96 protein-coding genes, 4 tRNA genes and 1 pseudogene are annotated in these 98,001 nt (G+C 60.0%); 66 read left to right on the top strand and 35 right to left on the bottom strand.

Translation table 11 applies throughout. The features are described from left to right. Positions 1–257 precede the first annotated feature (257 nt). Both HW450_RS12435 and HW450_RS12440 read right to left on the bottom strand, forming a co-directional pair. Positions 258–1,223 carry a serine hydrolase domain-containing protein gene (locus tag HW450_RS12435; protein WP_182385919.1) on the bottom strand — a complete coding sequence of 322 codons (966 nt, stop codon included), beginning with the start codon at positions 1,221–1,223 and terminating at the stop codon, positions 258–260. Further along, positions 1,220–1,651 carry an ArsR/SmtB family transcription factor gene (locus HW450_RS12440; RefSeq protein ID WP_182385920.1) on the bottom strand — a complete coding sequence of 144 codons (432 nt, stop codon included), beginning with the start codon at positions 1,649–1,651 and terminating at the stop codon, positions 1,220–1,222. Before HW450_RS12440 ends, HW450_RS12435 begins: the two co-directional genes overlap by 4 nt. Before the next feature lie 95 nt (positions 1,652–1,746). Here HW450_RS12440 and mnmA point away from each other — a divergent pair, with 95 nt between their 5' ends. Next, positions 1,747–2,820, top strand: coding sequence for a tRNA 2-thiouridine(34) synthase MnmA (gene mnmA / locus HW450_RS12445; RefSeq protein WP_182385921.1), 1,074 nt, complete (start codon positions 1,747–1,749; stop codon positions 2,818–2,820). Continuing rightward, positions 2,805–3,725, top strand: a complete 921-nt coding sequence (locus HW450_RS12450) for a uroporphyrinogen decarboxylase/cobalamine-independent methonine synthase family protein (protein WP_182385922.1) — start codon at positions 2,805–2,807, stop codon at positions 3,723–3,725. The genes mnmA and HW450_RS12450 overlap by 16 nt, the downstream gene beginning before the upstream one ends. Before the next feature lie 8 nt (positions 3,726–3,733). Here the strand turns inward: HW450_RS12450 and HW450_RS12455 are convergent, their stop codons facing one another. From HW450_RS12455 to HW450_RS12475, 5 genes are all read right to left on the bottom strand, one after another. After that, positions 3,734–3,940 carry a hypothetical protein gene (locus tag HW450_RS12455; protein ID WP_182385923.1) on the bottom strand — a complete coding sequence of 69 codons (207 nt, stop codon included), beginning with the start codon at positions 3,938–3,940 and terminating at the stop codon, positions 3,734–3,736. A 21-nt stretch (positions 3,941–3,961) separates the two neighbouring features. Further along, complete coding sequence (locus HW450_RS12460; RefSeq protein ID WP_182385924.1) at positions 3,962–4,189, bottom strand: hypothetical protein; 228 nt, start codon at positions 4,187–4,189, stop codon at positions 3,962–3,964. Between the two features lie 434 nt (positions 4,190–4,623). Continuing rightward, positions 4,624–5,148, bottom strand: a complete 525-nt coding sequence (locus HW450_RS12465) for a carboxymuconolactone decarboxylase family protein (protein WP_182385925.1) — start codon at positions 5,146–5,148, stop codon at positions 4,624–4,626. A gap of 70 nt (positions 5,149–5,218) precedes the next feature. Next, on the bottom strand, positions 5,219–5,815 hold the full coding sequence (locus HW450_RS12470) for a peroxiredoxin (protein ID WP_182385926.1): 597 nt from the start codon (positions 5,813–5,815) through the stop codon (positions 5,219–5,221). A gap of 191 nt (positions 5,816–6,006) precedes the next feature. Then, complete coding sequence (locus HW450_RS12475; RefSeq protein ID WP_182385927.1) at positions 6,007–6,678, bottom strand: 3'-5' exonuclease; 672 nt, start codon at positions 6,676–6,678, stop codon at positions 6,007–6,009. A 64-nt stretch (positions 6,679–6,742) separates the two neighbouring features. On the opposite strand from HW450_RS12475, the gene ligA reads away from it, so the two are divergent. Beyond that, entirely contained in the window at positions 6,743–8,752 is a 2,010-nt protein-coding gene (gene ligA, locus HW450_RS12480) for an NAD-dependent DNA ligase LigA (RefSeq protein ID WP_182385928.1), read from the top strand. Here the strand turns inward: ligA and HW450_RS12485 are convergent. Further along, positions 8,745–9,404 carry an ACT domain-containing protein gene (locus tag HW450_RS12485; protein WP_182385929.1) on the bottom strand — a complete coding sequence of 220 codons (660 nt, stop codon included), beginning with the start codon at positions 9,402–9,404 and terminating at the stop codon, positions 8,745–8,747. The genes ligA and HW450_RS12485 overlap by 8 nt on opposite strands. Positions 9,405–9,608: 204 nt before the next feature. Between HW450_RS12485 and gatC the strand changes: the two genes are divergently transcribed. The 5 genes from gatC (at position 9,609) to HW450_RS12510 (ending at position 14,243) form a co-directional block, all read left to right on the top strand. Next, positions 9,609–9,902 carry an Asp-tRNA(Asn)/Glu-tRNA(Gln) amidotransferase subunit GatC gene (gene gatC, locus HW450_RS12490; RefSeq protein WP_182385930.1) on the top strand — a complete coding sequence of 98 codons (294 nt, stop codon included), beginning with the start codon at positions 9,609–9,611 and terminating at the stop codon, positions 9,900–9,902. 4 nt (positions 9,903–9,906) lie between these two features. Further along, entirely contained in the window at positions 9,907–11,397 is a 1,491-nt protein-coding gene (gatA, locus tag HW450_RS12495) for an Asp-tRNA(Asn)/Glu-tRNA(Gln) amidotransferase subunit GatA (RefSeq protein ID WP_182385931.1), read from the top strand. Between the two features lie 121 nt (positions 11,398–11,518). Beyond that, positions 11,519–12,556, top strand: a complete 1,038-nt coding sequence (locus HW450_RS12500) for a FecCD family ABC transporter permease (RefSeq protein WP_182387550.1) — start codon at positions 11,519–11,521, stop codon at positions 12,554–12,556. Beyond that, a complete protein-coding gene (locus HW450_RS12505; RefSeq protein WP_182385932.1) occupies positions 12,553–13,296 on the top strand; it encodes an ABC transporter ATP-binding protein in 744 nt (247 codons plus the stop codon). Before HW450_RS12500 ends, HW450_RS12505 begins: the two co-directional genes overlap by 4 nt. Next, positions 13,293–14,243 carry an ABC transporter substrate-binding protein gene (locus HW450_RS12510; RefSeq protein ID WP_182385933.1) on the top strand — a complete coding sequence of 317 codons (951 nt, stop codon included), beginning with the start codon at positions 13,293–13,295 and terminating at the stop codon, positions 14,241–14,243. The genes HW450_RS12505 and HW450_RS12510 overlap by 4 nt, the downstream gene beginning before the upstream one ends. Here HW450_RS12510 and HW450_RS12515 read toward each other — a convergent pair. After that, entirely contained in the window at positions 14,223–14,540 is a 318-nt protein-coding gene (locus tag HW450_RS12515; RefSeq protein ID WP_182385934.1) for a hypothetical protein, read from the bottom strand. The two genes, HW450_RS12510 and HW450_RS12515, sit on opposite strands and share 21 nt — an antisense overlap. Before the next feature lie 22 nt (positions 14,541–14,562). Here HW450_RS12515 and HW450_RS12520 point away from each other — a divergent pair, with 22 nt between their 5' ends. From HW450_RS12520 to HW450_RS12555, 8 genes are all read left to right on the top strand, one after another. After that, positions 14,563–15,762, top strand: a complete 1,200-nt coding sequence (locus tag HW450_RS12520; RefSeq protein WP_182385935.1) for an MFS transporter — start codon at positions 14,563–14,565, stop codon at positions 15,760–15,762. After that, positions 15,759–17,126: a DHA2 family efflux MFS transporter permease subunit gene (locus HW450_RS12525; protein ID WP_232843271.1), complete on the top strand. Its 1,368-nt coding sequence runs from the start codon at positions 15,759–15,761 to the stop codon at positions 17,124–17,126. Before HW450_RS12520 ends, HW450_RS12525 begins: the two co-directional genes overlap by 4 nt. A 3-nt stretch (positions 17,127–17,129) precedes the next feature. Next, positions 17,130–18,161 (top strand): 6-phosphofructokinase, encoded by a 1,032-nt coding sequence (locus tag HW450_RS12530; protein ID WP_182385936.1) that lies wholly within the window; start codon positions 17,130–17,132, stop codon positions 18,159–18,161. Positions 18,162–18,289: 128 nt separating this feature from the next. Beyond that, positions 18,290–19,783 (top strand): Asp-tRNA(Asn)/Glu-tRNA(Gln) amidotransferase subunit GatB, encoded by a 1,494-nt coding sequence (gene gatB / locus HW450_RS12535; protein ID WP_182385937.1) that lies wholly within the window; start codon positions 18,290–18,292, stop codon positions 19,781–19,783. Positions 19,784–20,063: 280 nt separating this feature from the next. Continuing rightward, positions 20,064–20,669, top strand: coding sequence for an LPXTG cell wall anchor domain-containing protein (locus tag HW450_RS12540; protein ID WP_182385938.1), 606 nt, complete (start codon positions 20,064–20,066; stop codon positions 20,667–20,669). Positions 20,670–21,140: 471 nt separating this feature from the next. Further along, positions 21,141–21,920 (top strand): LPXTG cell wall anchor domain-containing protein, encoded by a 780-nt coding sequence (locus HW450_RS12545; protein WP_182385939.1) that lies wholly within the window; start codon positions 21,141–21,143, stop codon positions 21,918–21,920. A gap of 123 nt (positions 21,921–22,043) precedes the next feature. Beyond that, positions 22,044–23,018 (top strand): sortase family protein, encoded by a 975-nt coding sequence (locus HW450_RS12550; protein WP_182385940.1) that lies wholly within the window; start codon positions 22,044–22,046, stop codon positions 23,016–23,018. A gap of 256 nt (positions 23,019–23,274) precedes the next feature. Beyond that, a complete protein-coding gene (locus HW450_RS12555) occupies positions 23,275–24,261 on the top strand; it encodes a hypothetical protein (RefSeq protein ID WP_182385941.1) in 987 nt (328 codons plus the stop codon). A gap of 509 nt (positions 24,262–24,770) precedes the next feature. On the opposite strand, the gene HW450_RS12560 is transcribed toward HW450_RS12555, so the two are convergent. Beyond that, the gene (locus tag HW450_RS12560) at positions 24,771–25,442 is read right to left on the bottom strand and encodes a LysE/ArgO family amino acid transporter (RefSeq protein ID WP_182385942.1); all 672 of its coding nucleotides are present in this window, start codon (positions 25,440–25,442) and stop codon (positions 24,771–24,773) included. A 126-nt stretch (positions 25,443–25,568) separates the two neighbouring features. Between HW450_RS12560 and HW450_RS12565 the strand changes: the two genes are divergently transcribed. Continuing rightward, positions 25,569–26,438 (top strand): LysR family transcriptional regulator ArgP, encoded by an 870-nt coding sequence (locus HW450_RS12565; RefSeq protein ID WP_182385943.1) that lies wholly within the window; start codon positions 25,569–25,571, stop codon positions 26,436–26,438. Here HW450_RS12565 and HW450_RS12570 read toward each other — a convergent pair. Then, a complete protein-coding gene (locus HW450_RS12570) occupies positions 26,435–27,451 on the bottom strand; it encodes a glutathione S-transferase family protein (RefSeq protein ID WP_182385944.1) in 1,017 nt (338 codons plus the stop codon). The genes HW450_RS12565 and HW450_RS12570 overlap by 4 nt on opposite strands. Positions 27,452–27,581: 130 nt before the next feature. On the opposite strand from HW450_RS12570, the gene HW450_RS12575 reads away from it, so the two are divergent. Continuing rightward, positions 27,582–28,460, top strand: coding sequence for a DoxX family protein (locus HW450_RS12575; RefSeq protein WP_182385945.1), 879 nt, complete (start codon positions 27,582–27,584; stop codon positions 28,458–28,460). On the opposite strand, the gene HW450_RS12580 is transcribed toward HW450_RS12575, so the two are convergent. From HW450_RS12580 to HW450_RS12590, 3 genes are read right to left on the bottom strand one after another with little or no spacing between them, the layout of a single operon-like run. Beyond that, complete coding sequence (locus HW450_RS12580) at positions 28,444–29,697, bottom strand: glycosyltransferase family 87 protein (RefSeq protein ID WP_182385946.1); 1,254 nt, start codon at positions 29,695–29,697, stop codon at positions 28,444–28,446. The two genes, HW450_RS12575 and HW450_RS12580, sit on opposite strands and share 17 nt — an antisense overlap. Before the next feature lie 11 nt (positions 29,698–29,708). After that, positions 29,709–31,550 (bottom strand): dihydroxy-acid dehydratase, encoded by a 1,842-nt coding sequence (gene ilvD / locus HW450_RS12585; RefSeq protein WP_182385947.1) that lies wholly within the window; start codon positions 31,548–31,550, stop codon positions 29,709–29,711. A 47-nt stretch (positions 31,551–31,597) separates the two neighbouring features. Continuing rightward, positions 31,598–32,083 carry a PH domain-containing protein gene (locus HW450_RS12590; RefSeq protein ID WP_232843272.1) on the bottom strand — a complete coding sequence of 162 codons (486 nt, stop codon included), beginning with the start codon at positions 32,081–32,083 and terminating at the stop codon, positions 31,598–31,600. Between the two features lie 447 nt (positions 32,084–32,530). On the opposite strand from HW450_RS12590, the gene HW450_RS12595 reads away from it, so the two are divergent. The 14 genes from HW450_RS12595 to HW450_RS12660 all read left to right on the top strand — a co-directional run bounded on the left by HW450_RS12595 (position 32,531) and on the right by HW450_RS12660 (position 47,670). Next, complete coding sequence (locus HW450_RS12595; RefSeq protein ID WP_182385949.1) at positions 32,531–34,378, top strand: acetolactate synthase large subunit; 1,848 nt, start codon at positions 32,531–32,533, stop codon at positions 34,376–34,378. Continuing rightward, on the top strand, positions 34,378–34,896 hold the full coding sequence (ilvN, locus tag HW450_RS12600; protein WP_182385950.1) for an acetolactate synthase small subunit: 519 nt from the start codon (positions 34,378–34,380) through the stop codon (positions 34,894–34,896). Before HW450_RS12595 ends, ilvN begins: the two co-directional genes overlap by 1 nt. Before the next feature lie 29 nt (positions 34,897–34,925). Further along, positions 34,926–35,930 carry a ketol-acid reductoisomerase gene (gene ilvC / locus HW450_RS12605; RefSeq protein WP_182385951.1) on the top strand — a complete coding sequence of 335 codons (1,005 nt, stop codon included), beginning with the start codon at positions 34,926–34,928 and terminating at the stop codon, positions 35,928–35,930. A 90-nt stretch (positions 35,931–36,020) separates the two neighbouring features. Beyond that, complete coding sequence (locus HW450_RS12610) at positions 36,021–36,923, top strand: hypothetical protein (RefSeq protein ID WP_182385952.1); 903 nt, start codon at positions 36,021–36,023, stop codon at positions 36,921–36,923. 178 nt (positions 36,924–37,101) lie between these two features. Beyond that, positions 37,102–38,697, top strand: a complete 1,596-nt coding sequence (gene serA / locus HW450_RS12615; protein ID WP_182385953.1) for a phosphoglycerate dehydrogenase — start codon at positions 37,102–37,104, stop codon at positions 38,695–38,697. 404 nt (positions 38,698–39,101) lie between these two features. Further along, the gene (locus HW450_RS12620) at positions 39,102–40,175 is read left to right on the top strand and encodes a GTP-binding protein (RefSeq protein ID WP_182385954.1); all 1,074 of its coding nucleotides are present in this window, start codon (positions 39,102–39,104) and stop codon (positions 40,173–40,175) included. 51 nt (positions 40,176–40,226) lie between these two features. Continuing rightward, entirely contained in the window at positions 40,227–41,234 is a 1,008-nt protein-coding gene (locus HW450_RS12625; RefSeq protein ID WP_182387554.1) for a 3-isopropylmalate dehydrogenase, read from the top strand. Positions 41,235–41,243: 9 nt separating this feature from the next. Further along, positions 41,244–43,094 (top strand): DUF294 nucleotidyltransferase-like domain-containing protein, encoded by a 1,851-nt coding sequence (locus HW450_RS12630; protein ID WP_182385955.1) that lies wholly within the window; start codon positions 41,244–41,246, stop codon positions 43,092–43,094. Continuing rightward, a complete protein-coding gene (locus HW450_RS12635) occupies positions 43,091–43,666 on the top strand; it encodes an exonuclease domain-containing protein (protein WP_182385956.1) in 576 nt (191 codons plus the stop codon). The genes HW450_RS12630 and HW450_RS12635 overlap by 4 nt, the downstream gene beginning before the upstream one ends. 18 nt (positions 43,667–43,684) lie before the next feature. Next, complete coding sequence (locus HW450_RS12640) at positions 43,685–44,476, top strand: fumarylacetoacetate hydrolase family protein (RefSeq protein WP_182385957.1); 792 nt, start codon at positions 43,685–43,687, stop codon at positions 44,474–44,476. Between the two features lie 391 nt (positions 44,477–44,867). Then, positions 44,868–45,311 (top strand): hypothetical protein, encoded by a 444-nt coding sequence (locus HW450_RS12645; RefSeq protein WP_182385958.1) that lies wholly within the window; start codon positions 44,868–44,870, stop codon positions 45,309–45,311. Positions 45,312–45,326: 15 nt separating this feature from the next. Beyond that, the gene (locus HW450_RS12650) at positions 45,327–45,863 is read left to right on the top strand and encodes an RNA polymerase sigma factor (protein WP_232843273.1); all 537 of its coding nucleotides are present in this window, start codon (positions 45,327–45,329) and stop codon (positions 45,861–45,863) included. Between the two features lie 9 nt (positions 45,864–45,872). Next, positions 45,873–47,051, top strand: coding sequence for a hypothetical protein (locus HW450_RS12655; protein ID WP_182385959.1), 1,179 nt, complete (start codon positions 45,873–45,875; stop codon positions 47,049–47,051). Positions 47,052–47,115: 64 nt separating this feature from the next. Then, the gene (locus tag HW450_RS12660) at positions 47,116–47,670 is read left to right on the top strand and encodes a class I SAM-dependent methyltransferase (RefSeq protein ID WP_182385960.1); all 555 of its coding nucleotides are present in this window, start codon (positions 47,116–47,118) and stop codon (positions 47,668–47,670) included. Here HW450_RS12660 and HW450_RS12665 read toward each other — a convergent pair. Continuing rightward, on the bottom strand, positions 47,638–48,753 hold the full coding sequence (locus HW450_RS12665; RefSeq protein ID WP_407926248.1) for an isochorismate synthase: 1,116 nt from the start codon (positions 48,751–48,753) through the stop codon (positions 47,638–47,640). The two genes, HW450_RS12660 and HW450_RS12665, sit on opposite strands and share 33 nt — an antisense overlap. On the opposite strand from HW450_RS12665, the gene gltX reads away from it, so the two are divergent. From gltX to HW450_RS12680, 3 genes are all read left to right on the top strand, one after another. Further along, complete coding sequence (gene gltX, locus HW450_RS12670) at positions 48,752–50,227, top strand: glutamate--tRNA ligase (protein WP_182385961.1); 1,476 nt, start codon at positions 48,752–48,754, stop codon at positions 50,225–50,227. The two genes, HW450_RS12665 and gltX, sit on opposite strands and share 2 nt — an antisense overlap. A 98-nt stretch (positions 50,228–50,325) precedes the next feature. Beyond that, a tRNA-Gln gene (locus HW450_RS12675) sits at positions 50,326–50,397 on the top strand. A gap of 17 nt (positions 50,398–50,414) precedes the next feature. Continuing rightward, positions 50,415–50,487: transfer RNA gene (locus tag HW450_RS12680), tRNA-Glu, on the top strand. Positions 50,488–51,469: 982 nt separating this feature from the next. Here the strand turns inward: HW450_RS12680 and HW450_RS12685 are convergent. Next, positions 51,470–52,015 carry a hypothetical protein gene (locus HW450_RS12685; protein WP_182385962.1) on the bottom strand — a complete coding sequence of 182 codons (546 nt, stop codon included), beginning with the start codon at positions 52,013–52,015 and terminating at the stop codon, positions 51,470–51,472. Between the two features lie 352 nt (positions 52,016–52,367). Here HW450_RS12685 and HW450_RS12690 point away from each other — a divergent pair, with 352 nt between their 5' ends. Beyond that, positions 52,368–53,942, top strand: coding sequence for an SLC13 family permease (locus HW450_RS12690; protein WP_407926249.1), 1,575 nt, complete (start codon positions 52,368–52,370; stop codon positions 53,940–53,942). Between the two features lie 54 nt (positions 53,943–53,996). Continuing rightward, positions 53,997–56,126, top strand: coding sequence for an MMPL family transporter (locus HW450_RS12695; protein WP_182385964.1), 2,130 nt, complete (start codon positions 53,997–53,999; stop codon positions 56,124–56,126). Here the strand turns inward: HW450_RS12695 and HW450_RS12700 are convergent. After that, positions 56,123–56,692 carry a hypothetical protein gene (locus HW450_RS12700; protein WP_220463900.1) on the bottom strand — a complete coding sequence of 190 codons (570 nt, stop codon included), beginning with the start codon at positions 56,690–56,692 and terminating at the stop codon, positions 56,123–56,125. The genes HW450_RS12695 and HW450_RS12700 overlap by 4 nt on opposite strands. A gap of 647 nt (positions 56,693–57,339) precedes the next feature. On the opposite strand from HW450_RS12700, the gene HW450_RS12705 reads away from it, so the two are divergent. Then, positions 57,340–57,412 (top strand) — tRNA-Glu (locus HW450_RS12705). A 200-nt stretch (positions 57,413–57,612) separates the two neighbouring features. Here HW450_RS12705 and HW450_RS12710 read toward each other — a convergent pair. Together HW450_RS12710 and HW450_RS12715 are read right to left on the bottom strand one after the other, a co-directional pair. Beyond that, complete coding sequence (locus HW450_RS12710) at positions 57,613–58,296, bottom strand: NAD-dependent deacylase (protein WP_182385966.1); 684 nt, start codon at positions 58,294–58,296, stop codon at positions 57,613–57,615. A 3-nt stretch (positions 58,297–58,299) separates the two neighbouring features. Continuing rightward, positions 58,300–59,013, bottom strand: a complete 714-nt coding sequence (locus HW450_RS12715; RefSeq protein WP_182385967.1) for an IclR family transcriptional regulator — start codon at positions 59,011–59,013, stop codon at positions 58,300–58,302. A 55-nt stretch (positions 59,014–59,068) separates the two neighbouring features. Between HW450_RS12715 and leuC the strand changes: the two genes are divergently transcribed. Continuing rightward, positions 59,069–60,487, top strand: a complete 1,419-nt coding sequence (gene leuC / locus HW450_RS12720) for a 3-isopropylmalate dehydratase large subunit (RefSeq protein WP_182385968.1) — start codon at positions 59,069–59,071, stop codon at positions 60,485–60,487. Positions 60,488–60,499: 12 nt separating this feature from the next. Then, the gene (gene leuD / locus HW450_RS12725) at positions 60,500–61,087 is read left to right on the top strand and encodes a 3-isopropylmalate dehydratase small subunit (protein ID WP_182385969.1); all 588 of its coding nucleotides are present in this window, start codon (positions 60,500–60,502) and stop codon (positions 61,085–61,087) included. Here the strand turns inward: leuD and HW450_RS12730 are convergent. After that, a complete protein-coding gene (locus HW450_RS12730; RefSeq protein ID WP_182385970.1) occupies positions 61,080–62,090 on the bottom strand; it encodes an NUDIX hydrolase in 1,011 nt (336 codons plus the stop codon). The genes leuD and HW450_RS12730 overlap by 8 nt on opposite strands. Positions 62,091–62,156: 66 nt before the next feature. Here HW450_RS12730 and HW450_RS12735 point away from each other — a divergent pair, with 66 nt between their 5' ends. Both HW450_RS12735 and HW450_RS12740 read left to right on the top strand, forming a co-directional pair. Next, positions 62,157–63,161, top strand: coding sequence for an NAD(P)H-dependent glycerol-3-phosphate dehydrogenase (locus tag HW450_RS12735; RefSeq protein WP_232843274.1), 1,005 nt, complete (start codon positions 62,157–62,159; stop codon positions 63,159–63,161). Between the two features lie 18 nt (positions 63,162–63,179). Continuing rightward, positions 63,180–64,253 (top strand): D-alanine--D-alanine ligase family protein, encoded by a 1,074-nt coding sequence (locus HW450_RS12740; protein WP_182385971.1) that lies wholly within the window; start codon positions 63,180–63,182, stop codon positions 64,251–64,253. On the opposite strand, the gene HW450_RS12745 is transcribed toward HW450_RS12740, so the two are convergent. After that, positions 64,250–65,191, bottom strand: coding sequence for a DUF3515 domain-containing protein (locus HW450_RS12745; protein ID WP_182385972.1), 942 nt, complete (start codon positions 65,189–65,191; stop codon positions 64,250–64,252). The genes HW450_RS12740 and HW450_RS12745 overlap by 4 nt on opposite strands. A gap of 36 nt (positions 65,192–65,227) precedes the next feature. On the opposite strand from HW450_RS12745, the gene HW450_RS12750 reads away from it, so the two are divergent. Genes HW450_RS12750 through HW450_RS12785 form a run of 8 tightly spaced genes read left to right on the top strand, consistent with a single transcriptional unit; the run spans position 65,228 to position 72,500 of the window. After that, positions 65,228–66,187 carry a thiamine-phosphate kinase gene (locus HW450_RS12750; protein ID WP_182385973.1) on the top strand — a complete coding sequence of 320 codons (960 nt, stop codon included), beginning with the start codon at positions 65,228–65,230 and terminating at the stop codon, positions 66,185–66,187. Then, the gene (locus tag HW450_RS12755) at positions 66,187–66,816 is read left to right on the top strand and encodes a uracil-DNA glycosylase (RefSeq protein ID WP_182385974.1); all 630 of its coding nucleotides are present in this window, start codon (positions 66,187–66,189) and stop codon (positions 66,814–66,816) included. The genes HW450_RS12750 and HW450_RS12755 overlap by 1 nt, the downstream gene beginning before the upstream one ends. A gap of 11 nt (positions 66,817–66,827) precedes the next feature. After that, positions 66,828–68,384, top strand: coding sequence for a DAK2 domain-containing protein (locus tag HW450_RS12760; RefSeq protein WP_182385975.1), 1,557 nt, complete (start codon positions 66,828–66,830; stop codon positions 68,382–68,384). Beyond that, positions 68,384–70,495: an ATP-dependent DNA helicase RecG gene (locus HW450_RS12765; protein ID WP_182385976.1), complete on the top strand. Its 2,112-nt coding sequence runs from the start codon at positions 68,384–68,386 to the stop codon at positions 70,493–70,495. The genes HW450_RS12760 and HW450_RS12765 overlap by 1 nt, the downstream gene beginning before the upstream one ends. Before the next feature lie 9 nt (positions 70,496–70,504). Further along, the gene (locus HW450_RS12770; RefSeq protein WP_182385977.1) at positions 70,505–70,717 is read left to right on the top strand and encodes an acetyl-CoA carboxylase biotin carboxyl carrier protein subunit; all 213 of its coding nucleotides are present in this window, start codon (positions 70,505–70,507) and stop codon (positions 70,715–70,717) included. Next, complete coding sequence (locus tag HW450_RS12775; RefSeq protein WP_182385978.1) at positions 70,714–71,292, top strand: RsmD family RNA methyltransferase; 579 nt, start codon at positions 70,714–70,716, stop codon at positions 71,290–71,292. Before HW450_RS12770 ends, HW450_RS12775 begins: the two co-directional genes overlap by 4 nt. Then, entirely contained in the window at positions 71,283–71,756 is a 474-nt protein-coding gene (coaD, locus tag HW450_RS12780; RefSeq protein ID WP_182385979.1) for a pantetheine-phosphate adenylyltransferase, read from the top strand. The genes HW450_RS12775 and coaD overlap by 10 nt, the downstream gene beginning before the upstream one ends. Before the next feature lie 3 nt (positions 71,757–71,759). After that, complete coding sequence (locus HW450_RS12785) at positions 71,760–72,500, top strand: sulfite exporter TauE/SafE family protein (RefSeq protein WP_182385980.1); 741 nt, start codon at positions 71,760–71,762, stop codon at positions 72,498–72,500. A gap of 200 nt (positions 72,501–72,700) precedes the next feature. Here HW450_RS12785 and HW450_RS12790 read toward each other — a convergent pair whose 3' ends face one another. The 3 genes from HW450_RS12790 to HW450_RS12800 are packed head-to-tail and all read right to left on the bottom strand — an operon-like array spanning position 72,701 to position 75,258. Beyond that, a complete protein-coding gene (locus HW450_RS12790; protein ID WP_269149330.1) occupies positions 72,701–73,465 on the bottom strand; it encodes an amino acid ABC transporter ATP-binding protein in 765 nt (254 codons plus the stop codon). Beyond that, positions 73,465–74,370: an amino acid ABC transporter permease gene (locus HW450_RS12795; protein WP_182385981.1), complete on the bottom strand. Its 906-nt coding sequence runs from the start codon at positions 74,368–74,370 to the stop codon at positions 73,465–73,467. The genes HW450_RS12790 and HW450_RS12795 overlap by 1 nt, the downstream gene beginning before the upstream one ends. Positions 74,371–74,379: 9 nt before the next feature. Then, on the bottom strand, positions 74,380–75,258 hold the full coding sequence (locus tag HW450_RS12800; protein WP_182385982.1) for an ABC transporter substrate-binding protein: 879 nt from the start codon (positions 75,256–75,258) through the stop codon (positions 74,380–74,382). A gap of 120 nt (positions 75,259–75,378) precedes the next feature. Between HW450_RS12800 and HW450_RS12805 the strand changes: the two genes are divergently transcribed. The 3 genes from HW450_RS12805 to HW450_RS12815 all read left to right on the top strand — a co-directional run bounded on the left by HW450_RS12805 (position 75,379) and on the right by HW450_RS12815 (position 78,693). Continuing rightward, positions 75,379–76,731: a cutinase family protein gene (locus HW450_RS12805; protein ID WP_182385983.1), complete on the top strand. Its 1,353-nt coding sequence runs from the start codon at positions 75,379–75,381 to the stop codon at positions 76,729–76,731. Positions 76,732–76,803: 72 nt separating this feature from the next. After that, complete coding sequence (locus HW450_RS12810; RefSeq protein ID WP_182385984.1) at positions 76,804–77,721, top strand: vWA domain-containing protein; 918 nt, start codon at positions 76,804–76,806, stop codon at positions 77,719–77,721. Positions 77,722–77,742: 21 nt separating this feature from the next. Beyond that, the gene (locus HW450_RS12815) at positions 77,743–78,693 is read left to right on the top strand and encodes a hypothetical protein (protein ID WP_182385985.1); all 951 of its coding nucleotides are present in this window, start codon (positions 77,743–77,745) and stop codon (positions 78,691–78,693) included. A gap of 53 nt (positions 78,694–78,746) precedes the next feature. Here the strand turns inward: HW450_RS12815 and HW450_RS12820 are convergent, their stop codons facing one another. Beyond that, the gene (locus tag HW450_RS12820) at positions 78,747–79,775 is read right to left on the bottom strand and encodes a DDE-type integrase/transposase/recombinase (RefSeq protein WP_182385986.1); all 1,029 of its coding nucleotides are present in this window, start codon (positions 79,773–79,775) and stop codon (positions 78,747–78,749) included. A 74-nt stretch (positions 79,776–79,849) separates the two neighbouring features. Further along, positions 79,850–80,233, bottom strand: a complete 384-nt coding sequence (locus HW450_RS12825; RefSeq protein ID WP_182385987.1) for a hypothetical protein — start codon at positions 80,231–80,233, stop codon at positions 79,850–79,852. A 178-nt stretch (positions 80,234–80,411) separates the two neighbouring features. Between HW450_RS12825 and HW450_RS12830 the strand changes: the two genes are divergently transcribed. Then, on the top strand, positions 80,412–80,720 hold the full coding sequence (locus tag HW450_RS12830) for a hypothetical protein (protein WP_182385988.1): 309 nt from the start codon (positions 80,412–80,414) through the stop codon (positions 80,718–80,720). Positions 80,721–80,723: 3 nt separating this feature from the next. Further along, positions 80,724–80,945, top strand: a complete 222-nt coding sequence (locus HW450_RS13265) for a CPBP family glutamic-type intramembrane protease (protein ID WP_182387564.1) — start codon at positions 80,724–80,726, stop codon at positions 80,943–80,945. Positions 80,946–80,960: 15 nt separating this feature from the next. On the opposite strand, the pseudogene HW450_RS12840 reads toward HW450_RS13265, so the two are convergent. Further along, positions 80,961–81,884: pseudogene (locus HW450_RS12840) on the bottom strand (IS3 family transposase); the annotation flags it as partial. 14 nt (positions 81,885–81,898) lie between these two features. Beyond that, a complete protein-coding gene (locus HW450_RS12845) occupies positions 81,899–82,186 on the bottom strand; it encodes a transposase (RefSeq protein WP_182384945.1) in 288 nt (95 codons plus the stop codon). A gap of 45 nt (positions 82,187–82,231) precedes the next feature. Here HW450_RS12845 and HW450_RS12850 point away from each other — a divergent pair, with 45 nt between their 5' ends. From HW450_RS12850 to HW450_RS12875, 6 genes are all read left to right on the top strand, one after another. Beyond that, complete coding sequence (locus HW450_RS12850; protein WP_182385989.1) at positions 82,232–82,486, top strand: hypothetical protein; 255 nt, start codon at positions 82,232–82,234, stop codon at positions 82,484–82,486. Positions 82,487–82,503: 17 nt separating this feature from the next. Continuing rightward, positions 82,504–83,730: a VG15 protein gene (locus HW450_RS12855; protein WP_182385990.1), complete on the top strand. Its 1,227-nt coding sequence runs from the start codon at positions 82,504–82,506 to the stop codon at positions 83,728–83,730. Next, positions 83,721–84,068, top strand: a complete 348-nt coding sequence (locus tag HW450_RS12860) for a hypothetical protein (protein ID WP_182385991.1) — start codon at positions 83,721–83,723, stop codon at positions 84,066–84,068. Before HW450_RS12855 ends, HW450_RS12860 begins: the two co-directional genes overlap by 10 nt. Positions 84,069–84,106: 38 nt before the next feature. Continuing rightward, positions 84,107–84,265 (top strand): hypothetical protein, encoded by a 159-nt coding sequence (locus tag HW450_RS12865; protein ID WP_182385992.1) that lies wholly within the window; start codon positions 84,107–84,109, stop codon positions 84,263–84,265. A gap of 141 nt (positions 84,266–84,406) precedes the next feature. Beyond that, the gene (locus HW450_RS12870) at positions 84,407–84,949 is read left to right on the top strand and encodes a capsid assembly scaffolding protein Gp46 family protein (RefSeq protein WP_182385993.1); all 543 of its coding nucleotides are present in this window, start codon (positions 84,407–84,409) and stop codon (positions 84,947–84,949) included. A 31-nt stretch (positions 84,950–84,980) separates the two neighbouring features. Next, entirely contained in the window at positions 84,981–85,262 is a 282-nt protein-coding gene (locus HW450_RS12875; protein WP_182385994.1) for a hypothetical protein, read from the top strand. 387 nt (positions 85,263–85,649) lie between these two features. Here the strand turns inward: HW450_RS12875 and HW450_RS12880 are convergent. Continuing rightward, a tRNA-Leu gene (locus HW450_RS12880) sits at positions 85,650–85,726 on the bottom strand. Between the two features lie 69 nt (positions 85,727–85,795). On the opposite strand from HW450_RS12880, the gene polA reads away from it, so the two are divergent. Beyond that, the gene (polA, locus tag HW450_RS12885; RefSeq protein ID WP_182387566.1) at positions 85,796–88,375 is read left to right on the top strand and encodes a DNA polymerase I; all 2,580 of its coding nucleotides are present in this window, start codon (positions 85,796–85,798) and stop codon (positions 88,373–88,375) included. On the opposite strand, the gene HW450_RS12890 is transcribed toward polA, so the two are convergent. From HW450_RS12890 to HW450_RS12910, 5 genes are all read right to left on the bottom strand, one after another. Beyond that, a complete protein-coding gene (locus HW450_RS12890) occupies positions 88,372–88,986 on the bottom strand; it encodes an ABC transporter ATP-binding protein (RefSeq protein ID WP_232843275.1) in 615 nt (204 codons plus the stop codon). The genes polA and HW450_RS12890 overlap by 4 nt on opposite strands. Then, complete coding sequence (locus HW450_RS12895) at positions 88,979–90,583, bottom strand: ABC transporter permease subunit (RefSeq protein ID WP_182385995.1); 1,605 nt, start codon at positions 90,581–90,583, stop codon at positions 88,979–88,981. The genes HW450_RS12890 and HW450_RS12895 overlap by 8 nt, the downstream gene beginning before the upstream one ends. Then, entirely contained in the window at positions 90,576–91,526 is a 951-nt protein-coding gene (locus HW450_RS12900; protein ID WP_182387569.1) for an ABC transporter permease, read from the bottom strand. Before HW450_RS12900 ends, HW450_RS12895 begins: the two co-directional genes overlap by 8 nt. A 42-nt stretch (positions 91,527–91,568) precedes the next feature. After that, entirely contained in the window at positions 91,569–93,161 is a 1,593-nt protein-coding gene (locus HW450_RS12905) for an ABC transporter substrate-binding protein (RefSeq protein WP_182385996.1), read from the bottom strand. Between the two features lie 83 nt (positions 93,162–93,244). Next, positions 93,245–93,976 (bottom strand): class I SAM-dependent methyltransferase, encoded by a 732-nt coding sequence (locus HW450_RS12910; protein WP_182385997.1) that lies wholly within the window; start codon positions 93,974–93,976, stop codon positions 93,245–93,247. Between the two features lie 174 nt (positions 93,977–94,150). Between HW450_RS12910 and rpsA the strand changes: the two genes are divergently transcribed. Beyond that, positions 94,151–95,605: a 30S ribosomal protein S1 gene (gene rpsA / locus HW450_RS12915; protein WP_182385998.1), complete on the top strand. Its 1,455-nt coding sequence runs from the start codon at positions 94,151–94,153 to the stop codon at positions 95,603–95,605. 63 nt (positions 95,606–95,668) lie between these two features. Continuing rightward, entirely contained in the window at positions 95,669–96,244 is a 576-nt protein-coding gene (coaE, locus tag HW450_RS12920) for a dephospho-CoA kinase (RefSeq protein WP_182385999.1), read from the top strand. Positions 96,245–96,563: 319 nt separating this feature from the next. On the opposite strand, the gene HW450_RS13125 is transcribed toward coaE, so the two are convergent. Further along, positions 96,564–96,749, bottom strand: coding sequence for a hypothetical protein (locus tag HW450_RS13125; protein ID WP_232843276.1), 186 nt, complete (start codon positions 96,747–96,749; stop codon positions 96,564–96,566). 75 nt (positions 96,750–96,824) lie between these two features. Here HW450_RS13125 and HW450_RS12930 point away from each other — a divergent pair, with 75 nt between their 5' ends. Next, on the top strand, positions 96,825–97,376 hold the full coding sequence (locus HW450_RS12930; RefSeq protein ID WP_182387571.1) for a hypothetical protein: 552 nt from the start codon (positions 96,825–96,827) through the stop codon (positions 97,374–97,376). A gap of 98 nt (positions 97,377–97,474) precedes the next feature. Then, positions 97,475–97,846 carry a transposase family protein gene (locus tag HW450_RS12935; protein ID WP_407926250.1) on the top strand — a complete coding sequence of 124 codons (372 nt, stop codon included), beginning with the start codon at positions 97,475–97,477 and terminating at the stop codon, positions 97,844–97,846. Positions 97,847–98,001 lie beyond the last annotated feature (155 nt).

Consider the following 98,001-nt stretch of genomic DNA (forward strand, 5'->3'; position numbering starts at 1 on the left):
CCCCATTCTATCCCAGCAAGGATTAGAACACAAGAGCTAATCGAAACTTTTTGTGCGGGGCCAGAGCGAGAGGGAGACTAGTAGGCCGGCAAGTGTGGCGATGGTCCACCATAGAAAAAATGGGCTCGTAGCAACCCAATCCACGCTGGTCATGCAAACGAACCCAGCGATCAATGCAACGACCGCCGCATTCAACAAAGAGCGTCGCTTCCAGAAGTACAGTTCAAGGACGAGCCAGCTGACTATAAAGACAGGAACTAAGACCACTGCAGCATCCTTTCTCCCAAGATATCGACGCTTGCTGGAGTGTTGGTGTTCACGAAGGTAACTCGCTTTCCGTTGGGGTCGAATATCAACATCGTTCGATAACCTCCAGTACCGCCGTTGTGCCACATTCCGGCTTCATCGTGCACCCAGACGTAAGGGGGCACTCCAACAGAACGCACATGTGCGGCAAACAGTGCCATGTCGTGGGCGGTGGAGCGGATGGCGCCAGCAGGGGCATAGCCGTCCATCTCCCAGTTCGCGGCCACGCGGCCACGGCCATTTAGCCCGTGCGGTGCATCAGCGGCGCTACCAATCAAAGCAACGTAAGACTCAGACATGCCTAGCGGTGTGAAGATATCTTGTTGCACCATCTCTTCCCATGTTCGGCCGTCTTTGGTCGCTATTAACTGTCCAAGAAAAGCCACCCCCAGGTTCGAGTAGTTGCGCTCGCCTTGGCCCTTGAGTTTTGCATCGAGAGCCATCTCTAAAATGTCGTCGCGCGTCACCGTTCCATAGGGGTTACGCTCAACAAACAAGGAAACCAAATCCAATCCTGGATTACGTGGCAAGCCCGCCTCATGGTTGGCGAGCTGCTCTAACGTAACGGAACCGATGGGGGCGCCGTGCGTGTCGATGATGTCGGAGACCTTGGTGTCTAGCTGAACAGTGCCCTTCTCGACGGCCTGCCGCAGCAATTCCGCAGTGAAGGTCTTGGTCACTGATCCAATTTCTACTTCCGTATGTTCGTCGGCTCCGAGTCCGGCAAACACTGGTTGATCGCCGTCAAGAACGAAGCCGGTCAATTCGAGTGCTCCTCGTGGAGCGTGCTCTTTCATGAACCCAGCGAGCCCCGGGTCTCCCGTCGGGTCGCTGGCGAGGGTAACTCGCTGTGGTCCAAAGACTAATAGCAGGGCAGTGGTGGCGAGGCCGCACAGTACGGCCACAATTTTCTTCATCGGTGATCCTCGCTAGCAGCAATGATGGTCAATAGGGGCACGACTCGTGCGGGCGGAATCTCAAAGAGATTGTCTCGCTTGCGCACCCAGCCCGCGGCCTGGAGCGCTGTGAGGTGGTGGTATGCAGCGCCTGACGACGCCAACCCTTCCGCTACCAGCTCCGTAACCGGCGCGGGGGCGTCGAGAAGCCTGCGCAAGAGGGCGTGACGAATCGGGTGGGCGAGCGCGGAGACGCGCTCCATCGCGGAGTGGAAAATCTCATCGGTTAGGAACTGTGTTGGGCGAGCCCACTCATAGGAGTATTGCCGTGAACCCACCGTGACATCGCCCTGAAAGGAGACGATGCCACCCTCGTACGTCGGTGGAGATTGCTGTTCCAGCTTCGCAATTCGTTCTTCTAGTTCCGCGAGCTTTGCCTCAATTTCCATAATTCTAAAAATACCGAAAAATGGAATCAGGTGCAGCGGAGGTTGTTATTAGGAGGCTACCGTCGACTAAGCTAGTCCACCTGAAAGGGGAAAACATGCGAGTTCTGGCAGCAATGAGTGGCGGCGTCGATAGTGCGGTGGCGGCAGCCCGAGCGGTGGAGGCAGGCCATGATGTGGTTGGGGTCCATCTTGCGCTGTCCCGTGACCCACAGGCGGTCCGGGAGTCCTCCCGTGGTTGCTGTTCGCTGGAGGATTCCGCGGACGCGCGCCGGGTGTGTGACAAGCTCGGTATTCCGTTCTATGTGTGGGACTTTTCGGATCGCTTCAAGGAAGACGTCATCGATGATTTTGTCGATTCCTACGAACGTGGTGAAACCCCGAATCCGTGCCTGCGCTGCAATGAGAAAATCAAGTTCCGCGCGCTGCTGGAACGCGCCCGCGCCCTTGGCTTCGATGCCGTCGCTACCGGCCATTACGCCAAAATCATTGATGGGCACCTGCGCCGGGGCGACGACCCGCAAAAGGATCAGTCCTACGTCCTCGGCGTGCTGACCCGCGACGAACTGGATCACTGCATGTTCCCGGTCGGGGACACCCCGAAGCCGTTGATTAGGGAAGAGGCCGCCAAGCACGGCTTCTCAGTGGCGAAGAAGCCCGATTCCTACGACATCTGCTTCATCCCCGACGGCAATACGCAGGCTTTCCTGGGTAAGCACATCGGCTTGCGCCCGGGGTTGGTGAAGGACCAAGAAGGCAATGTGCTCAAGGAGCACCACGGCGTGCACGAGTTCACTATCGGCCAGCGCAAGGGCCTGGACATCAAGCAGCCGGCCAAGGATGGCAAGCCCCGCTATGTCACGGACATCAATGCTGCTACCGGCGAGGTCACCGTCGGTTCCCGCGCTGACCTGGCAGTGACAGGCATTACAGCCGACCGCCTCAAAGTCCTGCACCCGGCCATGACCGGCACCATCGAGTGTCAGGTTCAGGTCCGTGCCCACGGCGAGGTCGTGCCTTGTACGGCCGTCATTGGTCCGGAAAAGATGGTGCTCACGCTGCATGAACCGCTCGAAGGCGTCGCGCGCGGGCAGGCAGCCGTCCTTTACCTGCCAGACGCAGAAGGTGACATCGTTCTCGGCTCCGGGACCATCTCATGCACCACGCGCTAGGCCCGCTCCCAGGCACGTCGCTTATCGACGCCGCCGACGTCATCCTCGGCGAATGCGAAATCCTGGCCATCCCGCAACTGCCCGCCCGGGGCACCGGATCAGACCCCGTGGGGCGAACAAGCGCGTTGTTGCCTTTCAACGTGGACGCCGGGCCCCGTTCCTGGCAACTCACCAACCGGCCACAGCTGCTGACGCGCCGGGTGTGGGATCGGCTGGAGCAAGACCTGGACGAGTGCGAATCGGTGTGGGGAACCTCGGTCGCAACGGTGAAGGTCCAGGTCATGGGGCCGTGGAGCCTGGCAGCGTCCTTAGAGCTGCCAAACGGGCACCGGGCAATCACTGACCGTGGCGCGCTGCGCGACATCCGTGTAGGCCTCGCTCACGGGGTGACAGAACACGTGGCGGACGTGCGCACCCGCTTTAATGCTGACGTGATCACGCAAGTGGATGAACCCCTGCTCGGGCCCATCATCCGGGGCGAACTACCGGGCACCACCCAGTGGGACACCATCCCCGCGATCCCGGAGCTGCAGCTCATGGACTGCGACATCCTCCACCTCGCCGAACCGCTCTGGCAGGTGAGCGCGCCCCAGGTGTTCCTGGAACGCGCCCTCATCTGCGGCACAGCCAACCTCGACGGCTTTGGCGCATTGGTCTCACGCGGTGTCCGCGCCGGTCTGGGCATCCCGCCTGGGCGCGTCGATGAGCTCGGTGAAAAACCGCGCGCGGTCGCCATCGAGCTTGCCCGCCTCTGGGACGAACTCAGCCTCTCCCGCGACCTGCTAGCGGACGTCGATGTGTATCCGGTGGGCGTCGAAAAGCTGCAGCTTGCCGACGCCGGAGCCGCCCTCCACTTCGCCCGCGCGGTTGCGGATATGTTGGCGCGGGACGCAGGGGACCTTTAAAGGGAGTGCTAGCTGATTGAGATGCGACCCCGCCAATAGTCATTTCGGCCAGAATCGTACGTGGCGCCGACCCTGTTTACGGCGCGCTTGTCCGAACAAATGAGGGCTTTGCCGTCGGAACCGACGGAGCAGTCAATGGGATACACCTCGCCCGTGACCGGGCTGGAAACCTGCAGAGTCTCGACAGTTCGAGGAAGCGTCCAGTCATTCTTCATGGAGTCGTTGTACTGGGCATACTAGGCCACGTCAAAAATGGCGGCAGCGAACTCACACGAAGTATCTGGGTAGGCGCGAATTTCATCGCCAAACACGGTGTAGCCGCAGACGCCACCGACTTGACCAGCGTTGATTGTATGCTGGCTGACAGGCCGCTCCAGGCTTGGCGCTGGTGCCGGTGGTGGCGGGGCCTGTTCTGACCTTGCCTCTGATACCTCAGCAACCGTTTCTTCCTCGGTGATTGTCACCTCTACGGTCTTCTGAGGTACAGGCTCTGAATTGGTGCAGGAAGTAAGCACGAAAAGTGGAATCAGGATGAGAAACTTACGACTGTTGAAGCTTAACAAATGAGCATATCTTTTGGGTGGCTAGGTGTGAGGTTGTTGTGGTGGTGTGAGGTTAACGGGCACGCCGAGCGCTATTCACAGCGGTTGGTGGAGAATCGTTGGTAGAGAGTTCGAGTAGAACACGACCTTAGCCCCCTGTGAAAGCCACTTTTTCTCGAATTCTCTACCAACGACCCTCTACCTACTGGGTATTGTTCACTTCCATCCAGAGGTGGAAGACCGGGAACCCTCTCTCGACTGATGGTCAATACATCATTGGACGGATCATCTAACAGTGCCGTTACATGCATAAACCCCACCGTCCTGTAACAGAACGGTGGGGTTAAAGAAGTTGTTTAGCGGGCGTCCTGGATCTGGACAGCCTGTGCCACAGCGTTGACTACGGCGCCGACCTTCACGGCCTCCCAGATCTGCTCCTTGGTCAGGCCCTCAGCCTTCACGGTCTCAGCGTGGGCGCCGAGGCAGTATTCGCAGTTGTTCATTGCGGAAACGGTGATGGACCACAGCTCGAAGTTGACCTTCTCCACGCCTGGGTTGGAGATGACGTTCATGCGCAGGCCCATCTTGACGTTCGCGTAGTCATCGCCAAGCATGTGGCGGGAGCGGTACGCAACGTTGTTCATAGCCATCACGGTGGCTGCGCCGAAGGCTGCTTCGAGGGCTGCTTCGGAGAGGTGGCCCTTGGCCTCGTCGACGATCTCGGAGATCACGGTCTCGTTCTTGGTCGCAGCGGCGGCTGCGACGAGAGCGCCCCAGAGCTGCTCCTCGTTCAGTTCGGTAGAGCGGGTAAGGGAGCCGATGTTCAGCTTCTGGTCCTTGGCGTACTCAGGCAGTGCGTTCTTCAGGTTATCGATAGACATATTTCATCCTTAAACTAGTTTTGGGTAAAAAGGTGCCCCGCAGGAGCAGTCCGGCGGGGCGGGGGAAACCTTACTTCAGGGCTTCCTGAACCTCAGCGAACTTGTCGATGTTCTTGGTTGGGTCGTTCTTCTGCCAGTTGCAAGCGCAAACTTCTTCAGACTGCAGGGCGTCGAGGACGCGGAGGACTTCGTCAACGTTGCGGCCAACTGCGTCTGGGGTGACGGAGACGAACTGGATGATGCCGTCTGGGTCAACAATGTAGGTAGCGCGGTCTGCAACACCAGCTGCGTTCTCAACACCGAGCTCCTGAATCAGCTCGTGCTTGATGTCGGAGAACAGTGGGAATGGAACGGTCTTGAGCTCTGGGTGGGTAGCACGCCAGTTGAAGTGAGCGAACTCGTTGTCGATGGAACCACCGAGGATCTGGGTGTCGCGATCCTGGAATTCTTCATCCAGCTTGCCGAAGGCAGCGATCTCGGTAGGGCACACGAAGGTGAAGTCCTTCGGGTAGAAGAAGATAACCTTCCACTTGCCCTCGTACTTGTCCAGGGAAACCTCTTCGAAGTAATCGTCAGGCTGGGAAGCGTTAACCTCGTGCAGGTCGCCACCCTTGAGTGCGGTGAGGTTGAACTCTGGGAACTTGTCGCCGATGGTCAAAAGAGCCATGTGAATCCTCCTGTAGTTGAAGTGTGTGTTTCTCTGATCCGAATTGTTCGGGTCTGAAAGCAATTATGCCTAGGTTTCGACTATCCGGCAAGAGATTAAATCTTAGGGTGTATTAAACTTAGATAGGTAAATCCTATGCCAGGCAATGACCTGCATGCTTAGGTGAAGGCTATTTATTGCAAAGTGGGTAATTAGCTTTGCATAGGCCAGGACACGTTGACCTGACCTGAGTCCGACCCCTTGCCTTCTAAGTAGCGCTTAAAACTCTGCTGCGACTTGTAGTAGCTCACGGCCTGATACTCCATGAGCTCGTCAAGCGGTTTCTGTACCAGGTCAGGCCACTGCCTGGCCTGCTTCCAGGCGATTCGGGCCGCAGCCAACGCATCCGAGGTGGCTTCGTGAGCATTGTCCAACTTGACGTCGTAAAGCGCGCACAAATCGCTCAAGGTGCGCTTTCCCTTGCGGTAGGGGTCCTTCGCCTTATCAATCACAAAGGGGTCGAAGACCGGGCCGGTCACCGCGAACCCCGGGCGCAACTGGCCGAGCACGGTGAGATCGTAAGGGGCGTTAAAAACAATCAATGTCAGGCCGTCAGCCCAGCCTTTCTCAATCGCAGCGATGGTCTCATCCAGGACCTCGTCATGTGGACGACCGTGCTCGCGAGCGTACTCCGTGGAAATGCCGTGCACCTGCTGTGCGCCCTCGGGGATCTCCACCCCAGGGTCCGCGAGCATCTCCTGTGAGGACACCTCGCGGCCCGAAATGCGTACCAGTGCGGACGTGACAATGCGTGCCTCAAATGGGTTGGGGGACGTGGTTTCCAAATCGAAGGAAAGCATCTGCTGTGGACTAAAAGTGTTCATGCCCAAAACTCTAGACCGACCGTCGGACACGGGTGCCCCCGCTAGGTAAGTAGAATCGGAATCCGTGAACACACAGCTGCGCAAACAATGGGATGAACTGGCGGAAGAAGTACGCCGGCATCGCGACCTCTACTATAACGGTACCCCGGAAATTCCCGACGCGGACTTCGATAAGCTTTTCCAACAACTCCAAGCCCTGGAAAAAGAACACCCGGAACTCGCCGTTCCAGATTCGCCGACGATGGAAGTCGGCGCGCCCGTCAGCTCCAGCTTTGCCAACGTTGAGCACCTCGAACGCATGATGAGCTTGGATAACGTCTTTGATGAAGCCGAGCTGCGGGACTGGCTCGCGCGCACCCCAGCGCAGCGCTACCTCACCGAGTTGAAAATCGATGGCCTGTCCATCGACCTGATTTACCGACGCGGCGTCTTTGAACGCGCCGCCACCCGCGGCGACGGGCGGGTAGGGGAGGACGTGACCGAAAACGCCCGCGTCATCAGCGACATCCCGGAAAAACTTAACCACACCGACGAATACCCCATCCCCGAAGTCCTCGAAGTGCGTGGCGAGGTGTTCATCGCCGTAGAAGACTTCACCGAGGTCAACGCCCTGCGCATGGAGGAAGGTGGCAAGCCGTTCGCCAACCCACGCAACGCCGCCGCCGGATCGTTGCGGCAGAAAAACCCGGCGGATGTGAAAAAGCGCAAGCTCCGCATGATCTGCCACGGCATTGGCGCCCTGGAAGGCTTCACTCCCACCAGCCAGTTTGATGCCTACCAGGCGATGAAGGCCTGGGGGCTGCCCACCTCGGATTACACCGAAGCTGTCAACACTGCGGCGGAAGTGGTGGAAAAGGTGAAGTACTGGGAGGACCACCGGCACGACGCGATCCACGAAATGGACGGGCTAGTGGTCAAGGTCGATGACATCGCCACGCAGCGTGCCCTCGGCGCGACAGCCCGCGCGCCTCGTTGGGCCATCGCCTACAAGTACCCGCCGGAAGAAGTGACCACCACGCTCCTTGATATTCAGGTGGGCGTCGGACGCACCGGGCGCGTGACCCCATTCGCCGTGATGGAGCCAGTTTTTGTGGCTGGTTCCACCGTTTCCATGGCCACGTTGCACAACCCGAGCGAAGTGAAACGAAAAGGCGTGCTCATCGGCGATACCGTGGTGATTCGAAAGGCCGGCGAGATCATCCCCGAGGTGCTCGGGCCGATCGTGGAGAAGCGAGACGGCAGCGAAGTAGAGTGGGTTTTCCCTAAGACCTGCCCCGAATGTGGCGCCACCCTCGCCCCCAGTAAGGAAGGCGACGCGGACTGGCGCTGCCCGAACACGCAATCCTGCCCCGGCCAGCTCGGGGCGCGGCTGACGTACCTCGCGGGGCGTGGCGCGTTCGACATCGAGGCGCTCGGCGAAAAAGGTGCGCACGACCTCATCCGCTCCGGCGTGCTTCACGACGAAGCACAGCTGTTCAATCTCACCGAAGAGGACCTTTCTCGGACCTCGGTGTACGTGACAAAGAAAGGCACCGTTAACGCTTCTGGAAAGAAGCTGCTGAAAAACCTTGCCGAGGTCAAAGCAACTGACCTGTGGCGCGTCCTCGTCGCGCTGTCTATCCGACACGTGGGCCCCACCGCCGCTCGCGCCCTGGCCACCAAGTATCGGTCGATGACGGCGCTGCGGGAAGCGAGTGTGGAGGATCTCGCTACCACCGAAGGCGTTGGTTTGACCATCGCCCAGTCCTTCAATGATTGGTTCGCGGTGGATTGGCACACCAACATCGTGGAGCAGTGGGCCGCAGCCGGCGTCACCATGGAAGAGGACGCTTCTGACCTGCCGGAACAAACCCTCGCCGGCCTCACCATCGTGGTCACTGGAACGCTGGAAGGTTTCACCCGCGACGAAGCCAAGGAAGCAATCGTCTCTCGCGGCGGCAAAGCCGCCGGGTCGGTATCGAAGAAAACGTCCTACGTCGTCGCCGGTGAGAATGCTGGCTCCAAAGAAGCAAAAGCACGGGAACTGGGTGTTCCCGTGCTCAGCGAAGCAGAATTCGTGGCGCTCCTTAACTAAGGATCGATCCGACAATGTCACAGAGGGAACCGATGTGATCGACCTCTGTGGCCAGGAAGTCCGGACCGCCAGGCCTGCCGACCACCAGCATGAGGCCCGTGGCGCCAATTGGAGCGGCGCAGAGGGAGGCGTCGAGAAGCCGCCACGACGCAGGAACCCAATCTTCGTCCTCCCGCAGGATGCGGGCGCTCTCTACGTCGGCGTGCGGCGGGTTCGTGCCGTCGTCCTCCGGGGCGGCGGGGGAGGCGGCGACGCGGGTCATCACGTCGGCGTTGTCCAGCACGATCGCCCAGCCGGAGGTCATCGTCCGGGGCAGTACGGCCACGAAGTCCGTCATTGCCTTGTCTCGCTGGCGGTGGTTCGTGGCTACCGCGGCGAGCATTTCAATCTGACCGCGCCGATCCACACGGCCAGAGAATGGGCGGATGGAGTCCACCTCCACGCCAGGGATGGCCTGAGCTGCCGAAATGATCGTGTCGGGTGGGGTGCCCTGAGGGAGGGTGACCACGATATCGTCGGTGACCTGCCCGTTCGTGCTCTTTTCCACCACATCTACGGATTCGATGTTCCCGTTGACAGAGCCCATCGCGTCGGCAAGCTTGCCGAGGCTGCCGGGGGCGTCGGGAATCATGACACGGATGAGATATGACATCTGTACAATCCGCCTTTCGTGTGGGGGGGAACAGGTCTCTTTTAAAATATAACGCTCGTTACGGAAGAAAAGTTCCATAATCCTTATCAATGTTTGATTATGACCAGTAAACCCCCGCTGCGCCCTCATGGGAAGTGGTTCCGCTAAACTTTCCAGGTAGCGTTTGTAGCAACGTTTTAGCGATACAAGAATGGAGTTGCGCTCGTGCCTGAAATTTCGCGCGAAGAGGTCGCTCACCTGGCTAAACTATCTAGGCTTGCCCTCAGCGATGAAGAACTTGACATCTATGCAGAGCAGATCGACAGCATCATCGCCAACGTGAGTGCTGTGGGTAAAGTAGCCGCGGACGGTGTGAAGCCCATGAGCCACCCACACGATATTGAAACCACTATGCGTCCCGATGTTGTGGAAAAGACCCTGACGGCGCAGCAAGCACTCGACCAGGCACCGGAGGCTGCCGAGCAGCGCTTCGTGGTACCGCAGATCTTGGGGGAGTAAAGAGATGAACAAGTACCTCGTCGGAGCCGAAGGCTCTTCTGAACTCACTGCCATGACCGCGGCTGCGTTGGCCGAGAAGATCCACTCCCGGGAAGTATCTTCCGTGGAAGTCACCCAGGCGCACCTGGATCGTATTGCTGACATCGATGGCGAGCTGCACGCGTTCCTGCACGTGGGCGCGGAGGCCGCGTTGGCAGCCGCGAAGGACGTGGACGAGCAGATCGCTGCGGGCACCGTCGCATCTCCACTAGCCGGTGTTCCGCTGGCACTCAAGGACGTCCTGACCACCACGGATGCGCCTACCACCGCGGCCTCCAAAATTCTCGAAGGGTACATGAGCCCTTACGATGCGACCGTGACCCGCAAGATCCGCGAGGCGGGCATCCCGATCCTGGGTAAGACGAACATGGACGAGTTTGCCATGGGCTCTTCCACGGAAAACTCTGCCTACGGCCCGACAAAGAACCCGTGGGATCTGGAGCGCACCCCGGGAGGTTCCGGTGGCGGTTCCTCCGCTGCACTGGCCTCCGGTGAAGCGCCCCTGGCTATTGGTACCGACACCGGTGGCTCCATCCGTCAGCCGGCAGCGCTGACAAATACCGTGGGTGTGAAGCCAACCTACGGTACGGTGTCCCGTTATGGCCTGATCGCTTGTGCCTCCTCGCTGGACCAGGCTGGCCCTACCGCGCGCACCGTGCTGGACACGGCGTTGCTGCACGAGGTCATCGCCGGTCACGATAAATTCGACGCCACCTCCGTGGATCGCCCGGTGGCCCCCGTCGTTGCCGCTGCCCGCGAGGGTGCCAACGGCGACTTGAAGGGCGTGCGCGTGGGCGTCGTCAAGCAGTTTGACCGCGAAGGTTGGCAGCCTGGCGTTCTGGAGGCGTTCCACGCAGCTGTTGCGCAGCTGAAAGAGCAAGGTGCAGAGGTTGTTGAGGTCGATTGCTCGCACTTTGACGACGCCCTCGCTGCTTACTACCTGATCCTGCCGTGTGAAGTCTCCTCCAACCTCGCTCGCTTCGACGGTATGCGTTACGGTCTGCGCGTTGGAGATGACGGCACCCGTTCCGCTGACGAAGTCATGGCCCTGTCCCGCGCGGAAGGCTTCGGACCTGAGGTCAAGCGCCGCATCATCCTCGGCACCTACGCCCTGTCCGTGGGCTACTACGACGCTTACTACCTGCAGGCACAGCGTGTTCGTACCCTGATCGCGGAAGATTTCCGCAAGGCCTACGAGCAGTGCGATGTGCTGGTGGCTCCGACCACCCCGACCACCGCGTTCAAGCTGGGCGAGAAGGTTTCTGACCCGATGGCGATGTACAACTTTGACCTGTGCACCCTGCCGCTGAACCTTGCTGGCCTGTGTGGCATGTCCCTGCCAGCTGGCTTGGCGTCCGACACTGGGCTGCCGGTAGGTCTGCAGATCATGGCCCCGGCATTTGCTGACGACCGGCTGTACCGCGTCGGCGCAGCTTTTGAGGCTGGCAGGAAGTAACATCCGGTTGTGAATTTAAGGCGTCCTACGGGGCGTCTTTTTTCATTAACACGCTCCCTAATAAACATGGGCTTCACTAAGGCTGATAGATTAAGAACTACGTTTATTGTTCGCTGAGTGGATGTTGCGGGAGAGTTGTGTGCCGGTAAAAGCAATTGTGTCTAGCTTAACTTTGCTGGCCGTGGTGACCTTCGTTTTTTCCCTCACGCTCGGGAGCGTGCACTACGCGCCGGCTGAGGTGATTGAGGTACTGCGCAATCGTCTCACCGGTAGCCCTGTGAACGATCCTTCTGTAGACGCGGTGGTCTGGCAGCTCCGGGCGCCCCGCGGGCTGCTAGCCCTGATCGTCGGCGCTGGCTTAGCGCTGGCGGGCGTGTTGATGCAGACCCTGGTTCGCAACCCGCTGGCGGACCCTTATTTGCTGGGCGTATCAAGCGGTGCGAGCGTTGGTGCCACCGCCGTGATCACTTTCGGTGTGTTTTCGGGAATCTACGCCCTCGCTATTGGCGCGCTGCTCGGCGCGGTGGTGGCCACCGCCTGCGTGTTTTTCGTCGCGATGATTCAGGGTGGGCTGACTCCGCTGCGGCTGATCTTGGCGGGCGTCGTGCTCTCATCGGCGTTTTCCGCGATGGCAAGTTTTCTGGTGTTCAAATCCAGCGACGCCCGTGCCGCGCAGTCGGTGATGTTCTGGATGCTGGGGTCCGTTTCCGGGGCGCAGTGGAACAAGTTGCTCTTGCCTTTGGTGATGATCATCGCCGGGTCGATCTTGGCGGTAGTGATCTCGCGCCCCTTGGACGCGATGGTTGCCGGGCCCGATACGGCCGCGTCCCTGGGTGTGCGGGTGGAGTTGCTACGCAACGTGCTTTTCCTGGCGCAGGCCGCGTTGGTGGGGATTATGGTTGCGGTGGCCGGCGGAATTGGCTTTGTTGGTTTGATTATCCCGCACTTGGCCAGGATGTTGGTCGGCAGTATCCACCGGCGAGTGATTCCCGTTGCGATGACGTTGGGGGCCGTTTTCCTGTTGTGGGTTGATATTATCGCTCGCGTGGTGGTGGCCCCGCAGGAGATCCCGCTGGGTGTGGTCACCGGCCTGATCGGCGCACCGCTCTTCCTGTTCATCATGGGGCGCGGCACCTACCGATTTGGGGGACAAGCATGATTGAGGTCTCAGGCATCTCCTGCGAGGTTCGCGGAACAACGATCCTGCACGATATTTCCTTCACCACTACGCGCACCTGCGCCATCGTTGGGGTGAACGGCATTGGAAAGTCGACGTTGTTGCGGACCCTCGCCGGGATTAGGAAGGCCGCCGCGGGGCAGGTGCTTATCGACGGCCACCCCGTGCACCTGATGAAACCCCGAGAGCGCGCCACCCGGCTTGCTTTCCTAGGGCAGGAAGAGGTCCTCGGTGGTGACCTGAAGGTGCATGAAGTGGTTGCGCTCGGCCGATTGCCACACATGCGCCCGTGGGAGAAGGGCGGGAATGTTGATGAAGCATTAGCTCAGGTAGGGCTGTCCCACCTGAAGGATCGCTATTGCGATGAGCTTTCCGGCGGCCAGCGCCGGTTGGTGCTGGTGGCGCGGATGATCGCGCAGGATACCCCGGTGGTGTTGCTGGACGAGCCGACGAACCATCTAGACGTGCGGCATCAGTTAGAGATCCTGGAGATTCTGCGGGGACTGAACAAGGTTGTGGTCGCCACTATGCATGACTTGGATCTAGCGCTGGCCCATTTTGATGATGTGGTGGTGCTGCACGAGGGAACTGTGCTCGCGACAGGCCCATCGGATGAGGTGTTGGTGCCGGAGAACATTAGGAAGGCGTTCCGGGTGCAAGCGCAGGTGGTGCGCTTAGCCCAGCTCGAACGTCCACATTTGGTTATTGAGGAGAAGGAATGAAAAAAGTATTAGCAACCTGTTTGGTGTTGGCGTTGGCTGGCTGCAGCGCCCCGGAGGAATCCAAGGGCGAAATTGAGCTGGTCAACTGTGGTGAGACAGTGACCTATGAGCGCCCCGAAAAACTCTGGGTCAACGATGGCTCCTTGATCGCGACCGCGTTGGCGGCGGGAGCTGGGGACAAGATCGTCAATGTGAGTAGCTTGGCTCGTGACCGGAAGGTGCTGACAGAAAAGTACGGTGACCGGGTAAACAAGCTCAATGAGGTCAACGAAAAGTACCCAAGCCTGGAGGAACTCGTCGCCGCGGCCCCTGATTTGTACTTCGCCGGTTGGAACTACGGACTGGGCGAGGACAAGAACGTGCTGCCGGAAACCCTGAAAGAGCACGGCATAGATACCTATGTGCTCAGCGAGTCTTGCCGTCAGGCAGATGGCAAGCGCGGAACGATGGATCCGTGGGAGGCCGTGGATACGGATCTGCGGAACATCGCCAAGCTTGCCGGTGACACAGACGAGGCAGAGCGCGTGATTGCGGATATTAAGCAGCGTCGGGAAGCAATGGCGAACAACAAGAGTGGCAAGAAGGTGTTCGTGTTCGACTCCGGTACCGACACCATCTTTACGTCCGGCAAGTTCGGCGGTCCGCAGGCCATCATCGACGCCGCCGGTGGTGTGAACGCAGCCGAGGACATCAACGATACGTGGACTACCGTGAGCTGGGAAAAGCTCATCACTGAGCAGCCGGACGTAATCGCTTTCGTCGATTACCCGGGCCAGGAGTATGAAGAGAAGGTGGCCGTGCTCAAGGCCCACCCCGCTGCGAAGGATCTGAAAGCGGTCAAGGAAGAACGCTTCGTCAACCTGCCGTACGCGATGTGGACCTCGGGGCCACTAAACATTGATGCAGCGGAAGCGCTGCACGCGGAGCTAGCGAAGGTCGCTGAGTAGGCACGCGGCGCCTGATGCCACCGTGGTCACCGTGATCACTGCTGGCCAGGCGCCGATTTTCTTTGCCAGAGGGTGGGAGGCGCCAAAAGCGCCGAGGTAGGTAGCGGTGAGCGCAGCTGTTGTTGCTGCGCCACGCTTGGCCAGCCAGGAACGCCCCGCCCAGATGCCAGCTGCCGCGAGGACCACGCCACCTAGCGGACGGATTCCGGTTTCGCGGGCGGTGAGCCAGCCGCCAATGAGACCCACACCGACGACGGATGCGGTGTTCACTTCGGTTGCTTTCTTGAAGGTAGTCATAGTTCTTAAGCATACTTGGCTCATGAAATTGAACGCATGGCTTTACCTCGCATCCGCGGGAGCGTCAATGTTGGGTAACTCCGTGGTCCAGATCGTGTGGCCGTGGCTGGTGCTCAACCGGACGGGGGATCCCGCGGCGGCGGGAATGGTGGCAACGGTGATTGCGGTTCCCGCGTTGCTGTTTGCCATTGTGGGCGGTCACTTGGTCGATAGCGTCGGGCGGAAACGGATGTCGGTTGTTTCCGATGTGGTCTCCTCGGTGTCGGTGGCCAGCGTCGTGGTGGTGGACTACGTTTTTGGCCTGAACCTGTGGTGGTTCATTGCGCTCGGCATTGTGGGCGCGGTGGGGGATATTCCGGGGATGGCGGCGCGCAATGCGCTCATCACCGACATTGCGAAAGACTCAGGGGTTACGGTCTCTCGGCTCAGTGGCTTTAATCAGAGCTTGGTGGGGATCACGTTCCTGTTGGGGCCGGCGTTGGCGGGCGCGTTGATGTCGGTGCTCAGTATCGAGTTGGTGCTGTGGATTACGGCGGCGTGTTCGCTGTTGGCCGCGGTACTCACTGCGCTGCTGCGGCTCAGCGGCGAGGCACCGGTGGCGGAGGAGGAAGTGTTCAAGGGCTGGCGCGCGTGGGGGAGTCTGCTGCAGATCGCCCCGGTGCGGATGTTGGCAGTGATGACCTTGGTGTCCGGGATGTTGGTGGGACCGCTGCTCACGGTGTTGCTGCCGGCTCAGTTTGAGAGCCTGGGACGGCCGGTGCTGCTGGGGCTGTCGATGTCGTCGTTCGCGGTGGGCATGATTGTGATCAGCATGGCGGTCTCCGCGGTGGGGCTTGCTTACCGACGCCGCGCCTGGATTATCGCGATCGCGTTATTAGCAATTTCCTTTGGATGTACAGCGTTTTTGGACACCACCTGGCTCGTGTTCCTCGGGATGTTCGTTGCTGGACTGGGTAGTGGTCTGACCGGGCCCATAGTTACGCTGGTGGTGACGGAGGAAACTCCGGAGAGTATGCGGGGCCGGGCGTTTTCGCTCTTTACCGCGATTAATCTGTTTGCCACCCCGATCGGGCTGTCGCTCGCGACGCTGGCCCTAAAGTTTTATTCGATTTATTGGCTGGCGGTTGCGCTGCTGGTGGTGTGGCTGCCGGTGGCGGTGTGGGCTATTGTGCGCGGCGCCCGTGTACTCCCGCACTATCGCAGTGCTAGTTTGGTCGAGTGACTAGCAATCCTTGGAAAGCGCTCATCGCGCTGTGCACCGGCTTTTTCATGATTCTGCTGGATCAAACCATCGTGGCGGTGGCAACCCCACAGTTCCAGCAGGAACTGGAGGCCAGCATCAACGCGGTGGTATGGGTGAGCTCGATTTATCTGTTAGCCTGCGCGGTGCCGTTGCTGTTCACTGGTCGTCTGGGGGACCGGTTCGGGCAAAAGCGGATGTACATCATTGGCATGGCCGTGTTTACGCTGAGCTCCCTCGCCTGTGGTCTAGCGCCTTCCATCGAGGTGCTGATCTGTGCCCGGCTCACCCAGGGACTCGGCGCGGCGCTGCTGACGCCGCAGACCATGGCGATTATCAACCGCATCTTCCCGCGCGAGAAACGCGGCGCCGCGATGGGGGTGTGGGGCGCAACGGCTGGTTTAGCCACGCTGTGTGGCCCAGTCCTCGGTGGTCTGCTCGTGGGTTCGGTGGGCTGGCAATGGATCTTCTTTATCAACGTGCCCATCGGGATCCTGTGCATCTCCTTGGTGCTCGCGTGGGTTCCTGATCTTCATGCCACCGCGTCCAAGGTGGATACCCCGAGTGTGCTGATGTCCGGTATTGCGCTGTTCGCGATTGTATTTTCCCTACAGGAGGGGCCGAGCCAGAACTGGAGCTGGGTGGTGTGGGGTGCGCTGGCAGTGGGCGTCGTTATGCTCGCTGCTTTTGTGGCGCTGCAGTCGCGCGTGGCTGCGCCCCTTATCCCGCTGGAGCTGTTTCAGAACCGGAATTTCTCGCTCGGGTCATTTTCCATCTTCACCATGGGGTTTGCCGTGGCCGGGACGATGCTGCCGATTATGTTGTTTCTGCAGGACGGCAAGGGGCTGTCCGCGGAGCAGGCCGGCATGATGATGATTCCGATGGCGGTGATCTCCGGTGTGCTCGCTCCGGTGGCTGGGCGGCTCGCGGATCGGCTGCATCCGCGGGTGCTGTCCATGATGGGGTTCGGGTTCATGGTGGTGGCGATGCTGGTGCTCGTGGTGGTGATGCGCGACGGCGTGCCGGTGCGGTGGATGCTCGCGGGCATTTCGCTGCTGGGTCTGGGTAATGCGTTTGTGTGGTCTCCGAACTCGGCCACCACCATGCGCACGTTGAGTGTGCAGCACCTTGGCGCGGCGTCCGGCGTGTACAACACGTGCCGGCAGACTGGGGCAGTGGTGGGGACCGCGGCGATCGGCGGGGCGATGCAGATCGCGGTGCAATACACCAGTATGGCCACCGCAATGGGGCTGGCGATGATCGTTCCGGCGGTGGTGCTCACGATGGGTCTGGTGGCCGTATCGCAGTTCAGTGCAGCGAAACCTGCCGAGGGCACTACTATGTAAAGCATGCGTATTGCGACTCTAACTTCCGGTGGCGACTGCCCAGGCCTCAACGCCGTGATCCGAGGCATCGTCCGTACCTCTTCCTCCGAATTCGGTTCCAATGTGATCGGCTATGAAGATGGCTGGGTGGGTCTCATGGAGGACCGTCGCGTGCAGCTTTACGACGACGCCGACATCGATAAGATCCTGCTCAAAGGCGGCACGATTCTTGGCACCGGTCGCCTGCACCCCGACAAGTTCAAGGCCGGGTTGGACACCATTAAGGCAAACCTGGAGGACGCTGGCGTGGATGCCCTCATCGCGATCGGCGGCGAAGGAACTCTCAAGGGCGCTAAGTGGCTGTCCGACAACGGTATTCCCGTAATTGGCGTGCCAAAGACTATTGACAATGACGTCAATGGCACCGACTACACCTTCGGTTTCGACACCGCCGTGGCCGTGGCCACGGACGCCATCGACCGGCTGCACACCACCGCTGAATCCCACAACCGCGTGATGATCGTGGAAGTGATGGGACGACACGTCGGCTGGATCGCCCTGCACGCCGGCATGGCTGGCGGCGCCCACCACATTGTGATCCCAGAGGTGCCATTCAACATTGAGGCGATTGCCAAGCAGATGGAACGCCGCTTCCAGATGGGTGAGAAGTACGGCATCATCGTGGTCGCTGAGGGCGCTCTGCCTGAGGAAGGCACGATGGACTTCAACCTCGGCAGCGAGGACGAGTTCGGCCACAAGACCTTCAACGGCATCGGCCAGGTGATCGCGGATGAGATCCACAAGCGACTCGGCCACGATGTGCGTACCACGGTGCTCGGCCACATTCAGCGTGGCGGTACCCCAACGGCCTTCGACCGCGTCCTGGCTACCCGCTATGGTGTGCAGGCTGCCCGCGCGGCCCACCGTGGTGAGCGTGGCAAGTGTGTGGCGCTGCATGGCGAGCACATCGAGCTCATTGACCTGCAGGAAGCAGTGGGAACGCTGAAGCAGGTTCCGCTGAACCGTTACGAGACGGCTCGCGCGCTGTTTGGTTAAGCTGCCCGCTGGTAATTCAAAAGCTGTGCCTCAGGAAGTTCTGCCTCCTGGGGCACAGTGGCGTTTGATGGGGGTTGCGCAACCCCGTTAGCTACCTTATCGGGCGCATGTTAGTAGACTAGTGAACCATGACTGACCTCATGGATTACGACGAAGTTCTCACTAAATTCGAGCCGGTGATGGGCATGGAAGTGCACGTTGAGTTGGCGACCGAAACCAAGATGTTTTCGGCCAGCTCGGCGCACTTTGGCGCTGAGCCAAATAGCAACGTCGATCCCGTGAGCCTCGGCTTGCCGGGCGCGCTGCCGGTGGTCAACGAAAAAGGCGTGGAGTGGGCGATCAAGATTGGTCTGGCGCTGAACTGCAAGATTGCTGAATCGTCTCGGTTCGCCCGCAAGAATTACTTCTACCCGGATCAGCCGAAGAACTACCAGATCTCCCAGTATGATGAGCCGATCGCGTATGACGGCTACCTGGATGTTGTCCTGGATGATGGGGAAACCTGGCGCGTGGAGATTGAGCGCGCGCACATGGAGGAAGACACCGCGAAGCTCACCCACCTCGGTGGCGCTGAGGGGCGTATCCACGGTGCGACGTCTTCGCTGGTTGATGTGAACCGTGCTGGTGTGCCGCTGATTGAGATCGTTACGAAGCCGATCGTGGGGGCGGGGGAGCGTGCTCCTGAGGTTGCCCGCGCGTATGTTTCTGCGCTGCGTGACCTGGTGAAGGCCCTGGGTGTGTCGGATGCCCGGATGGATCAGGGGTCGATGCGTGTGGACTCTAACGTGTCGCTGCGCCCGGTTGGTACCACTGAGTTTGGCACCCGTACGGAGACGAAGAACATCAACTCTTTGAAGTCGGTTGAGCAGGCGGTGCGCTATGAGATGATGCGTCAGGCTGCCGCGATTGAAAACGGTGAGGAGATCGTTCAGGAGACGCGCCACTACCAGGAGGCGGACGGCTCCACGTCGAAGGGACGTCCGAAGGAGACTGCGGAGGATTACCGCTACTTCAACGATCCTGACCTACCGCCGGTCATTGCGCCGCGCGAGTGGGTGGAACAGATCCGCGCGACGCTGCCGGAGTTGCCGTGGGTGCGCAAGGCCCGCATTCAGCAGGAATGGCAGCTTTCCGACGCCGAAATGCGTGATCTGGTCAACGCCGGGGCGCTGGAGCTGATTATCCAGACCGTGGAGGAAGGCACCACCCCTGACGAGGCCCGTTCCTGGTGGGTGTCCTACCTGGCGCAGAAGGCCAAGGAATCCGATGTGGAGCTGGAACAGCTCCCGATCACGCCGGCGCAGGTAGCGCGTGTGGTGGCCCTTATTAAGGAAGGAAAGCTCACCAACAAGCTGGCCCGCCAGGCCGTGGACGGTGTGCTGGCCGGTGAAGGCGACGTGGATGAGGTCGTGCAGAAGCGTGGCCTGGAAGTGATGCAGGATGACGGCGCCGTGGAAAAGGCTGTGGATGAGGCGCTTGCTGCTAACCCTGATGTGGTGGCGAAGATCAAGGGCGGCAACATGAAGGCCTCTGGTGCGATCGTGGGCGCCGTGATGAAGGCGACCCGTGGCAAGGCAGATCCCGCAACGGTGAACAAACTGATCGCGCAGAAGTGCAAATAACTAGTTCTTTGAGGCTTGGTTTGACTTAAGGGGCGCGTGTGTCGCTGTGAGTGATACCCAATTTTGATGATTATCCTCCCGGAGTGGGGATTGTTATCGTTTTGTATCCTTACTAAAAAGTTGTGGATAACCTGCACTTTCATAACGCCAGGCTTAAAGTTTCAAAGGATTTCGTGCAATTTTTCTGGCAGTTGCAGTGTTGCCCTTATGTAAAAGTGACTAAGTTATGCGGATAGGTGTTGAAACAAGTCGGCACCGTTGATTAAAAGGAGATAATCCTATGAAGCGCTTTGCTAAGTCTGCTTCCGCCATCGCACTCGCTGGCGCCATGACTCTCGGTGTCGCTCCAGTCGCATCAGCCCAGAATGCAAATGTTGATGATTTGAACATTCCGGGGGAGTGTACCGCTACGATTGATATTCACAATGCGGTCAATGTATGGAACGCTACTCCTAAGGAAAACCGTTACCCAGAGACTCGTGAAGCCTTGGTTGAACGTATGGCGACCGAAGTTACCTGCCCAAACCCAATCGATCCTGACTATGATGGCTCTTCCGCTGGTCTTGGTCCCGCTCTGAGCGCTGCTGCTGTTTTGGGTCTTGGTGCTGCTGCTCTGTCTTCTGGTGCTAACGGCTCCTCTGAGAAGCCTGCGGAGAAGCCAGCTGAGAAGCCAGCTCCTGCTCCTGAGGCTCCAAAGGGTCCAGAAAAGGGTGTTAAGCCAGGTGCTGAGAAGGGCGTGAAGCCTGCTGCTCCTGCTGCCCAGGCTCCTGCTAAGCGCGGTATGCTCGCTCAGACCGGTGCTAACTCTGTGGCTCCTGTTGCCATCATGTTTGCACTGACCATTGCTGGCGCTGCTGCTTTCATCCTGCGTCGTAAGTCTGCCTAATTGTCTTTTTAGGTAGTTAGTAGTCCCCGTTCCCAAGTTTGGGAGCGGGGATTCGTGTTTGCATTGGGGCTACCTAAAGATCGGTCCGAGTATTGCTATAGAGCTGGTCATTGGGGAGGTAGCTCCCAGTAAAGTGGATCGCGCAATGATGAACAATCTGAATATTCAGAAGCGCACATAACTGTTAATTGCGTGCCTTGCGTGGCCGGGCATGTTTCAAGGGATGTGTGTATTGATATGAGGGTTACCTAATTGTGATAACAATACCCCCAAGCTAGGGGTTTGTTGCCATCCTGAAATTTAACTAAAAAGTTACAGATTACCTGCATGTTAGTTCAATGGAACGTGAACCTTCGGGGTGACAGCTGCAAGTGTTCTGAAAATTACAGTGTTGTACACGCAAAAAGCGTCTAAGTTATATGCGTAGGTGTTGAAACAAGTCAGCACCGTTGATTAAAAGGAGATGATCCTATGAAGCGCTTTGCTAAGTCTGCTTCCGCCATCGCACTCGCTGGCGCCATGGTCCTCGGTGCTGCACCAGCCGCTCACGCTCAGATCCCTGCCCCAGCTAGTTTTGATGCATGTGTAAACGGTGTTACCGTTAAGCTTGTCCATCAAGATGGCAAGTACAAGACTGTAGACGGTACTGCAGTATCGGATTTCCAATTTGGCAAGTGTGAAGATCAGCCAAAGCCTGAATCCAGCCTTCCTGATGTTGTTGTTTCCGCCAAGGATGCCTGCAAGTTGTCTCCATCCACCCAGGGGCAGGTAGATCGCTACAACGCTAAGAAGCCTGCTGACCGTACCCAGGGTGAATACGCTGGCACCGTGGCCGCAGTAGAAGCTGACATTAAGCTGAATGCTGACTTGGTTTGTGATACTCCTGCTCCAATCGATCCTGACAACGATTCTTCCGATGGCTACGGCCTTGGCCCTGCTCTGAGCGCTGCTGCTGTTTTGGGTCTTGGTGCTGCTGCTCTGTCTTCTGGTGCTAACGGCTCCTCTGAGAAGCCTGCGGAGAAGCCAGCTGAGAAGCCAGCTCCTGCTCCTGAGGCTCCAAAGGGTCCAGAAAAGGGTGTTAAGCCAGGTGCTGAGAAGGGCGTGAAGCCTGCTGCTCCTGCTGCCCAGGCTCCTGCTAAGCGCGGTATGCTCGCTCAGACCGGTGCTAACTCTGTGGCTCCTGTTGCCATCATGTTTGCACTGACCATTGCTGGCGCTGCTGCTTTCATCCTGCGTCGTAAGTCTGCCTAATAATCTTCTAGGTAGTTAGTAGTCCCCGTTCCCAAGTTTGGGAGCGGGGATTCGTGTTTGTGCACCGGGGCGTCGTTAAGCGGTGCTAATATCCCGTCAGAAGACTCAACGTAAGGTGGCGAAATGCGCAAAGCTCTCGTGGCGGTGGCACTCGGTGCGTCCGCGGTAACGGTGACGGCCTGCTCCAAGGAAGTGGTAATCCCGGACGAGGTCGCCACCGGGGTAGTGCAGACCCAGGATTTCCCAACGATCAACCCGAGCGCTCCTATCGAACTGGTCATTCCGGATGTGAACATCCGCGGTAATTTCGATGAAGAATCTTGCCGGGTGAAGAACGGGGCGATTGACCCCAAGTCCATGAGCAACGCGTGCGTCTACACCGCGCCGGACAAGCCTTACGAATTGCCTGGAACCAACTCCAAGGACCTCGTCGTGATCGCGGGCCACACCGGCGCAGGTGTCCCAGCTGTCTTCAATGATCTGTACGACGGGAAAGATGACCGACACACCATTAGTGAAGGCGCCAAGCTTTACATCCGCACCGCGGAGTCCGGCGACAAGTGGTTGGTCTACCGCGCCACCGACTTCCACTCGCCCAACAAGGACACGTTGGTTAACCAAGATGAAATCTGGGGGACCGACGCCACTCCCGGTCGCCTGCTGACCATCAGCTGTATCCAGCCCGCCAATCCGCTCGCCGATTCGGTGCGCAACGCCGTCGTCGGGTGGCAGTTCGTTGGTGTGGCTGGGGGAGAGGAAGCAGCACGCTTGTCGACGACCACCCCGGCCGCCCCAAGCACAACCCCAACTTCGTCGCCGACTCCTACTTCATCGCCGTCGCCTTCGCCTTCTCCGACTCCTACCACGACGTCGACATCTGAGGCGCCACGTGCTCCGCTCGCTCCGCCACCGCCACCGCCACCGCCAGCGCCGGCCCCTGCTCCTGCACCAGCGCCGGCGCCTGAACCACCGGCACCACCGCCACCACCACCTGGGCCGGTGCTGCCTCCACCGCCTGAACTGCCGCCGCTTCCACCGCTGCCGCCGCTTCCACCGCTGCCGCCGTTGCTGCCACCGCCACCGCCACCGCCGGCTTAGTTTTCGGCCTCCGCGCTTCTATAACGTCCACCTACCCCCGAAATGGGGTGGGTGGATTTTCTATTTTTATGGCATTCACCTGGGCTTTGGTGCGAATGATGTCAATGTGAAATTTGTGACTAACGAGGTTTAAGTTTCCAAAGTGGCTTAAGTGGTGAATGATGGTCGTATGTGAGCACGTGTTCACACATGGCTGGGACGACTCGGTACGCCAGTGATGACCAACACTTGTAATTTCTTTTTTAGAAGGATTGTTATGAAGCGTTTTGCTACTTCTGTAACCGCTCTGGCACTTGCAGGCGCGATGTCTCTTACTTTCGTTCCAGCTGCCAGCGCACAGTCCACCGCGACGAGCTCTGGTTACTCCATTGAGTCCATCGCCGGCTCCATGGCACAGTTCTACAAACTTTCTGGCGGGCTTCAGGCAGAGATCCGTGAAGCCCTGGAAAAGGGCGATGTACTTAAGCTGGTCGAACTTAAGGCCCGCGCAGACGCTGAGCTCGCAGGCCAGACCGGCGCAAATGCAACGGGCAACGCCGCACTCAACGCTCTTTCTTCTCCAGCAACCGCTCCTCAGACCGAGGTACGCACCGATGGGAAAATCGAACGCACCATCACCGGTGGTACCAACGCTGCCGGGAACCTTGGTTCTTCTGCTCCACAGACCGAGGTGCGCACCGACGGTAAGATCGAACGCACCATCACCGGTGGCACTAACACTGCCGGGAACATGGGCTCCTCCGTGCCAAAGGTAGACGTGCCAAACGTCGACATTAACGCCGTTACCGGTTCCTCTGGCACCACCACCAACACCACTACCACTACCGACACCAACCGGAGCCTGAACCTGACCGCAGGTTCCTCCGAAGACGGTGGTCTGAATGTTCGCACCATCCTAGGAATCACTGGCCTGACTCTGGCTGGCCTGTCCTTCGGTAGCATGCTCTCCTCTGAGGGGGGCGCAAACCTCGGTTCTTCCTCCAACACCAACACCGAGAAGAAGGAAACCGGTGGCAATGGTGGCCGCGTCGGTGGCGAAGTTGCCGCGGGTCATGGCGGAAACCAGGGCAAGGCCGGCGAAGTTGCCGCAGGTCACCCAAAGAAGGGCGATGTTGCCGCTGGCAAGCGAGGCGTCTTGGCTGCAACCGGTAACAACACCGCTGCACGCGCACTTGCTGCCGTTCTCTTCCTGCTGGTTGTAAGTGCAGCGGGTGTGGTAGTTCGCCGCAAGTTTGCTTCCTAAGGTTTTAACTGCAAAGGTTCCAGTTTTCATCCCGCCATCCGACGACGTTGCTCGGGTGGCGGGATTTGCTGATCTTGGGGTGGTTATGCGTTTGCCCCCCGACATTACCCTCCCGAAGTTCGGGCTCATTGGGGTGTTTTTGGGGCAACCTCGGGGGCGTAATGTCGGGGCCAACGTTGCAGGGCCCGAATGTCGGGGCCAACGCGCAGGCCGTGATGTCGGATCCGTGAACCTTGCCGCCACAGCATTCCCAACCGTTTCACTGGCCTCAGCCTTTTCGGTGTTGGGGCGCGGTTAAGGCTGCTTTATCTTCTCCCCGACATTACCCTCCCGAAGTTCGGGCTCATTGGGGTGTTTTTGGGGCAACCTCGGGGGCGTAATGTCGGGGCCAACGTTGCAGGGCCACATTTTCAGGGCAATGTCGGGGGCGTAACGTCGGGGCCCAGCCAAACCCACAGCAATCTAGGCGGCCAACGCGCGGGCACGCAGGCTCCCATTAAACAGCGCGGTTAAAACATCGCCACCTTGATGGCCATGTACACCATGATGAAGCCGATCGCGACGTTAACGATGCTCCAGATGCGTGGCTGCTGGAGCATAGCGGCGCCCTTGATGGACAGGAATCCGATGGTGGGGAACCAGAGGGCGCTGGCGGCGAGGGCGCCGGCGGCGAAGTACCAGCGCATGATGTCGCCGTGTTGGTTGGCGATGCCTCCGAGCATCACTAGGGCGTCAATGTAGGCGGCTGGGTTGAGCCACGTGAAAGCTAGCGCGGTCAGCACGGGTTTGTGCCATGAGGTGCGCGCCTGCGCCTTGACGCGGGTTTTGAGGGTGGTCGTCGTGAAGCTGCCTGCGGACGCTGCTTGTTCCGGCGCTGTTTCGGCGATGACTTCGGTGTCACGCTGGCGGGTGGCGTCTCTGAAGCAGGTGAATGCGAAGTAGCTGAGATACACCACGCCGAACCATTTGAGCACAGTGAGGAAGAGCGGGGCGCGTTCGATGAGGACGCCGACGCCGAGGGTGCCGCCGAGGATGAGGAGGATGTCGGAAAGCATGCAGACGAGTAGGATCGCCCCGACATGTTCGCGTTTCATCCCTTGCTTAATAATGAGGGCGTTCTGGGGGCCGATAGCGACAATGAGAGAAAGGCCGATCACTAATCCACTCAGTACTACGCTCATGCCCTATATTGTGACCGAAAAGTCATGTGAAGCAAAATTAACGAGCTGAAAAAGTGAGAAATATACCTAAAGTTCATCTGCGCGAATGCTTGTAAAAAAGCAATAACGGTGGGTTAGAATTGCTTCATGAACCAAAATCACCTCACGACGCTGCTCGCTGTCCTCGACGAAGGCAGCTTTGAAGGTGCTGCCGAGGCTCTTCACATCACCCCGAGCGCCGTGAGTCAACGAATCAAAGCGCTCGAATCGGACATGGGGCGCGTCCTCATCCGCCGCACCAGCCCCGTCGCGGCCACCGACGCCGGAGAAATCCTCGCCCAAGCCGCCCGGCGCATGGCGCTCCTCCAAGCGGAAACCGACGTCGCGCTCGAGCGGAGCATCGCCCGAGTGCCACTGTCCGTCGCCATCAACGCAGACTCCCTCGCAACGTGGTTCCCCGACGTTTTCGCCGACGTTGCCACCTGGAAACACGCCACCCTCCAGGTGCGCATCGAGGACGAGGCACACTCCCTCTCCCTTCTTCGCCGCGGCGACTGTCTCGGCGCCGTCACCACAGAAGCCAATCCCGTTTCCGGCTGCGACGTCCGCGAACTCGGCATCATGCGGTACCGCGCGGTAGCAGCGCCCCGCCTGCGCGACGACTACCTCAAGGGCGGCGCCATCGACTGGGCAGAAATGCCCGTCCTGCGCTACGGGCCCCACGACGCACTCCAAGACATGGACTGGCACGGCCGCCTACCGGAACGCCCCCGGGAACGGCGCATCTCCCAAATCCCATCCTCCGAGGCCTTCCTCGAAGCGGTGCGTGCCGGCCTCGGCTGGGCTTTCGTCGCTGACCTACAAAGTCAACCGCTGCTCGATTCCGGCGAGCTGGTGCTGCTTGACGACGCCGTCGTGGACGTCCCGCTCTATTGGCAACACTGGCGTCTGCAATCGTCCATGCTCGGCAGCCTCACCACCTCCGTCGTGGCTGCAGCCAACGAGCACCTGCTTTAGCTCGTCGGCGGGGTAGCGCCCGGCCCGAACGGGCTGCCGCCGAGCCGCTCCCGACCATGTGGTGAGATGAGATCCGACATGTCAGGACCCACCGGCACGATCTGCGTCGGATTAATCTCTGCGTGCGTAATGAAGTAATGCTCCTTGACCTGCTGCAGGTCGGTGGTGTCACCGAAGCCCGGCGTCTGGTACAGATCGCGCAGGTAGCCCCACAGGTTGGGCATGTCCTTGATCCGGTTGCGGCTGCACTTAAAGTGCGAGTAGTAGCAGACGTCGAAACGGATCAGCGTGGGGTAGAGGCGGATATCGGCTTCCGTGATATGGCCCCCGACCAAATATCGTCGGGTGCTGAGGTGGTCCTCGAGCCAATCCAGGGCGTCGAAAAGCTGCTCGTGGGCGGCCTCGTACGCCTCCTGGCTCGCGGCGAACCCGCAGCGGTATACCCCGTTGTTGACGTCCTTAAACACCCGCGCGTTGATCTCGTCGATCTCATCGCGCAGCTGAACCGGGTAGAGGTCCGGGGCGCCCGCACGGTGGAACGCCGTCCACTCCGTAGCGAATTCCAGTGTGATCGAAGGATAGTCATTCGTCACCACCGACTTGCTAGCAACATCGACGATCGCTGGCACAGTAATACCCCGCGGATAATCAGGGAAACGATTGAAATACGCCTCCTGGAGGCGCCGGATACCCAGCACCGGGTCTACACCACCCGGATCAAGGTCATAATTCCAGGAGCGGACGTCGTGAGTAGGCGCCGCCAAACTCAACGAGATAACATCCTCCAAGCCCAGCAGGCGACGGGAAATGATCGTGCGATGTGCCCACGGGCACGCCCGAGCAGCCATGAGCCGATACCGGCCCGCCTCCACCGGCCAATGGAAGGTGCCGTCGGGCTGTTCGGTGACCTCTGAGACAGAACTGACAATGCGGTCAGTGATGTAGTTGGTGTCCCGGATGAACTCGCCCTCCTTCGCCGCATTCTGCGGCGGCCCGGCCCAAACCTCGGTCATAGTCAATCACACTCTCCATTCTGTAGATATGTCAACAATAGGGGGTGTGGGAGGGAAAGGCAAGCAAGTCGTTATCAAAAGTGCCGTGTTTGTCGCTGCGAAAGCGAAAGTGCTGACTTACGCTTGTGCCATGGCTAACAACGAACAACCCAACCTTGATGACCTCGACGGGCTCGCAGACGTGCCCACCTACCAACCAGAACACAAAAAATCCGGCTCGGATAAGCTCTACGAACGCTACGGTCGGCCGGCTCCACAAAATATCGCAGCGACCAAACCTGAACAGGAAGCGGAGCCAAAAATGGCCACTCCAGAACCTACACAGAACCTGTACAAGATCAGCTCCGACCCAGAGCCCACCGCCTCCTTCGATGCACCCACCACGGACAAACCGCTGTACCGATCGCCATTTAGCAACAACTCCGTAGCGGACGATCCTTACGTGGCCCCTGCTGAAACCGCTGAATCTACCCCGGTAACAAACGAGGTCGATGCCCGCCGTGGCACCATCGACTTCGGTCTGATGATTATCCGCGTGGTCATCGGTGCGCTGCTGCTGCTCATGGGCCTGCGAACCTTCTTCGAATTAGGTGGCGCCCCAGGAATCACCGGACTGCAAAGCCAATTCAGCGACTACGCCCTCGGTGGAATCCTTGCTATTGCAGTGCCAACCCTGCAGCTCATCGCTGGTGTCTTCCTGCTCCTCGGCCTGCTGACCCCGGTCGCGGCCTCTATTGCTACCGCCGTCACCGGCTTCGGGGCAGTCCACGCTCTGGCACAAGCCGATGGCATTAACGTGTTCTACCCGGAAACTAGCCTTACCCTTTCGGCGTTGCTCGCTGCGATTGCGCTTGGTCTACAGTTCACCGGGCCAGGCAAACTGTCCTTTGACGTGGCACGCAGCTGGGCTAGGCGCCCGTTGGCCTCCTCCTGGATCTGGGCGATCGTCGGCATCGCGGGCGCCGTAGCACTCTGGTGGTTCGGAGCTGGGGTTAATCCGCTGAATTAACTTTCGTCCGCTTCATCACGATGAATAGGCTCACCAGGATGAACAGCATCAGCCACAGGTAGCCTGACAAAATAATTTTCTGCAGCACGCTGAAACCAAACATTTCCTCGTGCAAATCACCAAAAATCCAGTGCGGCTTAATCTGCAAACAAAACAGCCAGGTGGCACCAGCGCAGATACCAAGCAGCACTGGATTTTTTGGTGTCGCCAGCCAGCGGTGAATAAGCACCATGGCAAACAGCGGCATCCACACCCAGTGGTGGGACCAAGAGATCGGGGAAATGATCAGCATGAGGCCTGCGTTGACCATGGCGGCGTCGACAAGCATGTTGCGTTCAAACATCAGCAACATTAGCTTCGAGGCGGCAATGACCGCCACGAGGACGATGATGATCCAGGCGATGTCGATGAGCGTCTGATGCTGCTGCGCGGCTGCCTCCGACGGCGCCCAACGGGCCAGCATGCCCTTGATGGACTGGTTCGTCATGTACGCCGTGCTCACGCCCGCCTCGTTGGTCGAGTTCATCTTGAAGATCATGTCGGTGTAGAACTCTTTGGTGGCGGTGAAGCGGAACAGGGCAGTGACAGCTGTGACAAACACGCCAGCGAAACCGGCCCAGAAAATCGCCTTGAAATCCTTGCGGAGCAGGAAGAACAGGCACAGCGCCACCGGGGTAAGCTTAATCGCCGCAGCAACGCCAATCAGCGTGCCCTGAGGCAGGAACCGCTTTCGGGGCACCAGATCAAGCACACACAGCGCCAACACCAGCACGTTGATCTGCCCGTAGCTCGCGTTCATCGTATGCGGCTCCGACAGCAGCGCAAGCGGCCACATGACGCAAGCGAACGTGAAGGATAGCAGCGGGTTATTTCGGATCAGCGCCCGGGAAATAACGAAGATGCACAGGTAGGTCAGCAGCGCGGACAGCACAATCACGGACACCGCTGCCACTTTGCCGCTGACCAGTGCGAAGGGACTCAAAATCGCCGCGCCGAACGGCGGGTAGATGAATGGCAGCCTAATGCCGGCTACTTCGAAGGGCTCAGCATAGAGCGATCTGTTATCCAAAAACGCCCTCGCTCCGGCGCGATACACTTCCATATCGATGTGGTAATCCCACAACAGGTAGAAGTGGATAATCTGCCATAAACCGGAGACGAGGGCGGTAACAGATATCGTCCACAGAATTTTCGGAGAAAGTTCCAGGTTGATAGTGGTGGGGCGAGCCAAAGTCATAACGACTTAGTCTAGTCCACCCGGCGGACAGCTCCCTTGTCGGCCGACGTTGCCAGCTTCGCGTAGGCGCGCAACGCCTTGGTGACCTGCCGGTCGCGGTTTCGAGGCTGCCACGGCCGTTCGGAAGCAAGCATGGCTTCACGACGCCGTTCCAGCTCATCCTCGGCCACGTCCACGGACAGCTCACGGGTGTGAACGTCAATGGTAACGATGTCCCCGTCCTCGATGAGGCCGATGACACCACCGTGGGCGGCCTCAGGGGAGATGTGGCCTACGGACAGCCCGGAGGATCCGCCGGAGAACCGGCCGTCGGTAATCAGCGCGCACTTCTTTCCCAGGCCGGCGCCCTTGAGGAACGCGGTGGGGTGCAGCATCTCCTGCATGCCCGGACCACCGGAGGGGCCTTCATAGCGCACGACCAGCACCTCGCCGGGCTGGATGGTCTTATTCAGGATCACGGAGACCGCTTCTTCCTGGGACTCCACCACGCGGGCGGGGCCGCTGAAGTGCCACAGCTCTTCCTCAATGCCGGCGGCCTTGATGATTGCGCCGTCTGGGGCGATGTTGCCACGCAGCACCGCCAGGCCACCGTCCTTGGTGTAGGCGTGCTCGATGTCGCGGATGCAGCCAGTTTCGGCGTCGGTATCAAGCGAGTCCCAGCGGTTGTCCGTGGAGAACGCCTCCGTGGTGCGGACCCCGCCCGGAGCAGCATGGAACAAGTCGATAGCCTTGTCTGAGGCGGTTCCAGAACGGATATCCCACTCAGTGAGCCACTGCTCCAGAGAGTCCGAGTGGACGGCGTGGACATCCTCGTTCAATAGCCCGCCGCGGTACAGCTCACCCAAGATGGCGGGGATACCGCCAGCGCGGTGCACGTCCTCCATGTGATAGTCGGAGTTCGGGGAGACCTTGGACAGGCAGCCGACCTTCTTGGACAGTGCGTCGATGTCCGCCAGGTCAAAGTCGACCTCGCCCTCCTGGGCGGCGGCCAGGATGTGGAGCACAGTGTTGGTGGAGCCGCCCATGGCCATGTCCAGGGCCATCGCATTTTCGAAGGCTTTCTTAGTCGCGATGTTGCGCGGGAGGACGGACTCGTCGCCTTCGCCGTAGTAGCGCTGGGCCAGTTGCACAATCGCCCGGCCAGCTTCCTCAAACAGGGCGCGACGTGCGGCGTGCGTTGCCAACGTAGAACCGTTGCCCGGCAGGGACAGGCCCAGGGCCTCCGTCAGGCAGTTCATGGAGTTGGCCGTGAACATGCCGGAGCAGGAACCGCAGGTAGGGCAGGCGGAGCGCTCGACTTCGGTGAGGCCTTGCTCATCGACGCCGTCGTTCGCCGAGGCGGAAATCGCCGTAATTAGATCAGTGGGGGCGTGGGCCACGCCGTCCACCACCACGGCCTTGCCGGCCTCCATCGGACCGCCGGAGACAAAGACCACTGGGATGTTCAGCCGCAGCGCAGCATTGAGCATGCCCGGCGTGATCTTGTCGCAGTTGGAGATGCAGACGAGGGCGTCGGCAGTGTGGGCGTTCACCATGTACTCCACCGAATCGGCGATGATCTCGCGGGACGGGAGAGAGTACAGCATGCCGCCGTGGCCCATGGCGATGCCGTCGTCAACAGCGATGGTGTGAAATTCTTTCGCCACGCCACCGGCAGCCTCAATGGCCTCGGCGACGATCTCGCCCACATTTTTCAGGTGGACGTGGCCTGGGACGAACTGGGTGTAGGAATTGGCAATAGCGATGATCGGCTTGCCAAAGTCATTGTCGCCCATGCCGGTGGCGCGCCAGAGGGCGCGGGCACCTGCGGCGTTGCGGCCAACGGTAGTTACTTTAGAACGGAGAGGGATCATGCCGTGATTGCTCTTTTCGATATCGGTTCGTCCCCGTGCCCGGGTAGTTAGACCTCGTCTTTGCGCTTCAAGATCTGGCGGCCATCGCGGTGGTACACAACCACCTTGTCGTGGGCGGCGTCGCGGCCCGCGGTCAGGGCGTCGACAATGCGCCCCTGCGAGGCAACGCTCAGCTTTGGCAAAGAGTTAAAGGTAACGCCCGGGAGGGAAAACTCTTGTTCGGATGAGTTCCGTGCGTAGGCACCACTTCCTGCGAAGCGGATGCCTGCGAAGTCGCCCCACGCCATGGTCTGTGGCTTTTTAAAGGCGTAGTGAGCCGTGATTCCTGCTTCGTCAACGACGGTCTTGGATTTGATGACCCAGTAAGCGAAGAGGGCTGGGAGTGCGAGGATCCAGAAGAGATACAGTGGCTTCGCTCCGATGACCAGCAGGGAAATGAGGGCCATCACGGCCGCGCCGATCAAGTGGGTGCGGTCGGCGTGGAACGTGGTGGCCGTGGGTGCTTGTGGCGCCATTGCGGACTCAGAACTCATAGGGGTCATTCTAGGCATGGTGTAGTCCAAAGGAGGTATTCGGGGTTAAGCGGGAGCGCGCAAAAATACTATTTGCGCAGGTCGGTGGGGTATTGCTTTTTTAGTGGGGGCAAAAATGAGACAACCGTTTCAAACTGTGAGACAATAACGGGGGTGGGAATGGAACGGTTTTCCCAAAAAAGACTTTCCAAACCTGACTGAATGTGTAGTATCGAGGCATGCACATTATTCGACTTGTAATCGTACGTTCACGGCGCTTGCCGTAGCGACGCCTACAAGTCGTCCCCAGTCAAGCGCCCTCGACAACACCCACCACAGTGTTGGACGAGGGTTTTGACATTTAAGCCCCATTTAGCCATGTGAATCACCGGCCCCACGGACCGCCACCCCTGGACACCAGGGTCGGGGAGGAACACTAAATACCCACATACATAAAAGGAGCAAGTCGTGACTGAGCCAGGGAAATCCGGTTCGGCCCCGTCGCCAGCGACGCTGGCGCAGCGGGTGAAAACACAAGCGCCGGAACGAATGACCGGAGCGCAGGCCATTGTCCGTTCCCTCGAAGAACTGGGTGCCGACGTGGTGTTTGGCATTCCAGGCGGCGCTGTCCTTCCGCTTTATGACCCGCTGTACTCCTCAACCAAAGTCCGTCACGTGCTCACCCGCCACGAGCAGGGAGCAGGACACGCGGCCACCGGGTACGCCCAAGCATCAGGCAAGGTCGGCGTGTGCATCGCCACCTCCGGACCCGGCGCCACCAACCTGGTCACGCCGCTTGCCGACGCCATGTTGGACTCAGTCCCCATCATCGCCATCACTGGCCAGGTGGGAACCAGCTTGCTGGGCACCGACGCATTCCAGGAAGCAGACATCCGTGGCATCACCATCCCAGTAACCAAGCACAACTTCATGGTTACTGACCCACAGGAAATCCCGGCAGCCATCGCGGAAGCGTTCCACTTGGCGTCGACAGGTCGCCCGGGCCCAATCCTGGTGGACGTCCCAAAGAACGTCCAGGAAGGCATGATGGATTTCTCCTGGCCTCCTGTGATGGATCTTCCTGGCTACCGTCCGGTCACCACGCCACACGGCCGCCAGATCGAGGAAGCTGTCCGGATGATCTCCGCAGCACAGCGACCTGTCCTTTATATCGGTGGCGGCGTCATCAAAGCCGACGCCTCCGAGCAACTGCGCGCATTCGCCGAATACACCGGCATCCCAGTGGTCACCACCCTCATGGCCTTGGGCGCGTTTCCAGACTCTCACCCACAACACATGGGCATGCCGGGCATGCATGGCACCGTCCCCGCCGTCGGCGCGATGCAGGGCGCTGACCTGCTCATCACCATCGGCGCGCGTTTCGACGACCGCGTCACCGGACGCCTGGATAGCTTCGCGCCGGGCGCCAAGGTCATTCACGCTGACATTGACCCGGCGGAGATTGGAAAGATCCGCGAAGTCGCCGTTCCTATCGTCGGTGACGCCGCGGAGGTCCTCGACGCGTTGCTGGCTGCCTACCAGGCCAACAAGCTGCCGAAGCCTGAGATGACTCAGTGGTGGGCGTACCTCAATAATCTCGTCACTCGTTTCCCTCGTGGGTACGAGGAGCAGGGCGAAGACATCGTCGAGCCGCAGCTCGTTATCAGCACCTTGTCCAAGGAAGTCGGCCCCGACGCCATCTACTGTGCCGGCGTGGGCCAGCACCAGATGTGGTCCGCCCAGTTCCTCGACTTGGAGAAGCCACGCACCTGGCTGAACTCTGGTGGCCTGGGCACCATGGGATACTCCATCCCAGCGGCCATGGGCGCCAAAGCGGCGATGCCGGACAAAGAAGTGTGGGCTATTGACGGTGATGGTTGCTTCCAGATGACCAACCAAGAGCTGGTCACCTGCGCAGTAGAGGGCTTCCCCATCAAGATCGCGCTGATTAACAACGGCAATCTGGGTATGGTGCGCCAGTGGCAGACCCTGTTCTACGACGGCCGTCACTCACACTCCAACTTGGGTGCCCGCGACAACTATCTGCCGGACTTCGTTGGGCTCGCCGAAGCGATGGGCTGCGCGGCATTCCGAGTCACCTGCGATGAAGAAGTGCTGCCGACGATCCAGAAGGCACGCGAAATCAACGACCGCCCAGTGGTCATCGACTTCATCGTCGGTGAGGACGCTCAGGTGTGGCCGATGGTCGCAGCCGGACACTCGAACTCGGACATCCAGTACGCCAAGGGGCTGGCGCCGCTGTTTGAGGACGATAGTCCACAAGACGTATCCGAAGTGATTGAAAGGGAACAGTAATGATTGCGCCAACTGGTACTCGCCATACATTGAGCGTTTTGGTCCAGGATCAGGACGGCATCATTTCCCGAATTTCGGGTATGTTCGCCCGCCGTGGTTTCAGCATGTACTCGATGTCCTCGGCTCGTACGGAAACCGAGGGTATTAACCGCATCACCGTAGTGTTCTACGGCGATGATGTAGCGGTCGAGCAGATCACGAAGCAGCTCAACAAGCTCATCCCCGTCCTCAAAGTGGTGCGTTTGGAGGAAGAGAACACCGTTGCCCGCGCATTGATGCTGGTGAAGGTGAGCGCTGACACCGAATCCCGCCCACACGTGGTGGACGCTGCCAACATTTTCCGCGCCCGCGTCGTGGACGTTGCGCCGGAATCCCTCGTCATTGAGGCGACAGGTACCCCCGGTAAACTCGGTGCATTGCTCGAGGTCCTGGAGCCGTTCGGTATCCGCGAGCTACTGCACTCGGGTGAAATTGCGATGAATCGTGGTCCCAAGACCATGGCTCCCAATAAGCTGTAAAACTGAAATTTCTAGAAAGGTATATTCACATGGCTATCGAGATGATTTACGACGACAACTGCGACCTGTCCCTGATCCAGGGTCGAAAGGTTGCCATCATCGGCTACGGCTCCCAGGGCCACGCTCACGCTCAGAACCTGCGCGACTCCGGCGTTGAGGTCTGCATCGGCCTGCGCGAGGGCTCCAAGTCCGCTGCGAAGGCTCGCGAGGCAGGATTTGAGGTCAAGTCCAATGCTGAGGCTGCGGCATGGGCTGACGTCATCATGCTGCTGGCTCCGGACACCTCCCAGGCTGCCATCTTCGCCAACGACATCGAGCCAAACCTCAACGATGGCGACGCTCTGCTGTTCGGCCACGGCCTGAACATCCACTTCGACCTGATCAAGCCACCGGCAAACGTCACTATCGGCATGGTTGCTCCTAAGGGGCCAGGCCACCTGGTTCGCCGCCAGTTTGAGGACGGCAAGGGTGTTCCTTGCCTCGTCGCCATCGACCAGGATCCTAAGGGCGAGGGCAAGGCACTGTGCCTGTCTTACGCTTCCGCCATCGGCGGTGGCCGTGCGGGCATCATCGAGACCACCTTCAAGGACGAGACCGAGACCGACCTGTTCGGTGAGCAGGCCGTGCTGTGCGGTGGCGCTGAGGAACTCATCAAGGCTGGCTTCGACATCCTGGTCGAGGCAGGCTACGAGCCAGAGATGGCTTACTTCGAGTGCCTGCACGAGATGAAGCTGATCGTTGACCTGATGTTCGAGGGCGGCCTGACCGCTATGAACTACTCCATCTCCGACACCGCTGAGTTCGGTGGCTACCTCGCCGGCCCACGCGTCATCGGTGAAGAGTCTAAGCAGGCTATGCGTGACATCCTGAAGGAGATCCAGGACGGCACCTTCACCAAGCGCCTGGTTGCCAACGTTGAGGGCGGCAACAAGGAACTCGAGGGCCTGCGCGCTGAGATCGCTGCGCACCCAATCGAGGAAACCGGCGCTAACCTGCGCAAGCTGATGTCTTGGGTTAAGGAACCACTGGTCTAATCCATTCCTGAGAAAACACCCGCCTCGCCCGCTGTGGCCCGGCGGGTGTACCCGTTTGTGCACTATTGTCGGTAACGAACCGACGAAAGGATGCAAGCGATCGCTGCTACGAAACTGATTCCCGTCCTGTTCGCCGCCGGGCTCGCGGCGGCCTGTAGTTCGGCAACTCAAGCCCCGGCCCCAGAGCCGACCACCACCGCTGTCACCACACCAGCCGCGCCCGCTCCAAAAATCAACGAGCGGCGCATGGTCGCCTTGTACGGACACCCGAGCGGGCCGGCGCTGGGGGTGCTGGGGGAGATGTCGCCCGCCGACGCAGCCGCAGAAGCTTCACGACGCGCAGAGCAGTACCAACAGTTTTCCGCAGAGCCAGTAATCCCCGCGATGGAGATCATCGCGACGGTGGCGTCGGCAAGCCCCGGCCCCGACGGCGACTTTTCCAACGAGTCTGCCCCGGAGGAGCTGGTTCCTTATATTGACGCGATCACCGCGATCGGTGGCTACGCGATCATTGATCTGCAGCCGGGGCGGGCATCGCTGCTGGACCAGGCGAAGCGCTACGAGGAGTTGTTGGCGCGCCCGAATGTCGGGCTGGCATTAGATCCGGAATGGAAGCTGCAGCCGGGGCAGCTGCCGGCGCAGGAAGTGGGGCACGTGGAGGCCTCAGAGATCAATGACGTCACGGGGTGGCTCGCGGAGTTTACCCGTGCCCGCCAACTGCCTCAGAAAGCGGTGGTGCTGCATCAATTCCAGGAGCAGATGATCCGGGGGCGGGAAACCCTGGAATTCCACGACGACATCGCCCTGGTGCTGCACGCTGACGGGCATGGCACGCTAGGGGACAAGCTGGCCACCTGGGATATGGTGCGGCAGGGCCTTGACCCGCGGATTTTGCTGGCGTGGAAGAACTTCCACGATGAAGACACCCCGATGCTCACCCCAGAGCAGACGATGGGGATTCAGCCGCAACCGCGGCTCATCACCTACCAGTAGTTATGCAGCGGAGTGTATAAAGCTACCCCTGTTTTCGTGGGGCGACGGGTTGGTTTCGGGCATCTATGGCTAAACTATTCAACCAGTTGTCGCCAATGTGTGCCGGTGCCAACCCACCTCACGCCGACGCGGTCGTGCCTGCGTGTCGTGGCAAATTCCATCATCAGGAGATGTATCCGTGGCCTCGAATGACCGTCCTGTAGTTCTTATCGCCGACAAGCTTGCGCAGTCCACCGTTGACGCGCTCGGAGATGCTGTTGAAGTTCGCTGGGTAGATGGTCCAAACCGGGCCGAACTCCTCGCTGCTGTACCAGAGGCAGACGCCCTGCTGGTGCGCTCCGCTACCACCGTTGACGCCGAGGTGCTCGCCGCTGCACCTAACTTGAAAATCGTCGGCCGTGCGGGCGTGGGCTTGGACAACGTTGACATCCAGTCCGCTACCGAGCGTGGCGTGATGGTGTGCAACGCACCAACCTCCAACATCCACTCCGCATGTGAGCACGCTATCTCTTTGCTGCTGTCCACCGCGCGCCAAATCCCACTGGCAGACGCTTCGCTGCGTGAGGGCGAGTGGAAGCGCTCTTCCTTCAAGGGCGTGGAGATTTACGGCAAGACCATCGGCATTGTCGGTTTCGGTCACATCGGCCAGCTGTTTGCCCAGCGCCTGGCTGCCTTCGAGACCACCATCATCGCGTACGACCCTTACGCCAACCCTGCCCGCGCAGCGCAGCTCGGTGTCGAGCTGACTGAGCTGGAGGATCTGATGTCTCGCGCTGACTTCGTTACCATCCACCTGCCAAAGACCAAGGAAACCGCCGGCATGTTCGACGCCGAGCTGCTGTCCAAGGCAAAGAAGGGGCAGATCATCATCAACGCCGCCCGCGGCGGCCTCGTCGACGAGCAGGCGCTTGCCGACGCCATCGAATCCGGCCACATCCGCGGCGCAGGTTTTGACGTCTTCGAGACCGAACCATGCACCGACTCCCCGCTGTACGGCCGCCCAGAAGTTGTGGTCACCCCGCACCTCGGCGCCTCCACCGTCGAAGCGCAGGACCGCGCTGGTACCGACGTCGCAGCATCCGTCCTCAAGGCGCTGGCTGGCGAGTTCGTGGCTGACGCCGTGAACGTCTCTGGTGGCCGAGTCGGCGAAGAAGTTTCCCTGTGGATGGAACTCACCCGCAAGCTGGGATCGGTCGTGGGCCACCTGGCCGATGGCAAGCCAGTTTCCATTGAGGTTGAAGCCCGCGGCGAACTGTCCTCCGAGAACGTCGAGGTCCTCGGACTTGCCGCGCTGCGCGGCCTGTTCTCTGGCCAGACCGACCAGCCGGTCACCTTCGTGAACGCCCCACAGCTCGCTGAGCAGCGCGGCGTCGAGCTGAAGGTCAAGACGGCATCCGAATCCGCAACCCACCGCTCCTCCGTGGTGGTCCGTGCCTTTACCCCAGACGGAGCGAAGGTTTCTGTGGTGGGCGCGCTCACCGGCCTGGATCGTCAGGAAAAGATTGTCCGCATCAACGGTCGTGGCATCGACATGCGGGCTACGGGCCACAACCTGTTCCTGTTCTACCCAGACGCCCCAGGCGCACTGGGTAAAGTTGGCACCCTGCTGGGCGGACAAAACATCAACGTGGAAGCCGCCGCCATGTCCCTGGACCAGGAATCCAACGGCGCGATCCTCGTGCTGCGGGTAAACCAGGAAGTCCCAGAAGAGCTGTTCGAGGAAATCGGCGAGTCTCTGGGAGGGGCACGCAAGTTCCAGCTCGACCTGGACTAGGCTGTACAGCTTTTACTGGGTTTGTGGCCCCTTTTGGGGCCTGTTTTAGGGGCCTCTTTTGGGCAAAACCCGGGAAGCATAACCCGGGTTTCGGTAACTTTTCAGGCTGCAAATTTGCTATTTGAATGTTTTTCTTCCGAGATCCGAGTTTTGCTTCCCGGGGATCTCGGAATCGGGCATGTCAGGTGTTGTGGCTGCCGTTTCGTCCCGCTGGAAGCTTGACCCCGACATTACGCCCCCGAGGTTGCTCCAAAAATGCGTCCACGAGCCCGAACTTCGGGAGGGTAATGTCGGGGGCAACGCATAAATAACCCAACAAGGCTCCGGCTCTGGCAGCTGGAGCCTCAGCCAAACCAGATAACAGCATTTGCCCCAGTTGCTAGAAACCTTTACCATTACCACTCATGAAAACAATTCCCGTTACTGTTTTGAGTGGCTTTCTTGGCGCAGGTAAGACGACGTTGCTGAATCATATCCTCGCGAACCGCGAGGGGCGGAAGATTGCGGTGATCGTCAATGATTTCTCCGAGGTCAACATTGATGCAGCGCTCGTGGAGGGGGAGGGCCAGCTCACGCGCGGCGAGGATCGCTTCGTGGAGCTGTCCAACGGTTGCATTTGCTGCACGCTGCGCGAGGACCTCATTGAATCGGTGACTGAGCTTGCTAAGACGGGCAAGTATGACCACGTGGTCATCGAGTCGACGGGTATTTCCGAGCCGATGCCGGTCGCTGCCACCTTCGACTGGACCTTCGAGGATGGTTTCCGTTTGGGAGACATCGCGGCGATTGACTCCATGGTGACCTTGGTCGATGCTTCCTCCTTCCTTCCGATGCTCCGCAAGGGCGAAAAGCTTGCCGACGCCGACCGCGCCGCCACCGAGGACGATATGCGCACGGTGTCCGACTTGCTGGTGGACCAGGTGGAGTTTGCCGACCTCATTTTGATTACCAAGTCTGATATTGCTGGGGAAACTGAGACCGAAAAGGTGATCCAGACGGTGCGGGCTATGAACCCGCGGGCGAAGATTGTCCGCGTCTCTCATGGTGAGGTGGACTTGGAACTGGTGCTGGATTCCCGGCTCTACAACGAGGCAACCGCCCGCACCTATGAGGGGTTTGCGGAGGAGATGGCTACCCCGCACACCCCGGAGACGGAGGAGTATGGCATTTCCTCCTTCGTGTTCCGCAGCGATCGCCCGTTTAATAAGGATCGTTTGCTCAAGGCGCTGCGTTCTTCGCGTGGTTTGGTGCGCTCCAAGGGCTTTTGCTGGATCGACAATGATGTGACCGTGGTGCAGTCGTGGCAGCAGGCGGGGCCGAATCTGGAGATCCGTCCGGCCGCGCTGTGGGCGCAGGTGGAGCAAACTCCTGGGTCGGAGATCGTGCTGATTGGTGTGGGCTTTGATCGTGATGCGGTGCGGGAGTCGTTTGAGCAGGCGGTTCTGACGGATAGGGAAGTAGCTGCCATGTTGGGTTGATTCGTGCTACACTCACTTCTATCCCGTGAAGTGAGAAAGGAATCCCAGATGTTGAAACTTGCTGTTATTGGTGGCGACGGTATCGGCCCAGAGGTCACCGCCGAAGCCCTGAAGGTGCTGCGCGCCGTTCGCGATGACATCGAGGTCACCGAATATGACCTCGGCGCGCGCCGCTACCTGAAAAACGGCGAGCTGCTTACCGACGCCGACCTGGATTCCTTGAAAGAACACGACGCCATCTTGCTGGGTGCCATCGGCGCACCAGGCGAGGTTCCCCCGGGAGTGCTGGAGCGTGGCCTGCTGCTGCAGCTGCGTTTTCAGCTGGACCACCACGTGAATTTGCGCCCGGCAAAGCTGTACCCGACGTCGACAAGCCCGCTGGCAAACCCCGGTGAGATTGACTTCGTCGTCGTCCGCGAAGGCACCGAAGGGCTGTACTGCGGTAACGGCGGTAACCTGCGCGTCGGCACGCCACACGAGGTCGCGTCCGAGGTATCCCAAAACACCCGCTACGGCGTGGAGCGCGTGGTGCGCGACGCGTTCGAGCGCGCCATGTCCCGCCGCAAGCACCTGACCCTCGTGCATAAGACCAACGTGCTGGTCAACGCCGGTGGGCTGTGGGAACGCACCGTGGCCGAGGTGGCCACCGAATACCCAGAAGTCACGGTGGAATACAACCACATCGACGCCGCCACCATCTACATGGTGACAGACCCGCAGCGCTACGACGTCATCGTCACCGACAACCTCTTCGGTGACATCCTCACCGACCTCGCCGGCGCCGTCACCGGCGGCATTGGCCTCGCAGCCTCCGGAAACATCGACGCCACCCGCACCTACCCATCCATGTTCGAACCAGTTCACGGCTCCGCGCCAGACATCGCCGGCCAGGGCATCGCCGACCCATCCGCAGCGATCCTGTCTGCCGCACTCATGCTGCGCCACCTGGGCGACGTTGAGAACGCCGAGCGCATCGAGAAGGCAGTGGAAGCCGACGTGGTTACCCGCACCGAAGTAAAAACTTCCGAAATCGGAGACAGGATCGCCGCCAGCGTTTAATCTCATGGCATGACTGTTGAACTGGAGGAAATCCAGAATTTCCTGAGCTCTTTCGCTCCCTTCTCCGAACTCGACGAAGCCACCCTGGCCTCGCTCCCGGCGCGCATGGACATGACCTACGCACGCCGGGGCGACGTCATCTTCAACGCGGGGGAGAAAAACCACTTCATGTACGTGATCCGCTCCGGCGCGATCGACGTGCTGGACGCGGATGGGGTGCTGCTGGACCGTCGTGAAGCAGGGCGTTCCTTCGGATACTCCACCTTGCCCGAGGACTCAGACTCGCTCTACACGATGATCGCCGTGGAAGACAGTCTGCTGCTGCGCTTGCCCCGCGAACCCTTCCTGGAAGTCGCCGAAACGCACCCCCTGTTCCGCAGCCACTACGCCACCCAAAGTGCGCGTATCCGCGCAGCGGCGAACCAGCTCCGCGACAGCTCCAGCGCCGACGTGCTCCGCACCAAACTCGGCGAATTCATGATCCCCGAACCAGCCCAGATCGCCCCCGGCTCCACCATCCAGGAAGCAGCTGCACTCATGCAGCAGAAAAACGTATCCTCGCTCCTCATCGCGCCGGGAGCCCACCTGGAAGGCATCATCACCGATCGCGACCTGCGCAAACTCGTGGCAACCGGTGGGGATATTCAGCGCCCAGTAGAAGCGATCATGACTCCGGATCCCATCACCGCCACCCCGGAAACACTCGCCTTTGAGGCCATGCTGATGATGGCAGAGCGGGGGATTCACCACTTACCGGTCGTCGATAGTGGCGTGCTCGTCGGTATCGTCGCCTCCGCCGACATTATGCGGCTGCTGCGCCATGACCCGATCTACCTCACCGCCGACCTGTCCCGCAGGAACACCCCCGAAGAGCTCGGGGAAGTCTATTCCAATGCCGCTGACGTGGCGGTGCGCTTCATCGAACGCGGAGCATCCGCTGAGGAAGTGACCGCGCTGCTCACCGTCGCCGCCGACGCCCTGGCACGCAGGCTGCTGCAGCTCGGCGAGGAAAAATTCGGCCCCGCCCCCGTACCCTACTGCTTCGTTGTGGTCGGCTCGCAGGGGCGCCGCGGCATGGGACTCGCCTCCGACCAAGACAACTGCCTCGTCCTGTCCGACTCCTACAACGAAGCCGAACACGGCGCCTACTTTGAGCAGCTGAGCCAGTTCGTGTGCACCGGCCTGGACAAAGCAGGCCAGGCGCTGTGCCCAGGGGACATGATGGCAATGAACCCGCAATGGCGCATGACGGTGACCGAATGGGTGGCAAAATTCCGCACCTGGATCACCGCGCCCGAGCCCGACGCCCTGCTGCACGCCCAAACCTTCTTCGACTTCCGAGGAATTTACGGTTCGCTGGAACTGGCGGAAGAAGTCCATGCAGCTGCCGTCGAGATGGCACAGGGAGCTGGCCGTATGCACGCGCACCTGGCCGCCCTCGCCGCGCGCCGGGAACCACCCCTGGGATTTTTCCGCGGCTTCGTGCTGGACCGCTCGGGGGAGTATGCACACACACTCGATGTGAAAAAGGGTGGGATTGCGGCGGTGGTCCAGATGGGCCGACTGTTTGCGCTGGCTTCCGGCGCGCCTGAGGTGGGTACGATCGACCGGCTGCACGCGGCCGCCGGGAAGGCGGTTTCCCAGCAGGGGGCAAGCGACCTTATCGACGCCTACGAGTTCCTCTTCACCATGTCCCTGCGTTGGCAGGCGGATCAAATCCGCTCCGGGCAGAAAGCGAGTTACCATGTTGACCCAAGCTCGCTCGGAAAGCTTGACCGCGAGCATCTGCGCGACGCCTTCCAGGTGATCAAGTCCATTCAGACCGCGTTGACCACGAAATTCCCGGTGCGCAGCATATGAGACTGTTCAAGCCAAACCCCGCAGTGGCGGACCTGCAGCTCCTCGCCGTGGACATCGAAACCACGGGACTTAAACCCGGACGCGACAAAATTCTGTCCATCGGTTGGGTGCCCGTCAACGGCGACGTCATCGACCTCTCCGGGGCCGGTTACTTCGTCATCTCCGACACCGCTGACGTCAGCTCCAGCGTGAGTATCCACGGGCTTACCGACGACGCCCTCGCCGCCGGGGTCCCCCTGTCTGAGGCACTCCCGGTGTTTCAGGAGGCGCTGGGGGAGCGAGTGATGCTCGCGCACTACGCCAGCATCGAACGAGACTTCCTCCGCCATGCACTAGGACGTTCCTTTAAGCCCGACATCGTGGATACCTTCGCACTCGAACGCCGCCATATGGAACGCATGGGAACCTACCCACGCGGCGAGGACCTGCGACTTCCGCGCATCCGAGCCCGGTACGAGCTCCCCAACTACCGTTCGCACAACGCACTTACCGACGCCCTGGCCTGCGCGGAACTGTATCTATGTCTTATAAAGAAATATTCCTTAGGTAGCTTAAGCAACCTGCAGCCATGAGATGTGTATGATTCACCTATGCGTATTGGACGAATTGCCACCCCAGAAGGAATGACCTTTTGTGTCATTGATGACGAAGGAACCACTGCCAAGCAAATTGCGGGCCACCCATTTGAGGCCCCAACTTATACCGGCAAAGAGTGGCCCCTCTCAGAGGTTCGCCTGCTCGCCCCAATGCTGCCAGGCAAAATTGTGGCACTGGGCCGTAACTACGCAGACCATGTAGCCGAGGTGTTCAAAAAGAGTGCAGAGTCCCTGCCTCCCACCATCTTCATCAAGCCATCCACCGCAGTCATCGGCCCTGGCAATGCCATCAAGATCCCTGACTTTGCCACCAAGGTCGAGTTCGAGGGCGAAGTGGCTATGGTGATTAACCGACCGTGCAAGAACGTCAAGGCAGAAGACTGGCAGGACTACGTGCTCGGCTTCACCATCCTCAACGACGTCTCCTCCCGCGACCTGCAGTTCGCCGACGGCCAGTGGGCACGCGCCAAGGGCATCGACACCTTCGCACCGATGGGCCCCTGGATCGAAACCGACCTGTCCAAGTTCGAGTTCGACAACATCTCCATCAAGGCGCACCTGACGCAAAACGGCGAGACCACCACGCCACAGGACTCCAACTCCAACCAGATGATCAAAACCTTTGGCGAAATCCTGGAGATGATCACCGCCTCCATGACGCTGCTGCCAGGCGATGTTGTCACCACCGGTTCTCCGGCTGGCACCAAGGAAATGTTCCCTGGTGACTTCATCGAGATCGAAGTACCGGGTATCGGCAAGCTGGGGAACCCAGTCGAGCGGGCATAGGTTTTATTTGAGAAGGCCTTTTGTGTTTCGCCTTCTCACATGTGCGGCTAGGGGGCGGGGGTTAGGGAGGCGTTTTTGCGCCACAGGAGCCGCAACCGTCTCATTTGCCTCAGCTGTCACGGTATTGGGGCGGGGTGATGGCTGCTTAATCTTCGCCCCGACATTACTCTCCCGAAGTTCGGGCTGGTGGGGGGATTTTTAGGGCTACCTCGGGGGCGTAATGTCGGGGTCAACGCTCCTGCAATCAATTCCAGCACCCAGGCAATTGCGCGCCTGAAAAAATTGCAAGCAACATGGAGACCGAAAAGGGAAACAAGCTGTAACAAAAGTCTTCGCAGGCTCACAACCTTAATGGCAGCGAAAGTACGAGTCCTTAAGAAAGAAGGTCGTCATGTTTGCAATGTCCAGCAAGAAGGTAGCAGGAGTAGGCGCTGCTCTGGTGGCAGTGTGTGCATTGTCCGCGTGTGGGCAGAAGCCAGCCGAAGCAGACAGCACTATGCAAGAGGAGAAAGTTGCCCCAGCCGTGGAGCTTGCGGTGCATGGTGTCATTGCACCTCTCGCTGAGCTCTCGGTCATCTCTCCGTGCCTGGAAGGGGATACGGGAGCTAAGTTCACCAGCTCTTTTGGTGTGTCCGGCGACATGCATCCGGCAGCTGATTCGCCGAACCTGCTCGGCACCTTGGAACTGCCAGCAGATGTTCAACCGTCCGATCCAAATGATCCACACTATGTGACGGTGACGTGTGACTCGTCGGGAGCGGAAAGCACGGTCCGAATCGAGGAGAGGAATGTACACGGATCCGGTAGCGAAGCTCTCCTGGAAGAGTTCAAGTAAGACAGTTAGGGTTACGTGAATTCAGAAGAGTTATCAGACGCTGCGCGTTTCACCAGGATTTACCGCGAGACGTATCCGAAGGTGCTGACGTATATGCGTCGCCGTACCGACGAAGGCACTGCCCCAGATCTCACTGCTGAAGTGTTTACCAGGGCGTGGCGAAAGCGCAGCGACCTGTGGCGAGCTAAAACCCCGTTGGCCTGGCTGTACGGAATCTCCCGCAATGTGGTGCTGGAGTTCTATCGCAGCCGAGGCCACGACCAAGAAGCCATGCAGGCGTTGGAACATAATGTTGTGCAGCACGCAGACAAAAACGACGCGGTAGATCAGGCCCTTGACATTGCCGCGGCACTGAAAACCATGCACGAAAAGGATCGCGAGATCCTGTTACTAAGTGCGTGGGAAGACTTAGAGGGCGCTGACCTTGGCGCAGTGCTGGGGGTATCAGCAGGTGCGGCACGTGTTCGGCTGCACCGGGCTCGCGCCCGACTCACTAAGACATTAAACGAGGCATTGACAGAGCAACACCATAAACAACGAAAAGAGCAGTAGGTCCCAATCATGACTTCCAACGATGATTTGGCGCAGCACCGAGCCCTGAAACTGCTGCGTCAACACAATCCAGTCCCAGACGAAGAACTCACCAGCGAGCAACAGCAGGTCCAAGAACAGACCCTTAAGAAAATCCTCGGCGACGAGGCTTCAGAGAATGTGGCGTCGCGAAGAGTAAAGAGGCTGTGGCCGGTGCTTGTCGCAGCCTCGGCGCTCGTCCTGGCTAGCGTCGTGGCCGTTCCAATGCTGAGCCCGCAGCCCGCCGATGCGCAGGAAGTACTCCTCCAGGCCAGCGAAGCCGCAGCGAGCGCCCCAGATTTGGCCGAGGTAGGAATCGCCGGGCAACAATTCCAGCGCCGCGTGGACGCAGACAACAGCGGTGAGGTGACTACCTCGATGAAAATCGATGCATCGAACGTGCTGCGGGTCGAGGTAGCAACGAGTCCGGGACCTATCAGCAACGAGCTGAGCACTTTTGCACAGCAGTTGCAGTCGCACAATGGCGAACCGCTCACTATGGTGGCGGAAGCGAACATCGCTGCGGGTGATAACGGGAAACTGGCGCAGATTGTTGCCGAGCACTACGGCGACGACACCGCGCGAGGCATCCTGGAATTCCTCATGCTGCCTGGCGTCAATGCCGAGGCCACGCAAGCCTTCTACCGGATGCTCGCTGAATTGCCCGGCAACAAGGTGGCGAAGAAGCCGGCCACGGAAGCGCTGTCCAACGATGAAGTGGTCACCATTGAGCGCAAGGGAGATGGCCTGGAGATGTCTTTGCTCCCAGCCTCCGGGCGGCTCATTGAAGTGAAGAACCTCATCGCCCCTGGGTTAACCACCACTGTCCAGGCAGCAGGGTTGCTGGGTTGCGTGAACATTGTTGAGCAGGGAGCGCCAGAGAGCGTCAGCCTCGCCTGCGCCGACGGCAATTACCTGCTCACCGACCTCACTTGGGACAACTGGAACGCCCCAGAAGCCCAGGGACGAGGCAACGCATGGGTCAATGATTGCGACCCGAGCTGCGCCGAGGCTGAGCAGAAACAGTACCCAGTTACTGTCACCGTCAGCGAGAAGCGAAACTGCGGCTACAACCTGGATGTGTACAACAAGCTCAGCGTCACGTACGGGGAGCAAAAGCCAAAGTATTCCGAGCAGCAGGAAAGCTTCGATATAGGCTGCGCCCAATAGCGCCGGGCTTATCGACGTTCCATCCCCAAGGCTCGTGACCTGACACACCAGCTATTGTTAGGTCATGAGTCAACACTTTGAAGAGCTTTACGCATCCAAAGAACAGGTCTGGTCCGGCAATCCCAACGAAAACCTGGTAGCCACGGTCACCGGCTGGGAACCCGGCACTGCCCTGGATATCGGCTGCGGCGAAGGCGCCGACCTCGCATGGCTGCACGAACAGGGCTGGCAGGTGACCGGAATTGATCCCTCCCCGACCGCGGTCCAGCGCGCGGGGAAGGCATGCCCCGAGGCCTCCTTGCATGTGGGAACTTTTGAGGAGCTAGACCTCGGAACCTTCGACCTCGTGGTTGCCTGCTATGTGCCGCTGGCCAAGGATGCGGGCGAGAAGCTCAAGGCCTCCTTGAACCCGGGCGGGACGTTGGTCCTGCTCCATCACGAGTTCCCGGAGCACCAAGCGCCGGAGGACTACCTCATGCCGCACAATGCGCGCGAGCTACTTGGCGAAGACTGGGAGATCAGCGTGGAGAAGAAAGCACGCCACGTGAGTGAAGGCCACGGTAAGCATCACAAGGATGATCTCGTCCTAAAGGCCCAGTGCGCGCAGGATGGTGCGTAGCTTCGCATCCGTTTCCGCAAGCTCAGCGGCAGGATCTGACGAGGAGACGATCCCGCCACCAGCCCACGCCCGGGCAGTGAGCCCGTCGGGAGCCACTTCCGCGCAGCGAATAGCCACCATGTATTCGCCGTCGCCGGATCGGTCGCACCAGCCGACAGCCCCGGCATAGAAACCGCGCGGGGTTTCCACCGCCTCAATGAGCGCCTCGGCGGCATCGACCGGGGTGCCGCAGATTGCGGGGGTGGGGTGAACCAAAAGGGCCAGTTCCAGCGCGTTCATCTCTTTAGAAAGCGTGCCGACGATCGGCGTAGCCAAATGCCACATCTCGTCGGTTTTGGTTAACTCTGGAACGGATGGCGCAGAAAGGGAAGAACACACTGGCTCCAGCGCCCGAAGCAGATGCTCGACCACAAAGCGGTGTTCCGCGAGGTCTTTGGCGCTGGCCTGCAGGTCAGCGCCGGCTAGGTGATCGCGGACCGGGTCGTCGTTACGCGGCGCAGAACCGGCGAGCGGGTAGGCCGTGACGGTGGAACCCTGCAGCTTAATCAGCACCTCCGGGGAGCTGCCGACCAGGAAGCCGCGGCCGACGGGGCCCAGATCGGCGATGAACCCGTCGCAGTGACTGGAGTTGTCGATGAGTCGCGCCGCCACCAGGCGGGGATCTACCGGGCAATCAAAGTCGATGTCCACGGCGCGCGCGAGCACCACCTTCTCCAGCGGGGTGTGCGACAGGGTCCCCACCGCCGCCGCGACGCGCTCCTCATGCTCCCCAGGGGACGGATCAAAGCCCGCCACCTGCGCGGACAGCTCAGAACCGGGGCCCACCCGGTAGTAAGCGTGCGGCTCCAGGGGGCCGTCCTCACGGATGATCTTTTCTGGCACCGTCAGCGCCGCCGGGGCATCGCGCAAAAAGGGGAGTGCGCCCACCACCATGTCATGCTCACCGGCCTTGAGCGCGGCAACAGCCTCCCGCGGGTCCGTGTAGCTTTGCACCGATCCTTGGGTGCGTACAGATCCATGTGCGCGGGAAAGCAGGAAGTCGGGTGCAGTGGTCGGACGCATAGGCTCTATACTATCCAGCATGACTACACGCGTTCGTTTCTGCCCATCCCCAACTGGTACCCCGCACGTCGGCATGGTGCGCACCGCCCTGTTCAACTGGGCATACGCCCGCCACACCGGCGGCAAGCTCATCTTCCGTATTGAGGACACCGACGCCGCACGCGATAGTGAGGAAAGCTACCAGGCCATCATCGACTCGCTCACCTGGCTGGGCATGGATTGGGACGAAGGCGTCGTCAAGGGCGGCCCGCACGAACCATACCGCCAGTCGCAGCGCATGGACATCTACGCCGACGTGTTGCGCAAGCTTATCGACGCCGGTGAGGTTTATCCCGCGTACTCAACGGCAGCCGAGGTGGAGGAACGCCACAAGGCAGCTGGTCGGGATCCGAAACTGGGATACGACAACTACGACCGCGACTTGACCGAAGAGCAGATCGAAGCGTTCAAGGCCGAGGGCCGCGAGCCAGTCTGGCGCCTGCGCATGCCTGACAAGGACTGGACCTGGACCGACCTCGTCCGTGGCGAGATCACCTTCAAGGGCTCCACCCAGCCGGACTATGTGGTGGCCCGCTCCAACGGTGCACCGCTGTATACGCTGGTCAACCCTGTCGACGATGCCCTCATGGGTATTACCCACGTCCTGCGCGGTGAGGACCTGCTGCCGTCGACCCCGCGCCAGCTTGCCCTTTACGAGGCGCTGCAGCGGATCGGTGTGGCGTCCTTTACTCCGGAGTTCGGCCACCTGCCATTCGTGATGGGGGAGGGCAACAAGAAGCTGTCCAAGCGTGACCCACAGTCCAATCTGTTCAACCACCGCGACGCCGGCATCATCCCAGAAGGCATGCTGAACTACCTGGCACTGCTGGGTTGGTCCCTCGCCGGCGATGAAGACATCTTCACGGTACAGCAGCTGGTGGAGAACTTCGACATCAAGGAAGTGCTGTCCAACCCAGCCCGCTTCGACGAAAAGAAGCTGCTCGCCATCAACGCCGACCACATCCGCCTGCTGTCTCCTGAGGATTTTGCTTCACGATTCCGTGCCTACCTGGAGGAGTACACCTCCTTCCCAGCTTCCTATGACGCGGAGAAATTCGCCTTCCTGGCATCGCTGACCCAGACCCGCATCAAGACCCTCTCCGAGGGCTGGGACCTGGTCAAATTCCTGTTCACTGCGGACGCCGACTTGGAGCTGGACGAGAAGTCTGCCCGCAAGAACCTGAAAGAGGACGCGGTGCAGCCACTCCAGGTGGCCATTTCCGTGCTTACGGAGCTGGAGACCTTTGATACGGCTTCGATCGAAGCTGCCCTGTCCAAGGCACTCATCGAGGACCTGGAACTCAAGCCACGCAAGGCCTACGGCGCGCTCCGCGTCGCCATCTCCGGCGCAGCCGTATCCCCACCGCTGTTCGAATCCACGGAACTGCTGGGCAAGGAATCCACCCTGTTCCGCCTCCGTAAGTGCCTGGAACAGACCCCTTACAACGCAGAATAACCACAACAACAAAGCGTGTGACCTGCGGATTTGTACAGGTCGCACGCTTGTGGTTATAGTATTCCTCGTTGCACAGCACAGCAAGTGCTGGAAAACATTGGCCTATGGTGTAATTGGCAACACAAGGGTTTCTGGTACCCTCATTCTAGGTTCGAGTCCTGGTAGGCCAGCTGGTGTTATCACCTAAGCCCCGTTCGTCTAGCGGCCTAGGACGCCGGCCTCTCACGCCGGTAACACGGGTTCAAATCCCGTACGGGGTACAAACAATTCCCGCTTCACTCTTGTGGAGCGGGAATTTTGGGTTAAGGGACACAATGTGTGTCTGGTCGGCGTGTTGTCGGTTGTTACTTCACTTCTGGGGGCTTTGATCACGGCCCCCTGAAGTTTCTTACTAAACCCCGGGAAGCATTCCCCGGATCTCGGGCCCAACACAGTGAAATAGCAGGTGTGAAGCCTAAAAAATCACCGAAACCCGGGGAACGCTTCCCGGGTTTTGCGGAGTTAAGCAGCACAAGGGTGCGAACCTGCGGTTCAGACTCCTTCGGGAGATACCCAACGAGCTTGCAGCATCGGTCATTGCGGTTGAGCCGACAGCACAAGCATGGAAGGCCCGAAAAGTTCGCCGCGTGTGTGAGATCAGCTTTGGTGTTGGTGATGCCGTTGTTTTTGCTTTGTCCCAGGCAGACGGGGCATCGGGTCGGTTTTTGGGTCACCGGAGTTAGGTAACCGCACCTGCTAGCACAGGTGCGGTATCACTGGCGGTATTGAACAAGATTTGTGGGTTTACAAGGCCCGAAACAATATACAGCACCTGTTTACATGCCCTGACCTGGCTTTACTGTGGAATTCAGACACACATTTCTTATACGGCCCGCCGATGTGTATGTCCTGACTTGGTTTCTTAGCTGTGAAAGCAGATCATTGTTGTTTCTCGATGGTGCGTTGTAGCTGGCCAGGATGGTGTTCCCGGTGTGCCATCTCAGCGCATGAGGGGGGTATCGGGGCCGGTTGGTAGAGAACGCTTGGTGGAGAATTCGAGAGGAAGTGGCGTCAAATCTAAAATTAGGTTGTTTTCCATTTGAACTCTCTACCAACCGTTCTCTACCAACTGTTGTGGTGACTGGTGATGTCGTTCTTCCTGAACGTAGGGGCGCCGGTTCCTAGCCACCATGGTGGAGCATTGAGCAGGGTTAAGCACCTAAAGCCCTGGCTTTGCTTGATCATGGAATCTAGACGTTTACCCTAGATCATGAACACCGTGGCGTTGTTGCCTCCCAAGCAGGTGATGAGTTTATTCGGTGCCGTTGAGCAGTGCATGGTGTAACTCTGATTGGTCACCGGGCTCATCACATCTACCGATGATTGCAGGTAGTCGCGCACATTCTGCCCGGTGGGATTCAAACCGTCTGTTTGGGCACGAAAGACTGCCTTTGCAAACTCGCAGCTCGTATTCTCGCCCGCCGCAACCATTTTGAGGGCGAAACCGTCGCCATAGATGCAGATCGTGGACTTTTGACCGTTGATTGTGATGGGTGCGCCGACGCCCGGGTTCTTCCGGAGCTGTTCCATGATCTCCTCAGTGGAGGACGCCGGGGGAGGGGTGGAGGCCATTGCAATGTGCGTCTCCTGGGACACCTCAGTGACAGTGGTGACCACGGTAGCCGGTGACGCAGGTGCGCTAGCGGAGGTGGTCGTCGGTTCGCTGGCGCGCTGAGGATCAGGTGCCGGCTCGCTCTGACTACACGCAGACAACGCCGCCGCCAGGAGAATAATCGTCAGCCGTTTCATACCTTCAACCTTACGCCCGTAGGGAAGATGTGGGGATCGGACACTTTTCTTTCTGCAAACCCCCGGTTGCGGGCAACAGGGGTGGTGAGAGAAAGCGGTTATTGGTTGGGGGAAACATGGGGTTCCAACACTTCCCGCAAATACTGGTTTCCTTGTCTCACCTCGTGATTTTTTAGAAGCCAACAGTATGTTCTCGCACCACGTAACGGTTTACACGATTTGCAGCGGGGTAGGGCGAAGTGTGTATTTGGCGGCCTAATTCATTAGTGGTGGGGTGTCTAGATTAAGGTAACAGTTGGATAGCAGGAAGCTGTGTTTTTCGTAGATGCAGCCTATAGGAAGGAGTGAGAAGGTGTCTTCGGACGTGCACGCGGAGTCGCTCGCGGAGCTGACTACCGATAGTCCTGAGCAAACAGCCAAAGAGTGGCCACGTCAACGAGCAGGGTTAATCGGTGGCGTCATTTTGGCATTGCTGGTGTACTTCATTTTCCCCAGCAACGCGGCGGAAATTGTGCTGAATTCTGACGCTGAGGCTACCGCTGACTTGCAGGCCATGCGTATTACCGCCGCCGCGGCTGTGCTGATGGGTGCGTGGTGGATGACGGAAGCTATTCCGCTCGCCGCAACGGCTCTGGTACCCCTGGTGATTTTCCCAGTGTTGCAGGTGGAGGAGTTCGGTAAGGTTTCTGGACCATACGCCTCACCAACCATCTTCCTGTTCATGTCTGGATTCATCCTTGCCCTGGGCATGCAGAAATGGAATCTGCACCGTCGGCTCGCACTGGTGGTGGTGCTGGCGGTTGGAACGAAACCGAAGCAGCTGATCGCCGGCTTCATGATCGCAACAGGCTTTTTGTCCATGTGGGTGTCTAACACCGCAACCGCCGTGGTGATGCTGCCGATCGGTATGTCCGTGTTGGCGCTCACCGCGGACATCGTCGGCGGTTTCAAGGAACAAAAGAACTTCGCTACCGCGCTGATGCTGGGCATTGCGTACTCCGCGTCGATCGGTTCCCTGGGCACGATCATCGGTACTCCTCCAAATGCGCTGCTGGTCGCTTACATGGCAGAAAACCATGACATTCACATTGGCTTCGGCAAATGGATGCTAGTCGGTGTGCCACTGGCAGTGGTCTTCATGGCGATCGCATGGTTCGCGCTGGTGACGGTATTCAAGCCAGAGATGAACGACATTCCGGGTGGTCGCGAGGTCATCCAGCGTGAACTGGTTGGAATGGGCGCCATTACCGCGCAGGAGAAAATGGTGGGAGGCGTGTTCCTTCTTGCAGCGTTGTCCTGGATTTTCGTTCCATTCATCCTGAAGCTGACCGGTTCGAACCTGCTGCTGTCCGATTCCGCGATCGGTATGACCGCAGCTATCATGCTGTTCCTTATCCCTGCGAACGCGAAAACCGGTGAACGCTTGATGGACTGGACCACGGCTAACACCTTGCCGTGGGACGTGCTGCTGCTGTTCGGTGGTGGCCTGGCGCTGTCGAAGATGTTCTCCAGCTCGGGTCTTTCCCTGTGGATCGGTGAGCTGGCTTCTGGCCTGGCCGTGCTGCCAACGGTTCTGATCATCGCTTGCGTTGCGGCGCTGGTGCTTATCTTGACGGAGTTCACGTCGAACACTGCTACCGCAGCGGCCTTTCTCCCAATCATGGGTGGTGTAGCTGTGGGTATCGGCCTGACCGAAAAAGGTGGCGACGTCAACGTGCTGCTGCTCACCATCCCGGTAGCGCTCGCTGCTACCTGTGCATTCATGCTTCCAGTGGCCACTCCACCGAACGCGATTGCCTTCGGTTCCGGCTACGTCAAGATCGGCGACATGGTCAAGGGCGGTATCTGGTTGAACATCATCGCGGTGTTCCTGACCACCATTGTGGTTTACGCACTCGCTGTACCTGTGTTTGGACTAGTGGTGTAAGGGTATACTAGCCTCAGTGCGACACCGCGTCGCACCGTTGAACAAAGGAAACGAATGTTTGAGGCGCTGTATGGCACGCGTAGACGTGCACTGTTAACCGTGATCGGATGGATAGTACTGATCGGAGCGTTGACGATTACAGCGCCCACCTTGGATGATGTCCTAACCCCAGGTAACAATGACGCAGGCCCTAGTGCACCGTCCACTAAGGCTGAACAGGTCATAGAAGAAAACTTCCCGGACTCGGATGCGGTTCCCGCGATCCTTACGGTCCGGGGCGGGGATGAAAACGTGGCCAAGGCCCTGGCCACCATCGATTCGGTGCGGGATGAGGCTTCCCGCTTCGGGCCGTCGATTAGCGCTGCATGTCAGCGCCCGGGACCCAACTGCGTCCCAGCCAACCCTCAGGAGGCAGTCAGCGCCGACGGTGACACTCACTTGGTGATCGTGCCTGTGACGGGCGACCCAACTACTACTGAGTATCGTGACGATATTAAAACGCTCCGCGCGCAGCTAAGTGAAGCGTTCGACGGGGTAGATCTCACCAGCGATGAGTCACCAGTGCACGTCACTGGACCAGTGGGAATCGTCACCGATACTGTCAATGTGTTTGCCGGCGGCGACAAGGTGCTACTGCTGGCTACGGTGCTGCTGGTTCTTGTGATTCTGTTAGCGGTGTACCGCGCGCCACTCATGGCGCTGCTGCCACTGTTTGCGGTGGGGATGGCAATGCGTTTGGCGCAGACCACCGGAGCGCTAGCAGCTGACGCTGGGCTCATTGAGATTTCAAGCCAAACCGCATCAATCATGACAGTTTTGCTTTTCGGCGTTGGTACGGATTACGCGTTGATTATCACTGCCCGTTGGCGAGAGCAGCTGCGCGATACCAGCGAGGGGGGAGCTGCGATGGTGCAGGCAATGCGTCGCGTCCTGCCCGTACTACTTTCCAGCGTTGGCACTATCGTGGCTGCCATGTTGGCGCTGCTCGCGACTCAATCTCCTGCGCTGCGCGGATTCGGCCCATATCTTGCGCTCGGGGTGATCGCAGCAATGATCGCCTCTCTGACCTTGCTGCCAGCCCTGATGGTGCTCGCGGGGCGTGCGGCCCTATGGCCAACCAAGCCGGAACTTGGTCATGACTCCAAGATTTGGACCAAGGTTGCGGACCTAACTTCCCACAAGCCCAAGGCGGTGCTTGCTGGCTCGGTTGCCCTGATGATTGTCCTGAGCTGCGGTTTGATGAACTACGCGGTTTCCTACAACCTCATGTCCGGTTTTCGCGTTGCTACCGACTCCGCGGCTGGCCAAAAGGTCATCGCGCAGGATTTCGGTAAAGGTGAAATAGCGCCGTCCACCCTCGTTATCACCGGACAGAACGCAGGGGATGCGGCCGCCGCCGTTGCCGAGAAACTCCCACAGCAGCTTGACGACGCCGTGCGCCGCGCATCGTTTAGCCCCCGCCAGGATGTCTCTGAGGATGGCTCGGTAGCTAGGGTAGATATCGTTCTCAAAGAAGACCCCTACGAGGTCGAAGCATTCGATCTGCTGAATCGTGCCACCGATACTGCAAAAGAGATTGCCGGGCCTCAATATGATGTCGAAAGCTCAGGTGAAACAGCAATTGCCCGCGATAGTGCGGACGAGGTCACTGCCGACTTCTTGCTGCTCGTGCCACTCATTTTCGTGATCATCGGACTCATTTTGGCCGTACTCCTACGTTCCTGGCTTGCGCCGTTGTACCTGATTGCGACCCTGGCCCTGTCCTTCGCAGCAACGTTGGGACTTGTTGCATTCATCGCTCTTAACGTTCAAGGCGACACAGGATACGGCAGCTTCGTTCCCGTGTACGTGCTGGTGTTCCTCACCGCTCTCGGCGTGGACTACACCATTTTTGTGATGGCTCGACTGCGGGAAGAACTGCACGACAAAACGATGGTGGAAGCGATGCGAAGGGCCATCATTACAACGGGCGGTGTTGTCTCTTCGGCAGGTCTAATTCTTGCTGCGACTTTCGCTGTCCTCATGACACAACCAATCCGCGAACTGTATCAGTTCGGCATGGCCATGATGCTCGGAATTTTGATCGATACGTTCATCATCCGGCCACTCATGGTGCCGGCGATCGTATCCCTGCTAGGGGATCGTGCCCTGCTGCCTAGCAAACCAGGTGTGGCTGCGCGCTAGTACAGGTACACGACAGCGTTGTTACCGCCAGAGCATGTGATGATGCTGCTCTCATCGAGCGAACATTTCATGGTGTACATCTGGTCGGTAACGGGGCTGCGCACCTCTACGGTGGGTTTCAATGCATCCTTAACGTTGTCGTACCTCGAGTTGAGGCCGCTTGCTAGCGCGCCCATCACATTAAGCCCGAAATCGCAGGAAGTATTTGGGCCCACAGACACCATTCTTAGCCCGTAACCGTCGCCCTGAGTGCACAAACTAGAGGCAACGCCATTGACGTGAACCGTGCCTCCCGGTACGGCGCCATTCGATAACTCGGCATGCAGCTGCTCGTGGGCGGGCGTAAGCCCGGACGGGTTCCGAGCAGCAGCCACAGGGGGAGCTGAAGACGCGGACGTAGCCGGCGCCGAGGGGGCGGACGGTGTCACAGTCACCGAAACTGTTTGCGTAGCGGTAGCTGTCGAGGTGACGGCAGATGGTGAAGGGGCAGGGGACGACGCAGGCTCTGGGTTACTGGCGCAGCCAGCAAGCAAGCCAACTAAAACTAAACCAAGGGGTGCTCTCATGGGCGCCAGGATATCTGGGGATGGCATCGTTAAGCCACGCCTGAAATATTCTGACGGGTGAGTTGCCCGCTGTCTGCGGAATGGAAAAAGAGTGAAAAACTGGTCATAACCACTGGGAAATGCAACTTTTCACAAACCCTTCCCATAGCGTTAAAAGGGGCATATGCTGCTGGTATACAACGTTGTATAGCAAGAGCACCCAACATAGATAGGAGAGTGAATGGTAGAGGCGAAAGACATCCGACGCACTGCCGTCGCACCTTCTGTAAAGCGTGCACAGCCATAATCCAATCCTTCGAGAATGCGTCAGAAATGCGCGAAGGTGGAGCTACCAGAAGGAAAGTGCATGAGCAGATCGTCCGCATCAACGGCTCGTTGAGCGCACACTCGGCACCTTTTCCCTACAGAGATACAGTGGACGTTGTCCCCGCCAGCAAGAGGGGCAAACGAAACTTCCACCCCGACGCCGACCTAAGTTGTGAACGAAGTTCAACGACAGGCCAATGCGTTATCGAAAGGAAACCCCGCCCGACAAGGCGGGGCATTTCCATGCTGGGGTCCAAACAAAAATGTGTTTAACCTGCAGATTTGTTGTAAAAGGGTGGGGACGTTTACTATTGCCTAGTCCGTTACGAACAAGCGAACAAGCCCCGTTCGTCTAGCGGCCTAGGACGCCGGCCTCTCACGCCGGTAACACGGGTTCAAATCCCGTACGGGGTACTCACTTTAAGAAAGCAGTCAGCTGGGTTTTACGCTGGCTGCTTTTTGCTTAGGCTTTTTAGTGGCTTAAGGGGGGTAAGCCTCTTTTGTTGCGTGAAACCCGGGAAGCGTTTCCCGGGTCTCGCAGGTGAATCAGGTGAAGCAGGTCCTTGGCCCCCCTGGGTTTCTCGGGTTAACCCCCAAGCAAAAACCCCAAAAGACTAAAACAGCAGTGGCAACCCTTGCGCTGCTGTGGTGCGCCAGGAGTAGCTAGCAATGGGCGTCAGGTTGGTCTCGTCTGGCGAGATTTCCAGCACGTTGCGTGCGAGGAGGGGGAGCGAGGCTGCTGGTTGCACGATCCCGGAGGTGCCGACGACGATCAGCAGGTCGCATTCTTGAATGAGTTCTTCGGCGCGGGCCCATTCTTTAGTAGGGAGCATCTCTCCGAACCACACCACGCCGGGCCTGATGAGATTCCCGCATAGTGGGCAAGCCGGTGGGGTGTGGGTGAGCTCACCGCGAAAGGGGCGGGAGCAGATGGTGCAGCGGTAGTCGAAGAGGCTGCCATGAAGGTGGATGACCTCTTGGGATCCGCCACGTTCGTGCAGGTTGTCGATGTTTTGTGTGATCACCGGAAAGGACGCCAGGGCGCGGTGGCCGGCGTTGGGCTTAGCCTCGGAGGCGCGGCGGGCGCGCTCTAAGTACCAGCGCCACATGGGGTCTGGGTTGCGGGCCCAGGCGTCGATGCTGGCCATGGCGGTGGGGTCAACGTTTTCCCACAGGCCGGTTTCGGCGTCACGGTAGGTTTCCAGCCCAGATTCGGCGCTCATGCCAGCGCCGGTGAAGGCGACGATACGCTGCGCCTTGTCGACGAGCGTCTGGACGGGATCTGGAACCTGCCTCATGCCTTAAGAGGCTAGCTGATTGGCTGCTTCGATGAGCAGCGCTCCCCATTTTTCACCTGCGTCGCGGGGGAAGCGGGCATCAAGTCCGGAGATGGACAGGGCGGCGATAATGGTGTTGCCGGGGCCGAAGACGGGGACGGAGACGGAGGCGAGTCCGGCTTCGCGTTCGGAGAAGGACACAGCCCACCCGTTTTCGCGTACCTCTGTGAGATCTGATGCGGTGAATGCGGCGTCGTTAAGCACGCGTGCGCGGACCTCGTCACTGCCGAAAGCGGCGAACACCCGGGCGGCCGAGCCTGCGGTGAGGGAGAGGCGGGAGCCGACGGGCACGGAGTTGTGGAGCCCCGAGGTGGGCTCCACGGTGGCGACGCAGAGGCGGGTGTTGCCGGAGATGCGGTAGAGCTGCACGGATTCGCCGGTCAGTTCCATAATCTGGTGCATGAGCGGGGTGGCGGTTTCGATGAGGAGGTCGCCGTGCCCGGAGCTCAAGGAGACGAGGCCGGGGCCGATGCGCCAGCGACCGTCATCGGTGCGGGAGAGGAATTCGTGGGCCTCGAGGGCCGTCGCGAGGCGGTGCGTGGTTGCCCGTGGCAGCCCGGTGTCTTCGCAGAGTTGGGCTAGGGAGCGAGGACCATCGGCGACGGCCTGCAGGATCAGTACGGAGCGATCCAGTACTTTGATTCCGCTTGTGATGTCACCTGTGCTATCGTGTTCCATGTTATGATACTAACATCTCAATATATGGAATTCAATATCTAAGGAGGAGGCTCTCATGGGTAAGGGATTAACCCTGGCAGAAAAGGTGTGGAACGACCATGTCGTCACAAAAGGCGAGAACGGCTCGCCAGATCTAATCTACATCGATCTCCACCTTATCCACGAAGTCACCTCGCCCCAAGCCTTCGACGGCCTGCGGCTTGCCGGACGCAAGGTGCGCCGCCCGGATCTGACCATCGCCACCGAGGACCACAACGTCCCCACAACAGGGGTGGAAACCGGCGCGATCTCCGAAATTAAGGACATGATTTCCCGCACACAGGTGGAAACCTTGCGGAAAAACGCCGAAGAGTTCGGCATCCGCCTGCACCCGATGGGGGACATCGAACAGGGCATCGTGCACGTCGTCGGCCCGCAGCTTGGCCTGACGCAGCCCGGTATGACCGTCGTCTGCGGTGACTCCCACACCTCCACCCACGGTGCCTTCGGCTCCATCGCCATGGGCATCGGCACCTCCGAAGTGGAGCACGTGCTGGCCACACAAACGCTGCCGCTCAAGCCGTTCAAGACCATGGCCGTCAACGTCTCAGGCGAGCTTGCCGACGGCGTATCCGCCAAAGACCTGATCCTCGCGATCATCGCCCAGATTGGTACCGGCGGCGGCCAGGGACACATCATCGAATACCGCGGCGAAGCGATCGAGAAGCTGTCGATGGAAGCCCGCATGACCATCTGCAACATGTCCATCGAGGCAGGCGCCCGCGCCGGTATGATCGCCCCAGACCAGGTCACCTACGACTTCCTCAAAGACCGCCCCCACGCCCCACAAGGCGAGGACTGGGACAAGGCTGTGGCGTACTGGAACTCCCTGCGCACCGATGACGATGCCGAGTTCGACACCGTCGTCGAGATCGACGGCTCCGCCCTCACCCCATTTGTCACCTGGGGCACCAACCCTGGCCAGGGCGCGCCACTGGGGGCCGCCGTCCCGAACCCAGAAGACATCGCCGAGGACTCCGAGCGCGCCGCCGCCGAAAAGGCGATCGACTACATGGGGCTGACCCCTGGACAGCCACTGCGGGAGATCAAGATCGACACCGTTTTCGTCGGTTCCTGCACCAACGGCCGCCTGGAGGATCTACGCACCGCCGCCGACATCGTCCGCGGTCGCACCATCTCCCCGGACACCCGGATGCTGGTCGTCCCAGGTTCCGCGCGGGTCCGCGAACAAGCTATCGCAGAAGGCTTGGACAAGATCTTCACCGACTTCGGCGCCGAATTCCGTGCGCCGGGCTGCTCCATGTGCCTTGGCATGAACCCGGACCAGCTCGCGCCGGGGGAGCGCTCCGCATCCACCTCCAACCGCAACTTTGAGGGGCGCCAGGGCGTCGGTGGCCGCACCCACCTCGTGTCCCCAGCCGTTGCTGCCGCAACTGCCGTCGCCGGCCACCTGGCCAGCCCAGCCGACATCTAAAGGAGAGTCATCATGGAAAAGTTCACCACTCACACCGGCGTTGGCGTTCCACTGAAGGCCTCCAATGTCGACACCGACCAGATCATCCCAGCGGTCTTCCTCAAGCGTGTCACCCGCTCCGGCTTCGACGATGGTCTCTTTGCCTCCTGGCGCAAAAACCCCGACTTCATCCTGAACCAGGACGCCTACAAATCAGGTTCCGTCCTGGTCGCGGGTCCCGACTTCGGCACAGGCTCCTCCCGTGAGCACGCCGTGTGGGCCCTGATGGATTACGGTTTCCGCGTGGTTATCTCCTCCCGCTTCGCTGACATCTTCCGTGGCAACTCGGGCAAGGCCGGCTTGCTGGCAGCCCAGTGCTCCCAGGAAGACGTGGAGCTGCTGTGGAAGGTGATGGAGGCACAGCCAGGCCTAGAGCTCGAAGTGAACCTGGAAAACCGCACCATCACCGCAGGCGACGTTGTCGTGCCGTTCGACATCGACGACTACACCCGTTGGCGCCTCATGGAAGGCCTAGATGACATCAGCCTCACCCTGCGCGGCGAGGACGAGATCTCCGCCTTTGAGGCGAAGCGCCCTTCCTTCAAACCGGCAACTATTTAACCGGGAGGGCGCTGGCCAAGTAGTCGGCGCCCGTGAGCTCCCCATTGTTGAAGGAGAGCACCCACACCGAGCCCTTTTTGCACGGGATCTCTTCCAGCGGGAGGCGTCCCTTCGCAGAAAGGGCTGCAATCATGTCGGGAATGATCGTGCCCTGGGCCACCACGACCTTGGTGCCGCCCTCGGCAATCAGGTCCTCAAAGCGACGCTGCGCATTGGCCATCTCGCTGATCCAGGCATCATCCCCGAGCAGCGGGTCGACGACCACCGGCACCCCCAGCTCGTCCGCGATGGGGGCCGCCGTGGACTGGCAGCGGTCAGGTACTGCGGAGTACACCTCGGTGGGCCCGAACGGCAGCAGCATCGGGGCGAGCATTTCCGCTTGCCGACGCCCCTTCTTATCCAGCGGCCGAAGATCGTCATTGCCAGCCCAGGTCTGGCGATCATGGGCTTTGGCGTGGCGGACATACAAAATCCGAGTGGTAGCGGGGAGTCGGAACCGCTTCTCCGCCTTGGTGAGCACAGTGCGGTCGACCTCGTATGAGAGCAACTCTTTAGCCTCGGCGATGCTCACCCAGCGGATCTCATCCACCTCATCGTTGGGGATAAACTCGCCACCGAGCACCTCGCCGGTCCAGTAGTACACCACCTTGGTGCGATCGAGCACCGGGTACGTGACCTTGCCGAGCAGCTTGCCGAGCCGCACCTCAAACCCGGTTTCTTCCTTGATCTCGCGGTACGCCGTCACAGGCAGGGACTCGCCTGGGTCCACTTTGCCCTTGGCAAGTGACCAGTCGTCGTAATGCGGGCGGTGAATCACGGCGACCTCGATGGAGTCCAGATCCGTGACGTCGCCACGCCACAACACGGCCCCGGCAGCTAGGGTGGAGCGCTTGAACTCCTTGGCCGGGTTGGACGCGATCCGCTGAAAACGGCCGGTCACAGCGAGATCATTGTCCACATCCTTGTCGTTTTCGTGGCGGTTCTTCGCAGGATTCTTCGACATGATCTCTTCCTTAACTAAGATGAAGGACGGTATTAGTCACTATTAAAACACGAGGGAAGTGAAGCCGTGGTTAACGTCGCAGTGATGGGGGCGGGTTCGTGGGGCACCACCATTGCGAAGGTGTTTGCCGACGCCGGGAACACGGTTCACTTATGGGCGCGGCGCGAAGAGCAGGCGCATCGGATCCAAATCACCCGGGAAAATGCTGACTATCTGCCGTCGTTGCAGCTGCCGCCGTCGATAAGTGCGACCGCCGACGCTGCTGTCGCCCTGGACGGCGCGGACATTGTGGTGCTGGCGGTGCCGTCGCAAAGCCTGCGCAGCAATTTGGAAAAGTGGCGGGACCTGATCCCCACGGACGCCACCTTGCTGTCCCTGGCCAAAGGCGTGGAACGGGAGACCAACCTGCGTATGTCTGAGCTGATTGCCCAGGTCACTGGCGCGGATCGGGGGCGGGTCGCGGTGCTTTCCGGACCGAACTTGGCGCGAGAGGTGGCACTGGAGCAGCCCGCCGCCACCGTGATCGCCTGTGAGGACGAAAACCGGGCGAAGCTAGTGCAGGCGGCAGCGTCGGCGCCCTACTTTCGGCCCTACACCAACCACGACGTGATTGGCTGTGAAATCGGGGGCGCCTGTAAAAACGTCATCGCCCTGGCTTGTGGCATGGCCGTGGGTAAAGGGCTAGGGGAAAACACGCTGGCCACCCTCATTACCCGCGGGCTGGCGGAGATTACCCGGCTCGGGGCGTCACTTGGCGCCGACCCCCGCACCTTCTCCGGGCTGGCGGGACTCGGTGACCTAGTTGCCACCTGTTCGTCCTCCCTGTCGCGTAACCGCACCTTCGGTGAACGCCTGGGGCGGGGCCAGACCCTGGAGATCGCCCGGGCGGCAACGAACGGTCAGGTCGCGGAGGGCGTCATCGCGTCCCAAGCGGTGGCGGCCCTGGCGCAGCAGCAGGGGGTGGACATGCCGATTACCCGCGCGGTGTTCGCTGTCTGCCATGAAGGTATGGGCGTGGACGACATGATTTCGGCACTCATGGGCAGGTCAAAGAAATCGGAAGTGAACTAACCCGGGTACCATGTACCCGTGCCCAACAATCTTATTAAAGTAGCAGTCGTTTACGGAGGCCGTAGCTCCGAGCACTCCGTCTCCTGTGTGTCCGCAGGAGCCATCATGAGCCACATCGACCAGGAAAAGTACGAGGTCATCCCGGTCGGCATCACCCAAGACGGCCAGTGGACCGTCGGTGAAACCGACCCTAGCAAGCTGGTGAAACACGACCGCACCCTGCCTAGCGTTGAACTCACCCGGCGCATCAGCCTCTCCGTGGAGCCAGGTACGAAGGGGCAGCTCCGCTTCGACGACGGCTCACTCTACGCCACCGCAGACGTCATCTTCCCCGTTCTGCACGGCCGCTATGGTGAAGACGGCACGATCCAAGGCATGTTCGAGCTCTCCGGCATCCCGTTCGTTGGCCCGGGCGTACTCAGCTCCGCCGGTGGCATGGACAAGGAATACACCAAGAAACTGATGGCGGCCGAAGGTCTGCCGGTGGGGCGGGAGGTGATCCTGCGGGGGCGCACAGAGCTTACCGACGCCGAACAGCAGCTCCTCGGCCTGCCTGTGTTCGTGAAACCTGCTCGCGGAGGCTCCTCCATTGGTATTTCCCGGGTCACCCAGTGGGAGGGTCTGCCTGCTGCCGTGGCGCTTGCCTTCGAACACGACGGCAAGGTCATCGTGGAGGCGGAGGTCGTGGGTTCTGAAGTGGAATGCGGTGTGCTCCAGCACCCAGACGGCACTCTGGTGGCCTCGTACCCGGCGCAGCTGCGCGGTACCGCGGATTCCGACGAAGGTTTCTACGGCTTCGACACCAAATACCTTGACGACGTGGTCACCGCCGACATCCCGGCTGCCTTGCCACCGGCGCAGCTGGAGTTGGTGCAATCACTTGCGATTGAAACATTCAAAGCGATGAACTGCGACGGGCTGGCGCGCGTTGACTTCTTCATCACCGACAAGGGGCCGGTGCTCAACGAAATCAACACCATGCCGGGCTTTACCCCAATTTCCATGTATCCGCAGATGTTTGCGGCCTCCGGCATCGCCTACCCGGACCTACTGGATACCTTGATCCAGCGGGCCTTGGTGCGGGTGCGCTAACGCGCCGTGGTGTTCGCCGCGATTGCCTTGCTCACAGAGGTGATCGCGGCGTTTCCGGCGCTGCTCGGCATGGACATCGCCACGTTCACATCCCGGCCGAGGGCAAAATATGTTCCCGCGGTGGTGCCATTGGCAAGCAGCGTGTCCTCAAACCATGGGATCTCATCCACCTGGTTCAGCTGCGCGCCAGCCTGGTAACCTGCCGGGTCCGCTACACCGCACCGCACCACAATTGGTTCGTGCCCTGGTTTGACCCAGGCGAGCAGGCCCGGGTAGTCCTCTGGCAGGGCAGCCCGGGTGTAGCCGTCCGCCAGATCCTGGGGGAGCGCCGGCAGCAGGGCCCGGCACTGCGGGTCGGCGGCGTGCGGGGCCGCGAGCTGCGTCAATGGGATCGGGTTCGGTGCGGAATCAGTCTTCTTTAGCTGCGCCATCGCATCCGACAGGTCCGCCACTGGGGTATCCGCCCGCTTGGCGGCAGTGGAATCCATGGTCACCGCCACCACTGGGAAGGTGTCCACCGAGTACCAGGTCTGCATTGTCGATCCTGGGGTGGCGTCGATAATCTGCAGCCACTTGGTGCCGGCATCCTCCGTCAGCGTCGACAGCTCGGTGTATTGCAGCGGCAGCGTCACACCACAGCGCAAAGTGACCCGGTCCAGGGAGTTGGACGCCCAGGCCGCGGCGCCCGCCGGGGCAGGCTCCGCCAACTCAGCGCGACCATGCCCCAGCACCTTCTTCGGAAGATTGTCCAACAACGCCCGACACTCAGCAGAATCGGCGTCGGGGGAATCCAACGCGGTCATACTCACCGGCTGGTTCGCTGCGGTGGAATACACTAGCTTTGCCCCGACCAGGACACCGACGGCCAACACGACGGCCAATCCAAGTGCGATATAAAGAGGTGTTCTATTAAGTTGGGAAGCTGCAGGCTCGGTCATAAATACCCAGCTTAGCCAGTGAAGTGAAGGAGCCACATGAAACACCCCCAGCAGACCATCGGCGATATTGGGGAGCGCGAAACCATCGCCCGAATCGTGGCGGTTGCGCCGTCGTCCCGCAATGGCGATGACGCCGCGGTCCTGGGGCAACCGGCGCCCAACTCCCGCACCGTGGTTACCACCGACATGCTGGTGGAAGGGCGACACTTCCGGCAGGACTGGTCCACGCCGGAAGAAATCGGCAAGCGGGCGATCTTGCAGAACTTCGCAGACATTGAAGCGATGGGCGCCCGCCCTGTCGCAGCGGTACTCGGGCTCTCTGCCCCGGAAAGCACTCCGATCGACACCGTAGAAGGCATCGCCCGCGGTGTGGAAACCCAGGTGGCGTTTTACAACGCAGAACTGGTGGGCGGCGACATCACCAGTGGTGACATTCTCACCCTGTCCGTCACAGCGATCGGGTCCCTCGGTGGCTCCGCAGCACCACTGACCCTGGATCGGGCCCGGCCCGGGCAACAGTTGGTGGCAGCAGGCCGCATCGGATACTCGGCCGCCGGGCTGGCATTGCTCAGCGAATACGGACGCGAGGCAGTACCCGAGGAACTCATGCCCCTCGTGCACGCATTCGTCAGCCCCAGCTTGCTCCCTGGACGTGGCGTGATCGCCCGCGCCACCGGCGCAACCTGCATGACGGACAACTCAGACGGGCTGGTCGCGGATCTAGGAACCATCGCCGGCCGATCCCGCGTCACCATCGACCTTGACCCTGTTGCTATTGCACCAGATGAACTGCAAACACAGGCCGGTGAGCTCCTCGGCGTTGACCCATGGACCTGGATCCTCGGCGGTGGGGAAGACCACACCCTGCTCGCCACCACTGCCCGCGCGGTGCCCAGCGGTTTCCGGCCCATCGGCCGGGTACTCAAGGCCAGCTCCCACGGCGTCCTCCTCGGCGGTGAAACTCCAGCCGTAACCTCCGGGTGGGTGAGCTTCTAATGCATCCATCGTGGGAACCAGTATTCGCGGACATCAAGGCCGACTGCGTGGCGATGCGCCAGAAAGTGGGCCAGAATTTTCTGCCCCCGGAAGCCGACGTCTTCCGTGCTTTCCGCACCCCGTTTGAGGACGTGAAGGTGCTCATCCTGGGCCAGGATCCGTACCCGACCCCCGGCCACGCGATGGGGCTGTCCTTCTCCGTGGCCCGCGACGTGCGCCCACTGCCACGTAGCTTGAACAATATTTACGCGGAGCTCAACGCAGACCTCGGCATCCCAGTTCCACAGCACGGGGATCTTTCCGCCTGGGCTGAGCAGGGAGTGATGCTGCTTAACCGAGTGCTCACTGTCGCGCCGGGGCAACCGGGGTCGCATCGTGGTTTGGGGTGGGAACCGATCACCCAGCATGTGATTGAGGCGCTCGTGGCCCGGGGTACCCCGCTGGTGGCGGTGCTATGGGGGCGCGATGCCCAGTCCGCGACGCGGTTTCTTGGGGATACCCCCATCATCGCGTCTGCGCACCCGTCGCCGCTATCAGCGCGCAGGGGTTTCTTTGGCTCCCGGCCGTTTTCGCGCGTTAATGAACAACTAGTTGCACTAGGCGCTGAGCCGGTGCAGTGGGAGTTGTAAACTAAACAACTATGTCTGGGGTAGCACGACTTGATGGGCACGGCTTGATTAATTGGGCAAGCCGAGCTGTGGCATTGCTGTCACAGCGCTGTGAAGAGATCAATGCGCTCAATGTGTTCCCAGTTCCCGACGCCGATACCGGCTCGAATATGACGCACACGATGGAGTCCGCGCTGGCTGAGGCGCAGCGGCTCTCGGAGCAAGCGCAGGCGGATGTTGCACAGGTAGCTGCGGCGCTCGCTGCCGGTGCGGTGCGGGGCGCCCGGGGAAATTCAGGTGTGGTAATCAGCCAGGTGCTTCGGGGCATCGCCACGGCTGCTGCCAGTGGCGAGCTGGATGGTGAGGCGGTCCGGGAGGCGCTGAACGTGGCACTGGATATGGTGCTGCGGGCGATTGTGGACCCGGTGGATGGCACGGTGGTGACCGTGCTGCGCGCCACTGTCGCCGCGGTCAACGATGCTGCCGATAGCTCCCTCGAAGCGATCGTGGGCACCGCGGTCAGTGCGGCCCGGGTGGCGCTGAAGAAAACGCCGTCGCAGCTGGAGGCGTTGCGGGAGGCGGGCGTCGTCGATGCCGGCGGGAAAGGCTTTGTGCTGCTTCTCGACGCCCTGGCCGACGAAATCGGGGGTACCGATTGGAACTCAAGCACCCACACCATTGCCCACGGTCACCACAGCATCCCGGCCGAGCTGGAAGTGATGTTCTATATTTCGGACGCTGACCTGGATGAGCTCACGGCAACGCTCACGCCGTTGGGCAACAGTCTGCTCATCGCCCGCGACTCCGAAACGAGCGGCCAGGTACACATTCACAGCGCGGTGGCCGGTAGTGTCATTGAGCAGTCCTACCAGCGCGGCACCATCACTGACCTGCGCATTGAAGTGCTGCCCGGAGTGGAGCAAGCCCCGAAGATCAACCGGCTAGTGCTCGCGATCGCCCCTGCTGGGCCGATCGCCCAGCTGTACTCCGAATCCGGGGCGACGGTGATCACCCGGGGCGCCGGAGACATTGTGTCTGACATCGTGGCCAAGGTCCGCTCTGCCGCGGTGGACGAGGTGATCCTGCTGCCGAACGGCATGCTGGAATACGGCGAGCTGGTGAACGCGGAACTGGCCAGCCACGCCATCGACGCCGCCATGCACATCCTGCCTACCGCCCGGCTCGTTTCCGGGATTGCGGCGCTGGCGGTGCACGATCCTGGCCAACCGCTGGCCGTGGACACCTACGCCATGGCGGAAGCAGCCGGTTCCATGCGCACGGCCGTGCTCACCCGCGCCGACAAGGCACGACTCACCCAAGCAGGGGCCTGCTCCCGCGGGGATGTCCTGGTCACCTCTGGCGCGGACACCGTGCTGGTGGCCGACGATGTCCAAGATGCCACGGAGAAAACAGTATTGCGGCTGCTGCAGGGCGGGGGAGAGCTGGTCACGCTCCTGGTGACGAATGAGGCGGCGCGGGAATTGGACGTCGAGAAGCTGCGTGCGTCGCTCGGCACCCGCAGCAACGTGGAAATCATGGTGTACCCGGCGGACGGCATTGACAAGCTTGCCGAGATTGGCGTGGAATAATGCTCGGCTGGTCTGACGAACGCGCCCTGGCAGACCTGCTGCCCGCGAAAGAGGCAGCCAAAATTACCAAAGCGTTCGGCTACACCACCGCCTATGAACTCCTCACGCACTTCCCGCGCGCCTACTCGCACCACGGCAGCGCCGTTTCCATTGACAATGCTGAGGAAGGCGACCAAGTCACGCTCATCGGCACGGTGGTCTCGGGCGGAACCATCCGCACCCGCAGTGGAAAGAAGCTCACCAAGGTGCGCATTTACTACGGCCTCGGTGAAGTTGAAGCCACTTTCTTTAACTCCTGGCTCGCCGAAAAACAGCTCCGCCAGGGCGTGAACGTCATGGTGTCTGGCAAAGTGAAATACTTCCGCGGCAACATCGAAATCTCCCACCCCGATTTTGTGGTGCTGCCACAGCCAGGGGAGAAACCCCGCAAAGCTACCGGTAAACTCAAAGACCTCTCCGCCTTCGCCTCCACCGAAGAACTCGAAGCACTCCTGGCCACCCTCGAGTACATCCCGATCTACCCCGCGAAAAAGGGCTACACCGCGTGGGGCATGATGGGCGCCGTGCGACACGTCCTCGCCCAGACACCACCCATCCCAGAGCCCCTCGATGAGTTTCCGGATTTCCTCGTCAGCTTCGATGACGCCCTGCGCGGTGCGCACTTCCCAGACGAACGCGGGCCACAACCTTTCATCGACAGGCTGAAATACAGCGAAGCTCTCGGGCTCGCCTTGGTCCTGGCGCTACGCCGCGCCGACACCGAGGCCCAAAACGCACCCGCGTGCGCAGCAACCGACACTGGAGTTCGGGCCGACTTCATGGCACGGCTGCCGTTCCCCCTCACCGCCGGGCAAACCGCGGTGGTCGCAGACATTACCGGCGACCTCGCCCAGGAAACCCCGATGCAGCGCCTCCTTCAAGGCGAAGTCGGCTCCGGAAAAACCATCGTCGCCCTCATCGCCATGCTCCAAGCCATCGATGCAGGCCGCCAATGCGCGCTGCTTGCCCCCACCGAAGTACTCGCCGTGCAACATGCCCGCAGCCTCACCGCCACGCTTACCGACGCCGGACTGCCCACCTCCGTGGTCGCCCTCACCGGATCTATGCCCGTCAAACAGAAAAAACAAGCGCTGCTCGACATTGTCTCCGGGCAAGCCGACATCATCGTTGGCACGCACGCACTTATCCAGGACACCGTCGAATTCTTCGATTTGGGGCTCGTGGTCGTCGATGAGCAGCACCGCTTCGGCGTGGAGCAACGCGACCGCCTGCGCGGTAAGGGGAGGGGCGATATCACCCCGCACTTGCTCGTCATGACCGCCACGCCCATCCCACGCACCGTGGCCATGACCTTCTTCGCGGACCTCGCCACCTCCACCCTCAAAGAACTCCCGCAGGGCAGGCAAGAAATCCAAACTTCCGTGGTCCCCGAATTCAAACCCGACTGGGTGGCGCGCGCCTGGGAGCGGATCCGGGAAGAAGTCGCGGCAGGACGGCAAGCGTTCGTGGTGTGCCCGCGCATCGAAGGCGAAGGCGGGGTACTGGAAACCCTGGAAGTGGTCCGGGGAGTGTATCCGGAGCTATCCGTGGCCATGCTGCACGGGAGGATGAGCGGCGAAGAAAAAGACCACGTCATGGCAGACTTCGCCGCCGGAGGGATCGACATCCTCGTCGCCACCACCGTCATCGAAGTCGGCATCAACGTGCCCAACGCCACCGTCATGTACATCCGGCAGGCCCACAACTTCGGTGTGTCGCAGCTCCACCAACTCCGCGGCCGCGTCGGACGAGGATCCCACAAATCGCTGTGCCTGCTGCACACCGACATGCCACCCGAATCCGCTTCCTACGAACGCCTCACAGCTGTCGCCGCCACCACCGACGGCTTCGAACTCGCCGAACTCGACCTGCGCACCCGCCAAGAAGGCGACGTCCTCGGCACCGCCCAATCCGGCACCCGCAGAAGCATGAAACTCCTCAGCCTCATTCACGACCGCCCCATCATCGAACGGGCCACCACGGACGCCACCGCCATGGTGGCCAGGAATCGGACATTAGCCGAAAAACTCGTGACCGGGATCGAGGGTCAAGACTTTTTGGACAAGAGTTAGACTAGACGCATGAAAATCTGTGCCCCCTTCGCAGGAATAGTGCGCTATGTCGTCGAACCTGGCGCCACCGTCGCCACAGGAGACACCCTCGCCATGGTCGAAACCGTCAAACTCGAGGCGCCCGTCGTCGCGCCGGGGCCAGGGGTAGTGGGCCCGTTTGCTTTCGAGGATTTTGCTGACGTCACCGGTGGAGACGTGCTGCTGGAGGTCGGAGAGCTATGAACCGCATCATTTCCGGCGAAGCCCGTGGCCGTAAGATCAAGGTCCCGCCAGAGGGCACCCGCCCGACGTCCGATCGAGCCCGTGAAGGGCTGTTTTCTTCGCTCCAGGTGCGCTTTGGATTCGAGGATTCTAACGTCCTTGACCTGTTTGCCGGTTCGGGCGCCCTCGGGTTGGAAGCGGCGTCCCGTGGCGCGGAGCACGTGGTGCTGGTGGACAACTCCCCGCAGGCGTGCGAGGTGATGCGGTTTAACGCGAGCGTCGTGAAGCACCCGCGCGTGGACGTGGTGGAGGCGAAAACGTCCGTCTATCTGGCCGGCGCGCCCCGCGACTACTTCGACATGGTGCTTATCGACCCGCCCTACGAGCTTGCCGACGACGCAGTGGTCGAAATGCTGCACGCGCTGACGCCATGCCTGGCCGATGGGGCCGCGGTGGTGGTGGAACGCCATGTAGACTCGCCGGAAACGGCGTGGCCGAAGTGGTTCGTGCCGACGACCCAGAAGCTCAAGAAGCGCACCTACGGCATTGCCCGCATGGATATGGCCGTCTTCCACAAGGAGTTAGTGTGCGAGTAGCCTGCCCTGGTTCTTTTGACCCTGTGACCCTCGGCCACCTCAACATTTTTGAGCGCAGCGCGGCGCTGTATGACGAAGTAGTTGTGCTGGTCACTTACAACCCGAACAAGCAAGGCATGTTCACGGCGTCCGAACGGGTGGCGCTCATCGAATCCGTAGTGTCCCACCTACCCAACGTCACCGTCGATTCCTGGTCCGGACTGCTCGTGGACTACACCACCGCGCACGACATCCCGGCCCTGGTCAAGGGACTGCGCTCCTCACTCGACTATGAATACGAGCTACCGATGGCGCAAATGAACAAGCGCCTCTCCGGAGTGGAAACCAACTTCCTCATGACCGACCCGGAGCTCGGGTACATCTCTTCGACCTTGTGCAAAGAGGTGGCTAAGTATGGCGGATCGCTGGAAGGGCTGCTTCCTGAGGTCGTTGTCGCAGCGCTCCTGGAGAAAATGCGGGGTTAATTTGTGGCACTCCTCATTCTCATTCTGTGCATTGTTGCGTTAGGCTCCGGACTGCAACGAGTCGCCGGCATGGGGCTGGGACTCATTGCGGCCCCGATTCTGGCGATCGCGATGGGGCCTGTTCAAGGCGTCATGGTGGTGAATGTACTTGCCATGATCAACGCCACCATGACTGCCTACACCGTCCGCGAACACATTGACTGGCGCAGGTGCTGGTGGATCGGCTCCGTGTTCGTGGTGGGGTCAGTGGCAGGCGCCTTGCTTATCAAATCAGTATCAAACGCGCTGCTCCTGATCATTTTCGGCAGCCTGATCCTGGTCGCTTTGTTCATCGTGTCGGTACTCAAAGGGCGCATGCCGGAACCACGCGGGCGACTGCCGCTGCTGGTCACTGGTGTAGTCGGAGGCTTTACGAATACCCTGGCCGCCGTCGCGGGGCCAGTGATCACCGTCTATGCGCAAGCCGCGAAATGGGAGCACCGCTCCTTTTCCGCCACCCTGCAACCACTCTTTGCGATCTCCGGAGCAACCTCTTTTTTCATCAAAATACTCATGGGAGCCGGCGGGCTCGGGGACACCCCATGGCAAGTCTGGCCAGTGGGAATCCTCGGCATGTTTATCGGGATTTTTATCGGCACGCGACTAGCTCAAGTGATCGCGCGGCCAGTGGCCCACAAGCTTGCGCTGTTCCTGGCCTCCGCCGGTGGTTTCTCAGCGCTGGTGCGGGGGTTGCTGGCGCTGTAGCAGCTAAAGTTCGAGACCTGGAATTCGAGACTGGGAGTGGAATGGGCTAAGTAGCAGGTGTGCGACAGTTTTATTCACCGAGACTCGAATTCCAGATGTCGAGTTTTGCTGGGAGGAGGGGACCCCGGAAATCGAGCGTACGGATGGGATCATTTAAGCACAGAAAATCCCATCCGTACGCTAAATTCCGGTTCTGATCACTACAACAAGCTCGACAAGAATGCCTGCGTGCGCTCGTGCTTCGGGTTGTCCAGTACTTCGGCAGGGGTGCCGGACTCCACCACGACGCCGCCATCCATAAAGACAATCTGATCCGCGACCTCGCGGGCAAAGCCCATCTCGTGCGTGACGACGAGCATGGTCATGCCCTCATCCGCCAGCTCGCGCATCACACGCAGAACTTCGCCGACGAGTTCTGGGTCGAGGGCAGAGGTTGGCTCGTCGAAGAGCATGAGCTTTGGCTTCATGGCCACGGCGCGTGCGATGGCGACGCGTTGTTGCTGGCCGCCGGAGAGCTGGACTGGGTAGGCGTCGGCTTTGTGCTCGAGGCCAACTTGTTTCAGCAAAGACATGGCCAGCGAGCGGGCTTCGGACTCCGGAACGCCCTTGACCAGGATCGGGGCTTCGATGATGTTCTCGATCACGGTGCGGTGTGGGAACAGGTTGAACTGCTGGAACACCATGCCGATGTCTTGGCGCTGCTTGGCGGCTTCCTTTTCGGAGATCTCGTAGAGGACGCCGTCTTTTTCGTGGTAGCCGATGAGCTCACCGTCGACGTACAGGCGGCCGGCGGTGATCTTTTCCAGGTGGTTCACGCACCGCAGGATGGTGGACTTGCCGGAGCCGGATGGGCCGATGAGGCAGGTCACGGAGCCGCGCGGTACTTGCAGGTCGATGCCTTTGAGGACATGCAGTTGGCCGAATTTCTTTTGGATGCGCTGGGCATGAATCATCAGTTCCGACATTACTTCTCCTCGGTGATTTCGACGTTGCCTGGGAGTCGACCTTCGGCGTCGGCAAGCGCGGCTAGTTGGCGGGCGGTGAGCTGGCGGCGGGCGCCGCGGTCGTAGTACTTCTCCACGTAAGTCTGGATGACCATGAGCAGGGAGGTGATGGCGAGGTACCAGGTGGCGGCGACGAGCAGCATAGGGACCGGCTCGAAGAGGGCGTTCGAGATGTCCATTGCGCGGCCGTACAGTTCACCGGCGTAGGGGATGGCGATGACCAGGGACGTGGTCTTGAGCAGGGAGATGAACTCGTTGCCGGTTGGCGGGACGATGATGCGCATGGCCTGTGGCAGTACCGTGCGACGCATCGTCTGCCACCAGCTCATACCCAGCGCCTTGGACGCTTCGACCTGGCCTTCTGGCACCGCTTGGATGCCGGCGCGGACGATTTCGGCCATGTAGGCGCCTTCGTTCAGACCCAGGCCCAGCACCGCGAGGAGGAACGCGTTCCTAAAGGCGGACTCGAGGCTGATTTCGGTGAAACCGAGGTTCACGCTGGAGTAGATCGCGCCGATCAGACCCCAGAACACCAGCTGGACGTACACCGGAGTGCCGCGGAAAATCCACAGGTAGACCCAGGACACGCCCCGCAACACGGGGTTCGGGGACATGCGAAGGACGGCGAGTAATGCGCCCAAAAGCACGCCGATGAGCATGGCCAACACGGTGATGGCGAGAGTGTGCAGGGCGGCGGTGGCGATGCGGGTATCGAAGAGGTACTGGAAGTAGGTATCCCAGCCGTAGGCGTCGTTACGCGCGGCGCTAATGACGAACAGCACGGCGAGCGCCAGCAGGATGGTGGCGGCGACCATGCGGCCCGGGTGGCGAAGCGGTTTCGCCTGGATGGTTTCTGATTGAGTCATGGTGTCCTTCTATTCGCCGTTGATGGTCGCTTGGGGTTTGAGGCCTTCGGTGACGCCCCACGGTTTGAGGGTTTCGGCGTAGTCACCGGTGTCGATGAGGTGTTGCAGTGCCGCTTCGAGGGCCGGGGCCAGTTCGGAGCCCTTCGGCACCGGCCAACCGTAGTCGGCGGCGTCGAAGATATTCCCAGATTTCTCGATCTTGCCGTCCGCACGCGCAATAGCGTAAGCGGTGATCGGAGAGTCCGCAGACACGGCGTCAGCTCGACCGAGCACCAGGGCGGTAAAGGCCTGGTCGGAAGTCTCGTAGGAGAGCATCTTGATCGGAGCCTTGCCCTGGTTCACACACTCTTCGGAGCGGACTGCGACGTCGTCGGATTCGGACACAGTGCCTTTCTGCACGGCCACAGTCAAGCCACAAGCGTTGTCTGGGTCGACGGGCTTGCCGGTTTGTTGCGCCCACTGGAGGCCGGCGCTGAGGTAATTGACAAAGTCATAGTTCTTCCGCCGCTCTTCGCTGTCGGTGAACCCCGAGGCGCCAAAGTCGACGGTGCCAGCGCTAATCGACGGCAGAATCAGGCTGAAATCCTGTTCCTGCACGATAAGCTCAAGCCCCATCACCGCGGCAGCGGCGCGCGCCAAATCGACATCGATGCCGATGATGGTGCCATGTGAGTCCTTGAACTCCATCGGGGCGAACGGCGGGTTGGTGCCGATGGAAATCGTGCCTCGTTGTCGAATATTCTCCGGAACCATCGCCTGGATCTCAGGCACCGCGGCTGGCTTTATTTCTTGCCAGCCCTCGGGGTTCCCGGTTTCCTCGTTGGTGACGCACGCGGTGAGTGTGCAGGTGAGCACGGCCGCGGCGCACAACGTAAGGAATCGTCGCATAGTAGTAACCTTCTGAATAATTTGCAGTTACTAGTAATATATGCAGGTGGGGGTGGGGTGAGCAAACTCAGCGCACGGGCTATGATTTCAGTCAGATACATAGCCTTGAAAGGTGGCACCATGCGTCGGTTGTTAGCGGCCGTATTGTTCTTTGTCACTGCCCCGGTTGCGCATGCGGCCGAGCCCCAGACCTGCGCTGACGTGGAAATCATCGCTACGGCCGGGACAGGGGCGGCCTCGGTGTACGACGACCCTGCGAACATCGTCAGCTTCGGGGTGGGGACTAACTTCGTGGCCCACGTGGTTGAGCGTTTCGGCAACGTGAGTGCGTGGCAGACTCCCTATCCCGCGAGCGCAGGCGTGGCGGGGACCGTCGGGCCGAACAAGGACACCGTGGTTCTGCCATATGGGAAGTCGCAGCAGATCGGCGTGGAACGCGTGGTCGGTCGGCTTTCTGAGATGGCCCCGGCGTGCCCGAATACGAAGTGGATACTGGTCGGATTCTCCCAAGGGGCCGACATCACCGGGGACGTAGCCCAGCTGATTTCCTCCCGTCAGGCCCCCATCGGCCCCGACCGGCTGCTGGCGGCGTACCTCGTTGCGGATCCGGGGCGGGCACGGGTACTGGACCAGGACGGCATGACCGACACGGGGACCTCCGGCACTATGACCGCTGATGGGGCGGTGTTGGTGCGAACCAGTGCGTCGTCCCCCGCGCCAGGGACGGTGGGTCTTGCCGGTGCACGCCCCAACGGCGCCTTCAGCAACCTGCCCGGCAAGGTGCGGCACATCTGCGCCGGCGATGACCCTGCCTGCACTGTAATGCCTGGCGGCTTGCTTGCGGGTGCCGCAGCCCGGGCAAACGCCGACCCCGCCGACGGCTACGACGGACACCCCGCGACCCTGCGCAGCATGCTTATCGACGGCTCCCTCCACCGAGCCCTCGGCCCGCACGGTGCCCAGTTGCTTGACGCCGTGACCTTCGGGCGCTTCCAGGAAGCCGAGCAGATCTTCGCGCGAGCTGCTGGCACACCGGGTTTGAGCCCTGAGCAAGCTGCCGCCATCACACTGTTCGGACACGAACTGCTCGGCACCGCGCTCGGCGTGGACATCCCGGACCAATCTTTTACCGGGGACGCTGCGGTAGACAGGTTGATCAACGTTTACCTCACCACCAACCGAGAGCTCAGGTACGCCTCCGCCATGTCGCGCAACCACACCGCATACACAGGTGAGAGTCGCGACAGTGTGGTGCGCATCGACGGCGCGCGGGCCGACGACTGGCTCGAATCCGACATGCACGCCGTTATCACCAAGGAACTGGGGGCTGCACAACATGTGGCACCGGTGCCTTATGCCGAACGTGATACTTGGTGGCAACGCTTTGGGCACCCCCAATGGAGCGCCGTGCAATTTATCCTCGGATCCGATCATCCCTGGGCACGTGCCCTGTGGGACTTCTACGGTCTATAGCTCTTTCCTGTGGCGGCTATCACAACTCTGTATTAAGGTGCGGTTATTACCTGCGACCGCATTGGAGTAGAGATGTTGAGATCCTTTTTGCTGGCAGTGGCGCTTATGCTGCTGCCATTGCCGATAGCCCAGGCCCAAGAGCCCACGAATTCCACCATGCTCATCATGGATGCATCCGGATCCATGGAAGCCCCCGATGGCTCCCGCACCAGAATGGACTCTGCCAAGGAAGCAGCCCACGCGCTGGTGGACTCCCTGCCGGAGACCGCCAACGTGGGATTCATGGCCTACGGCGCGAAGGAATCAAACGCCCCCGAGAACAAGGAAAAGGGCTGCCAGGACATCGAAACCCTGGTGCCAGTGGGAGCGCTAGACCGGAAAGCGTTCCACTCTGGGATCGATGGGTTGAAAGCTAAGGGCTACACCCCGATGGCGAACTCGCTGCTCAAGGCAGCAAAAGAACTGCCTGCTACCGGGGAGCGATCCATCATTCTCGTCTCCGACGGCATCGATTCCTGCGCGCCACCCGAGGTGTGTACCGTGGCTAAAGATCTGGCCAAGCAAGGCGTCGGCCTGACGATCCACACCGTCGGCTTCCAGATCGATGAGGCCGCCCGCGCGGAATTGCAGTGTATCGCCCAGGCCTCCGGCGGGCAGTACCGCGAAGCGCGCGACGCCGCTGAGCTCACTGAAAGCCTGGATTTTTTAGCTAAACGCGCTGCAGTGACCTACCAGACCGCCGGAACCGACTTCGAGTTTGCCGACACCATCGATGGCGCCAAATGGCTTGGCGAAGGGCTTTACCAGACCCGCGTCCTCCCCAACGCTGAGAAAGACGGCAAACTACGCTACATCCGGGTAGCCGTGCCGAAGGGACACGACGCCTACGTCTCGATCACCGGCATCCCAGACCGCGACAAAACCGGTACTTCCGACACCGACGGCGACCTCAACTACTGGTTGGAAGACATCGGGAACACGTCCAATTGAAAAGACTGTGACGGGGACAAATTGTTCATCGATCTCGGACAAACCCATTCGGACGCGTACTCTCCTCCAGAGCCGGAAGCAGCCGTCATCAGGGGAGAAGGCGCCACCGACTGCGACATGGACCAGTGGTACCTCGGCTACGACATCCACACCACCAAGCCCGGTGGCGGGGAAGTCTCCGTCGAAATCCAGGTCTCTTTCGAACCCATCGTCCCTAAGGACCAGGCCCAAAAGTTCCCGGCAGGCGACACAGGGGCAAAGCCAAACCCAGCAGACCTGCCCTTCAAGGATGTTCAGCCAATCACTGGCGGCACAGGCTTTAACGACGCCACCCCAGTCACCCCAGGCGCCTACTCAGACTCCCTCGTGCCAGGAGAATACAAGTTCTACCGCATCCCCGTGAACTGGGGCCAACGACCGGTGGTGACCCTGAAACCAAGCGAATCCAAACGCAACGAAACTGAACACTACGGCGCCACAATCTACTCACCCATCCGTGCCGACATCGAAAGCTTTGACGCTAGTGCGTGGAAGAAGGAAGACGTCAAACCATCCACCGCCACCCTCGACCGCGCGATCCAGTACCACAACCGGACTGCCAACGCAGGAGGTGAAAAGCAAACCATGGCCGGCGATTACTTCATAGGCATATCGATGTACAACTCCTCCTCAGACAAAGATAAGGGTGTTGACCAGCCGTTCGAGATTGCGTTCGATGTCGTCGGCAAGTCGGCTGATGGGCCGGAATGGCGCCCGAAGCTCGTGCCCGGGCCCAAGCCACTGGACAAGCCAGCCAGTGCCGCCACGAGTTCAGCGGCCGCGCCGTCAAGCGCTTCTGACGAGCCTGCCGTGTCCGCCGAGCCAGTGGAGAAAACCGGGATGAGCTTGGGCCAACTCGCCATCGGTGGCGCGGCAGTGCTAGGTGTGATCGTCCTCGTAGCTGTCGCGCTGTTGGTGATGCGCCGGAAGTAATGCGATAGCGATTCGCGCCGCGCCCGCCAGTTAGTTGTGACCCTGGTTGGGTTTCAGGCGTGGTTTTCTAGCTGTGCTAGGTGCCTGGTTTCCAGTGTAGTTGGTTGTTGTTTTCCGATGTTAATCCCAACGATTGATGGTGGGGGCCTTAGCCCGTACCGCCTGGGCCTGCGTCCCGGGTTTTTACGGTAATACGCCGCGGATTTTGCAACCCGATGGTCGAGGATCTGGCGCCAACTACCATCAAAGACCTGCTGGGGCGTAAACCCAGCTAGTCCCCGATGCCGGTCACGGTGGTTGTACTCGTTGATGATCTTGCCAATCGTCTCCACCGCCATCTCGATCGTGGGGTAGATTTCCTTGGCCCAGCGGTGATGCTTGATCGTGCGGTGCGATGACTCCTCGTGTGGATTGTCGTTAGAAACCCCGGGGCGGATCAGCGACATCTCCACACCAGAAGCACTGAGCAGTTTCTTCATCGTATTGCTGGTCATGATCGACCCGTTGTCGCTGTGCACAACCTGCACCCGATTACCGGTGGCACCGATAGTGGCAATAGCCTTCGCGATCAGCTGCTTTGCTAGCGATGTTTCTTGCACGTGTTGGATGGTCCAGGCCACGATCTTGCGGGAATACAGGTCCAACACGGTGTACAGGAACAATCCCTTGTTGAAGTAGGACTGGGGCAGCCAGGTGACATCCCAACACAGCACCTGGCCAGGGGCAGTTGCTGACACAACGGGCATTGCCTTCGGGGCTGCGGCCCGGCGTGCGCACGTTGGCTGCGCGAAGTACTCGGTGTTGACCCGGTAGAACGTGCGCATCGATCCAATAAGTGGATCCGGCCCATCTAGATGGTCATGGAAGATCCGGTACACCGACAAGTCCTTGGCTTTGCCTTTGGCGAGAAGGTCCACAATCTGCTTCGTTTCCTCTGCTGTTAGTGCGCGGGGATCCGGGCGGCGGGCACACCGCGGTGGCGCCGGCCGCCGGTGATGGCGGTAGCGCCACACCGTTTTCGCGCATCCTGACAGACGAAACGCCTCTTTCAAGGTCAGGCCCGCTGCAACCAAGTCATGCACGAGCTGGGTATCACAGGAAACAAAGTCAGCATGGGCCTTTTTCTGTTCGTCGGTGAGTTGTCGGCCACCTCGCTTTAGTCCTCGGAAAGGTTGTGCAAGGTGGCGATAGCTTTTCCCAACGCTTCAGCCGCCTCTTGGTTGGCGTGGGCCCGCTTACGCAATGCTTCGTTGGCTTTACGCAGGCGTGCGTTTTCCTCAAGTAGTCGTTTGATCTCTTTAGCCTCGCTGGTGCTCATAACTACAGTCTGGCGTGGCGAAAGGTCCATGTCGACATTCCCGGCAATCATTTGATCCCGCCATTTCACAATCGCAGCGCCGGAGACGTTGTGCCGTTTCAAAAACGCGCCTTTGGTGCCATGCTTTTGCAGGTAGTAGTTAGCTACCAACCACTTCTTTTCCTCCGGGGTAAACACCCGATGTGGTTTGACCCGAACAGTAGGGGCAAGCTCGTTAGACATTGATGATCCTCTCTGTAGGAGGGTCACAACTTCACTGGCAAACAGGGCGCGTGACAAATCCCTACGCTTATCAAAAATCTGACCAGCATGTTTGCTGAGGATAGGCGTAGGGATTTGTTTTGCCGGAACGTGTTTCCCAGTGGGACTGGGATTGCTACGATTTGCCGTAGGGATAATCATGGTTGAATTTCTGTTGTTTCTCATTCCCTCGCTCAGCTATGTGCTGGTCAGGCGCAGACCGCTCGGAACGCGGCGCGCAGGGGCGAACGTGGGCTGGCAATGGGGGAGCTGGCGCACCGCAGGCTTCGCAGTCGCTCTCTTCCCCATACTGCTGGGGCTGGGATATGTCGGAACCCGACTAGTAACCTCAGCCGACCTCAGTGCGCCAGGAGTGGTGATTGCGCAAGGAATCAGCCTGGCGGTCATCCTGAGAGCGGTGGGCGAGGAGATTTTCTTCCGCGGATTCCTCGGCGGAATGCTCCTGTGACGGCTGGGGTTTTGGGTAGGAAACTCTATCCAAGCTGCGATCTTCCTCCTTCCGCACCTCTTACTGCTCACCATTGATGCCCGGCTATGGCCGATTCTGCCCATACAGTATGTAGTCGGTTGGATACTCGGCGCATTACGTCACCGCTCGGGGAGCATCATCGAATGCGCAATCCTGCACGCTGCCCTCAACACCTGGGCTGTGTCAAGTTTTGTTGACGGTTAGACCCGTTTGTTTTGGTTAGGCTGCAAGGGCCTCGGGGAGTAATTCGGGGCTGGGGGTCAGGAAATCGGCCATCGCCTCAGCGGGAATGAGGCCGGTCGCACTTTGGCGGCGCTGTCGGTTGTAATACGTCTCAATCCACGACAGTGTCTCTAGGCGGGCGTGCTGCTTGGAATCGAATTGTTTGCGCTCATGCAGCAGGTGAAGTTTCAGCGTGGAAAAGAAGGATTCCGCCACCGCATTGTCCCAGCACACGCCAACAGAGCCGACAGACAAGCGAACGTCGAGTTCTTCGGCGCAGTCAGCGAACACCTTTGAGGTGTACTGACTGCCTCTATCCGAGTGGAATATCGCATCACCAGCAACGAAGCCTCGATCATGGGCCATGGTCAAGGCATCCACCACAAGCTTCGAGCGCATGGAATCGGCCATCGACCAGCCCACCACCATCCGGGTGCCCAGATCCATGACTGTGGCCAGGTACATCCAGCCTTCACGGGTGCGCAGGTACGTAATATCTCCGCACAAGACCGTGGTGGGCACTGGGGGATAAAACATCCGCCGCAGGTAGTCTTTGCGCAGGTCAGCGTCAGGATCCGCAATGGTGGTGCGTACCTTCTTGCGTCGGTACTTCGTGACTAAATTGTTCTGCGCCATGATGGTGCGCACCGCGTACAACGTGGTGTCAATACCTTCAGCGACCAGGTCAGCAAAAATGGTGCGAGCACCGGCAAACCCTTTGTGCTTGGTCGTGAAAAGCTCTGTGACGCGGGCACTGATGGCAAGCCTGCGCCCCCTGGGAGAAGATGCAGCCACAGGGGTGTGGTGGCGTTTCTTCCAGGCGTAGTAGCCGGCTCTGCTGACGTTAAGGACGCGTGCCATCATGGTGACCGAGTATCTGGGCTTGGTCGTGCCTTCTTTGTCGAAGTGGTAGATGACGCGGAAGAAGTCGTCTTCTACTGCTCCTTGGCAAAGAAGGCGCTGACTTTTTTTAAGAACTCGTTTTCAAGCTCCAGCTCCCGGATTCGTTTGGTCATTTCAGCTGGGTCTTGGGAGTTGGGGTCTGCTTTGCGCAGGTGAGAGCCGCGGCCGGTGCCTTGGGTGCCTTTGGCTTTGGCCACCCACCGGCCCAGAGCTGAGGAGGAGATCCCGTACTCGGCAGCGACTTCCTCGCGTGTCTTGCCCAACACGAGAACCGCATCCACGCACTGCTGTTGAAATTCTTTTGGATAAGCCTTCGGCATAATCACACATCCTTGTCGTTGAGGGTTTCACCGTCAACAAGAATCATGACAGCTCAGGCAGCGACGATGGATGCGATGGTTAAGGCGGTGCAGGCGGGTATTTTCCCTGCTGGTTCTGAGGTTATTTGGGACAGGCTGGGGGTGACGGATGCGGAGAAGCAGGTGCTGCGTAGGGAGCTGGCATCGCAGCGCGCTTCCAAGGTTATCCAGGGCTTATCTGCTGCTGTTGGCAATGTTGATCAGCCGGCACTAGCTGATCCGAATGCAGGTGTTGACTCTTTTATCCCAGGGGCGTTCTAGGAAGGAGGGGCGATTAGGTGAACGAGCATCGTCAAATTCAACAGCAGTACGCGTTTGCCTTGGATGCTCTTCGGATGCTTGCTCAGCGAGAGCTGCTTTCGTGGTGGGATCAAACAGCGCATTTAACGTATGTCGATCAACGACGACTGTTGGCGCAGCCTTTCCTTGAGATCGTTCGTAAATATGGTGAGCAGGCGGCGTATTCGGCGGCTGATTACTTGTTTCTGTCGAGGTCTCTTGATGAGTCCTTAGCCAAACTGGAGTATCCCGAGATTGCCGATCCTGTTGGGTTCGAACAAGCTCAAGCGTCGTACAGGTATGCGATGTGGTTGAAAGAGTATTCAGAGGATCCAGAAGCCCGACAGGTGGCGAAGGCTAAGTTAATGGGGGTTGTGCAGCGTTTAGTGACGGAACCAGCTCGGACGACGGTGGAGATGGGCGTCGTAAAAGCAGGTACCGCGTATGCTCGGGTTCCTGAGCCTGGGGCATGTGCATTTTGTCTGATGCTTGCTTCCCGTGGCGCAGTTTATTCAAAGCAAACAGTGCTTACAGCTCATGCGCATCGTGAAAACCGTAAGCACAGTGTAGGTATCAAGGCGATGAAGCGCTATCACGATAATTGTCGTTGCCTTGGGATTGAGGTTAAACGTGATGGGTCTGATTTACCGAAGATCAATAGGGAGTTGGAGAAAGCCTGGGGTCAGGCGATGCGGGCTGGTTCTGAAGGTACGGACTTTCAAAAGTGGGCCACCTATATTGAGGATCGCAGGCTTGCTGCGATGGAGGCGGTGAAATTTCCAGAGATTCCGGGGTTGAAGATGCCTAAGTACCAAGGCGATGCGACACGTGTGGTGGACGGCAAGCGTGAGCCGTTGCCAGCACTGGACAAACTAGCTGGGCATATCTTGTATGGGTGGAGGTCAGACCGTTCACCAGAGAAACCGTTAGTTTTAGACAAGAGGTCCGGGCACACATCTCAATCGGTAAGGGTTGGAAAGACTCGGTTCCCGATGTCTTGGTCTGATCAGCAGATTTTGGATGCGTGTGTGAAGGTCCTCCAAACTGGACTGGTCTCTGTCAAGGGGAACGTTAGAGTCGTGGATGGGGTAGTCGATGGTGTGAAGATCAGGATGAAATACACGATCTTTGAAGGAAAAGCTGTACATGTTTACGGATACCCGCTAAAATCCCCTGGTAGAGGTACATCTGTAGTGAAGAGGGGAGGGGGCATTGCGTGGCATTAGACAACACAATTCCGGAAAAAGTAACGCACATCGATAATTTTCTGCTTCCGGACAATGAAATCGAATATGAAGTGTTCGACGCGGTAGCTCCCAAGGTTCTTCCTCTACTCAGCGCCACGGACCGCCAGGGAGTTGTTGAAGAGTATGAAGATGGAGGCTATCCGGCAGGAGCCTTAGCGTGGGCGCTCAACGCAATTCAGTCACCAGTTCCTCGAAGCGTGGTGGGAATTGTCCGAAACTATGTCCCTAAGCTTCGGGATTTTAATAGTGATTGGTTTGGCGTCGACCGTGCACTTCGAAGTGCGATTGATCGGTGCGGTATTGATGAATCAAAATAGCGCTTCTAAGTAATTTGGTTTGGGTGGAGGTTGCTGCAGTGAAACTTCATCGGATCATTGTTAGCCTTGTTGCAGAAGATTCCGGGGAGCTCACCACTGAGGTGGACATCGAAGGCGAACCAGCGTTTGTGACAGCACTGGGCATGCTCGACATGGCCAGACAACAGCTGTATGACCGAGTTGATGAAGATAATTAGCGCCGCCTAACAGGTAGGAAATCCAGGTTCGAGTCCTGGCGGACGCACCCAAAACCCCAATTCAGGACATACCTCCTGGGTTGGGGTTTTGCCATGCCCGGAAAGGGCGGATGAAAAACAACCCTGAAAAAGGAGAACCCCATGAAGAATAATTACCCGTGGCTACGGTTCATTGAAGGCCCAGACGGCTCAGCACCAACACCTGCCGAGGAAACCACCAATCAAGGTTCCACGGTGGAGGAGAAAACACCAACTGGTGCCGGCAAGGAAACCGACTATAAGTCCAAGTATGAGGCCATGAAAGCCCACTCCCGAGAATGGGAACAAAAGGCCAAGGCGAATCTTGCTGCCGCGAAGAAACTCCAAGAGATCGAAGATGCTGGTAAAACTGAGCTGCAAAAGCTCACCGACCTGCTCGAGAAGGAGCGCGCTGAAAAGCGTGCTATTGAGGCTGAAGCTACCCGGCTGCGAATCGCGACCCAGCATGGGCTTAGTGCTGATGATGCGGAGCTGTTTCTTCATGGGGATGCCGAAACGATGGCTAAGCAGGCTGAGGCGCTGGCGAAACGACCAGCGGCACCAGATACGAGTCCGAAAGGACTTGGCGTGAATCCTGCGCAGGGCCGTGGGGCGGCATCATCCCCCGTGCGTGACGACATTATCGAACGCGCAAAGAAACTCTAAAACACCAACACATAGAAAGGATTAGATTGCTATGCAGTTTGGCATGAAGACCGAAAAGTTCGGTTCTGGTAGTCAGCTTTGGCTCGGCTCTGCCCACGGCACTGACGTGGCGCGAACCGTCACCATCGATGGCAAGAAGGTTAGCGGGTTCAAGGATGGGTTTATCCCAGCCGGTACGCCTCTTAAGCAGTCCGAAGATGGAAAGTACGAGCCGGTTGCTGAGACGAGCGACGTGCTTGCGGGATTTCTCCTCGCTGACCAGTCGTTTACCGTGGTCACGACCAGCAGCCATCCCAGAGACAGACCATATTAGACCCCAACCTCTAAACTTCCTACAGAAGCGAAAGACAGATACACCACCGCGCAGGACGTTACCGCTATCTAAAACAGGTGGTAGAGAGTTCGAGGAGAAAACAACCTCGACCCCTTTTATGCCACTTCCTCTCGAACCCTCTACCAACCGGCCCTTCGCCGTTGTTGTGCTCTCTACCACCTTCAAAGCTCAACCTCGTACATTGAGCACTAGCACAGCAACGGGATACAAAAGGGCTCCATCATATAGCCACATAAACCTCTGGGGAGCGACACGCCGACCAGACACACATTTAGCTACTTAACCCCTACTTAACCCTAATATTTGGACACTTTTAACAAAAATATGCCAGCTCAGAAAATGAAAACATGCTCTGAGCTGGCTCTTTGGTGCCCCTGGTGAGACTCGAACTCACACTGCACGGGTTTTGAATCCGTTTCCTCTGCCAATTGGGATACAGGGGCGTGAAACAAAATATTAGCCCATGGCCGGTACGGAAATAAAATCGCCTAGACTTGGGTGCCATGAAGTTGATGTTGATCGATGGGCACTCGATGGCGTTCCGCGCGTTTTATGCGCTTCCGGCGGAGAATTTTTCCACTTCGGGTGGGCAGCATACGAACGCTGTGTATGGCTTTTTGTCGATGCTCGCGAACCTGCTGAGTGAGGAAAAACCCGATCACATCGCCGTCGCGTTCGATGTGGGCCGCAATACGTTCCGCACCGAGCTGTTCCCCGAGTATAAGGCGCAGCGGGAGGCTGCTCCGGAGGAGTTTCGGGGCCAGGTGGAGCTCATCGAGGACGCGTTGAACAAGCTGGGTATCACCACGATCCGCAAGGAAAATTACGAGGCGGATGACATCATCGCTACGCTCGCCACGGCGGCGAAGCCTCTCGGCTTCGAGACGTTCATCGTCACGGGTGACCGCGATTCCTTCCAGCTGGTCAATGACACCACCACGGTGCTGTACCCGATGCGGGGCGTATCCACCCTGCATCGTTTCACCCCGGCGGCGGTGGAAGAAAAGTATGGCCTGACGCCGAAGCAGTATCCGGAGTTTGCGGCGCTGCGCGGTGACTCCTCCGATAATCTGCCGGGGGTGCCGAAGGTGGGGGAGAAGACGGCTGCGAAGTGGATCCAGCAGTACCACACCATCGATAACTTGGTGGAACACGCGGATGAGATCAAGGGTGTGGCGGGTAACAATTTCCGGGAGCGCCTCGACCAGGTGAAAATGAACCGCACCCTCACGGAGATGGTGAAGGACCTTGAGCTGCCCGTCAGCCCCGACCAGCTAGCGTTCCAGCCCGCGGACATCACTGAGATTGCTACCACCTTTGACGAACTCGAATTCGGCACCAACCTGCGCGAGCGCATCCTTTCAGTAATCAACGCCGAGGTCACCGACGCGCCACAAGAAGTTACGGAACTGGTCGTCGATAAGCAGGCGGTGCGGGAGTGGCTGCCACGCGGGCCGCTCGCTGTGGCGCTGCAGGGGCAGCAGCTGGCGCTTGTCGACGCCGACCGCCACGCACTCCTCGTGGACCTCGCGGAGCTCGATGAGGAGGACTCCGCGGCGCTCGCCAAGTGGCTGAAATCCGAGGAGCCCAAGTTCTTCCACGACGCGAAAGCCGCCTGGCATGCCCTCACCGATCAAGGCTACGAACTAGACGGTATCGCGCACGATACCGCCCTGGCCGCCTACCTGGTGCGCCCCGGACAGCGCACCTACTCCCTCGCGGACGTCTACCAGCGCCACCTGAAGAAACAGCTGGCTGCGGACACAGATCAGCTTTCGCTGCTGTCCGACAACACAGAGCTCGCCGACCACGCCGCAGCGGTGTGGGAACTAGCGGAAGAGCTCACCAAGGAACTACAGAAAATCGAGGGCTACGAGCTGTACCAATCCCTCGAGCTGCCACTGCTGAGCATCCTGGCGCGCATGGAAGCCACCGGCATCGCCGTGTCGGTGGCGGCCCTGGAAGAGCAGCGCGACACCTTCGTGGAAATGGTCGCCGATGAGGAAGCCGCCGCCCGGGAATTGGCGGGCGACCCGAACCTGAACCTGTCCTCCCCGAAGCAGCTGCAAGTGGTGCTGTTTGAGACCCTGGGCATGCCGAAAACCAAGAAAACGAAGACGGGATACTCCACGGCAGCCAAAGAAATCGAAGCACTGGCGGTCAACCATCCGCACCCATTCCTGGATCACCTGCTGGCCCACCGCGAATACCAGAAGATGAAAACCACCCTGGATGGGCTGATCAAGTCCGTCGCCTCCGACGGGCGGATCCACACCACGTTCAACCAGACGGTCGCGTCGACAGGCCGACTGTCTTCTACGGAACCGAACCTGCAGAACATTCCGGTGCGGACCCCGGCGGGGCGTCGCATCCGCGCGGCGTTCACCGTGGGCAAAGGGTACGAGTGCCTGCTCACGGCCGACTACTCACAGATCGAGATGCGCGTCATGGCGCACCTGTCTGGCGACCCCGGACTGATCGACGCCTACCAAAAGGGTGAAGACCTGCACAATTACGTGGGCTCTCGCGTGTTCGACGTGCCGGTTTCCGAGGTCACCCCGGAGCTGCGCCGCCGCGTGAAAGCCATGTCTTACGGCCTGGTCTATGGCCTGTCTGCGTTCGGACTGGCCGGGCAGCTTGACATCACCCCTGGCGAGGCGAAGAAAATCATGGAGGCTTACTTCCAGCGCTTCGGCGGGGTGCGCGACTACCTGTCCAAGGTGGTGGAGCAGGCCCGCAAGGACGGCTACACGTCCACGCTGTTCGGGCGCCGCCGCTACCTGCCGGAACTCATGTCCGATAACCGTGTGGCCCGAGAAAACGCGGAGCGCGCCGCCCTCAACGCCCCGATCCAGGGCACCGCTGCGGACATTATTAAGGTGGCGATGATCCGCGTCGACGCCGCGCTGAAGGGCATGAAGTCCCGCATGTTGCTGCAGGTGCACGACGAACTCGTGCTGGAGATCGCCCCCGGCGAGCTGGAAGAAGTCAAGGCCATCGTGGAGCGGGAGATGGACGGCGCCATCTCCCTGTCCGTGCCGCTGGAAGTGTCCGCAGGCTCCGGGGAAAACTGGGACCTAGCGGCGCACTAGAGCTCGTCGATGCGCACAATCCGGTGCGCGCACGCGGCGAGCAGGCGGTGGTCGTGCGAGATGAGCAGCACGCCACTGCCAGCTTCGGCGCGCTTGGTGAGCAACTGAATCACGCCCGCCGTGGCAATGGGATCCAGAGCCGAGGTTGGCTCGTCGCACACCAGATAGCGCGGCTGCTGCGCGAACGCCCGGGCGATGCAGGCGCGCTGCAGCTGCCCGTCACTGACGTGCTCCGGGGTGCGCTCGAGCAGCTCGGGGGAGAGGAAACACTCCTGCGCAAGCTGCACGATGTCCGCGCTACCACCCGAAATGTCCAGGGGTTCCCGAATGATCTCGGTAAGCGTCCAGCCGGGGTTGGTGGCGGCGCGGGGCGATTGGTGGATCGTGGCGATCCGCGGATCCCGGCGTTTCAATGGCACATCGTCGATGGTGACGTGACCTGCGGTGGGCTGGTAGCGACCGGTGAGAATACGGCCCAGCGTGGTTTTCCCGGACCCCGAGGCGCCGATGAGGCCGACGATCTCGCCCGGCGCGATCGATAGCGTCACGTCTTCTAAGACAGATTTGGTGCCGAAGCGGATGCTGATGTTGTGCGCGGTGAGACTAGCCACTGACGAACTCCTTTGTCAGGCGCAGCCCACCGCTTGGTAGGGCCGCGAGCAGCGCCTTGGTGTAGGGGTGGGTGGGATTGTCCAGCACGTGCGGGCCGTGTTCGACGATCTCACCGTGGTGCATGACGGAGATGTGGTGGCAGATGCCGGCGTCGATGAGGTCCTCGATGTCGTGGGTGATGAGCAGCACCGTGGTGCCGCTGTCCGCGATCTCCCGCAGCAGGGCGAGGATCTCCAGGGTGAGGTCGGGGTCGAGCGCGCTGGTCGGCTCATCGGCAACGATCACCTGGGGATCTCCTGCGAGGGCGCCGGCGATGGCGACGCGCTGCATCATGCCACCGGAGAGCTGGTGGGGGAAGTAGTCGGCGATGTCCGGGGTCAGGTGCACCAGCTCCAGCAGCTCCGGCACCGTGTGCATGCCGGTGCTCAGCTCGGCGAGTTGCGGGCCGATGCGGCGCACCGGGGTAAACGACGTCGCGGCGGACTGTGGGACGAAGCTGACGTTTGAGCCACGCAGGGCGCTTAACGACGCCCCGGGTTTCCGCGTTGCCGCTGCCGACTCACATTCGGTCAAGCGTTCCCCCGCCACGCTGATTGTGCCGGTAACGCTGCACCCTGGTGGGATCGCACCAAGCAGTGCGCGCCCCAGCGTGCTTTTTCCTGAACCGGATGCGCCGACGAGGCCATGGACCTGACCGGGGGTGAGCTCTAGGGTGGCGTCATGCACCAACGTGGTGCCATCGTCAGCGGTGACCGTGAGCCCAGCGACTCCGGTGTCGGGAACCTCAGCAGCAACGGCAAGGTCGGCGTCACAGTCTCGCGCTGTGGTGTCTTTCTTGCGCATCAATGACATCGCGGAGATCGTGGTCAACAGCAACACAATGCCGGGGAACACCAGGGACCACCAGGCACCTTTCATGATGTCCTCGCGCGCCAGATCCATCAGCGTGCCGAGCGACGGCTCATTGGGCTGGATACCCAGGCCCAGGAAACTAAGCGCTGATTCGTGCCACACCGCGTGGGGCATGAGCATGGTGATCGCGACGACCGCTTGGCTCAGAGCCGCGGGGAAGTAGTGGCGGCGCAGGATCCAGCGGGGCCGGGCCCCGGCCCCATAAGAGGCATCGACGAAATCGGAGGCGCGCACGGACAGCACCGTGGAACGGATAATACGGGCCACAGGCGCCCAGTGCGTGATACCGATGGAAATGATCAGCGCCGGAATCGATCCCTGAAACAGGGCGACGATCACCACGGACAAAATCATGTGCGGGATCGAGTTGATGGCGTCGGTAAGCCGCATGATCACGCGGTCCACCCAACCACCCAACGTCGCCGCGCTCAGGCCCACCACCACGCCCAGCGCGGTAGCCAACAACGCGGAAATAAGGCCGATCAGCAGCGACACCCGCAGCGCCTGCGCGGTACGCACGAACAGGTCAAAACCGAAATGGTCCGTGCCCCACCAGTGTTCGCCACTCGGGGCCTGCAGGGCTGTGGCGAAACTCGGGGAGCCTTGATCCAGCAACGCCGGAACCAACAGTGCATACAACAACACCAGCACAAACAAGCTGGCACCTAAGCGTGGTTTAAACATCGGTCACCCTCGGATCAATCAAAACGTAGGCAATGTCACTAGCCAGCGACCCCAACATCACCACCACGGTTGTCGCCGCCGTGATGAACGCCAGGAGCGGAAAATCCACTGCAATCGCGGACTCGACCGTGGCGAAAGCCAGGCCCGGCCAGGAAAACACCGTCTCCACGATGAGCGCCCCCACCACCAGCTCACTCAGGCGCGCACCGATCAGCGTCACCAACGGCATGAGGGACATCGGCAAGATGTGGCGCAGCAGAATCTTCCGCTGGCTCAGCCCCCGCAACCGGGCGGTACGCACCGCCTCTGATGCCGAAGCATCACGCGCCGCCTGCTGCATCGCCAGCAACGGCCAGGACAGCTGCGAGATCGCCAACACACACGCCGGCGCAATCAGATACGGTCCCACATTCGCCAGCGACGGCTCCCGCCCGATCGGGGCAGCCCCACCGATCGGGATGGCATGCAGCAACAAGCCGAAGAACAGCACCGTGCCCAGCGCATACACATACGACGGCGTCGCAGCGATAAACACACCCACCGCCGTGACACAGCGATCCACCAGCCCGTGCGGATGACGAGCAGAAAGAATCCCCAGCACCACAGCCAGCAGCATCAGGATCGCCAGCCCCACCGCAGATAGCAACAGCGTCCACGGCAGGCGCTCCACAATCACATCCGCCACCGGCTTGTGATAAATCCGGGACCAGCCCAAATCACCCTGCAGCAAGTGCTGCCACCAATACAGCCACTGCCCCCACCACGGCCGATCCATACCAAGCGACGCCGCGATCTCCGCCAGCTCCGCATCGGTATAACTGCCGTAGTCGGAACCTAAGTGATGGGCCAACGGGTCAAACGGCGACACCGCAGCCAAACCGAAAATCGCGAACGTCACCCCGAACGTGGTGAAAGCAGTAATCACCAAGCGGGTGCCGATCATCTTCGGCAGGCTGCGCACATTATCGCGATGTGTCAGCATAAGCTACTTAGACCACTCCGACATCCGCCACCACGGACCCCACGTCGCATCGTGGATGTGTGGCTCAATAATCACGCCCGGCTTCTGGTAACCGTTCGGCTTGGACACGTAAATGTGATCCAGATTCAGCAGCACCAGTGCGGAAGGATTGTCGAAGTACAGCTCCTGCGCTTTCTTCCACAACTCATTGCGCTTATCGGTATCTACCTCACTGCGAGCCTCATCCAGCAAGGCATCCAGCTCCGCAGAACCGTAATCACCCGGGTTGGCGTACTTGCTCGTGGCCTCCGTACGGGTGTGCAGATACTCGTACACCATCACCGTCGGATCATATGGGGCAGAACCGCCGCCCAGCACCGCGGCAGCCTTGCTCAGCTGCGGGGCAATCTCATCCCAGGTCCCCGACTTGAGTTCAAACTCCAGGCCCAGTTTCTTCATCTGCGAAGCGAACTCCACCGCGATGTCGCGCCGGGTGGTGTCGTTTCCGGCGTAGAACAGGTCGATGTGGAACGGCTTGCCGTCCTTCTGTCGCATCCCATCGGCGCCCTTGACCCAGCCCGCCTCATCGAGAAGCTGCTCAGCCTTCGCGGTGTCGTACTTGAATCCCACCTGAGGGTTGTGGGCGTCGCCGTAGAGTTTGGAGAGCAGGGTATCGATGGAGACACCGTAACCGGAGAGGGTGCCGTCGATAAGCGCCTGCCTATCGACGCCGTAGTTCAGAGCCTGGCGCACCTTCGGGTCCGCTAGTTCCGGCACCTTCGGGAAGGAAATGCCGCGCCAGTCCGCGGTGTGAGCGACGTCGATGTTCAGGTTCTTGGCGTTCTTCACGCTGGCCGCCTGGGCCGGTGGGATTGCCGCACCGTCAACCTCACCAGCGACGACGCGCTGCGCACGGGCTGTATCATCGGCAGCGGTGGTGATCACCAGCTCACGAACCGGGGGAGTGCCGCCCCAGTAGTTCTCATTAGCCTTGAGGACAGTTTCATCGGCCTTGTGCGAGACAAAGACGTACGGCCCGGTGCCCACGGGGTGGGTGTTGAGCTCCGAATCGGCCACCGGGACACTGTCGTTCGTCTTTTCCGATGGGGTGATCGCGTACGCCAGGCGGGAATGCATCTCCGCCAGCGGGTACTTCAGCCGGAACACCACGGTGTGCTCGTCCGGGGTTTGCACCTCATCGATCATGTTGTAGCGGGCGACCACCTCGGAACCGGCCTTGAGGTCGCGTGCCACGTCGTAGGAGGCCTTCACATCGGCGGAATCGAAGTCGGAGCCGTCGGAGAATTTGATGCCCGTCTTGAGCTTCACCGTCCATTCGGTGGCATCGGCGTTGTGCGTCGGCATCTCGGCTGCGAGCGCGGGTTCAAACTCCGGGATGGTGTCCGGGGAGCCGGCCTTCGGGCGCAGCAAGCCGTCGTAGACCGGGCTCACGCCAGTTTGGCCGAATCCGGATGCCGGGTGATATTTCTTGGCGGCTGCACGGTCCGCGAGGACCAGGCGCTCGGGGAACTCGCCGGAGGCTTCGCTCTGGCCTGGGTCGCCACACGACGTCAGAGTCAGAGCCAGTGCTGGGATGAGCAGCAATGGACGCTTCATTTTTACCTTTCTGAAGAGATAACTTCGGTTAGTTGAAATAAGGGCATACTAACCTAATCCTAGAATGATAATGGAAGCTGTTATCAAAATAAATAAGGTTTGTGTGAGACAAAAATCACAGTGCCCGGAAACATCTTCCCCCTCATCGGTGACCACTGGCCCCAATTCTCCGTCAGCCCTTCCGGCCACTCCGGCTCAATCACATCATCGAGAACAAACCCCACCTGTAATAACTCCCGAATCCGATCGCCCATCGTCCGATGCTGCTCCGCATACGTCACCTCACCGCCCGCCACCTCGACATAGCCCGACCGGTCAAAATAGCTAAACTGCACCTCAAAGCTCTCCGGATCATCGGCAAAAATCCACCGCATCGGATGATTGATAGACATTACAAAACGACCGCCAGGCTTCACGACGCGCACAGCCTCCCGCAACACATCCACCGAAGATTCCACGAACGGAATCGCCCCGAACGCCGAGAACGCCACATCAAAAGCTCCATCGGCAAACGGCATCTCCAGGGCGTTGGCCTGGACGAGGTTTCCCGACCCGTGCCGAAGCATCCCCATCGACAAATCAAACCCAACCGCCAGGTGGGCATGACCTTCGAGCCATCGCGTACAGGAGGCCGAGCCACAGCCAATTTCTAGGACTCGTTTGTTTCGGACGTCGCCAAGCAGCCGTGCGTCCTTTTCGTGCAACATCTCGGGACACCAATAGAAGGACGAAAGATAGTTTTTGTGTGACTCGTGATAGTTGTGTGCATCCTGATCCCACCAGGCGCGGTTCGCTGTCGAAAATTCTGAAGACATACGCCACTTTCTATTTGATTCTGCAGGTAAAAGGGACTATTGTTTGTGAAGCGTGTCTGCACGGGCGCGCGGTGGATACTCTATAGGAAAGTGTCATACCCGCGTTCTTGCACTTCAGACCCGCAAATCCCTGTCCATTTTCGATTTCCTATAAGCTTTCGGAGCTATTAACACATGCCCAACCACAACGTTCCTCAGGTAGCCATCAACGACATCGGCACCGCTGAGGATTTCCTCGCAGCGATCGACGCCACCATCAAGTACTTCAACGACGGCGACATTGTTGAAGGTACCGTCGTCAAGGTCGATCACGACGAGGTACTGCTCGATATCGGATACAAGACCGAAGGTGTCATCCCATCCCGCGAGCTGTCCATCAAGCACGACGTTGACCCAGACGAGGTCGTGCAGGTCGGCGACCAGATCGATGCACTCGTCCTCACCAAGGAGGACAAGGAGGGCCGTCTGATCCTGTCCAAGAAGCGCGCACAGTACGAGCGTGCTTGGGGCGCCATCGAAGAGCTCAAGGAGAAGGACGAGCCAGTCACCGGTACCGTCATCGAGGTTGTCAAGGGCGGCCTGATCCTGGACATCGGTCTGCGTGGCTTCCTGCCAGCATCCCTCGTCGAAATGCGTCGCGTCCGCGACCTCGACCCATACATCGGCCAGCAGATCGAAGCTAAGATCATCGAGCTGGACAAGCACCGCAACAACGTGGTCCTCTCCCGCCGCGCATGGCTCGAGCAGACCCAGTCCGAGGTCCGCTCCGAGTTCCTCGCACAGCTGCAGAAGGGCCAGGTCCGCAAGGGCGTTGTTTCCTCCATCGTCAACTTCGGCGCATTCGTCGATCTCGGCGGCGTAGACGGCCTCGTCCACGTTTCCGAGCTGTCCTGGAAGCACATCGACCACCCATCCGAGGTTGTTGCCGTTGGCGACGAAGTCACCGTCGAAGTCATCGACGTTGTGCTTGAGCGCGAGCGCGTCTCCCTGTCCCTGAAGGCAACCCAGGAAGACCCATGGCGCGTCTTCGCACGCACCCACGCTGTGGGCCAGATCGTGCCTGGTAAGGTCACCAAGCTCGTCCCATTCGGCGCATTCGTCCGCGTCGAAGAAGGCATCGAGGGCCTCGTCCACATCTCCGAGCTGGCTGAGCGCCACGTCGAGGTCCCCGACCAGGTCGTCTCTGTTGGCGACGAAGCAATGGTCAAGGTCATTGACATCGACCTCGAGCGCCGTCGCATCTCCCTCTCCCTCAAGCAGGCCGACGAGGACTACACCGAAGAGTTCGACCCATCCAAGTACGGCATGGCCGACTCCTACGACGAGCAGGGCAACTACATCTTCCCAGAAGGCTTCGACCCAGAGACCAACGAATGGCTCGAAGGCTTCGAAGAGCAGCGCGCAGAGTGGGAAGCTCGCTACGCAGAGTCCGAGCGTCGCCACCAGCTCCACACCGCACAAATCGAGAAGAACCGTGCCGCTGCAGCTGAAGCTGCAGCATCCGCACCAGCAAACTACTCTTCCGAAGCATCCTCCGCCGAGGCTGCAGCACCAGCAGAAGAGTCCGCAGGTTCCCTCGCATCCGACGAACAGCTCGCAGCACTTCGCGAAAAGCTCGCCGGCAACTAGTCACTAACTAGACCCCAAGGCCCGCCCCCATCGAGAGGCGGGCCTTTTGCGTACACTAAACACATGCTCATCGGACTCACCGGAGGCATCGGCTCCGGAAAATCAACAGTAGCCACCATGCTCCGCCACCGCGGCTTCACCATCATCGACGCAGACCAAATCGCCCGCGACATCGTCGAACCCGGAGAACCCGCCCTCGCCGCCCTCATCGACGCCTTCGGCCCCGACATCATCGACGGCCAGCGACTCAACCGGCCCAAACTCGCCGAGATCGCCTTCGCCTCCCCATCGGCAACTGCACGGCTCAACGCGATCATGCACCCAAGAATTCGGGAAGAAACCGACCGACGCATCGCGCAAGCTCCCGGAGACGTTGTTTACGACATGCCCCTCCTCGTCGACCTCGGCCTCCATAAAAACATGGACCTCGTCGTCGTTGTCACCGTTGACCCCGAAACCCGCGTGCAACGCCTCATCGGACGTGGTCTTACAGCTGACGACGCAAGGAAACGGATGAGTGCGCAAATTTCCGATGATCAGCGTAACGCGGCCGCCGATGTACTCATCGACAACAATGGAACGCTGGAAGAGCTGCAGCTGCAGGTCGATGCATTCGTGGAAAGGATTCGTCATGCTTGAAAAGCTGGTCGGTACGTGGCCAGGGACGGGCAAAAGGCCTTTACCCGACGATTGACCCCTTTCGAATACGAAGAGACCAACGAACTCCCGGGAAGCCGTTTCAGGTGTATGCACAGAAGACTAAAGGGAGGCGAGGTCCGATGCATACCGAAACGGGTTTCCTCCGCCAAGTTGCCGATGGGAGGGGGAGTTTATTCGCTCTCCACCTACCGGTCAGGCGGAGATTCTCGTTTCCCTGGACGTGTCGAATGTCCAGAATTCAAGCACGGCGAAGCGAGTGTATTGCCCTGGAGGGCGATACACTGCGCTCGGAGTTTTTTTATGGCTGCGGTGGGGAGTGTCTTGTGGCGTAGTAGTCGTATGTGAGTCCGCGCCAACCGGAGGTGAGGAGGTCGTTTCCGGAGTAGCGGATGGGGTCACCTTTTCTTCGTTGATGTCCGGGGTAGCCGCCGTTGCCTCGGACTATTCGTCCGTGGTTTTCGTTGTCGGGGTCGTCATCGTTCATGCCGTTGTGTGTTGGGCATAGCGGGGTGAGGTTTTCCCAGGATGTTTCTCCGCCTCGGGACCAGGCGTCGATGTGGTGGGATTGGCATTCGGCGGCGGGGCGGTGGCAGCCGGGCCAGGAGCAGATGAGGGTTTCCAGGTTGGCGATCATGCGGTGTGCGCCGGTGGAGCAGCGGGTGTCTTGGATGGGGGCTACTGCGGTGGCGTGGGCGACGCCGTCGGCGTCGAGGGCGGTTTGGAGAACCCAGCCGGTGTTATCGAGTTGGCCTTTGAGGGCTTCCTCGGGTGTGATACGGGCGCCGTCGGCGGTGACCAGGTAGCCGCGGTCCCAGATGAGGGAGCGGTCGACGGGGATGAGGAGGACGGGTTTGTAGGTGGGGGTGGTGTTTGCCGATGGGGAGAGGAGTTTTTGTTTGAGCCAGATGTCGAGGGCTTGTCCGAAGGTGTGGGTGTCGCGTTTTTTCCCGATGAAGGGGCGGGATTGTTCGCGGATGTGGGCCCATTCGGCGTCGGTGAGGTGGAAGGTGATGCGGCGTCGGCCCCAGAGGTCAGGCCGCTTTGCGACGCCGACGGTTCCGCGTGGCGGGTGAGGTTTGCCGGCTCTTCCGGTTTCAGAGTGCGTAGCTGACCATGGGGTGGGGTTCGGGGTGGCACAACATATAGGGGTCCTGGCCGGTACAAGATGAGAGTTGCGAAGCTTCCATCCAACCGAACCAGGACCCTACTGTGCAGCCTACTACTGGCAACCTCGTCGCCGACACCATCTGCCGCACCGCAGAAATCGGCCTCACGATCACCGGAGCCGCCGACGCCGGAAACATCACCATCATCGACGCCACCCCGGTGGCCGTGAACCACACCTGCCCGGACTGCGGGCACCCCGGGAAGCTGAGGGATCACACCCTGCGCCGGCTCGTTGATCTTCCCGTCGTCGGGTTCCCCACCCGCCTGGACGTCCGCGTCCCCCGCTTTCTGTGCACAGAGCCCTTCTGCTCTAGGAAGATCTTCCAGGCATCCCTGGCCTGCGCGGAGGACGCCAACGCCGACCCAGCGCTGCCACCCGCTGAATCCTCCAGCGCCTCGCCATTGACCGGATGAGTGTGTCTGCCACCGCCAAAGTACTCGGTATCGGCTGGGACCTGGTCAACCAGGTCGCACTCGATGCCTGCCGCCAGCTCGTCTACGACGACCCGCACCACCTCGACGGCGTCATCGGCGGCGTCGATGAGCACGTCTGGAAACACACCCGAGGT

The sequence above is a fragment of the Corynebacterium hindlerae genome, from assembly GCF_014117265.1.
In the GTDB taxonomy this organism is placed as follows: Bacteria; Actinomycetota; Actinomycetes; order Mycobacteriales; family Mycobacteriaceae; genus Corynebacterium; species Corynebacterium hindlerae.

Excerpts from the sequence above, each read along its gene's own strand:
- HW450_RS12645 (WP_182385958.1), top strand. The coding sequence starts at position 44,868 with ATGTTTGCAATGTCCAGCAAGAAGGTAGCAGGAGTAGGCGCTGCTCTG.
- HW450_RS12630 (WP_182385955.1), top strand. The coding sequence starts at position 41,244 with ATGACTGTTGAACTGGAGGAAATCCAGAATTTCCTGAGCTCTTTCGCT.
- HW450_RS12755 (WP_182385974.1), top strand. The coding sequence starts at position 66,187 with ATGCATCCATCGTGGGAACCAGTATTCGCGGACATCAAGGCCGACTGC.
- HW450_RS12485 (WP_182385929.1), bottom strand. The coding sequence starts at position 9,404 with ATGTCATATCTCATCCGTGTCATGATTCCCGACGCCCCCGGCAGCCTC.
- HW450_RS12475 (WP_182385927.1), bottom strand. The coding sequence starts at position 6,678 with ATGAACACTTTTAGTCCACAGCAGATGCTTTCCTTCGATTTGGAAACC.
- HW450_RS12905 (WP_182385996.1), bottom strand. The coding sequence starts at position 93,161 with ATGAAGCGTCCATTGCTGCTCATCCCAGCACTGGCTCTGACTCTGACG.
- HW450_RS12810 (WP_182385984.1), top strand. The coding sequence starts at position 76,804 with ATGTTGAGATCCTTTTTGCTGGCAGTGGCGCTTATGCTGCTGCCATTG.
- HW450_RS12850 (WP_182385989.1), top strand. The coding sequence starts at position 82,232 with ATGACAGCTCAGGCAGCGACGATGGATGCGATGGTTAAGGCGGTGCAG.
- polA (WP_182387566.1), top strand. The coding sequence starts at position 85,796 with ATGTTGATCGATGGGCACTCGATGGCGTTCCGCGCGTTTTATGCGCTT.
- HW450_RS12710 (WP_182385966.1), bottom strand. The coding sequence starts at position 58,296 with ATGAGGCAGGTTCCAGATCCCGTCCAGACGCTCGTCGACAAGGCGCAG.
- HW450_RS12660 (WP_182385960.1), top strand. The coding sequence starts at position 47,116 with ATGAGTCAACACTTTGAAGAGCTTTACGCATCCAAAGAACAGGTCTGG.
- HW450_RS12540 (WP_182385938.1), top strand. The coding sequence starts at position 20,064 with ATGAAGCGCTTTGCTAAGTCTGCTTCCGCCATCGCACTCGCTGGCGCC.
- HW450_RS12555 (WP_182385941.1), top strand. The coding sequence starts at position 23,275 with ATGAAGCGTTTTGCTACTTCTGTAACCGCTCTGGCACTTGCAGGCGCG.
- HW450_RS12715 (WP_182385967.1), bottom strand. The coding sequence starts at position 59,013 with ATGGAACACGATAGCACAGGTGACATCACAAGCGGAATCAAAGTACTG.
- HW450_RS12685 (WP_182385962.1), bottom strand. The coding sequence starts at position 52,015 with ATGAAACGGCTGACGATTATTCTCCTGGCGGCGGCGTTGTCTGCGTGT.
- HW450_RS12470 (WP_182385926.1), bottom strand. The coding sequence starts at position 5,815 with ATGGCTCTTTTGACCATCGGCGACAAGTTCCCAGAGTTCAACCTCACC.
- HW450_RS12450 (WP_182385922.1), top strand. The coding sequence starts at position 2,805 with ATGCACCACGCGCTAGGCCCGCTCCCAGGCACGTCGCTTATCGACGCC.
- HW450_RS12440 (WP_182385920.1), bottom strand. The coding sequence starts at position 1,651 with ATGGAAATTGAGGCAAAGCTCGCGGAACTAGAAGAACGAATTGCGAAG.
- HW450_RS12635 (WP_182385956.1), top strand. The coding sequence starts at position 43,091 with ATGAGACTGTTCAAGCCAAACCCCGCAGTGGCGGACCTGCAGCTCCTC.
- HW450_RS12695 (WP_182385964.1), top strand. The coding sequence starts at position 53,997 with ATGTTTGAGGCGCTGTATGGCACGCGTAGACGTGCACTGTTAACCGTG.
- HW450_RS12730 (WP_182385970.1), bottom strand. The coding sequence starts at position 62,090 with ATGTCGAAGAATCCTGCGAAGAACCGCCACGAAAACGACAAGGATGTG.
- HW450_RS12870 (WP_182385993.1), top strand. The coding sequence starts at position 84,407 with ATGAAGAATAATTACCCGTGGCTACGGTTCATTGAAGGCCCAGACGGC.
- HW450_RS12560 (WP_182385942.1), bottom strand. The coding sequence starts at position 25,442 with ATGAGCGTAGTACTGAGTGGATTAGTGATCGGCCTTTCTCTCATTGTC.
- HW450_RS12455 (WP_182385923.1), bottom strand. The coding sequence starts at position 3,940 with ATGAAGAATGACTGGACGCTTCCTCGAACTGTCGAGACTCTGCAGGTT.
- HW450_RS12575 (WP_182385945.1), top strand. The coding sequence starts at position 27,582 with ATGGCTAACAACGAACAACCCAACCTTGATGACCTCGACGGGCTCGCA.
- HW450_RS12805 (WP_182385983.1), top strand. The coding sequence starts at position 75,379 with ATGCGTCGGTTGTTAGCGGCCGTATTGTTCTTTGTCACTGCCCCGGTT.
- HW450_RS12895 (WP_182385995.1), bottom strand. The coding sequence starts at position 90,583 with ATGTTTAAACCACGCTTAGGTGCCAGCTTGTTTGTGCTGGTGTTGTTG.
- coaE (WP_182385999.1), top strand. The coding sequence starts at position 95,669 with ATGCTCATCGGACTCACCGGAGGCATCGGCTCCGGAAAATCAACAGTA.
- HW450_RS12775 (WP_182385978.1), top strand. The coding sequence starts at position 70,714 with ATGAACCGCATCATTTCCGGCGAAGCCCGTGGCCGTAAGATCAAGGTC.
- HW450_RS13125 (WP_232843276.1), bottom strand. The coding sequence starts at position 96,749 with ATGAACGATGACGACCCCGACAACGAAAACCACGGACGAATAGTCCGA.
- leuC (WP_182385968.1), top strand. The coding sequence starts at position 59,069 with ATGGGTAAGGGATTAACCCTGGCAGAAAAGGTGTGGAACGACCATGTC.
- HW450_RS12550 (WP_182385940.1), top strand. The coding sequence starts at position 22,044 with ATGCGCAAAGCTCTCGTGGCGGTGGCACTCGGTGCGTCCGCGGTAACG.
- HW450_RS12665 (WP_407926248.1), bottom strand. The coding sequence starts at position 48,753 with ATGCTGGATAGTATAGAGCCTATGCGTCCGACCACTGCACCCGACTTC.
- HW450_RS12770 (WP_182385977.1), top strand. The coding sequence starts at position 70,505 with ATGAAAATCTGTGCCCCCTTCGCAGGAATAGTGCGCTATGTCGTCGAA.
- HW450_RS12500 (WP_182387550.1), top strand. The coding sequence starts at position 11,519 with ATGTTGCGGGAGAGTTGTGTGCCGGTAAAAGCAATTGTGTCTAGCTTA.
- HW450_RS12910 (WP_182385997.1), bottom strand. The coding sequence starts at position 93,976 with ATGTCTTCAGAATTTTCGACAGCGAACCGCGCCTGGTGGGATCAGGAT.
- leuD (WP_182385969.1), top strand. The coding sequence starts at position 60,500 with ATGGAAAAGTTCACCACTCACACCGGCGTTGGCGTTCCACTGAAGGCC.
- HW450_RS12790 (WP_269149330.1), bottom strand. The coding sequence starts at position 73,465 with ATGTCGGAACTGATGATTCATGCCCAGCGCATCCAAAAGAAATTCGGC.
- HW450_RS12570 (WP_182385944.1), bottom strand. The coding sequence starts at position 27,451 with ATGACCGAGGTTTGGGCCGGGCCGCCGCAGAATGCGGCGAAGGAGGGC.
- HW450_RS12565 (WP_182385943.1), top strand. The coding sequence starts at position 25,569 with ATGAACCAAAATCACCTCACGACGCTGCTCGCTGTCCTCGACGAAGGC.
- HW450_RS12900 (WP_182387569.1), bottom strand. The coding sequence starts at position 91,526 with ATGATCGGCACCCGCTTGGTGATTACTGCTTTCACCACGTTCGGGGTG.
- HW450_RS12845 (WP_182384945.1), bottom strand. The coding sequence starts at position 82,186 with ATGCCGAAGGCTTATCCAAAAGAATTTCAACAGCAGTGCGTGGATGCG.
- ilvC (WP_182385951.1), top strand. The coding sequence starts at position 34,926 with ATGGCTATCGAGATGATTTACGACGACAACTGCGACCTGTCCCTGATC.
- HW450_RS12505 (WP_182385932.1), top strand. The coding sequence starts at position 12,553 with ATGATTGAGGTCTCAGGCATCTCCTGCGAGGTTCGCGGAACAACGATC.
- rpsA (WP_182385998.1), top strand. The coding sequence starts at position 94,151 with ATGCCCAACCACAACGTTCCTCAGGTAGCCATCAACGACATCGGCACC.
- HW450_RS12520 (WP_182385935.1), top strand. The coding sequence starts at position 14,563 with ATGAAATTGAACGCATGGCTTTACCTCGCATCCGCGGGAGCGTCAATG.
- HW450_RS12765 (WP_182385976.1), top strand. The coding sequence starts at position 68,384 with ATGCTCGGCTGGTCTGACGAACGCGCCCTGGCAGACCTGCTGCCCGCG.
- HW450_RS12610 (WP_182385952.1), top strand. The coding sequence starts at position 36,021 with ATGCAAGCGATCGCTGCTACGAAACTGATTCCCGTCCTGTTCGCCGCC.
- gatB (WP_182385937.1), top strand. The coding sequence starts at position 18,290 with ATGACTGACCTCATGGATTACGACGAAGTTCTCACTAAATTCGAGCCG.
- HW450_RS12875 (WP_182385994.1), top strand. The coding sequence starts at position 84,981 with ATGCAGTTTGGCATGAAGACCGAAAAGTTCGGTTCTGGTAGTCAGCTT.
- HW450_RS12640 (WP_182385957.1), top strand. The coding sequence starts at position 43,685 with ATGCGTATTGGACGAATTGCCACCCCAGAAGGAATGACCTTTTGTGTC.
- HW450_RS12435 (WP_182385919.1), bottom strand. The coding sequence starts at position 1,223 with ATGAAGAAAATTGTGGCCGTACTGTGCGGCCTCGCCACCACTGCCCTG.
- ilvD (WP_182385947.1), bottom strand. The coding sequence starts at position 31,550 with ATGATCCCTCTCCGTTCTAAAGTAACTACCGTTGGCCGCAACGCCGCA.
- HW450_RS12590 (WP_232843272.1), bottom strand. The coding sequence starts at position 32,083 with ATGAGTTCTGAGTCCGCAATGGCGCCACAAGCACCCACGGCCACCACG.
- gltX (WP_182385961.1), top strand. The coding sequence starts at position 48,752 with ATGACTACACGCGTTCGTTTCTGCCCATCCCCAACTGGTACCCCGCAC.
- mnmA (WP_182385921.1), top strand. The coding sequence starts at position 1,747 with ATGCGAGTTCTGGCAGCAATGAGTGGCGGCGTCGATAGTGCGGTGGCG.
- HW450_RS12745 (WP_182385972.1), bottom strand. The coding sequence starts at position 65,191 with ATGACCGAGCCTGCAGCTTCCCAACTTAATAGAACACCTCTTTATATC.
- HW450_RS12655 (WP_182385959.1), top strand. The coding sequence starts at position 45,873 with ATGACTTCCAACGATGATTTGGCGCAGCACCGAGCCCTGAAACTGCTG.
- HW450_RS12830 (WP_182385988.1), top strand. The coding sequence starts at position 80,412 with ATGGTTGAATTTCTGTTGTTTCTCATTCCCTCGCTCAGCTATGTGCTG.
- HW450_RS12510 (WP_182385933.1), top strand. The coding sequence starts at position 13,293 with ATGAAAAAAGTATTAGCAACCTGTTTGGTGTTGGCGTTGGCTGGCTGC.
- HW450_RS12620 (WP_182385954.1), top strand. The coding sequence starts at position 39,102 with ATGAAAACAATTCCCGTTACTGTTTTGAGTGGCTTTCTTGGCGCAGGT.
- HW450_RS12465 (WP_182385925.1), bottom strand. The coding sequence starts at position 5,148 with ATGTCTATCGATAACCTGAAGAACGCACTGCCTGAGTACGCCAAGGAC.
- HW450_RS12760 (WP_182385975.1), top strand. The coding sequence starts at position 66,828 with ATGTCTGGGGTAGCACGACTTGATGGGCACGGCTTGATTAATTGGGCA.
- gatA (WP_182385931.1), top strand. The coding sequence starts at position 9,907 with ATGAACAAGTACCTCGTCGGAGCCGAAGGCTCTTCTGAACTCACTGCC.
- HW450_RS12795 (WP_182385981.1), bottom strand. The coding sequence starts at position 74,370 with ATGACTCAATCAGAAACCATCCAGGCGAAACCGCTTCGCCACCCGGGC.
- HW450_RS12545 (WP_182385939.1), top strand. The coding sequence starts at position 21,141 with ATGAAGCGCTTTGCTAAGTCTGCTTCCGCCATCGCACTCGCTGGCGCC.
- HW450_RS12800 (WP_182385982.1), bottom strand. The coding sequence starts at position 75,258 with ATGCGACGATTCCTTACGTTGTGCGCCGCGGCCGTGCTCACCTGCACA.
- HW450_RS12580 (WP_182385946.1), bottom strand. The coding sequence starts at position 29,697 with ATGACTTTGGCTCGCCCCACCACTATCAACCTGGAACTTTCTCCGAAA.
- HW450_RS12515 (WP_182385934.1), bottom strand. The coding sequence starts at position 14,540 with ATGACTACCTTCAAGAAAGCAACCGAAGTGAACACCGCATCCGTCGTC.
- HW450_RS12825 (WP_182385987.1), bottom strand. The coding sequence starts at position 80,233 with ATGTCTAACGAGCTTGCCCCTACTGTTCGGGTCAAACCACATCGGGTG.
- ilvN (WP_182385950.1), top strand. The coding sequence starts at position 34,378 with ATGATTGCGCCAACTGGTACTCGCCATACATTGAGCGTTTTGGTCCAG.
- HW450_RS12530 (WP_182385936.1), top strand. The coding sequence starts at position 17,130 with ATGCGTATTGCGACTCTAACTTCCGGTGGCGACTGCCCAGGCCTCAAC.
- HW450_RS12700 (WP_220463900.1), bottom strand. The coding sequence starts at position 56,692 with ATGAGAGCACCCCTTGGTTTAGTTTTAGTTGGCTTGCTTGCTGGCTGC.
- HW450_RS12750 (WP_182385973.1), top strand. The coding sequence starts at position 65,228 with ATGAAACACCCCCAGCAGACCATCGGCGATATTGGGGAGCGCGAAACC.